The sequence below is a fragment of the uncultured Bradyrhizobium sp. genome (assembly GCF_964252615.1).
GTDB lineage: Bacteria > Pseudomonadota > Alphaproteobacteria > Rhizobiales > Xanthobacteraceae > Bradyrhizobium.
The window spans coordinates 1-112,460 of the sequence record NZ_CAXUNQ010000007.1 but is presented as its reverse complement, the minus strand read 5'-3'; the positions used below and the strand labels follow the sequence as shown (position 1 = coordinate 112,460).

Below are 112,460 nucleotides of genomic sequence, written 5' to 3'. Positions count from 1 at the left end.
CGCGCTAAAGGCTGCGGCGCTTGCGACCGGGACATTGCTGGTGACGCCCTATCTGTTTCTTTACGACCTGATGGTGCTGGCGATTGCGGTGGCGTTCCTGGTGCGGATCGGGCTCGGCGAGGGTTTCCGCCGCACCGAATTGCCGGCGCTTGGCGCGATGGCCTTCCTTCTGATGTTCTATCCGCTGTTCGGGGCACCGACCGGCTTGGGTGCGACGTTGATCATGGCGGGGCTGATCGCCCGACGCTGCCTGGTCGGGCGCACGTAACTCCGGCGTCCAGCCGTCCGGCGATGGCTCTGGATTCCCGGCTCGCCCGAGGCCGCGCGTCCGGCGACGCGGGTCGATTCACGCCGGCGCCATGAATACTTGTAAGGCAGCCTGAATTGGTGTTCAGTTCTTTCGGCGAGCTGCGCAAGTGGTGCTCAAGAACTCGCAAAAACGGCGTTTTCCGGCGGCGGAGCGGCATCCGGGGGCCGCGCCTGGGATGAAACGCGACATGGTCTATCGACGGACTCATCAGGTCGTAAAACGCCTCGCGGCGCGCCGCAGCGCCATTCTGGCGGCGGCTCGGGATGCCGCCGCGGACGGCGGCATGGCGGCGGTGCAAATCGCGCCGGTCGCTATTCGCGCGCATGTCGCCGCCGGCACCGTCTACCGCTATTTTCCCTCCAAGTCGGATTTGATCTCGGAACTCATCGCCGACGTTTCCCGCGACGAACTGGCCGCGATCCGTCAGGCCGCCGACGCCGCGCCCGGACCCTCCTCGGCGCTGGCCGCCGCCGTCACCACCGTCGCGGTGCATGTGCTCTCGCATCGCAAGCTGGCCTGGGGCATCCTGGCCGAGCCGGTCGACGTCGACGTCACCGCGTCGCGCCTTGCCAGCCGCCGCGAGATTGCCGGCGAGATCGAATTGCGGATCCATGCGGCGGTGCGTGCCGGACATCTGCCGGCACAGGACACCGCATTGGCGGCGTCCGCGCTGCTTGGCGCGATTCACGAATCGCTCGTAGGACCATTAGCGCCTGAAAATCTCGACGATCCCGCCAAGCTGCGCGACGCCGTGCAGGCCGTTACGCTGCTGGCGCTGCGCGCGGTCGGCGTGATGGACGCCCGCGCCCGCGGCCTTGTGGTGCAGGCGGTGCTGCCGGCAAAGATGCTGGTCGGGGCGTAGCGCCTGCATGCCCGGTCGCGATGCAGCGTCTTCACGCTGCTTCGCAGAACCGGGATCCCGATCAGGGAGCAAGCTGCGTGCGGGTCCCGGCCAGCCGGCGTTACTTCACCTTGCCGTCCTTGTCATACTGCGCAAGGAACGCCCACAGGTCGTTGACCTCTTTTTCGTTCTTGATTCCGGCGAAGGCCATTTTGGTGCCGGGAATCTTGGCCTTTGGGTCCTTGATGTAGTCCTTGAAGGCGGCTTCATCCCAGGTGATGCCGGAATTCTTGTTGGCCTCCGAATAGGAATAGCCTTCCACGGTACCGGATTTGCGCCCGTTCAATCCGTTGAGCATGGGACCGACCTTGTTCTTGGCGCCCTCGCCAATGGCATGGCAGGCCATGCACTTGTTGAAGGACGTCTTGCCGGCGGCAACGTCCTGCGCCGGTGCGGTGGACGATGCCGCCGCCGATGCCAGGACGATCAGCGTACTCAAGGTCGTTTTTTTCATGGAGATGCTCTTGATGATGGATGTTTGGCGACCTGTTTGTTGCATGCATGAACCGCGATGTACAAGCCGCAAGGCGGCCCCCCGTCATGGATTGACGACCTACCCAAACGCGCCGAGACGTGCTTGTTTCCATGCGATAAAAAGCGGCGCCTGTGCGCCGGGAGAGCCCGATATGACCATCCTGATGCCCGCTTCCGATGCTGCGGTTCTCGGCCGCCGCGACGCGATTGTAGCGGATTTGCGCAAGATCGTGCCGGGCGAGGGTGTCATCGCCACTGCTGCCGAGATGATCCCTTATGAATCCGACGGGCTGATGGCCTATCGCCAGCCGCCGATGGTCGTGGTGCTGCCCGACACCACCGGGCAGGTGTCGCAGGTGCTGAAATATTGCTTCGAACAGGGCATCAAGGTGGTGCCGCGCGGTTCCGGGACTTCGTTGTCGGGGGGCGCGCTGCCGCTTGCCGACGGCGTGCTGCTGGGCCTCGGAAAATTCAAGCGCATCCGTGAAATCGACTTCGACAACCGCGTCGTGGTGACCGAACCCGGCGTGACCAATCTCGCCATCAGTCAGGCCGTCGCCCATGCCGGATTTTATTACGCGCCGGATCCGTCGTCGCAGATCGCCTGTTCGATCGGCGGCAATGTCGCGGAAAATTCCGGCGGCGTGCATTGCCTGAAATACGGCATGACCACCAACAACGTGCTCGGCTGCGAAATCGTGCTGATGTCCGGCGAAATCATCAAGGTCGGCGGCAAATCCGCCGAGCCCGGCGGCTACGACGTGATGGGGATCATCACCGGCTCGGAAGGATTGCTCGGCGTCATCACCGAGATCACGGTGCGGATCCTGCAAAAGCCGGAAACCGCGCGGGCGCTGATGGTCGGCTTCGCGGAAGTCGAGGCGGCCGGCCGATGCGTGGCTGAAATCATCGGCGCCGGCATCATTCCCGGCGGCATGGAGATGATGGACAGGCCGGCGATCCACGCCGCCGAAGCCTTCGTCCATGCCGGCTATCCGCTCGACGTCGAGGCGCTGCTGATCATCGAACTCGATGGTCCCGGCGTCGAGGTCGACGAACTGATCAAGCGGGTCGAGACGATTGCGCGGGGCTGCGGCTCGACGACGCTACAGATTTCAAATTCGGAAACCGAGCGAAACCTGTTTTGGGCCGGCCGCAAGGCGGCGTTTCCGGCCGTCGGGCGGATTTCGCCGGATTATCTCTGCATGGACGGCACCATTCCGCGCGGCGCGCTGCCGCTCGTACTGACGCGGATTCGCGAATTCTCCGAAAAATACGGGCTTGGCGTCGCCAATGTGTTTCACGCCGGCGACGGCAACCTGCATCCGCTGATCCTGTACGATGCCAACAAGCCCGGTGAGATGGACAGGGCCGAGGCCTTCGGCGCCGATATTCTCAAGCTCTGCGTCGAGGTCGGCGGCGTCCTTACAGGGGAACACGGCGTCGGCATCGAGAAGCGCGATCTGATGGGCGAGATGTTCAGCGAGGTCGATCTCAACCAGCAGCAGCGGCTGAAATGCGCCTTCGACGCGCAAGGGCTGCTCAATCCGGGAAAGGTGTTTCCGACCCTGCACCGCTGCGCCGAACTCGGCCGCGTGCATGTCCATGGCGGCAGGCTGGCGTTTCCGGACATTCCAAGGTTTTGAGAATGGCGACGCAATTGAAACACAGCGCCGTCCCCGCGAAGGCGGAAACCCACAACCACCGTGGTTGTGGAAAGAAAAAACCGCAGAGGTATCGATCTTATCGAGAGTATGCGGCGTATGGGCCCCCGCCTTCGCGGGGACGACAGCGGATGGCGTTACCGTGGACACTCTGAAAGTACGCGACGCCAAGGATGTCGAGCAGGTGGTGCGCACGGCATTGGCCAGCGAGCAGCCGCTGGAAATCGTCGGCCACGGCAGCAAGCGCGCCATTGGCCAGCCGATGGCGACCAACGCGCTGCTCGACCTCTCGGCGCTGAACGCGGTGACATCGTATGAACCGAACGAGCTGATCGTCACCGTGCAGGCGGGCGCGCCGCTTAACGACGTCAGGTCGCTGATCGATTCGAAGAACCAGCAGTTCGCATTCGAGCCGATGAACACCTCGGCGCTGCTGGGCACGCCCGATACCGGCACCGTCGGCGGCATGATCGGCGCAGGTCTCGCCGGTCCCCGGCGCATCAAGGCCGGCGGCGCGCGCGACCATCTGCTGGGCGCGCACGCGGTGTCCGGCTTCGGCGACAGCTTCAAGGCCGGTGGGCGGGTGGTGAAAAACGTCACCGGCTATGATCTTTGCAAGCTGTTGGCGGGATCGTGGGGCACGCTTGCGGTCATGACCGAGGTGACGCTGAAGGTGATGCCGCGCGCGGAGAGCGAACGCACCTTGGTGCTGCGTGGGCTCGATGACATCACCGCGAACCGCGCGATGACCGCAGCGCTCGGCTCGCCGTTCGACGTTTCGGCAGCCGCGCATGTACCGAATTCCGCCTTTCGTGCAGAACAGGGTGCGCTGGCCGACCTCGGCTCACCGCAGCAGGCGGTGACCTTGGTGCGGCTGGAGGGCATCACGGCGTCGGCCGCGCACCGCGCAGCGTCGCTCGATAAGGCTCTTTCACCATTTGGGGCGGCCGAGGTCGTCGAGGATGTGACGTCCGCGGCGATCTGGAATTGCGTTCGCGACGTGCTGCCGTTTGCAGCCGGCGGCGCGCTGGGAGCCTGGCCGGTGTGGCGGATCGTATGCCCGCCGGCATCGGGCGGGGCGCTCGGTCAGGCCTTGGCGCGAAATACCGGCGGCGACGTCGTCTACGACTGGGGCGGCGGATTGATCTGGGCGGCATTGCCGCCGTCCGCCGATGCCCAGGCAGGTGTGCTGCGTTCACGCGTCAACGCGGCCGGAGGCCATGCCATGCTGGTTCGGGCGGCCGAATCGGTGCGGCGCAATGTCGACGTATTCCATCCGCAGGAGGATGGACTGGCGGCCTTGAGCGAGCGGGTCCGGCTCGGCTTCGATCCGAAAGGCATTCTCAATCGCGGCCGGCTGATGCGGAGGTTCGCGCCATGAAAACCGAATTCAGCCTCGCCCAGCTTGCCGATCCCGATATCACCGAAGCCGACAAAATCCTGCGCGCCTGCGTGCATTGCGGATTTTGCACGGCGACCTGTCCGACCTACGTGCTGCTCGGCGACGAACTCGATAGCCCGCGCGGCAGGATCTATCTGATCAAGGAGATGCTGGAGAAGGACAAGCCGCCGACCCGGGAGGTGGTGAAGCACATCGACCGCTGCCTTTCCTGTCTTGCCTGCATGACCACCTGTCCCTCCGGTGTGAACTACATGCACCTGGTCGATCAGGCGCGGGTCAGGATCGAGAGCGATTATTTCCGTCCCCTGACCGAGCGCGCGCTGCGGGCGCTGCTGGCCTGGGTGCTGCCGCGGCCAAAACTGTTTCGCACCAGCATGATCCTGGCGCGGCTTGCACGGCCGCTTGCGGCTGCTTTACCGGCGTCGAAATGGCGCACGCCGACACCGACTTTGTTCAGTCACGTCAAGGCGATGCTTGCGCTCGCGCCGCGCGGCCTGCCGGCGCCCGGCCCGGCTGCCGGGAGCGTATTTCCGGCCCAGGGCCCGAAGCGCGGACGGGTCGCGCTGCTGCAGGGCTGCGCCCAGCAGGTGCTGGCGCCGCGGATCAACCAGGCAGCCATCCGCCTGCTGACCCGGCACGGCGTCGAGGTCGTGCTGGTGAGGGATGAGCAGTGCTGCGGCGCGCTGACCCATCACCTCGGCCGCGATGGCGATGCGCTGGACCGCGCGCGCGCCAATATCACGGCGTGGCTCGGCGAGGCCCGCCGGGGCGGCCTCGACGCAATCGTGGTGACGACCTCCGGATGCGGCACCGTGATCAAGGACTACGGATTCATGCTGCGCGGGGACCGCGCTTTCGCGCAATCCGCCGCGACGGTTTCGGCGCTGGCCAAGGACATCAGCGAATACGTCGGCGGCCTGGATCTGGCGGTGCCGCAGCAACCCAGCGATCTCGTCATCGCCTACCACTCGGCGTGTTCGCTGCAGCATGGACAGAAAATCACGCAAGCTCCGAAAGAATTGCTTTCCAAGACTGGATTCGTGGTGAAAGATGTGCCCGAAGGTCATTTGTGTTGCGGCTCGGCGGGCACGTACAACATTCTCCAGCCTGAACTTGCGGGTAAATTGCGCGATCGGAAGATCGCCAATATCGCGATGGTCGAGCCGGACATGATCGCCGCGGGCAATATCGGATGCATGATGCAGATTGCCGGGGGCACCTCGATTCCTGTGGTTCATACGATAGAACTTCTCGACTGGGCGACGGGCGGTCCGAGGCCAGGATTGAACTGATCGTTTGAGGCTCGCGCCCGAAGCGGGCGACCGGGGAACGCTTGATCGATACATTTGGCGGCAACAGGAGGACCAAAATGGCTAAGAAGGCGAAGAAAGCTAAAAGCAAGAAGAGCAAGAAAAAAGCCGTAGCAAAAAAATACGCGAACAAGCCGGGGAAAAAGACAGCCAAAAAAACAGCGAGCAAAACCAAGAAGCCCGCAAAGAAATACGCCAAGAAGCCGGCGAAGAAATCCGCCGCAAAGAAGTCGGCCAAAAAGGCCTCTTCCTCCAGCCGGAAATCCGGAAAGTCTTCGAGGGCTGCAAAGCCCGCCGCTCAGGCGTCGGCGTCCTCCTCCGATTTGAATCCGCAGCCGTTGCCGCCGGTGGCGCCGGAAGAGAGCCATCCGTCTGGCTCCGGCGACGACGCGAATTAAGTAGCGGTTGGTCCGCGCGGGCCGGTCAGACCATCCGGATCGCATTGAGGGCCGCAGCATGCTGCGGCCTTTTGCTTGTGCGTCGATGAGGGGCCGAATCGGCAAGCGGCAACGGGACGCGCTGCGGCCTTGGGCTTTCAGCGCGCGATTTGAGGTTTCTGACGAGCCCAAAACTCCTTGGCGGCTCAGGAATCGTCCCAAAATTGTTGTTGTAATGCAACACACGCCAACAACATTCCGCAGAACGCTCGAAACGCCTAAAAAGTCGGCAGTTGCTCGTCTTTTTCGCTTCCCGCATCGGATGCTGCGCCGCAGATTGTGATCAGGTTAAGGAAATTCGTCGCAGTCGATTGTCGCTGTCCCTGGGGGCTTCCGAAATCGGACTGTTTTTAAGCGATGGGGATCGTCATGAAGAAAATGGTTATGGTCGCAGCGGTGCTCGCGATGACTGCAGGCTCATCTTTCGCCGCCGACATGGCTGTCAAGGCGGTCAAGGCGCCGCCGCCGGCGCCGTTCGATCCCTGGGACGTCGCTTTCGGCAGCGCCATCATGAGCGATTACGTGTTCCGCGGCGTCACCCAGTCCAACCACAAGCCTTCGGTCGCGGCCTACTTCGAGCCTCGCTACAACATCACCAAGGACGTGCAGCTTTACATCGGCACATCGTTCGAGAGCATTTCGTTCCCGAACCGCGCAGCGGCGGAAGTCGACATCTACGGCGGTATCCGCCCGACCATCGGCATGTTCGCATTCGACTTCGGCGTTTTCGGTTATCTTTATCCGGGCGGCAAGTGCTTCAATGCCAACGCTTTTCCGGGTTCAGGCATTCCCGGTTCAGAAGTGGGCTGCCTTCCAAGTCCCTTTGGTAATTCCGATCCCGTTACCGGCGGACTTCCGATCAACGGCAACTTCGCAAAGCGCGATGCAAGCTTTTATGAAGGATATGCCAAGGTCAACGTCACCCTCAATGACATGTTCTCAATCGGCGCCAATGAGTACTACTCGCCGAACTTCCTGAACCTTGGTGCCTGGGGCAACTACGCATCAGTCACCGGCAAGTTCACTGCGCCGTCGGCATGGTTTGGCAGCACCGGCATCGGTATGTATGTGTCGGGCGAATATGGTCGGCAGTGGCTTGGAACGTCCGACGCATTTTATGGAACTGGTCCGGGCACATTTTACGCGGCTGGTATTCCCGAACCAAGCTATAACACCTGGAACATCGGCGTCGGCTTCACTTACAAGGTATTCACGCTGGATCTGCGTTATTCCGACACCGACCTGTCCAGGGGATCATGCAATGCCTTCACCAGCGACTATACCGCTCGGATAGCAAGCCCGTCCGCCGTATCTCTTATCAACCCGGGTGGATTTCAATCCAATTGGTGCAGTGCCACGGGCATTGCCAAGCTCTCTGCCGACCTGACCGCGATTACCAATCTCAAGTAAGTCGTGCTCCTAAGACAGATGAGGGCGGCAGAGCGATCTGCCGCCCTTTTGTTTTGCCTTAAGGCATGATGCGCTATTGTTGAATCGTCATTGCGAGCGAAGCGAAACAATCCACAGACGCACGCGCATTCTTGCTTCGTCGCTTGGCTCCTCCGAAAAGACGCGGTGCGATCCGACGTCGCACATTCTAGGGCGCTTTCAGGCCCTCGACCGCCTCCCGCAGCCCGAATCGGTCACCGTCCCGCACAAGGGCCACGCCGCGCTGATGAAACGCTTCCAGAGTGCTGCGATGTCCGATCGAGACCGTTGTCGTCGCCGGCAGCCGGTCCTTGAGCAACTGGTAGAGTGCCGCTTCCGATGGCTCGTCGAGGGATGCCGTGGCCTCGTCGAGAAACAGAAACTGCGGCGCGTGCAGAACCGCGCGCGCGATGCCGAGACGCTGCTGCTCGCCGAGGGAGAGCGTCCGGTTCCAGTGCGCGTCTTCCTCTAGTCTGGCCGCGAGCTTCGGCAGTCCTACCAGAGCCAGGGTTTCAGCGACTTGTTCCGCGGTGAATGCGCCTGCTTCCGCCGGGTATGTTATTGCGGCCCTCAAGGAGCCGACTGGAAAGTACGGCCGCTGCGGCAACATCATCAGCGTGGCCCCGGCGGGAATCGCAAGCGAACCGGTTCCGAACGGCCAGATCCCCGCGATGGCGCGGAATAGCGTCGACTTGCCCGAACCTGACGGACCCGTCAGCAATGTGCGTTCACCGTTGCGGAGCCTGAAGCCGTCCGCGGTCACCAGAGGGGTGCCGTTGGGCAGGCTGACCCGAAGCCCGTCGAGGTCGATGGTCTCCTTGTCGTCTGCGGCGACATGAATGATGTTCTCTTTTGTGGTCAGCGCGGCGGCATTTTCAATGGATGCTTCGAATCCGCTGAGCCGCGCCACTACGGACTGCCATTCGGCGAGCGTCCGATACGACGTGATGAAGAACGAAAGCGATTCCTGTACGCTTGAGAAGGCGGAAGCGGTCTGCATCATGCCGCCGAGCTGAACCTTTTCGGCGAAATAGGCCGGAGCAACCAGCACGTAGGGGAAAATGACGGAGGCTTGCGAGTAAGTTGCGGTGAAGGCGGTCAGCTTCTTGGTGCGTTGCATGATGGCCAGCCAATTCTCGACCACAAGGCCGAACCGCGACAGCAGCCGGGTACGTTCGACGGGTTCGCCATGCAGCAGCGCGATCTGTTCGGCATTTTCCCGCGCGCGAACCAGATTGAAGCGAAAATCGGCTTCGTAGCGTTGTTGCTGGAAATTGAGCCCGACCAGCGGCCAGCCGATCAGATGGGTCAGCGTGGTCCCGAGCACGGCGTAGATCAGTGCGCCCCACACCAGATAGCCAGGGATCGGGATGTCGTTACCGAACAGATGCAGTGGCGCTTGATTGGATAAGCCCCACAGAATGAAGACGAACGACACAAGCGTGACGACGGCGCTCAACAGGCCGATGCCGAGCGCAAGCGTCTGCTCGACAAAACGTTGGGTGTCTTCTGCGATGCGCTGGTCCGGATTGTCGGCGGCGTCGCCAAGCAATTGCATCCGGTAGTGATTGGCGCCGTGCAACCAGCCGCCGAGATAGCGGTCCGTCATCCAGCGCCGCCAGCGGATCTGCAGCCACTGGTTCAGATACAGCTGATAGACTTTCAGCCCGATCCAGAATGCCGCAAGGACGCAGAAATACGCGATCTGGTAGGTGAATACGGCCTGGTTGCGCTCCTGAAGTGCATTGTAGAATACATTGTTCCAGCGGTTGAACAGAACGGTCAGGAAGACAACCGCGAGTTCGATCGCGATCACCGCGGCCAGAAGGCCGCGCCCGGCCCATTTGTCCTCCGAGTAAAAATACGGGGCTGCGATGCGCCATACGGCCGCGAGTGTCGTGCGGATGTTGTTCACAGAATGGTGTCTCCGGGAGAAGGGCTTCAAAGCCCTGAAAAAGCGAGTGAATCGCGTGGGTATAGACTAAAGTTGTATAATTTGCAGGCCGCGTCCGCTTGTCGCAACCTGCCAGTTAATCCTAGCATGGACAGAGCGGCGAGGGGTGGGGGGCCTTTCCCAATTCGCGAGGTTGTGAGCGAAATTTAGCTACGCTGAATTCCGGTCCACCTCATGTATTGCAGAAATCTCCCGTAATCCGTCAGGTGCGCTTGACCGTCCACGCTGGTCGCGCGCGAAGAAGGGCGTGGGGGGAGACTTTCAATGTGGAATCAAATCTACAATCCGCTCGGCAATGCGACATTGTCGACGATCGCCGCCGCAATTCCGGTGGTCACGCTTCTGGTGCTGATCGCCAGCGGCAAGGTGAAGGCGCACATTGCGGCCGTTATCGCCCTGATCATCGCCAATATCATCACCATTTTCGTCTATACAATGCCTGCCAACATGTCGATCCGCGCGTCCCTGCTCGGTGTCGTGGTGGGTTTCTTCCCGATCGGCTGGATCGTGCTCAACGTCATCTATCTCTACCGGATCACGGTCGAGACCGGACGTTTCGAACTGCTGAAGCGCGCGGTCGGCGGTGTCACCAATGACCGCCGTCTGCAGCTGCTTCTGATCGCGTTCGCCTTCGGCGCGTTCTTCGAGGGCGCTTCAGGATTCGGTACGCCCGTGGCGATCACCGGTGCAGTTCTGATCGGACTGGGTTTCTCACCGCTTGCGGCTTCCGGCCTCTCGCTGATCGCCAACACCGCGCCGGTCGCCTATGGCGCCCTTGGCACGCCGATCCAGGGGCTCGCATCCGTCACGGGCCTCGACCCCTATATTCTCGGCGCGATGGTCGGACGGCAGCTACCGTTCTTCTCGCTGCTGGTGCCGTTCTGGGTGGTGTGGGCCTTCGCGGGCTGGCGCGGCATGATGGCGGTGTGGCCCGCCATTCTTGTGACCGGGGTAACGTTCGCGGTCCCGCAATTCGTGATCTCGAATTACATCAATCCATGGATCGTGGATATCGGCGCGTCGCTGATCTCGATGGGCTGCCTGATCCTGTTCCTGAAAGTCTGGCAACCGAAAGAACTCTGGCTGTCGCCAGCGTTGCGCGGCAATGACGAATCCGCAGCGACAATGAGTCCCGTCAAGACCATGGACCAGACGAAGCTCACCTCAGCCCAGCTCTGGAGCGCGTTGCTGCCGTGGATCATCGTCTGCATCGTGATGCTGATCTGGGGTAATGGCGCATTCAAGACCTGGGCCAATTCCATTTTCACGTGGAATTACCCGGTGCCGGAACTGCACAACATGATCAATTCGGTCCCGCCGGTGGCGGCGAAGCCGACGCCGCAGGGCGCGGTGTTCGGCTTCACCTATCTGTCCTTTACCGGGACGGGTATGCTGATCGCCGCGATCATCTCGGGCCTCTTGATGGGCCTGTCGCCGGCCAGATTGGTCACCGAATATGGCCGCACCATCAAGGTCTGCGCGATCTCGCTGATCACGATTTCAGCGATGCTGGCAATCGGTACGCTGACGCGGCTGTCCGGTGTCGATGCCACGCTGGGCCTGGCGTTCGCTGCGACCGGCGTGCTCTATCCCTTCTTCGGCACGCTGCTCGGCTGGCTGGGTGTCGCGCTGACGGGATCGGATACGGCCTCCAACGTGCTGTTCGGAAACCTGCAGAAGATCACCTCCGAGCAGTTGGGACTGTCGCCGATCCTGATGGGTGCGGCTAACTCCTCCGGCGGCGTCATGGGCAAGATGATCGACGCGCAGTCGATCGTGGTGGCTTCCACCGCCACCAACTGGTACGGCCACGAAGGCACCATTTTGCGCTACGTGTTCATGCACTCCATCGTGCTGGCGTGCCTTGTCGGCGTTCTCGTGATGCTGCAGGCCTACGTCTATCCGTTCACCGCAATGGTCTTGAAGTAAGATAGCGGATGGCGATACGATCGGGATCCCCGCGGCGAATGCCGCGGGGATTTGTTCATGAGGACATATGGCATCCGCGATCACACCGCTCCGGCAAGCAGGCGCTGTTTTGATTCTGATCACGGCGATGCAGGCCGCGCCGGCGCATGCCGACGAGGAGTTTCCTTTTGGACTTGAGATGATGCTGGATGCGGCGCGGCAGCCTGGATCGAAGCGGCTTCCGACGCTGGATATCGGCGACGGCGGCGAGGTCATCCTCGAACTGTGGTGCAAGGGCGGCAAGGGCCAGTTCTCGGTCGCCGGCAACACCGTCATTTTTTCCGCGGGTCCGCTGCAGGATCGCGCCTGCCCACCAGCCCGCGCGCAGGCCGACGACGAGCTCGTTGCGACGCTGAGCGAAGCTGCGACATGGAAGCGGCAGGGCGACGTTGTTTCCTTCATGGGGCCGAAATCGCTGCGATTCCGGATCAATACGAATTAGGAACGGACCGTCATTCCGGGATGCGCTTCCTGACGGAGGAGCCGGAATCCAGACGGTTGGGGATGACCGCTGGATTTCCGGTTCGCCCGCTGTGCGAGCACCCCGGAATGGCGGCCTTCAACTCTCGGCCAAGATCATGTCGGCGCAGGCGCCGGCCGACTGGATTACCCCGGTATATCCGCCGAATCCCGCATAGGCCGATGCGAGATACAATCCCGGCATCGCGGTCCGCGGCGAGCGGCGCGAGCCCGGACCGGGCGCCGGCGCAAATCCGTATACCGCGCCCTCCGGCGCGTTGAGATATTGCCGTACCGACAACGCGGTATTGAATGACGCCGCCGTGACCGCGCCGGCGAGCCCGGGATAATATTGATCGAGATAGCGGGCGATTGCCTGCTGCCAGCGCGCGCGTTTGTCGCGATAGCCGTCGAGATCCGAACTGTCCCAGTTCGACAGCCGGTCAGGTCCGAAGATCGAGAGCACGTAAGGCGGAGCCGGCACGCCGGAATCGATTGCGGCGTAGTCGACGATGGCAAGAGGCGGCATCCGGTCCGCCGGCTCGCCGGCCATCAGCCGCGCCCCTTGTGCATAGTCGTCGAGCCGCGTCATCCATGGCGGCAACAACTGCGTCGAGTAGCTGGCGATGCCGAATTCGCGCGGCGGCTTCGACAGGCCGAGGGTGAGCGCGAACAGCGAAATCGAAGGCCGCAGGCCGGCATAACCGGCGTTCAATTCGCGCGCCGCATCTGCAGGCAACAGCGACGCCAGTATTTCCGGCGCGGCGTTGCCGACGACGACCGGGCATTCGACGGTCTGTACATCGCCGCCGTCTTTTGCGGCATGCGTCACGCCGCCGGGCCGGCCCTGCGCATTCAAGGCGATGGCCGTGACCATGCGGCGAATCATCACGTCCCCGCCGGCCGTGCGGATCGCGCGCGCCAGGGCGCTCGACAGCCGTTGCGAACCGCCTTGAACGTAGCGCCCGCCGCTCAGGAAAAAACCTCCCTGCGACATTGCGAAGAACGGCCATGACAAGGTGGCGGGATCGTCGTGATAATAGGACAGGTTTGCCGCCAGCGCGCATTTGACGGCTTCGTTATGGCCGAAAACGCGTTCGAATTTTTGCCCCAGCGACAGCGATCGGTCCGGCTCCGAAACGCGTTCGAGCAGCGCGCCGAAATTGTCATCGGTGTTTTTATCGGCGGCGGCCGCCGAAGCCAGCCGCTCCATGTCGTCAAGCACGTTGTCGATGCCGTCGCGGGCTTCCGGAAACCGCTCGATCAACGCGCGCCGCGCCGCGTCGAAATTGTCCGGCATCGCAAACGGCTGCTGGAGCGGCCCGCCGCGCGCCTCGTAAAACCCGCGGCCGGGGATCCACTTCACCGCGTCCAGCACGCCGGCGCGGACCAGCGCGCCGTGCTTGGGATCGCGGGGATCATCCGGATCGCCGGTTTCATGCAGCGAACCTTCGACGAACAGGTCGCCGGACTTATAGCTCGACGCAGCGCCCCCGACCGAGTTGCTGCGCTCGAGGACCAGAACCTTGCGTCCGGCGCGTGCGAGGATGGCGGCTGCCGTCAAGCCTCCAAGGCCCGCGCCGATCACCACTACGTCATAGCGCGCCATCAACCGCAAACCCTGCTCGTCTTCGATCAGGGCTGTTCATTGCCGCTATGCGGCGGCATGTCAAATCGACGGTGTCGGCGTCCCGGCTCTGCAGCGAACCGTTTGGCAAGAGGACGCGCGAAAACGCGCCGCTGGCGTTGCGCTGCGTCCGCACGAGCTATTTCCATGCCGATTTGTCGGCGTCCCAGCGCTGGCCCTTGAACTCCTTTGCCAGCGCATCGACGGTTCCGTTGTCGTCTTCCTGCGCGCCTTCCTCGTCGCCGGCGGAAGCGTCGGCCAGATGGAGTTGCGGGCCTGCCGCCTCGTCGGCAGTCGTGACGGAGGGCGCGCCGACCCAGAGCATCAGGCGATCGGATGCGCCGGGTCTGTCAGAAGAGACCAGGGCGTCGACCTCGATCGTGTCGGTGAGTTCGAGTGCGGGATAGACCCGGCTCGGCCGCTTCAGCGTCAGTTTCAGCTTGCCGGTGTTCTCGCTCCATTGCGAGGATGACACCTTCGCCGACATCGCTTTCGCGACCACGGCGGCGATGCTCGACGCGAGCTTGTCCCTGTTCAATCTGTCGCCGTCGCGCCAGTCCGCCGCCGGGAAACGAATCGCGCGTTCCATGTCGACGATGCCGGCGGTCCAGCCCGCCGCGACCACGCCGGGCCACGACTTCGCTCTCGCGATCAATGCCGCGGCGCGGTCCGGATCGACGCTGAGCGTGATGGTCTGCTCGCCCGCGCGCAACGCGTCGCAGGAAACGCTGAGACTGCTCAGCGACACCTCGGCCGGCTGTCCTCTCAGGCTTCTCAGGAAATCCAGCACCGCCTCCAGCTTCACCCGCACCGCGATCGATTCCGGAGAAACCTCGGTAAAAGCCTTTGGCGCGGCATTGATGTTGTCGTCGGTCGCCCGGCCATCGTTGAATTCCTGCTCGCTGAGATCGGAATTGTCGGACGACGAGACCTCGGTCACGGTCTGGCCGACGCCGATCTGCCCCTTGAATTCAAAACCGTCGCCGGTCGGCTTGCGTACCAGTTTCACCGTAACCGGTAGCTTGTCGCCCTGGCTCTGGGTGGTTCCCGTCAGGTTCTGTCCGTTGACCGCAAGATTGGCGACAAAGCGATCCCGGCGTTCGGAACCCTTCTCGGCGGGATAGCAGACGTCGAGCACCGCCGCCGTCACGGTCTTGCCTTGCCGGGTTTCCTTCAGGATGACGTCGGCATTGCCGTCCATCAGCCCGTCGATCGAGGTGAAGTACCGCGTCTCGCTGCTTCCCTGCGCGGCCTTTGGCGAGAGCTTCATTTGAGCCGCAGCCGGACTTGCCGAAGCCGCCGTAAGGCCGATCAGACAGAGCAAAAGGACGCGCATATAAAATTCCTCGAAAGTGAATTTGGGGAAGCTTCTACCAAACCCACCCACAAATCGCCAAAAAGAAGGCCGCCCGGAAAGGCGGCCTTCAACGAGAGGCAATGCCGGCAGGCGCCGGATCAGAACCCCATTCCGCCCATTCCGCCCATGCCGCCCATGCCGCCCATTCCGCCGCCACCGCCGGGCATCGGCGGCGCCGGCTCCTTCGGTAATTCGGCGACCATGGCTTCGGTGGTCACCAACAGGCCCGCGACGGAGGAGGCGTCCTGCAACGCGGTACGCACCACCTTGGCGGGATCGATGATGCCCTTGGCGACCATGTCGACATATTCTTCGGTCTGCGCGTCGAAGCCGAAGGTTTCCGACTTGTTCTCGAGGATCTTGCCGACCACGATCGAGCCTTCCACGCCGGCATTCTCGGCGATCTGCCGGATCGGGGCTTCCAGCGCCTTCAGCACGATATTGATGCCGGCCTGCACATCGGAATTATCGTTGGTGATGCGGCCGACCGCCTTCTTGGCGCGCAGCAGCGCCACGCCGCCGCCGGGCACGACGCCCTCCTGCACCGCGGCGCGCGTCGCGTTGAGCGCGTCCTCGACACGGTCCTTCTTTTCCTTCACCTCGACCTCGGTCGCGCCGCCGACGCGGATGATGGCGACGCCGCCGGCGAGCTTGGCCAGACGCTCCTGCAGCTTTTCGCGGTCGTAGTCCGAGCTGGTTTCCTCGATCTGCGCCTTGATCTGGCCGACGCGGGCGTCGATGTCCTTTTTCTTGCCCGCACCGCTGACGATGGTGGTGTTCTCCTTGTCGAGCACGACCCGCTTGGCGCGGCCAAGCATGTTGACCGTGACGCTTTCCAGCTTCATGCCGAGTTCGTCGGATATCAGCTGACCGCCGGTGAGGATCGCGATGTCTTCCAGCATCGCCTTCCTGCGATCGCCGAAGCCGGGCGCCTTGACTGCGGCGACCTTGAGGCCGCCGCGCAGCCGGTTGACCACCAGCGTGGCCAAGGCTTCGCCTTCGACGTCTTCGGCGATGATCAGCAAGGGCTTGCCGGATTGCACCACGGCTTCCAGCACCGGCAGCATGGCCTGCAGGCCGGTAAGCTTCTTCTCGTGCAGCAGGACGTAGACGTCTTCGAGTTCGGCGGTCATTTTCTCGGCATTGGTGACGAAGTACGGCGACAGGTAGCCGCGGTCGAACTTCATGCCCTCGACGATGTCGACTTGGGTTTCGAGCGACTTGTTTTCCTCGACGGTAATGACGCCTTCGTTGCCGACCTTCTGCATGGCCTGCGCGATCATCTTGCCGATGGCGGTGTCGCCGTTCGACGAGATGGTGCCGATCTGAGCGACTTCGGCGGAGGATGCCACCGGTTTGGCACGCTTCTCGATGTCCTTGACGACGGCCGCAACCGCGATGTCGATGCCGCGCTTCAAATCCATCGGGTTCATGCCGGCGGCGACCGACTTGCCGCCCTCGCGGACGATGGCATGGGCCAGCACGGTCGCGGTGGTCGTGCCGTCGCCGGCGGTGTCGTTGGTCTTGGAGGCGACTTCGCGCAGCATCTGCGCGCCCATGTTCTCGAACTTGTCCTCAAGCTCGACTTCCTTGGCGACGGTCACGCCATCCTTGGTAATGCGAGGCGCGCCGAAGCTTTTCTCGATGACGACGTTGCGGCCTTTCGGGCCGAGCGTCACCTTCACCGCATTGGCGAGGATATCGACGCCGCGCAGCATGCGGTCACGCGCGTCTCCGGAAAATTTAACGTCCTTGGCAGCCATGTTGAATTCACTCCGTGGGATTGTTGTCTCCGCACCACCTTCGTCATGGCCGGCTGGTCCCGGCCATCCACGTCCTGCTTCCTTCAAAGGAGAAAGACGTGGATGCCCGGGTCAAGCCCGGGCATGACGCTTGAGAGAGGTGCGGCTATTCGGCTTATCTTCAGTTCAGCACGCCCATGATGTCGGACTCCTTCATGATCAGGAGTTCCTCGCCGTCGAGCTTGACCTCGGTGCCCGACCATTTGCCGAACAGCACACGGTCGCCGACCTGGATGTCGATCGGGATCAATTTGCCGGCCTCGTCGCGCCCGCCGGGGCCGACCGCGACCACCTCGCCTTCCTGGGGCTTTTCCTTGGCGCTGTCGGGAATGATGATGCCGCCCTTGGTCTTCTGTTCCGCTTCGACGCGCTTGACAACGACACGGTCATGCAGTGGACGAAATTGAGTTTTAGCCATGAGGTTCCTCTGGAAGGTTCGTTTTAGGGTCTGACCCTGCGTGAAAGGCGGATCGGGCTACAAGGGTTAAAGCCGGCCTGGGCAAAACCGCTTGCATCCTTAGCAATCGTGCTCGGGGAGTGCCAATTGTGCGCCCGGAAATATGGCCTGCCGTCGATCCTGTCAAGCAAGGCCTTAAGTCCTTGGTGAGGCAGATATAGGATGCTGGAAGAAACCAAATCGGAGCGCCGGCGTAACTTGCTGGACATCATTGCTCCGACAGGAGTTTTGCGCTTGGCTGCGGACGGGTGCGGTCAACGATTTTGTTCGGGGGATGCCATGAACAGTTCAAGCAGCACGCGCGGGATGGTCAATCTGGGGATGGCATCGGCTTTGGCGATGTTCCTCGGGGCCTGCGGGGGGATGAGCCTGCCGTCCTTGTCAGGATCGCCTTCCCCGCCGCCGGAGCCCGCGGTCGCACCTGACATGCCGGCGACGGTCCGCGCCGACGAGATCGCCGGCCGCTGGGGTCTTGCATCTTACCAGAACCCGAATGATCGGGTGCGCACGGAGGCGGCGGCGCGGGGCCAGTGCAAACAGCCTTATGTCATTACCGCAGGCGCAACCGGCGGCGTGGTGATGCATCTGGCCGACCAGGCGACACCGCAGGAGCTGCGCCTGAAAGGCAGCCCAAGCGGCAAGAACTATATCGGCCCGCCCGGACCGGTTCCCGGCGAACAGGATCGCGAAATCGTCTCCTTCGACGGCCGCGTGCTGGTGACGCGGTTTGTCGACAAGGATGCCGCGACCCGTTACGGCAACATGGTCTATGTCCGCTGCGCGCCCAAGGCCTGAGGCCTGGCCGTTGGCTTTGTCGTAAGAGGTCGAATATTCCCGCGATTTTCGCCCGCATAAGCAGTGCCTGATGCACAGATTGCGCGACCTTGTTCTTGGACCGGGCCGCGCCGTCTCGGTATTGTCGTTCACGGAAATTCTGGCCTGGGGCATCCTGATCTATCCGCCGGTGCTGACCATGCCCGCGCTCACGGCCGATCATGGCTGGTCGCTGGCGTTCGGCATGGCGGGATTTTCGATCGGGCTCGTGGTCTCCGGAATCCTGGCGCCGACCGTCGGCCACCTGATCGATCGTCACGGCGGCAATATCGTGATGTCGGCGGGCGCGCTGGCAGGCGCGCTCGGCCTTGTGCTGCTGACCGTTGCGGAGCAGCGCCCGGCCTATCTGGCGTGCTGGCTGCTGATCGGTGTTGCGATGTCGTCGACGCTGTACGATCCCGCGTTCGCGACGCTGACGCGGATTTTCGGAACTTCCGCGCGACGGCAGATCACCTTCGTGACTTTTGCGGGCGGGTTTGCCTCCACCGTGGGCTGGCCGGCGACGCATGTGTTACTGGAGCATCTGGGCTGGCGCGGCGCCTATCTGGCCTTCGCAGCCGTACTCGCATTCGTCGTCGCTCCGCTGAATGCCTTTGCACTGCCGCGCACGGTCGCCGTGGCACCTTTGCCTGCGGTCGGCTCGGACGCGATCGTGTTGCCCGCGGCGCCGATGCGGGCTGAAGGACGGCCGTTCATCCTGCTGGCCGCGGCATTTGCGCTGCATGCCTTCATACTTTCCGGCGTCACGTCGAACCTGCTGGCGATGCTGGAGCGGAGCGGCATGAGCGCCGCCACGGTGGTGGCCATCGGAACCCTGTTCGGGCCGGCGCAGGTCGCCGCCAGGCTGGCCGATTTCATGCTGGCGGGCCGGACCCATCCGCTCTGGATCGCGCGCGGTGCGGTTGCGTTGATGGCGTTTGCCTTTGCCATGCTGTCGTTTGCGGGCGCGTCGCCGCCGGTGGCGGCGCTGTTCGCAATCGCATTCGGCGCCGCCAACGGGGTGATGACGATTGCCCGCGGCGCGCTGCCGCTATTGATGTTCGGTCCGGTCGGCTATGGCCGCGTCATCGGACGTATCGCGCGGCCCGCCCTGTTCATTCAGGCGCTGGCGCCTTTTGTGGTGGCGTCCGCGGTTGAGCGATTTTCCGACCGTACCGTACTCGAAATAGGCATCCTCGGCGCGCTCATGGCGCTCGGATGCTTTTTGGCGATCAGGCCGCCGCGGCCGGCGCCGGGGTAACTCGTCATTGCCGGGCTTGACCCTGCTGGATGCGCACATCTCGGCCGTCATTGCCAGGCTTGACCCGGCAATCCATCCGCTTCGAACGACTCTTGCGACGATGGATGGATACGCGGGTCAAGCCTGCCTATGACGAGAGGGGTGAATCCAGCAGGGCTGACCCGGCCATCCATACCGCGCCGCGGGCTGCTGCGTCCCGGGCACGGCAAATGTCAGTCTAGGCGGCTGGAGACAAAGCCGCATCGGTTCGAACGCGCGCATCCGCTTTCAGCGGATGCGCCTTCCGGTGCCAGGCCCATGCCGTCCGCACGATCGTTGCGAGATCGGAATGCATGGGTCGAAATCGCAGCGTCGCCCGCGCCGCCGTTACGTCGGCCACGAGATAGGCCGGATCGCCCGGTCGCCGCGGTTTTATCGCATGCGGCACCGCGCGGCCGGTTTCGGCGGCGATTGCGGCCAGAATTTCCCGCACCGAAAAGCCCGCGCCGGTGCCGAGATTGCAGACGCCTCCGACATGCCCCTGCAGCAGGAGCGTGAGCGCTAGGATATGCGCCTGGGCCAGATCGGTGACGTGGATATAGTCGCGGATCGCGGTGCCGTCGGGCGTGTCGTAGTCATCGCCGTACACCGCGAAGTCGGCGACATGGCCCTGCAGCGCCATCATCGCGCGCGGGATCAAATGGGTTTCGGGCTCGCGCTTTTCGCCGATGCCGCCGGACGCGTCGGCGCCGCTGGCGTTGAAATAGCGCAGCGCAAACGATCGCTGCCCATAGGCGCTGCGATAGTCGGCGAGAATCCGTTCGATCATCCATTTCGACGCGCCATAGGGATTGATCGGCGCGCAAGCGTAGCTTTCAGGCAGGGCCTTGCTGTCGGCATTGCCGTAGACCGCGCCGGTGGAGGAAAATACCAGGCGGCTGCAGCCGGATTCGCGCATCGCATCCAGCAGCGACAGCGTGCCGGCGAGGTTGTTCATGTAATATTTCCGCGGATCGCTGATCGACTCGCCGACAAGGCTGGACGCCGCAAAGTGCATCACCGCGACGATATCGTGCTGCGCGAATGCCGCAGCGAGCCCGGCGCGATCCTGCAGATCGCCCGCCACCAGCGAACCGGTGACGAAGCCGCGATGGCCGGTGGAGAAATTGTCGTATACGACCGGATGATAGCCGGCCGCATCGAGGGCGCGGCAGCAATGCGCGCCGATATAGCCCGCGCCGCCCGTCACCAGCACTGCGGGACGACTGCTCATGTCAGCTCCCCGGCGTCCGGTCGGTGGGCCGGCGGTTGTTGAACAGCAGGTAGAGTGCGCGCGGATTGGTCGTCAGATAGCGCCAGAACAGCCGGCGCGGCTCCAGCCAGATTCGCCACGCCCATTCCAGCCCGGCGCCTTGCATCCACCTCGGCGCGCGGGCGCGGCTTCCCGACAGGAAGTTGAACAGTCCGCCTGATGTCTTGATGACGCCGACATTGCCGAGCCGCGGCGTGAATTGCTCGACAAAGGCCTGCTCGTAGGGAATGCCCAGCGCAACCCACAGATAGTCCGGCGCCAGCGCGTTGATCTCGTCGACCTTAGCGCGCAGCGCATCGCCCTTCAGATAGCCGTGGCAATGCCCGACGATCTGCAGATCGGGATACATGGCACGGACGTTGGCGACCGCCAGCGCATTTTCCGCCTCGTCGGCGCCGAACATATAGAATGTCAGGCGCGCCGCCGCCGCCTTGCGCGCCACGACGTGAAACAGATCGGTGGTGGCGACGCGCTCGGGAAGCGGCGTCTTCGATTTCAGCCGCGATACGGTGACCAGCGGCTGCCCGTCGGCATTGATCAGGTCGGCGGCGCGGAACAGACGTTCGGTCATCGGCTCGGTCGAGCAGCGCGCCAGCACTTCGCCGTTGGCGGACGTCAGATACAGCGGGCGGTCGACGCAGCGCTCCGGAAACACCATGCCGATCATGAAATTTGCGGTCTGTTCGAGGTCGAGCACGGCGAGGCGAAGCCCGCCCAGCGAGATGCGCGGCACGGCCGAAGTGGCGGCCCTCCCCAGCGGATTGATGCGGCGTTCAAGCATATCGTTTGCCTCGCTGCTGGCTGCTCCCCGCGGGATTGAGCTCGTTGAGAACGACCCCGATCAGGTTGCGCTCGGCGCCGCCGAGCGCGGCGATCACGGCTTCCATGGCGTCGTTGATATCGAGATCGACCGGCAGGACCGCGATCAGGCCGTCGGCGGTCTCCAGCAGGTTGCGGTTCGACGCCTCCCACGGCATCGGCGGTCCGTCCAGGATCACCAGATCGTAGCCGCCGCTGGCGCGGGCCTGCGCGATGGCCTTGCGGATGGCGTCGCCGGCCCTGGCGCCGGAGCCCCTGACCGCCGGCAAGATGGCAATTCCGTTCGACGTCTTGATCGCGCGGGCGGCCTTGCTGCCGATGCTGAGCCAGCCGCGGCGGCTGGCCTCCGGCTTGCCGAGGCCGTCGGCCTTGTCCGAAAGCGCATGCGTTGCGTGATCGGCATCGATCATCAGCACCTTGACGCCGTCGCGCGCCGCGGCCAGCGCGGCGTTGAGCGCAACCACGGTGCGGTCGGCGCCGTCGCCGGCGCCGATGATGCCGATGACCGGGGTCAGGCCGCCCGGCGCCCGTTTTGCGGCGGTCTCGCATAGCGCGTGGATGGCGGCGACGAAGGCGCCGGCCGGGCCATTGGCGCGCAGCGTCGGCCAGCCCATTCGCGTGACGTCGCCAACGCCGGGTGCCGCCAGGATGCCGGTTAGCGTGCGCAGCACATCGGTTTCCTGCAGCCGCGCGATCAGCGGTTTCTCCAGCGGAGCCGCGGCGGCCTGCTGCGGCGTATTGCCTTGCGGCAGCGGCGGCTCGATCATTATCTTCATGTCGGGCGACAGCGTCGCCCGCGGCTGCTTGCGGGGCGCCTCGGTCGCGGGCGTCGCCGCGCCCGGGATTGACAGCCGATCGGCCGCGACGGTCCAGGCGGCGGCGGCCAGTGCGCCGATCGCAAAGCCGATCATCGCGATCAGGCTCATCGCCGGCGGGAAGGCGCGGCGCTGCGGGGCGGCGGCCTCGCCGATGATGCGTGCCGCCGAGGTGTTGAGGGTTTCCTGCTCCTCGGTTTCACGCGAGCGCTTGAGGAACGACTGATAGACGTTGCGGTTGGCTTCGACATCGCGCTCGAGCTCGCGCAACTGTACCGACGCCTGGCTGAGGTCGACGCTCTGGTGCTTTTGCTGGTCGAGCGCCTTGGTCAGCGACGCTTCATAGTCCCGCGCCCGGGTGAGATCGTTCTTGGCCGATTGCGAGAAGCGGCTGAGTTCCTCGGTGATGTTGCGGCGCAGGTCTTCGACCTGTTTTTCCATGTTCTTCAGCGAAGGGTGCCGCGGGCCGAGTTCGCTGGAGAGTTCGGCATGTTTCCGCCGCGCCTCCGCGTATTGCGCGCGCAAATTGGCGATGGTCGGCGACTGCAGCGCCTCGGGAATCGCGCCGGCATCGGTGGCGCCGCGCCTGGAGGCCTCGATCTGGTCATACTTCGCCTGCGCGTCCAGCGTCAGCGCGTGCGCATTGGCGAGCCGCTGGGTGATCGCGGACAATTGCTGGTCGCTGACCAGGGTGTCCTGGGTGCCGACGAAATTGTTCTGCGCCTTGTAGATCGCGAGCGCGTTCTCGGAGGTGCGGAGCCGGTCCTGCAATTCCTTGAGCCGGCTCGACAGGTCGGTGGTCGCGCGCCGCGCGGCGTCGGCCTGCGACTGCTTGGATTCGGCGAGATAGGCGGCGGAAACCGCATTGGCGAGCATGGCGGCTTTTGCCGGTTCGTGCGACCAGACTTCGATGTCGACCACATAGGTGCGGTCGGTCCGCTTGACGTTGATGTGGCGGTTCAGGGCGTCCAGCGCCGACATTTTCCCGTTGTCGGCGCTGGCGGTCGGCCCGCCGCTGAGGCCGATGAGGCCGGACAGCGAGCGCAGCAGGCCGCTGGCCTCGCCACCGAACTCGGGGTCGCGTTCCAGTTTCCGGTCGTCGATCACGCGCAGCAGCACGTTGTTCGAGGTGATCAGCCGCGCCTGGCTTTCGACCACCATGGACAGGCCGGCGATATCCTGGGAGCGCGGCGTCAGTTCGCGGTCCACCAACTGCAATTCGCGCGGATCGACATAGAGCTGGGCGGTCGCCGCATAGCGCGGCGTCAGGCTCTTGCCGATCATCACCGCGGTGCAGGCGCAAATAATCGCCGCGGCCGCGATCGGGACCTTGCGCCGCCACAGCAGGCGGACCAAGTCGGTCACGCTGAAACGCGCCGGCGGCGGCGCCGCCGCGATATCGGGTTTCGGCTGAATTATCGGCTGGTCATATGCAAGCATGGGCCCCTGCTTTCGGTTCGGCCGACACACGCGCCGGGTGAGGGGTTGTTGTTCGCAACAAGCCGTTTGCGGCGGGTCTTGATGCGGAACGGGCTGGACAGGAAAAATTAACCATACACATTGAGGGAGTATTTACCGCAAATGCAAAAAAAGCGTTTAAGCGCCGGCGCATTGCAATGCCTCCGCCATGTTCAGAATCGGGATTTGCCGGCGCGATGCCGCCTCGATCGCGGTTTGCAGCAGCCAGGGCGAGCAACCATAGGGGCTGGGCTCGTCGGCCACGTCGTGGGTATAGAAGATCAGCCATCCGTTGCCGGCCTGCGCCTCGTCGAGTGCGCGTTCGATCCCGTCGCGATCGATGCGGCGGTCGATCAGGGGCACCGCCCGCAGAAACTGCAGGTCGACGGTGCCGCTGTTGACGCCGGGGACGATGCTGCGGCACGACTTGAACACGGTCTTGAGCTGCCGTTTGCGGACGAACGACCCGTAACCGAACGGATAGGCAAAATTCTCCACCTCAATCGATGAATCCAGCGACCGCAGATAGTGCTGGTTACGCTCGATCTCGGCGTTCAGCGCGCCGGCATCGAGATCGCATGCCCGCTTGTGCGAGAAGGTGTGGCAGGCAATTTCGTGACCGCTGCGGTGGAGCGCGATGACGTCGTCGCCATCGATCATGTCCCATAGAGGCGATGACCTGCCGACCTGGCTGCCGATGACGTAGAACGTCCCGGTGGCGCCGTGTTGCTCCAGAATCGCGGCGCCGACCGTGGCGGCACTTTTCGGAACGTCGTCGAAGGTGAAGCTGACCATCGGCGCGTCATTGCGCATCCGGAACGGTTCGACGCGCAAATGCATCGCCATCCGATGGCTGAACCTCGCTCTGGCTTCCAAAATTGCATTCATGGTTCAGCGCTTTCGCAATATCACGTGATAGTCGCCGCGCCGCGCGTCGGCCTTTCCGGGCAGGAAAAGGTTCACGGCGACGGCGAGGGCATCGAGCAAGGCGGCAAGCACCGGCTTGCGCGCCCGCATTTCGGGGAAGCGCGGGCTCTCATACTCCCGCCGGTAGGTCACCTGCAGTCCGTGCTGCTGTGCAAAGGCTTCCAGCCGCGGCAGCGAAACCAGCGGATGGAAGAAGGTCGGAAACGGCGCCTGGCCGGGCAGGCCGGCTTTCTTGTCGCCGCGCATGGTGCGGTAGAACCAGACGTGGAACCAGTGCGGCGAGTATCTGGTCACCACGCCGGACAGCGATTGGGGATTCGGCGCGCCGATCAGGATCAGGCCGCCTCGCTTCAGCGAGGTGCAGAAGCCCAGCAACGCTGCTTCGACGTCGGGAAGATGCTCGATGACGTTGTAGCAGATCACCAGATCGAAGGTTTCCGGCGCGAAGCGATAGCTCTGGATATCGCCGAGGATGGTCTTGTGCGCGTAGGTGTTGTTGCGAATCTGGTCTTTATCGATATCGACGACGGTGACATGGGCGCGTTCGAGCACGCCGAGCGGCAGGAAACTGGTCGATCCGCCGCCGGCCTCGTAAACCGCGAGTTTTTCGGGCGGCAGCACCGCGCCCAGGATGCCGTGAACGGCCAGCAGGCTCTCGCGCGCCTCGCCGGACGGCAGTTCGAGCAATGATTTCGGGTGCACGGCAGCGGGCGGCAGCGGCGCGCGCGCGTCGGCCCGAGCGGCGGCGACGGGGTTGAAAGCGCTGGCAATGTTCTTGTTCATTTGTTCCTCTACCTTACCCGATGCCCATGCCCGCGAGCTTGGCCCTGAACAGCGTCAAGCCACGCTGCGACCGCGCGCGAACCCGCGAGATGTCGAACGCCCAGCACAGGGCGGCGTAGCCGGCGGCGCCCACCGCAACCAGGATGACGCAGGCGGTCAGGTCCGCCACATGCAACAGCCGGTCGGCGGCGCCGACAATCAGCGCCATGATCAGTCCGGCGATCATCGTCAGTGCCAGACGGCCGAGCGGAATCGGGACCGCAAACGCCCGGCGGCTGAGGATCAAGGCGCAGACAAAGCCGAGCACATCGGCGCCGAGCCGCGCCCACGCCCCGCCTGCGACGCCGTAGCCGCTGACCAGGGCGTAGGACAGGATCACATTGGCCGCGATGATGACAAGCGTATTGATCAGGTAGAATGAATTACGTCCCGACAGCAGAAAGCTGACATGGAGATATTGCTGGGTCAGGATCTGGAACAGCACCGCAACCGCAATGACGGGCATGATCGCCGCGGCGGTTTCGCGAAAATCGGCGCCGAGGACGACATTGGCGATGTGCGGAGCAATGACGGCAAACCCCAGGCAGGCCGGCAGGGTAATGCTCAGCAGCAATTCGGCGCATTCGCCGAGATGCGACCGCACCGCGGCGCGCCCCTGACTGGCGTGGATCAGGACCGCCATCGGGAAAAACGCGGCGGCGGCGCTGATGGCCGGCATCATGAGCGTCTGGCGGACAAGGTCGAGGCCCGCGATATACTTTCCGGCATCCGCCGCGCCGATCAGGTTGGCAATCATGAACCGGTCGGTGACGCTGGAGACCGCAAGCAGGGTCAGCGATATCGTCAGCGGCAAACCGTGTCGTGCCGCGGTCAGCAGCGTCGGGGCGTCGAACCTGACGATGGTCCCCCGCCAGGCGACCCGCGCCTGCACCCATGTCGCAACCAGATAAGCCAGCGCCGTGGAGGCCAGCAGCAGCAATCCGGTGCGATCGATCAGCGCGAAGACCGCGCCGAGGCAGAGCACCGCAATTGCGCGAGCCAGCGTCGCCTTCATGGCGGTCATGGCCAATAGCCGGGCCCGGACCAGATCCTGGGTAAGTTCGAACAGGCCGACCGCGATCGCAAGCCCGACCGCGGCAAGCGATGCCATCGCATCGAGGCCGACGAGCCGGCCGATGCCCCAGGCAAGCGGCGCGGACAGGCAGGCGACAAAATATCCCGACAGCACCAGGCCGCGGACGTCGCTGCCGTCGTTCCTGGCGTGCTCGCTCAGGATCAGGTTACGGAACCAGCCGATGAAGGCCACGCTGATCACGGAGGCGAAACCGACCCCGAGCAGATAGGTGCCGTAATCATGCGTCGAAAACAGCCGGGTGAAGACAAAAACGCTCAGCAGCCCCAGCAGTGCGGAGAGCACGTTGGCCGACAGATTGATGCTGGCCTGGCGCATCAGCATAGCGCGTCGAGCCTCGCGGCCTGTCTTGAAACGGTGCGCGGCGTGCGGACCGCCTGGTTTTCCTCGATCGCAGCGCGAATGGTCTGCACCGGCGTGCCCGAAAACGACGCGATCGAGAACGCGACGTCATGCGTATTGGCGCGGCAAAGCAGTTCGTTCAGTTCACCTTTGCTGAGCTTCGGCCGCTCCCAGTAACTGAGGCATTGCGTGCTCGAGGTAAGCCGGTGCGCGCCGGAAAAGCGCGCATTGTTTTGCACGAAATAGCCGTACAGCATGTATTCCGAGAACTCCCGGGTCCGGCACAGCGCCTCGATCCAGTGCAGATTGGTGACCGCCTCGATTTGCGAGACCATCGCGGCGGTGGTCTGGCGGTCCCAGAAGATGATGTGGCCGATGAAATCGGGCGCCGGCAACGGCGGCACCGGCAGGCCGAGCAGTTCGTGGCTGGTGGTGACCCAGCGTGAATGCCGCGGCTGGGTGGCCACGACTTCGTCGGGCAGGCCGAACAGCGGAATCGGATGTGGAACCTGGAATTGCGACAGGTCGAAATCACGGAAGAAAACGATGTCCGAATCCAGAATGCAGTAGCGCTCGTAAGGCAACGACATGGTCGCGGCGATCTTGAGATATTGCTGGACATGCCATCCGCTGACCGGCTTGGTGCGGAACGACCACCAGAACTGCCGCCGCTTGCGCTGAATGACGCGCGGCAACGGCCGCAGCCAACGGGGAAGAAAGCGGGAGGCGGGAATAACCTCCCGGCGCTCGCTCTCGAAGTGGGCGAACAACGGCAGGTCGGAATCCGGAACCAGCAGATAATGTTTGGAAAACGAACGGACGTGGCGGTCCACGCTCTCGCAAAGCAGCGTGCACAGGTCGAGGTCGCGCCCGTAAGTCGGGGTCAACAACGCTAAGGGATTCATCTCGGCGCTCTCTCCGGCGGGGATGGTCGGAGCAATGGTTGCTGCGGGTTCGTGCGTCATGCGGTCGGAGTGAGCAAGATCGGTGCCGGACACGCCGGCAAGCGCTCGCGGTGCTTCAAAACTGGTTAATTCACGGGCGCGCTAACCATCGCGGAAAGTGCTGCGCCGTGCGCGGCGGCGCTGGACCGGTACTTGCAAAGACGGTCGCGCATCATTGAATTCGTCAACCGAGACCGTGAACCCATGACAAAACCGACGCATTCCCGGCGCGAGTTCGTCGCAGCCACCGCAACGGCCGCGGCGCTCGGTGTTTTCGGCACAGCCGGACTGTCCGCAGTGTCCGCTTTTGCGACACCGCAGCCGCAGCCGTTCGTGCCGGCCGCCGGATTGATTCCTTACGGCTCGGCGGTGCGGGCCGGCGCGCTGGAGTCCGATCCGGCGTATCGCGAGGCGATCGTTGCGAACTGCCAGATGGTCGTTGCCGAAGGCGAGATGAAGTGGGCGGATATCCGGCCCGCCCGCGGCGAATACCGGTTCGAAAAAGCCGATGCGATCATCGACTTCGCGCGCCAGAACAGGCTTGAGGTCCGCGGCCACACGCTGGCCTGGTACGGCGGCCTGCCGGACTGGACCAACGAGATCTCCAGCCGCGCCGAGGCGGAACGGGAACTGGTCGATCATATCAAGACGGTTGTGTCCCGATATCGCGGCGTCATCCCGTCCTGGGACGTGGTGAACGAGCCGCTGGTGGATTTTCCGGAAAGTGCGGCATCGCTGCGCCCCAGCGTCTGGACCAGGCAGTTGGGGCCGGATTACCTGTCGATCGCGCTGCGCACCACCGCCGCGGTGGACCCGGCCGCGCGGCTCGTGCTTAACGAATACGATGTCGAGTTCAAGGGCCCGCGTTTCGCCGCCCGGCGCAAGGCGCTGCTTCAATTGCTGCGCTCGTTGCGCGACAAGGATGTGCCGCTGCACGGTGTCGGGCTGCAGGCCCATCTGTTCGCCGACCGCGATATCGATCGCGACGGGCTGCAGGCATTCCTGAACGAACTTGCGGCACTCAGGCTCGACGTGCTGATCACCGAACTCGACGTCGTCGACTACGAATTGCCGGGCAAGGTGAGCGAGCGCGACGCGCTGGTCGCCCGCAAGGCCGGCGAGTTTCTGCAAGCGGTGTGCGACGTGGTCCGTCCGAAAGCGATCCTGACCTGGGGCCTGAGCGACCGCTATACCTGGGTGCCGATCTATTTCAAGCGGCCGGACGGCATGCCCAACCGTCCGCTGCCGTTCGACGCCGATCTCAAGCGCAAACCGCTGTTCGACGTCATCGAGCAGTTCAGGCGCAGGCCCGCCTGAATCAAGGGCGGCCGGAATCCGGAGCCGTAGGTTTTCGTCAACAGATTGACCCGTAAGATCGAACCCGCATGAACCCGTCCAACATCCGTGAACGCGCGGCGGCGTCCGGTCCGCCCGATCCCTCGATCGGGATCGTGGTCTGCATCCCCAGCTTTCGCCGTCCGCAGCATCTGCGGCTGACCCTGGAATCCCTCGCCCGGCAGCGAACCGATCGCCGCTTCGCCGTGGTGCTGGTCGAAAACGACGCGGTAAAACGCGAAAGCGTGCCGGTCGCCATCGAGTTCTTCTGCGACGGCAGAATTCCAGGCCTTTGCGTGGTCGAGCCGCGGCAAGGCAATTGCGAGGCCATCAACGCCGCATTCGAAACCGCGCTGGCGGCGTTTCCTGCCGCGACCCGGTTGCTGATGATCGACGACGACGAAATCGCGTCGGAGCACTGGCTGGAACGGATGGTCGATGCGGCGGAGGCCACCGGCGCCGACCTGGTCGGCGGCCCGGTGCAGCCGGATTTCGACGACAAGATGGCGCGCGGGCTTCGCCGCCATCCGGCGTTTCGTCCGGCCTATGACGCGAGCGGCCCGGTGCCGGTCATCTACGGCTGCGGCAACTGCCTGATCACGCGCCGGGTATTCGAGACGCTCGCCGATCCCGCTTTCGATCTGAAATTCAATTTCCTCGGCGGCGGCGACACCGATTTCTTCGTGCGTTGCCGTCAGGCCGGCATGAAATTCCATTGGGCCGCCGATGCCCTCATCACCGAAACCGTGCCGCACGTCCGCACCCATCCCGGCTGGCTCGTCGTGCGCGGCCTGCGCATCGGCGCGATCAACTATCACATCGAAGTCAAGGCCGCGCGCAGCTATCCGGCGCGCGCCAGAGTGGTCGCCAAGCTGCTGGCGATGCTGCCGCTGTCGCTGGTCCGCGCCGGCCGTCTCGTGCTCACCGAACCGCGGCCCATCATCGCCCTGCATCCGGTGACGGTCGCGCTCGGCAGCGCGCTGGCGGCGATCGGCGTCGAACCGCAGCCCTATAAAGCATCGAAGATCCTGCCGTGAGCATCGCCGCCGCAAGCGAGATCCGTACCGTCTTCGATCGGCTCCGCCGCCTTGAGGTGATGGACGTGCTGCGCGCCGCCACCTTCATCGCCACCTTGCTGCTGGTCTGGGTTTCACTGCGGCCGTTCGTCGACCTCAGCGGCTCGCAGCTGAAGGATCTCACCACCGGCAATGAAACGCTGACCTACGCCGCGTTCGGATGCCTGGCCGTGCTGACGGTCGCGCTGGCGATGGCCGACAACAGGTCCGGCCTCACGACGCTGCTGTCTCCCGGTTTCATCCTGTTCGGCGCTTGGGTGTTCGTTACCGCGGCGCTGTCGCTCGATCTCAGCACCTCGATCCGCCGTTTCGCGTTGACCGCAAGCGTCACCGCGGTGGCCTCGACTTTGCTGCTGCTGCCGAAGTCGCAGACCGAGCTGATGCGGTGGTTGAGTATTGCGGCGCTGGCGTTGCTGGCGATCTGCTATCTCGGAATACTGCTGGCGCCGAACCTGTCGATCCACCTGGCGACCGACGCGCAGGAGCCGGCGCTGGCCGGCGACTGGCGCGGCTCGTTCGGCCATAAAAACGGCGCCGCGCCGGTCATGGTGTTCCTGCTGTTCATCGGGATCTACGCGGTTCGGCTCGGCGCGCTGCTGTCGGGCACGGCAATCATCGGCTTTGCCGGACTGTTCCTGCTGTTCTCCGGCGGCAAGAGCGCGCTGGCGCTGAGCATCGCGGTGTTCCTGCTGGCGGGCCTGGTCTCGGCGGCGAGGACGCTCTGGCTCCGCGCCGCGATCTGCCTGACGCCGCTGCTCGCGCTGAATTTGCTGAGCGTCGGCACGGTGATGAGCGACGGGCTGGAAAACATCGCCAGGATGCTGCCGTTCGACACCACTTTCACCGGCCGTACCGACATCTGGACCTTTGCCTTCCAGGCGCTGCAGCAGCGGCTTTTGACCGGATACGGTTTTGCGGCGTTCTGGGGCTCCAGCTCGATCAAGGATCTGCCCGAAGGCAAGGAGTGGGCGGAATTCGCCTCGCACAGCCACAACGGCTATCTCGACACCGCGCTGGCGATGGGCCTGCCCGGATTGCTGCTGCTGATCGTGGTGCTGGTGGCCGGCCCGCTGAAGAATTTCCATGCCGCGGACCGCGGCGGCAACAGCGGCCCGCTGGCGACGATGCTGCTGCAAATCTGGCTGTTCGGGCTTTATTTGTCGTCGATGGAAAGCTTCTTCCTCGACCGCGCCGACCCCTTGTGGTTCACGTTCTTGCTCGGGGTGTTCGGATTGCACTATCTGGCGCGGTTTCGGCTTTCGGAATGAACTCCGTGTCCGGACGCGGTGCAGCGCTTCTTTAAGCGAGCATCGCAGAGTGCGGACCCGTACCAAACACGAAACCGTCATGGCCGGGCTTGACCCGGCCCCCCATCCGCTTCGGCGGCGACGGAAAGCTCCGCCTTCACCGCCTCCGCCACGTCGCGCCACCAGCCGTCGAAATCGAACGGCGCGTGCACCGACGGCCAGTTCAGCGCCGCGGCGACCCGGTCGGCATAGGCGTCGGCGCCGGAACCGCGCGGCACCGGCACGATGGCGCCGCGGTCGATCAATTCCTGAAAGCGCGGATGATGATCGAACTCATCCGCCTCCGCCGGACCGGTGACGATCACCGGCCGGCCGGATTGCACGCAGGTCAGCACGCTGGAGCGCCGCGCGGTGAGGCCTTCGTCGAGGCAAAAGCAGAACGCATCGATCTCGCTGAACAGGCCGAACACTTCATGGTCGGATGCGACAAAGCCGCTGACCAGCACGTCGTCGCTCAAGCCGAGTTCGGCGGCGCGGGCACGAAACTGCGCTTCGACCTGGTCGACGCCGCGAATGAACGACCCGACATAGATCAGCAGCGGCTGCAATCCGCGCTGCTTCAGGACCGCGCCGATGTCGAGCAGCGCATTCGGCTGCTTGCCCGGATAGATCGAGCCGAAATGGCCGATCACGAGGCGGCCGCCCCGCCGCGCGGCGGCGAGCCGCTGCCGGAGTCTGGAATCGACGATCCCCGCCGGCGCTTCGATGTTCGGCGGCAGCGGCGCCAGCACGCATTTTGCTGCGGTCCGGCCCATCACGGGATCGTGCGCGAGTTCACGCCGCACCAGCGGCGAGAACATCACGATGGTATCGGCGAGCAGCAGCGCCGGCATATAGGTGATGCGCCGCAGCCGGTGCAGGCCGCCCCATTCATGCTGGATCAGAACGATACGCCTGCCGCGCAGCCGCGCGATCGCCAGCGCCAGCAGCGGCCGGAGCATGACGCGCTTCCACGCCACCAGCGGAAGGTTGCAGACCACGCTCCGCGCCGACCCCACCGCGCGCCAGATGTCGACCAACCTTCCGCCGCTCCGCGTCAGGGTTAACGACGTGCAACTGCCGGGCTCGAGCTTTTCGATGATCTCCTGCAGCAGGCGCGTGAACTGCCCGACGCCGCACTGCATCTGCGGCCCCGCGCCTAAGAACAGCGCCTGATATGCGGGTTCTGACGTCATGGCGTTAGCCATAGCCCGCAGACATTAGTTTCCGGTAAGTGCGCCCGCGGCGGCGCGGCATCGGATTTGCCAGACATGAACCGAAAGCCGCCGGAACGTCTCATATCGGGACATCGGGCGGTCGATGGCTTCACGGCCATTCGAAATTTCGCAAACAGCAGGCGAAGCCAGTCAGGAGCACGGCGATGACAGCGAACAAAATCTTCACCAAATGGGACGAGACGCATTCCGAATTGTGGGCGCAGCAGCCGATCCGGCTCGAGCACGAGATGCACAGGTCGCCGGCGTTCTCGATGGACGACCTTGCGAAGCTGATCGAGGGCTATCCGCGCCAGCATTACAGCCTGGTCCAGACCGGCGCCCGCGGCAGCAAGAAGCTGTGGCGCGAGGGCGATATCGGCAATCTCTCGGGCCGCGAGGTGATCGACGCCATCGCGGGCGGCGGGCTCTGGCTCAACATGCGCGACGTCGGCGCGGTCGACAGCCGCTACCGCAGGCTGGTGGACCAGATGTTCGAGGAAATCGTCGCAAAGGTTCCGGGTTTCGAGATTCCCAAAGGCCATCAGGAAAGCATCCTGATTTCCGCGCCGGATGCCCAGGTCTACTACCACGCCGACATGCCCGGGCAGAGCCTGGTGCAGATCGCCGGCCGCAAGCGCGTCTATGTCTATCCCAACACCGCGCCGTTCATCACCGCCGAGCACCTGGAAGACATCGCGCTGTTCAATGTCGAAGTCGATCTTCCCTACAAGGACTGGTACGACGACCACGCCAAGGTGCTCGACATCGGCCCGGGCCAGATGCTGGGCTGGCAGATGAACGCGCCGCACCGGGTGGAGAATCTCGACACTTTCAGCATCTCGATGACCATCTCCTACACCAACGATGAAATCCGCCGCTCCGAGATCGTCCATCTCGCCAACGGCATGCTGCGGCACCGCTTCGGCTACACGCCGAAGAGCCGCAACCTGCGCGGTCCGTCCTACTTCGCCAAGGCGGTGATGCAGAAGCTGCTGCGCGACGGCAAATGGGTCAGGCGCGAGCGCGATGCGCGCCGTCCGATCGACTTCCGGCTCGACAAGGCCGAGCCCGGCAAGCTCGTCGACCTGCCGAAGGCGGCTTGAAGGACGGCAGACAGACAATGCCTTCCGTCATTGCCAGGCGCGCAGGCGGCGAAGCCATCCGGCCCGCGTTCGGCGGCCCTGGATTGCCTGATGGCGCCTGTCATCGGGCGGCGCCGGGCGCCGACCCGTCGGCTTGCAATGACGGCGGCGCCGGCTTCCGCGTCGAATTCCTCCGCGACTGGAAACAGCCTGCCGCGCGCTGCAACGATCTCGGCAATGCGACGCCGTTCCAGAACTGGCAATGGCTCAAGGCCTGGTACGGCGCCTTCGCCGACGTCGACCATGTCGAGCCGCTGATCGCCGTCGTCTCCAATGCCGCGACCGGCGAGCCGGCCGCGCTGCTGCCGCTGATCCGGCGGACCAAGAACGGCATCCGCGTCATCGAGCCCGCCGATCTCGATCTTACCGATTACAACGCGCCGCTGTTGGGCGCCGCGGCGCCGCGCGATGCAAAAGCGGCGCGCGCGATGTGGAAGGCGTTGCGCCGCGCGCTGCGGCGACTGCCGGGCGGCGCCGACCTGATCCGGCTGCGCAAGATGCCGGCCGAAACGGACGGCCGCCCCAATCCGCTGGCGCTGCTGGACGGCGCCGGGCCGTGTGCCCTCAACGGCAACCTCGTCACCACCGGCGAGGACTTCGACGCCTGGCGCCATACGCTGGAGCGAACCGTGCGCAAGGAGCTGGAGCGAAGCTGGCGCGTCTTTACGCGCGATCCCGCGGCGGAATTCCGCACCATAACCGACAAGGACGAAGCCCTGCGCGTTCTCTCCACCATGGCGGCGCAGCAGGGCTGCCGCATGCAGCAGCTCGGGCTGAATTTCGTGCTCAACGATGCGACCTGTGCGGCGTTCTACCGCAACCTCGTGCGCGACAATATCGAGAACGGCTACGCCGTGCTGTCGGCGCTCACCGCCGGCGGCGAGGTGGTGGCGACCCTGCTCGGCATCCGGCAGGGCGCGCGTTATGTCATGGTGCGGATCAGCAATGCCGGCGAGAAGTGGTCGAACTGTTCGCCGGGCCGGCTGATCATCGAACGCACCATGGCCGCGCTGCATCGGGACGGCGTTCGCCAGTTCGATTTCAGCATCGGCAACTACGCCTATAAGCGCCGTTTTGGGGTGCAGCGGATCGCATTGGTCGATTTCACCGCGGCGCTGAGCTGGCGCGGCGCGCCCTATGCGTTGCGCGATCGCGCAGCGCGCTGGTTGCGCGGGCATCCGCAATCAGTGGAGCGCATCAGGCGCGTACTGGGCAGGCCGCCGTCGCGCGAAGAGCAATGAATTCCGGCGCGTGCTGGTAAGCGTCGCTTTGCGCCGTGCCTCCGAATACCTCGTCGTCATTGCCGGGCTCGACCCCGGGCATGGCGCGAACAGCGCCTTTGCCCACTTCGCGGTTTCCGCTAGGCTGCGATCAACAACGGTAAAAAATCCCGGGAGACAATCACCTCATGAATCGCCGCCAACTTCTCAAGGCCGCCGCGGCTCTGCCCCTGGCGCAGGTCGTCCTCTCCAACACCGCCCGCGCGCAAGGCCCTTATCCCACCCGCACCATCACCATGATCGTGCCGTTCCCGGCCGGCGGCCAGGCCGATCTCGCGGCGCGGCCGGTGGCGCTGGCGCTCGAAAGGATTCTCGGCAAGCCGGTGATCGTCGATAACCGCGCCGGCGGCGGCGGCGGTTCGGTCGGCAACGCCGCGGCGGCGCGCGCGGAAGCCGACGGCTATACGCTGTTGATGACGCTGTCGTCGCTGGCGGTGCTGCCCGAGGCGGACCGGCTGTTCGATCGCCCCGTTGCCTACGAGGTTTCGCAGTTCGCGCCGGTCGCGCGGGTGCTGGCCGATCCGACGCTGCTGGCGGTGCCGGCGGCGGCGCCGTGGAAGACGCTGCAGGATTTTGTCGATGACGCCAAAAAACGCCCCGGCGAAATTCCCTACGGCTCGTCGGGCCCCTATGGCACGCTGCATGTGGCGATGGAGATGTTCGCAGGCTCCGCCGGCATCAAGCTCCTGCACGTGCCGTTTCGCGGCGCAGGTCCGGCGCTGACCGGACTTCTGACCGGCACGGTGCAGGCGCTGGCGTCGGCGCCGGGCACGCTGAAACAGCAGGTCGATGACGGCAGGATGCGCGTGCTGGCCAACTGGGGCGGGGAGCGGATCGCGAGCTTTCCCGACCTGCCGACCTTCAAGGAACTCGGTTACAAGGACGTCGAGTTCTACATCTGGGCCGGGCTGTTCGCGCAGGCCGCGCTGCCGGCGCCGGTCATGACGCGGCTGCGCGACGCGATGGCTTTGGCGGTGAAAGCCCCGGAAGTGACGAAGACGTTCGAGGCCGCCGGCAGTCCGGTCGCCTATATGGATGCGCCCGAATTCGCAAGGTTCGTCGAAGCCGACAGCGCGCGCCTGCTCGCGGCGGTGAAGAAGATCGGCAAGGTGGAGTAACCGCGCGAACTGCGGCACGCATCCCGGACGACGTGATGGCCGGGACGAGCCCGCCATGACGTAGACCGCGCCGTCCTGCCTGGCCTTGTGCCGGGCATCCACATCTTTCTTTCCGATGTGGAGCAAAGACGTGGATGGCCGGGACGAGCCCGGCCATGACGTAGAACGCGCTGCCCGGCCGTGCGCAGCGCATGACATGGACCGCGCCGTCATGCCCGGCCTTGTGCCGGGCATCCACGTCTTTCTTTCTGACGTGGAGCAAAGACGTGGATGGCCGGGACGAGCCCTACTGGATGCACACATCTCGCCGTCATTGCCGGGCTTGACCCGGCAATCCATCCCCTTCGAAACGATCTTCCGAAGATGGATGGATACGCGAGTCAAGCCCGCGTATGACGAGATGTGTGAATCCAGTAGGGACAAGCCCGGCCATGACGTAGACCGCTGCCGGGCCTTGTGCCGCGCATGACGCAGACCGCGCCGTCATGCCCGGCCTTGTGCCGGGCATCCACGTCTTTCTTTCCGATGTGGAGCAAAGACGTGGATGGCCGGGACGAGCCCGGCCATATGCCCGCATCCCGGCCGCGTATGACGGGATGAGGCGATGGGTCAAGCCCGCGAATGGCGCGAGGATGGAGCTTGAGTGGGCGCCGTCTTCCTCAGGCACTCCCGGCACAGGCAATCGCCGCCGTCGACCGGCATCGGCAGCCGTACGGTTTCCTCGGCACACCAGCACGGCCCGGACAGGCTGCAGGTGAATTCCGTTCCGCACCCCGAACAGGCGAGGCGGCGCGAGGCGGAGGGTGAGGCTTCCAGCCGGCTGGTCATGAACGAAATCGCATCCTAACTGGATTTAATTCGGCGTGACGGCAAATGCAGCGCCGGTGGGATAAGGCGTGCTCGGGCCGGAACGCAATGCATGCTTCCGGATTGATTCGACATATCAACCCCTGGAGGAAAACGACATGAAAATTCAAACCATTGCCCTTGCCGCAACGCTTGCGCTTTCGAGCGGTTTCGCATTCGCCCAGGCCGGCACGGGGTCGGGTGCGACGGTTCCCGAGACGTCCGGCACTGCGGTCAACGGCGGCTCCGGCGTTGTCGGCACGACGACGAACGGCACGACCGCCGGGACTGCGGGTACCATGCCGTCCGCGAACGACGCGAGCAATCAGGGTGCCCCCACGGCCGGCTCCACCGGGAAGATGGGCACGGCCGCGTCGCCCGGCGGCACGATGAAGAAATAGCGATACGGAACAAACCGGCGCCACGATTGGGCGTCCTGTCCCTTTTTGAGGGACGGTCCCGCTTTAGACCTGCCCCGGCGTATCCCCCTGCGCCGGGGCGCTGGCATCCCGTTCGCAACGGCGCACGTGACCTACCGCAAAATCTGATCCCCGCGGTGCCCCGCCTTCAGGCTGAAGTCGCGACGCTCTGGTCTCGCAATGCCGCGAGCAGTTCGTCGGGCCGTTCGACCATCAGCATGTGGCCGGCGCCGCGCAGCACCACCGTGCGTGAATTCGGCAGCGCCGCAGCCAGCGCCTTGCCGGCCCTGGCCGGCGTCATCATGTCGCGCTCGCCTAGAATGAGCGTGGCGGGTACGGTGACCTCCGCGGCGGCATGCAGTGCGTTCCGGTAGGCATTGCAGGCGCTGAGATCGCTGAACAGCACGCCCGGCCGGCATTGCTCGAGGACGCGTTGCGCGCCGCTGTGCATCCACAGGCCCGGCGCGAGGCTTCCGCCCAGTTCGGCCTGAAAGCCGAGACCCCAGATCGAGACCATGGCGACCGCCGCCGAATCGTTGGCCTCCGCCGCCTTGAGCAGGTCGGGGCCGACCGTCATGGTCGCCGCGGTGCCGATCAGGCTGAGCGCCGAAACCTTTGCCGGGTGCCGCGCCGCGGTTTCCAGCGCGATCAGCGATCCCATGGAATGGCCGATCAGCCACGCCTTGGCGCAGCCTGCGGCATTGAGCAGCGCCGCGGTCCAGTCGGCCATCTCGGCAATGCTGGCGAGCGCGGCGCCGCAGGAGCGGCCATGGCCGGGCAGGTCCGGCGCCAGCACGCCATGGCCATGATGGGCGAACCAGCGGCTATGCAATGCCCAGGTGGTATGATCGAAGCCGGCGCCGTGCAGCAGCACCACCGCCGGCAGCGATGCGTCGAAGTCGCGGCCGCCGGTGGCGACGAAGGTCTCGATGCCGTTCACGGCCAACTGCATCGCGTCACACCTTCTGCGAAATCCGGAGCGCCTGACCGAGATCATCGATGATGTCGGAGGCGGTTTCGATGCCGACCGAGAGGCGCACCAGCTCTTCGCCGATTCCGGCCGCCTGAAGCTGGGCGGCGTCCATCTGCTGGTGGGTGGTGCTCGCGGGATGAATGATCAGCGTCTTGGCATCGCCGACATTGGCCAGATGGCTGATCATGCGCAGGCTTTCGATGAACTTCCTGCCGGCCTGCCGTCCGCCCTTGATGCCGAAGGAGACGATCGATCCGGCGCCGCGCGGCAGCAATCGTCTGGCCAGCTCATGATCGGGATGATTTTGCAGCGAGGGATGCAGGACCCACGCAACGGCGTTGTTCGCGGTCAGGAATTCGAGCACGGCCTGCGTATTGGCGATGTGGCGCTCGATGCGGATGCCCAGCGTCTCGACGCCCTGCAGCAACTGGAACGCGTTGGTGGGCGACAGACAGGCGCCGAAGTCGCGCAGTCCTTCGGTGCGGGCGCGCATGATGAACGCCGCCTGGCCGAATTGTTCGTCGAACACGATGCCGTGGTATCCGGCATAGGGTTCGGTCAGGACCGGAAACCTGGCCGAGCCGCGCCAGTCGAACCGCCCGCCATCGACCAGCACGCCGCCGATCGCGATGCCGTGGCCGCCGATCCACTTGGTGGCGGAGTGCATCACGATATCGGCGCCGAGCTCGATCGGACGGCTGAGATAGGGCGTCGCAAAGGTGTTGTCGATCAGCAGCGGGATTTTCGCCGCGTGAGCGATCGCCGCGACGCCGGGGATGTCCAGGACTTCAAGGCCGGGATTGCCGATGGTCTCGCCGATCGCAAGCCGCGTGTTCGGCTTGATCGCGGCACGGAATTCGTCGAGCCCGCGGGGTTTGACAAAACTGGTGGTGATGCCGAAGCGGGGAAGGGTATGCGCGAGCAGGTTGATGGTGCCGCCATAGAGCGAGGAGGATGCGACGATATGGTCGCCGGCATTGAGCAGGGTGGCGATCGCCAGATGAAGCGCCGCCATGCCGCTCGCCGTGCAGATCGCGCCGACGCCGCCTTCCAGCGCCGCCAGCCGCTCCTCGAGCACCGCCGTGGTCGGATTCGAAATGCGGGTATAGATGTGGCCGGCGCGTTCGAGGTTGAACAGCGCGGCGGCGTGTTCGGAATCCTGAAATACATAGGACGTGGTCTGATAGATCGGCACGGCCCGCGCGCCGGTGACGGGATCGGGACGCTGGCCGGCATGCAGGCTCAGGGTTTCGAACGCGGGTGGCTTTGGGGCGGGCATTATGAAATCCGGGCTGTCAAAGGCGCGCGGTCTGATGTGGCACACCTTGCCGCAGCGTGGCAAATCTGCGGAATATTTTCCACAAAACCGTGGCGCCGGCGTGTTTTGCCGGGGTGCCGGTCGCCACGGATCAGCCGCAAAAAAACACGCGTTCTGCCGCAAGAAAAATTGCGCGGACCTCGCTGCCTTCAGTTTGCCGCAAGACTCGCAGGCCGAGTTAATGTTTGGCGCGGCGCGCGTTGGCGGAGCCTTAAGCGTCTGTCATGGTTTTTGTTTTCGCCCGTGAGCGGACGCTGGACGGCGCCGCCTGCCTTCGGTTTGCCGCAAGGCGCCTGAAGTTTGCCGCAAGACTCGGCCTCCGCCCGGCCATGAGCTCTAAGTCCTTCAAACGACATCCAATTCGTCGTTCTACAACTCCGATTTAAGACCGTCATTGCGAGCGGTGTGAAGCATGTTCGTTGCGGCGTGCCGCGTTATTCCGCCGCGCGCAGATGCCGGGCAAGGGCGCGATGGCCACCATCGCGCAGGGACAAATAATAATCGGTATTTGCGGGATCGTCGGTATGACGGACCAGATCGGTCACCGGCGTATAGCTCAGCATGCGGCCGCCGTCGGGCAGCGCCGTGCAACTGAAGCGCATCACCTCGCCACCGGCAAGATTGATGTTGATCGGCGTCGAATCGCCGACCCGCATCAGTTCGGTGCGTTGCGCGATGAAGTCGCTCAATTGCTCCGCGGGCAGTTCATAGGCGCCGGTATCGCGGCCGTGATACATCAGCGCGATGAACGGCGGTCTGGCGTCGGCCTTATCGTCAGGTAACGAAAAATACTCGCGGAACGCCCGGTTGATGAATTCGGCGCGCGTATCCGCACCCAGCAGAACCACGCCGATGTCGATCTGGTCCAGCGCCAGGGCCAGCCGCGCGGCCGTGGCGTGGCGGGCGCGCTCGCGTGCCAGCGCGGCCCGCATCTTCTGCCGCAGCAGGCCGGTGCTCACCGCGGTGCCGGCCGCCGTGGCTGCGAGCATCACGAGGTGCACCAGGTCCGACGCATCGTACCCCGGCGTCGCACGGTGAGTGAGGAAAAACAGCGCCGATGAAGTCACTGCGATTACGGCGCTGATCATGCCGGAGGCGAGGCCGCTGAGCGACGCCGCGAACGCGACGATGCAAACGAACAGCGGCGCGGGATTGGGAAGGGCGACCACCGACCGATCGGCCGCGATGGCGACGAGCGCCGTCGCCGTTGTCAGAGCCGGGCCGCAGATGGCGCGCCAATCGAACCGCATGACCTGTTCTCGTGCCTGTCGAATATGAACCGCAAACAGCCGATGAGTTCGGTTTCCCGCCGGCATTTCTGCAATGATCGTTAAGGCGCGATGGATCGCAGGGGCGCGATTTTCCGATCGTTGTGTTCAAATGATATCGATGGCGCGGGGAAACCCCGGTGCGGGACCACGTGTTAGCGCTCGGAATTTTGAAAGGATTGATATGCCGACCATTTCGCCGCAGCTGTTACCGGTCCTGATGCTGTTCGCCTCCAACGTGTTCATGACCTTTGCGTGGTATGGCCATCTGAAATTCAAGGAAAGCCCGCTGCCGCTGGTGATCATGGTGAGCTGGGGCATCGCATTCTTCGAATACTGGCTGGCGGTGCCGGCCAATCGCTGGGGCAGCGCGGTTTATTCGGCCGCTCAGCTCAAGACCATGCAGGAGGTGATCACGCTGGTGGTGTTCGCCGGTTTCTCGGTGCTGTACCTGAAGGAGCCGCTCGGCTGGAATCACGCTTTGGGTTTTGGACTGATCGCGGCGGGCGCGTTTTTCATTTTCCACAAGTGGTCGTGAGAACCAGATGAACGTCGTCATCGTCAGGTGCTCGCCATCGTCGGCGAGCTTGAAGGATGCGGCTGCAAGCGCAAGCGGCCGTCCTTCGAGACGCCGCGCAAGAGCGCGGCTCCTTCAGGATACGGTCAGCTCTACTTGCCCGCCGGCGATACCCTCAGAATCCGTCCCGCCGAACTGTCCGTCAACAGCCACAGCGCGCCGTCCGGTCCCTGCCGCACGTCGCGAATTCGTTCGTTGAGGTTCTGCAGCAGCCGTTCCTCGGCGGTGATCGTGTTGCCGTCGAGCGAGAGCCGGACCAGCATCTTGCCGGCCAGCGCGCCGGTGAACAGGCTGCCGGTCCATTTGGGAAACAGCTTTGCGCTGTAGAAAGCCATGCCCGACGGCGCGATCGACGGTACCCAGGTTTTGAGCGGCTGCTCCATGCCTGGGCTTGCGCTGCGCTCGTGGATCCTCGCGCCGTTATAGTCGATGCCGTAGCCGATCACCGGCCAGCCGTAGTTCTTGCCGCCGCCGATCATGTTGACCTCGTCGCCGCCGCGCGGACCGTGCTCGATCTCCCAGAGACCGCCGGTTGCCGGGTTGATGGCGAGGCCCTGCGGATTGCGGTGCCCGTAACTCCAGATTTCCGGCTTGGCGTCGTCGCGGCCCGCGAACGGGTTGCCTTTCGGCGCCGATCCATCGGGGGCGATGCGGATTATCTTGCCGAGATGGTTACCGAGATTTTGCGCTTCGTTGCGGTGGGAGAAGTGTTCGCCCAGGGTCACGAACAAGTTGCCGTCATTCCCCTGCACAATGCGGCAGCCGTAATGATTGCCCGAGGACAGCGGCCCCTGCTGCCTGAAGATGAGTTGTAGATCATCGAGCCTGGCGGCCTTTTCGCTGACCAGCGTCGCGCTCGCGACCGCGGTCCGGCCGCCGTCGCCGTCGCGTTCGGCGAAGCAGAAATAGATGGTCTTGTTGTTGGCAAACGATCGGTCGAGCACAACGTCGAGCAGTCCGCCCTGACCCGACGCCCACACCTCCGGCACGCCTTTCACCGGCGGCGAGAGCTGGCCCTGCGGGGTCACAAGGCGCATCCGTCCCGGACGTTCGGTCACCAGCATTCGTCCGTCGGGCAGAAACGCCAGCGCCCACGGATTGACGAGGCCAGCAGCCACGGTCCGAACCTCGAGCGGCCCCGCCGTCGAGGCGAACGAGGGGTTGTCGCCGCGCGTGCCGGTAGCGATCAGGAGCGACGCCGTCAGCACGATCGCCGCCGTCAGCGTCGCGGTCACCCATACAACAGGTTTCTTCATCTGCGAGTTTCCCGCTGCTCATGCAATGCCGGGTCATCGCCATGCGTGGTTGCGGGCAGGCCGGAACGCTGGAAAGCTGGAGACTACGCCGGAAACGGCATCGCCATGCTGACCTTGATCGACAGCACGGTGAGCGCGACGATCAGGCATAGCGAGAACGAGCCGATCGCGAGCGAGGCCGCGACGGCGTTGGTCAACCGGGACGAGGCGACAGGCGCGGCATGGCCGTCGAAGCCTGCCGCGCGGGACGACCGTATCATGGCCGGAAATCCTTGCATCCGCGTGCGAATCACCCGCGGATCCCACTTTTTACAGCAATCGCAGGCAACATTTGGGCGGCAAAGACCCAAACATGGCAAAATAACGGCAGCGATAGCGGTTATGCTCGCTATTTCGCTGCGCTTAGGCGTCGGCGGTGACGTTGGCAGGGTGGTTAAACTCGACATCGGGCCGCCAGTCCATGGCGACGAAGCCCGGGGTCTGCTCGACCCGGCGCAGCCATCCACCGATCGCCGGAAATGCCGCGAGGTCGAAATCGCACTGATCGGCGACATGGGTATATCCGTAGAGCGCGATGTCCGCGACGGTGAGCTGGCCCGCGGCAAAGAACTCATGGGTTTTGAGGTGATTTTCCATCACCTGCAACGCGGCGTAGCCGCGTTCCATCCAATCTTCCAAAGCGTGGGTCTGCAGGTCGCGTCCGCCCCTGACCAGCGACAGCCAGAAATAGGCGGCGCCGATGTTCGGCTCCAGCGCGTGCTGTTCGAAGAACATCCACTGCAGCGCCTCGGCGCGATCCATCCGTGATTCCGGCGCAAGCGAGGTGCCGACCGCGAGATACCAGAGGATGGCGTTCGATTCGGCAAGGTAGCGTCCCTCCGCGACCTCCAGCAGGGGTACCTGTCCGCTCGGGTTTTTCGCGAGAAACTCCGGGGTGCGGCTTTCGCCGCGCAGAATATCGACTTCGATGGCGCGATAGGGCGCATCGAGAAAAGCCAGCGCAAGACGGACCTTGTAGCTGTTGCCGGAGCGCTGCATCGAATAGAGCTTGTACATTCGGATGTCGTTCGTTGAATGCTGACGTGCTGCCGCGCGGCTTGTCCACCGGCAACGCGGCGAAACAATGATACCAAGGCAAATGCGTCGCAAGCCCCAAGATGTTGTAAGTTGAAAGCTTAAAAAGGCCGAAATCCGCTGCCGCACTGTATCCGCGCAGCATATCCTGCCAGCGCCTTCATGGATCGCATCACGCTTGCGCGATCCTGCCGGCGCCGACGGTCAATGGGGCGCGATCGCGGATCGCGCGGCACAGCGTAAAACCATATAGTGCCAGCAGCACGGTCAAGCCGAGCGGCAGGCCGGTCAAGCCGGTCAATCCGCGCGCCAGCAGCGGCATGATCCACGCCGTCGCCAGCACGCTGATTTCGTAATCGCGAAATCCTTGGCTCTGTCCGTGACGCGCGAAGAACGCGATCGACACCGCCAGTACCACGAGGTCATAATCGAGCACATAGGGCGTTGCCAGCAGGCTTCCCGTTGCCAGCGCCGACGCCTTGAGTTCAAACGCAGCCTCGCTCTGCCACAGCCACGCCAGGCTGGCGGCGATCATCAGCGCCAGCGCGATCTGTACTGCGTAGGCGGTTTGTACGCCGGCGCCCCACATCCGGAACGCCGAGAAGATCGACTGGATTTTCTCCCATCCGGTGCCGCCCTGCTCGAGCACGACCGTCTGGGTGAACGTGGTGGAGTCCGCAAACGCATGCCAGATGCCGCCGCCGAGCGCGAAAGTGCTGACAACGAGGAGGGCCGCGACGGTGGCCGCGGCGGCGCCGATGGCGCTCCATCGTCCGCCGGCCAGCAGCGCCAGCGGAATTAGGACACCGAATTGCGGCTTGTAGGCCAACAGCCCGATCAGCACGCCCGCAAGCCGCGGCCGGCGATTGAGCAAATGCAGCGCGCCGCCGAGCAGCGCCGCGGTGAGGAATCCATTCTGGCCGTGGCCGATGTTGACGAACACGGCGGGATAGGCGAGCGCGACGAGCATCGTTTCTGCCCGCGGCGCGATGGCGCGGATGACAGCGAGATAGGCGGCGAGACTCGCGGTCAGCCAGATCAAGAGCCCCCACGCATAGGGAACGGCAGCCACGAGCATGGCGACTGCAAAGAAGAACGGTGGATAATGCCAGCCGTAGAATGGCACGTCGCGGCCGCCGAACACAGCCCTCTCGGCGGCGTGCTGAAGTGCGGGGTCGTAAGCGTCGGCCGGCTTGCCGGCGCGAGCCAGGGTGCCGGCGGCGTAGGGATTGGAAAAATCCGTTCCAAGCGGCTTGCCGTTGCGATCGATCATGCCGTCCGAGACCGCGATCCAGCCGATCACGGCAATCGCGCAGACGCCGAGCAGGATCAGGCTGTAGCCGCGCGCACGCGCCGCCGTCAGCCATTCGCCGGATCGGAGTTTTTGAACCGGCAGCCGCCCCGGCGCTCTTTGCCAGAAATGAGCCATTTTACCGCGGATTTTTAGGAATGTTGCGCGAATCTAGCGTGCGGCCTTTAACGCTTCCTAAAGTTTGAGCGCAGCGGCGTAACCTTCTTGCGATGCCGCGCCGCGCGCTTTAGGGTGCGGCGATCCCATCATGAATAATTGTGGCGTCGCAGGATCACGACGCCTGCAAGGAGATGACGATGCCGTTTTTGTCCGCTGCGCTCGACCGTGTGAAGCCGTCCGCGACGATCGCGGTGACGGATAAAGCACGCGCGCTGAAAGCGGCCGGGCGTAACGTCATCGGCCTGGGCGCCGGGGAGCCCGATTTCGACACGCCCGCCAATATCAAGCTGGCGGCGATCCATGCCATCGAGGCGGGCAAGACGAAGTATACCGACGTCGGCGGCATTCCCGAACTGAAGGAGGCGATATCAGCCAAGTTCCAGCGCGAGAACGGCCTTGCCTACAAGCCGAACCAGATCGTCGTCTCGACCGGCGGCAAGCAAGTGCTCTACAACGCACTGATGGCTACCATTAATCCAGGCGATGAAGTCATCATCCCGGCGCCGTATTGGGTGAGCTATCCGGAAATGGTGGCGCTCGCCGGCGGCGAATCCGTACCAATCGTGTGCACGGCGGAGTTCGGCTTCAAGCTGCAACCGGCAGCACTTGAGGCTGCGATCACCCCGAAGACGAAATGGATCATCCTGAACTCGCCGTCGAACCCGACCGGCGCCGCGTATTCGCGTGCCGAATTGAAGGCGCTGACCGACGTGCTGGTGAAGCATCCGCAGGTCTGGATCATGACCGATGATATGTACGAGCATCTGGTCTATGACGATTTCGCTTTCACCACGCCGGCGCAGATCGAGCCGAAACTGTTCGATCGAACGCTGACCGTAAACGGCGTTTCGAAAGCCTATTCGATGACCGGCTGGCGTATCGGCTATGCCGGCGGTCCCGCCGAATTGATCAAGGCGATGACGACGATCCAGTCGCAGTCGACGTCGAATCCGTCGTCGATTTCGCAATGGGCTGCGGTCGAGGCGTTGAACGGCCCGCAGGATTTCATCGCGCCCAACAACGCGGTGTTCAAGGAACGCCGCGATCTGGTGGTGTCGATGCTCAACCAGGCCAGGGGCATCAACTGCCCGCGGCCCGAAGGCGCGTTCTATGTGTATCCGTCCTGCGCCGGCACCATCGGCAAGACCGCGCCGTCGGGCAAGGTCATCGCCAATGACGAAGATTTCGTCACCGAGCTGTTGGTGAACGAAGGCGTCGCGGTGGTGCAGGGCTCAGCGTTCGGACTTGGGCCGGCGTTCCGGATTTCCTATGCGACCAAAACCTCCGATCTCGAAGATGCCTGCAAGCGCATCCAGAAATTTTGCGGCGATTTGAGATAGGGCGATCGCGCCGTCCTTGTCGTGTCCCGGGCGCGGTGCGGCGTTCCTTCCGCCGCTGCGCTCGGGACCGCCCAAGACGCTGTCGCTTGGCGCGATCCCGGCTCGGCGAAACAACTGCGTGTTGCATCGCGTCCGGGACACGATGGCAATGACGCGTTTGTGACAACGTCCATTGGCTGCGCCTTGTTTTGAACACGGCGCTTCCTTCCTGTCCCTCCACACATTCAATTATTCATGCGGAGACCACATTGATGCGACTTTCGATCCTGTCCGGCTTGGCCGGTACAGCACTGATAGCGTCCCTCACAAGCGCCAGCGCATTGCCGGTTCGCGCCGGCGTTCTGCAATGCCAGGGCGGCCAGAATGTCGGCTTTATCGTCGGCTCGGTGGCCAGTCTCGAATGCGTGTTCCGGAGCGAAGGCCGCAGGCCCGAACCTTACCTCGCGACCATTCATCGCTTCGGCGTCGATCTCGGCGTCACCCAGCTGACCCGGCTGTCGTGGGCGGTAAACGCGCCGACCAACAGGCTCGGACGCGGCAATCTGTCCGGCAATTACGGCGGCGTCGGCGCCAACGCGTCGGTAGGCGTCGGCTTCGGCGGCAACTTTCTGGTCGGCGGTCCGCAAAATTCCTACGCCCTGCAGCCGATCAGCGTGCAAGGCCAGACCGGGCTCAACGTCGCAGCCGGGATTGCCGATCTCGAACTGACACCGGTGGCATTCGGGCGTCGGGGCCATCATGTCCGTCATCGGCATCACCGCCGCCATCGCTGATCGATCTGTTGTGTGAATAAAGAGGCCCGCGCATGCGGGCCTCTTTCGTTTTGGGGACGTTGTGGCATAAGAGCGCGTGGCCACTGTGACGCGCTCGATTCCTGGCCCGCATCACATCAGCCGGAGATTTCCTCATGCGCCGTTTTCCAGTTCTAGCCAGCGCGGCCGCTGCCATGCTGCTGGCATCCTTTGTCCCCGCCAGCGCGCAACAGCCGATGCAGCGCGTGCAGGTCGGCGTGCTGGAATGCCGGGGCGGGTCGAGCATTGGCTTTATCGTCGGCTCGGTCACCAATCTCGGCTGCGTGCTGCGGGTCAACGGCCTGCCTGACGACACCTATGTCGCAACCATCCGCAAGGTCGGCCTCGATATCGGCATTACCCAGGAGTCGGCGCTGGCTTGGGCGGTCTATGCGCCGGTGGTAAGGCTCGGACCCGGCGATCTCTCCGGCAATTATGGCGGCGCGCAAGGCAGCGCTTCGATCGGCGTCGGTCTAGGCGGCAACGTCCTGGTCGGCGGGTCGGCGAATTCGATCGCGCTGCAGCCGCTCAGCGTGCAGGGGCAGGTCGGCCTCAATCTTGCGCTGGGCGTGGAAGCGCTGGAATTGCGGCCGGGAAGGTAACCCACCGTCGAAGCACAGCGACGAAGCAATCCAGTTTTTCCGCGCGGTCTTCTGAACGCTTTGCGGAGCCTGTCCTCGGGCGCGTATTCGCGTGACCCGTTGGCTCGCGATGACGCGAAGTAGCCTTTGCACCGCAGCGTCATTTTTCCGGCTTGCCAAATTTCGACGGCGGGAGGAGCATTCCTTCCAGCCGACCCAATCATGGGCCGAGCTCCAGATCAGGAGGCGGCGATGGGACAAGACGCCAGAAGTCCCTGCGGTCCCCGGTGCATCGCACTGGTGGGCCCTTTCCAAAGCGGTAAAACCACACTTCTTGAAGCAATATTGGCGCGCACCGGCGCCATTCCCAAGGCCGGCAGCGTGGAAGCCGGAACTTCCGTCGGCGACGCCAGCGCGGAGGCCCGGCGTCACAAGATGGGCGTCGGCCTGACCGCCGCCACCACGAATTTCATGGGCGACAGCTACACCTTCATCGACTGTCCGGGATCGGTGGAATTCGCGCACGATATGCGCGCCGCGATCCCTGCGGTCGACCTCGCGGTCGTGGTCTGCGAGGCCGACGAGCGCAAATTGCCGCAGCTTCAGATCATCCTGCGTGAGCTGGAAGACTTAGGGATTCCGCGCCTATTGTTCCTCAATAAGATCGACCGGGCCAACAAGCGTATCCGAGAAACGCTGGCCACCTTGCAGCCGGCGTCGCGGATTCCGCTGGTGTTGCGGCAGATTCCGATCTGGAACGGCGATCTGATCGCCGGCTTCGTCGATCTCGCGCTGGAACGCGCCTTTGTCTATCGCGAGCACAAGACTTCCGAGGTCATCGCGCTGGAGGGCGGCGATCTCGACCGCGAGAAGGAGGCGCGGTTCTCGATGCTGGAGAAACTGGCCGATCACGACGACGCGCTGATGGAGCAACTGCTCGAGGATATCCAGCCGCCGCGCGATGCGGTGTTCGACGATCTCGCCCGCGAATTGCGCGAAGGCTTGATCTGTCCGGTGCTGCTCGGCTCCGCGGCGCGCGAGAACGGCGTGCTGCGGCTGATGAAAGCGCTTCGCCATGAAGCGCCGGATGTCACCGAAACCGCGAACCGGCTCGGCGCCCGCGCCGCCGGAAAGGACGCGCTCGCCTACGTATTCAAGACCGTGCATCTGCAGCATGGCGGCAAGCTGTCGCTGGCGCGGGTGCTGAGCGGCCGTCTCGACGACGGCGCGACCGTACAGTCATCCAGCGGCAGCGGCGGACGGATATCGGGCATCCTTGCGGTAAACGGCGCCCATGATACCAAACGAGCGGCTGCGGAGGCCGGCGAGATGGTGGCGCTCGGCAAGCTCGATCTCATCAAGACCGGCGATACGCTGTCTGCGGCCAGGACTGCGCCATCGGCGCTGGTGGAGATCGCGGCGAGCCCGCCGGTATTGGCAATGGCGCTCGCGGCCTTGGATCGCAAGGACGACGTCAAGCTCGGTCAGGCGCTGGCGCGGCTGAACGAGGAGGATCCATCGTTCACTGTCGTCCACAATCCGCAAACCCACGATACCGTGCTGTGGGGACAGGGTGAGATGCATCTGCGCGTTGCGCTGGAGCGGCTGAAAGATCGCTTCGGCGTCAACGTCAAATCACAAGCGCCGGGTATCGGGTACCAGGAGACAATCCGGAAATCGATCACCCAGCGTGGGCGGCACAAGAAGCAATCCGGCGGACACGGCCAGTTCGGTGACGTGGTGCTGGAAATCAGGCCGAACCCGCGCGGCGGCGGTTTCGAGTTTCAGGAAAAGGTGGTCGGCGGCGCGGTACCGCGCAACTACATCGGCGCGGTTGAAGAAGGCGTTGCCGACGGGCTGGTGCGCGGGCCGCTCGGCTTTCCGGTCATCGACGTCCATGTGACGCTGACCGACGGCTCCTATCACAGCGTGGATTCGTCGGATCAAGCGTTCCGTACCGCGGCGCGCATCGGCATGAGCGAAGGACTGCCGCAATGCCAGCCGGTGCTGCTGGAGCCGATCCACGTGGTGGAGATCGTCTGCCCCACCGACGCCACCGCGAAGATCAACGCAATCCTGTCCGGGCGGCGCGGCCAGATTCTCGGCTTCGATACCCGCGAGGGCTGGCAAGGGTGGGATCGCGTGCGCGCGATGATGCCGGAGGCCGAGATCGGCGACTTGATCGTCGAACTGCGCTCGGCCACCGCGGGCGCTGGCAGTTTCACGCGCCAGTTCGACCGCATGGCCGAAGTAACGGGACGGGCCGCCGACCAGATCATCGCCGCGCATAGGGATGCGGCATGATCGACTGCCCTTGCAAGGATCGTCAACAAGGATCGTCAACGATGGCAGTGAGTCTGACTGCGTTCTGGCTTGCTTCGCGTTGCTGGCAATGACGCACCGGCCGGTGCGCTGAGCGCATTGGCAGGCTATGCCGATGGCATCGGCTTCATTTACCTTGGCGGTCTGGTCGTCTCCTTCATGAGTGGCAACTCGACGCAAATGGGCGTCAGCCTTGCCGAAGGGAACTGGCACGATGCAGCACAGGCGCTGGGTCTGACCGCCCTGTTCGTGACGATCTGGCTCGCGGCCGGCGCGGCACCCGTGTCGGGCGCGCTGTTGACATGGTCGGGCAGACCATAAATTGATCGCCGTCATGACAAAGGAAATGCCGACCCCGTCCCCCGCAGCAAGACCCCGGGCCGCATGTCTGATCGGATGGCCGGCGGCGCATTCGCGCTCGCCGCTGATCCATCATAGCTGGCTGCGCACGCTCGGCATCGAGGGCGGCTACACCATTGAATCGGTTCCGCCGGAGGACGTCGCCGAGTTTATCACGCATCTTTCGCATCACGGCTTTGTCGGCGCCAATGTCACCATTCCGCACAAGGAGCGCGCGCTGCTGCTGTCCATGCCGGACGAGCGCGCCAAGGCGGTCGGCGCCGCCAACACCCTGTGGTACCAGGACGACACGCTGTGCTCGACCAACACCGACATCGAAGGTTTTATCAACAACCTCGACGTCTGCGCGCCGGGCTGGGACGCCGCCACCGACGCGCTGGTGCTCGGCGCCGGCGGATCGTCGCGCGCGGTTATCTTCGGGCTGATCGAGCGCGGCATCGCGCGCGTGCATCTTGCCAACCGCACCACGGGGCGCGCGCAGGCGCTGGCAGATCAGTTCGGGCCACAAATCATCCCCGTCCCGCGGGAAGCCATCGGCGATGTGCTGCCGTGCGCAGGACTATTGGTGAACACCACGTCGCTTGGCATGAAGGGGCAGCCGGCACTGGAGATCGAACTCGGGCGGTTGCCCCCGCATGCCGTGGTAGCCGATCTGGTTTACGTGCCGCTGCAGACGCCGCTGCTGGCGGCGGCTCGGGCGCGCGGCCTGAAAACCGCAGATGGGCTCGGCATGCTGCTGCACCAGGCGGTGCGGGGGTTTGAGCTCTGGTTCGGTCAGCGTCCCGGGGTGACGCCGGAATTGCGTGAACTGGTGGAAGCCGACCTCACAAAAGGTTGAGTCGGAAATATCGGCGGTTCTCCGGGGTCTTTCATCAGCAGCCATTCACCGGAGACAGCCCATGCCGCTTCGACCCCACCTAGGTCCATTTATTGCTGCGGCGATGGTCGCGACCTCGTCTATGTCAGCGCTCGCGCAGCAGACTTCGCCGTCGCGGGTTCGCGGCGCCATCGAGAGCGTGGATGCCGAGACGCTGACGGTAAAATCGCGCAGCGGCGAGGACGTCAAGCTGACGATGACCGGCGACATCCGCGTGCTGGGCATCGTCAAGATCGCATTGTCCGACATCAAGGTCGGCTCCTTCATTGGCTCAACCACCGTGCCGGGGCAGGACGGCGGTGACGATGCGGTGGAGGTGCATGTGTTTCCGGAGGACATGCGCGGCACCGGCGAAGGATCGCGGCCCTACGATCTCAAGCCCAACAGCACCATGACCAACGCCACGGTGGCCCAAACGGTGGCCGGCAATGACGGCCATACCCTGACCATCAAATACAAGGACGGCGAGAAGAAAGTCATGGTTGGTCCGGACACGCCCGTCGTGACCTATGTCCCCGCCGGCAAATCCGACCTCAAGCCCGGCGCCAAAGTGATCGCGTTCATGAAAAAGCTGCCCGATGGTTCGTTCGAGACCAACCGCGTCAGCGTCGGCCGCGACGGCCTGACGCCGCCGATGTAGCGTAGAACGTGGAGCAGATTAGCGAAAGCGTAATCCGCCATTTCTGTCCTGTACGGGCCGGCAGGTTACGCTTTCCAATCGCCGTACGAATCTAAAGGAATAGCCGCACGCTTGAGGTGTTCTACATGATTGAGTCCTGAACCGAGCTCGGGAGGAAATCGCCATGCCACACATTGCTTCGCTGATGCCGCGCGTGCTTGCAACGTCGCTGGCGCTGATATGCTTCACGTCTATCGTATCGGCGCAGCCGGCGCCGACGGTCCGCATCCGCGGCACCATTGAAGCCGTCGACGGCCCGGTGCTGACCATCAAGTCGCGCGAAGGCACCGACATGAAGGTACGCATGACCGATAATGTGGCGGTGTTCGGCGTTGCCAAGACCGAACTGTCGGAGATCAAGCCGGGCTCCTATATCGGCGTATCCGCGATGCCGGAGCCGGACGGCACTCAGAAGGCGCTCGCCGTCCACATCTTTCCCGAAACCCAGCGCGGCGCCGCCGAAGGCTTTCGCCCCTGGGACCTCAGGCCCAACAGCACCATGACCAACGCCACCGTCGCCGAGACGGTCAAGGGCACGGACGGCCAGAACATTCTGGTGAAATACAAGGATGGCGAGAAGAAAGTCGTGGTACCGCCGGATACGCCGGTCGTCACCTTTGTTGCCGGCGACAAGTCCGAGCTGAAACCGGGTTCCAAGATCATCATTTTCGGCGCTACCAAAAAAGATGATGGCATGCTGGAGGCCAACCGCGTCAATGTCGGCCGCGACGGGATCATGCCGCCGATGTGAGGAGGGCCACGGCGCGCCTGATTTTATCTTTCAAGATGCCGCAAGCGCGGCTCCTTGGAGTCTGACCGAAAAAGCATCCAATGAAATCAAGCGTCGCCTTTGGTTCGTCGTGCCCGCTTTATGCCGGGCATCCACGTTTTAAAGGCGCTGAAGCAAGAAAGACGTAGATGGCCGGTACAAGCCCGGCCGTAACGAAAGTGAGTCATTTCAATCCGACGGCGAGAGCAGGGAAATATTGGCTGCTTTTGCGGTCAGGCTCTCAGGATGACGTTGCGTGGGAGGCGAGGCCCTAAACGCCAGCACGCGTTCGTCGATCTCGGCGATGGTGTTGACGCCGCAGAGGCCCATGGTGACGCTGAGTTCGTCGCGGATGATGTCGATCGCCTTGCCGACGCCCGCTTCGCCGCCGGCGCCGAGTCCATGGGTGAAGGCGCGGCCAATCATGCAGGATTTGGCACCGAGCGCCAGCGCGCGCATCACATCCTGGCCGGAGCGGATACCGCCGTCGAACATGATCTCCGTTTGCGAACCGACCGCGTCGACGATCTCGGGCAGCATCTCGATCGACGACGGTGCGCCGTCGAGCTGCCGGCCGCCATGGTTGGAGACCACCAGCGCCTGTGCACCGGATTTCGCCGCTTCATTGGCGTCCTCGACGTCGAGAATCCCCTTCAGCACCAGTTTGCCGGGCCAGATGCTGCGGATCCACTCGACATCCTTCCAGTTCAGCGACGTATCGAACTGCGAACTGATCCAGATCGACAGCGCCGTGATGTCGTCGGTGCCCTTCAGATGCCCCATCAGATTGCCGAAGGTGCGGCGCTTGCCGCGCAGTACGCCGGAGATCCAGCCCGGCTTGGTGGCAAAATCAAAGAGTTTTGACGGTGACCATTCCGGCGGCACCGTCATGCCGTTCTTGATGTCCTGATGCCGCTGCCCGATCACCTGCAGATCGACCGTCAGTACCAGCGCGCTGCATTTCGCCGCAATGGCGCGCTCGATCAGCGCCTTGATGAAGCCGCGGTCCTTCATCACGTAGAGCTGAAACCAGAACGGCTTGTCGACGCTGGATGCCACGTCCTCGATGGAACAGATCGACATCGTGCTCAGCGTGAACGGGATGCCGGCCGCCTGCGCCGCGCGGCAGGCGTGAATCTCGCCGTCGCTGTGCTGCATGCCGAGCAGCCCGACCGGCGCCAGGATCAGCGGCAGCGTGGCCGGGTCCCCGAGAATCGTGGTGGAGAGATCGCGTTTCGACACGTCGACCAGGATGCGCTGGCGGAACCTGATCGCTTCGAGATCGGCGCGGTTGGCGCGCAGCGTCTGCTCGGTGTAGGAGCCGCGGTCAGCGTAGTCGAAGAAGGCCTTCGGTACCTTGCGCATGTGGAGCTGGCGCAAATCCTCGATGCAGGTGATGTGCTTCATGAGCGTTTCCGGCCTTCTTGTAATTCCAGCTTTCACTGTCATCTAGCATGGTTGAGCCGTCCGCCAAATCGCTATGCGCTACCTTTGCGGGAGATTACCATGAGCCGCTCATCCGCCGCCTCAAAGGCCGACGGGGATGCCGAAAAGCGCAAGCTGGACCAGGCTCGGAAGAGGGCCATGAAGAAACCTCCCCGGGGGCCTGATCCGGTCAATGTGAGCCAGCCGGCGCCGTCAAAAGAGGACCATCACGTCAAGCGCCGGGGTTAGCTGAACCTTGGAGGGCAAAAACGGCACCGTTGGGAAGCCGAACGGGGTTCCCGAAACGCCGCTTGTCGGCGTGATAATCTGGTTAGTTAATATTTTCAATAGGCTAACGGCCGCACCCAAGCCGGACCACTGGTAATGATTCATCATATTTTTTGAAGCCATTTTAGGGCCAATGGCTTTATAACCGCGTCACATTAGGTTGGGCTGGGCGTTCAGAGCTTCTTGCCGTGACGGTGGAAGAGGCTTGGACGATAATGGGGGATCGATGAGCCGGAAATATTTCGGGACGGACGGGATTCGAGGCCGCGCCAATGGCCTGATCACCCCGGAACTGGCGATGAAAGTGGGGCAGGCGGCTGGCCTCGTATTCCAGCGCGGCGACCATCGCCACCGCGTCGTCATCGGCAAGGATACGCGGCTGTCCGGTTACATGATCGAATACGCCATGGTGGCCGGTTTCACCTCGGTCGGCATGGACGTGCTGTTGCTCGGTCCGATGCCGACACCGGCCGTGGCGATGCTCACGAAATCGATGCGCGCCGATCTCGGCGTCATGATTTCCGCCTCCCATAATCTGTTCGAGGACAACGGTATCAAGCTGTTCGGACCGCTCGGCTTCAAACTGTCCGACGACGTCGAAAAGCAGATCGAGCAGTTGCTGGACGAGAACCTTGACAGGAAACTCGCCCAAAGCGCCAGCCTCGGGCGCGCGCGCCGCATCGACGGCGTGCACGACCGCTACATCGAATTCGCCAAGCGCACGCTGCCGCGCGATCTCAGCCTTGATGGCTTGCGGGTGGTGGTGGATTGCGCCCACGGCGCCGCCTACAAGGTGGTCCCGGAAGCGCTGTGGGAACTCGGCGCCGACGTCATCGCCATCGGCGTTGAGCCCGATGGATTCAACATCAACAAGGACTGCGGCTCCACGGCGCCGGAAGCGCTGAGCCGCAAGGTGCGCGAAATGCGGGCCGACATCGGTATCGCGCTCGACGGCGATGCCGACCGCGTCATCCTTGTCGATGAGCGCGGTCACGTGGTCGACGGCGATCAACTGCTGGCGGTGATCGCGCAAAGCTGGCAGGAAGACAGCCGGCTTTCCAAACCCGGCGTGGTCTCGACCGTGATGTCGAATCTTGGCCTCGAGCGTTTCCTCAATGATCTGGGCCTCGACCTGGTACGTACGCCGGTCGGCGACCGCTATGTGCTCGAGCAGATGCTGAGCCGCGGCTATAACCTCGGCGGCGAACCGTCCGGCCATATCATCCTGTCGGATTACGCGACCACCGGCGACGGCTTTGTTTCGGCGCTGCAGGTGCTGGCCGTGGTGCAAAAACTCCGCCGTCCGGTGTCGGAGGTCTGTCGTCGCTTCGAGCCGTTGCCGCAGATTCTGAAAAACGTGCGCTATCGCAGTGGCAAGCCGCTCGACGACGCCGACGTCAAATCAGCCATCAGCGACGGCGAAAGACGCCTCAACGGCCACGGCCGGCTGCTGGTCCGCTCCTCCGGCACCGAACCCGTGATCCGTGTGATGGGCGAGGGCGACGATCGCATCCTGGTCGAGGAAGTCGTGGATCACATTGTTTCCGCGCTAGGCCACGCTGCGGCGGCGTGAGCACGTCCCGCGTCATTGTCCGGCGTGACCCTGCTGGATCACACATCTCATCATATGCAGGCTTGACCCCCGTATCCATCCATCTTCACAAGAGTCTTTGCGAAGGGGTCGATTCCCGGTCAAGCCGGCAATGACGGCGGAGTTGTGTGCATCCGATAAGACCTGACCGGGTGCCTCGGTGATCTCAGGCGTCGGCGTTGACCGGATCCGCGCCTTTTGCAGAGACGACATCTTGGTGCATCCCTGCCATTATCGAATCGTGCTGGTGGGCGTGGCGCCGACGACATAGAACAGCGCATTACGATCGCAGTCAGCTAGGCCGTCCCTTGAACAAGTCCGTCATCATCGAAGACGAAACGCTGGTCGCGCCGGTCGTCGTTGAAGACGCCGTTCCCGCCGCCGCAACGGTCGCCGGGCCGGCCTATGTCGTGCTGGCGGGAATCAGCTTTTCGCACTTCCTCAACGACACCATGCAGTCACTGATCGCCTCGGTGTATCCGATTCTGAAGGATGCTTATGCGCTCGACTACACCCAGATCGGCCTGATCACGCTGGCGTTCCAGTTCACCGCCTCGCTGCTGCAGCCGGTGATCGGGCACGTCACCGACAAGAAAGCGCAGCCGTTCTCGCTCGCGCTCGGCATGGGCTTTACGTTTTTCGGGCTCCTGCTGCTCAGCGTCGCAACGCGGTACCCGGTCATCCTTGTGGCGGCCGCGCTGGTCGGGCTCGGCTCCGCGGTGTTTCATCCGGAATCGGCGCGGATCGCGCGGCTGGCCTCCGGCGGACGCTACGGCTTTGCGCAGTCCGTATTCCAGCTCGGCGGCAGTTTCGGCACCTCGATGGGCCCGGTGCTGGCGGCCCTGATCGTGGTGCCGTTCGGCCAGCCCAGCATCGCGTGGTTTTCGTCGATCGCCTTCCTCGCCATCGTCGTGCTGTGGCGGATCGGCGTCTGGTACAAGCCCCAGATTGCCTCAAAGAAATTCCCGGCGCCAAAGGCACATCCGGACGCGCCGGGATCGGACCGCGTGAAAATCGCACTTGCCGTGCTGGTCGCGCTGTTGTTCTCCAAGCAGCTCTACACGTCGAGCCTGTCGAGCTATTACATCTTCTATCTGATCGACAAATTCCACGTATCGACCCAGACCGCGCAGTTATATCTGTTCATCTTTCTCGCCGCGAACGCAGTCGGCGCCTTCTTCGGCGGTCCGCTCGGCGACCGCTTCGGCCGTAAATATATTATCTGGCTTTCGATCCTCGGCGCACTGCCGTTCACGCTGGCGCTTCCCTATGCCGGACTTTACGCAAGCGCGGTGTTGACGATTTTCATCGGCCTGATCATTTCGTCAGCAACCACTTCGATCATCGTATTTGCGCAAGAACTGATGCCGCACCGCTTCGGCATGATCTCCGGGGTGTTCTTCGGCGTGGCGTTCGGGATCGGCGGCCTCGGTGCTGCCATGCTCGGCCGCGTCGCCGATCACATGGGCATCGCTTTCGTCTACCAGATTTGCGCGTTCTTGCCGGCCATCGGCCTGCTCGCCGTATTCCTGCCGAAGATGCCGAAGGCCGCGCGCTAGAGATCGCGTGATGTCGTCATGAGGCAACGACCAGGCCGGCCGTGCAGCCCTTATCAATATATTGTTAGCGAGTGTGGCGACGCCGGTTTGGCTTGAAAGCCTGCCTGAAAAAAATCTTCGCAGATTATCAACCTTAAAAATTAGGGTTAAGTGGCGCTTAAGAAATTGATGGCATCGTCCGCTTGTGAGTTTTTGATGTGAGGCCTCGTCTGCCTCACCGGACAAGAGGACGAAGCCAATGCGTAGCGTTAAAATTCTGATCGCCGCCGGTGCGGCATCCCTGCTGTCATCCGGCGCCTTTGCCGCCGATATGGCCATTGCGGCGCCGCCGCCGGCATACTACCCGCCTCCGGTCGAGGATTTCGGCGGCTGGTATTTGCGCGGCGACATCGGCATGACCAATACCCGCGGCAAATTCTTCGCGCCCGCCTATAATGACGCGACGACGCTGTCGGTCAGCCAGCTCGGTCACGAGTTTACCGGCGGCACATCGTACGCGCTCGGTGTCGGCTATCAGTTCAATAGCTGGTTCCGCGCCGACATCACCGGCGAATACCGCTCCAAGGTGCACTTCAGCGGCACCGACTTCGCGAGCATCGCCGGCCTCGGGCCGATCGCCGACACCTACAGCGCCGGCTATACGAGCTGGGTCGGAATGGCCAACGTCTATGTCGATCTCGGCACCTGGTGGTGCATTACCCCGTTTATCGGGGCCGGCGTCGGCGGTGCCTTCAACCAGATCAGCGGGCTAACCGACTTCGGCGCGATCCCGAGTCCCGGCGTAGGCTCCGTCAACGCGGCGGCGTACTTCGCAAATTCCACCGAAACCAAGGCCAATTTCGCCTGGGCGGCCCATGCGGGTCTTGCCTACAAGGTCAGCCCGAACTTCACCATCGAACTGGCCTACCGCTATCTCGACTTGGGTACCGCGATCACCGGCGGTGGATCGACCTTCGACGGCACGCGATCGAGCCGCGCCTTCGAATTCCACGACCTGACCTCGCACGACCTCAAGCTCGGCGTGCGCTGGACCTGCTGCGACGTGCCGACGCCGGCACCGGCTCCGCTGATCCGCAAAGGCTGATCGCACGCGCTTCTCTCAACCGGTCTTGACGGCGCGGGATTTTCCCGCGCCGTTTTGTTTTGTGCGAGCTGTGCGAAGCGAAAAGATCGTTCCGTCATAGCTCCGCGACAACGATTGGTTAAGGTTAACGAGCGATGATCAACCCAAGTCAAAGTGGTATGGAGCGTTGCGATGCGTCGGTTGTTGTTGGCGGCGGTGATCCTCGGAATGGCGGCAACTGCGCAGGCCGCCGACATGCCGGATTTCTTGCGTGGTAGCCTCATTCCTTCCGTCCCGGCCGCACGCACGAACTGGCAGGGCTATTACATCGGCGGTCAGGCCAGCTACGGCGCCGCCGACATGGATTTTACGAATTCAGGTCAGGATCTGCTGAAGCAGCTGCTCAACAACGTCGACGTGGAGCAGCAGTTCAATATCTCGAGCTGGCCGCTGCAACACAAGAACTCGACGCAAAACAGCGGATTTGGCGGCTTCTTCGGCTATAACGGGCAGTGGACCGACGTCGTCGCCGGCGTCGAACTCAACTATGTGCACGGTAAATTCGCCGGCAGTTCCAGCGGCAGGCAGGGGCGAACCTTCTTCTTTCCCAGCGACTATCAGACCCAGGCGACCATATCGTCGAGTTCGGCAATGACGATCACCGATTTCGGCTCGCTGCGTGTACGCGGCGGATACGCGTTCGGTTGCTTCCTGCCCTATTTGTTCGGCGGCGTCGCCCTTGGCCAGGCCAACATCAATCGTAGCGCGAATTATACGTTGTTCTACCGTTATGTCGGCACGCAAATTCCTCCATTGCCTACGCTCGGGCCCTACAGCGACAGCCTGGCCGACACTGCAAATGCGCATTTCATCTACGGCTATTCCGGCGGACTCGGCATCGACATGATGCTGTTTGCCAACCTCTTCGTGCGCGCCGAATGGGAATACATGCGCTTCACCGCCCCGGTTGACACCACCATCAACACCGTACGCGCCGGCATCGGCTACAAGTTCTAAACGCTCCTGTTGACAGACGAAATCCAGGCTGGACGTCGGAACGACCTCTGCCGTCGTCGAGCAACTGCTGAAATGGGCTGTTGCCGAAGCTTGGGGAAAAGGCCGCACGGGGCCTAATTGATCCCGCACAGCACTCGCATCAATGCCCCGGCGCTTCTACGGCGGCTGCGATTTGCGCCAGCCATGTGTCGGGATGACGATAAGGTTTTTACCGCACCTTCTGAACAATTCATTCAGCATGATCGGCGACGTTTTATTGATCTCTGCCAAATATCGTTCGGCGTTGGAGATCTGTCATGAATCCGTTTGACCGCGTGCTGGCTGGAAGCTTCGCAGTGTTCATGGCATGCGGACTGGTCCGCGCCTTTCGCAGCGGAATTATCGGGCACGAAGATGGCCCGCTTGATCTCAACGAGCACCCGTTAGCCTTTTCGATGCTGGTGGCGGTTAACCTCTGCTGCGTGGCCATGCTGGCCTGGCTGGCCGCAGGCCAGGAGGTGACAACGTTGTGGCGGCTGGCCGCGCCGACTGTTGGGCTTAAACCATAGCGGTTTTACCCGAGCGCAGCATTCCCATCTTGACGCTTCGTCACAATTGCCATATCTCCGACGGCGGGACACCTCCCCCCAACGGGAGGCTTGCTATCTGGAAGGATAGATCATGACTGCTGCGAAGCCCGCCTTGCGGCCCAACGTGCCGCATTTTTCCTCCGGCCCCTGTGCCAAGCGCCCCGGCTGGACCCCCGACAATCTCAAGCACGCAGCGCTCGGCCGTTCGCATCGCGCGAAAATCGGCAAGGCGAGGCTCAAGCTCGCGATCGAATTGACGCGCGAAGTGCTCGAAGTGCCCGCCGATTACAAAATCGGCATCGTTCCGGCGTCCGATACCGGCGCGGTCGAGATGGCGCTGTGGTCTCTGCTCGGTGCGCGACCGGTCACGACGATTGCGTGGGAGTCATTCGGCGAAGGCTGGGTCAGCGACATCGTCAAGGAATTGAAGCTCAAGGATGTCACCAAACTGCACGCGCCCTATGGCGAGATTCCCGATCTGGGCGGGGTGGATCCGAAGTCCGACATCGTCTTCACCTGGAACGGCACCACCTCCGGCGTGCGCGTGCCCGATGCGGACTGGATCGCGACCGACCGCGAAGGCCTGGCGATTTGCGATGCGACGTCTGCCGCATTCGCGCAAGAACTCGACTGGGCCAAGCTCGATGCGGTGACGTTCTCCTGGCAGAAGGCGCTGGGTGGCGAGGCCGGCCACGGCATGCTGGTGCTGTCGCCGCGCGCGGTGGCGCGTCTTGAAGGCTATACGCCGCCATGGCCGCTGCCGAAGATCTTTCGCATGACCAAGGGCGGCAAGCTTAACGAAGGCATTTTTGAGGGCGAAACCATCAACACGCCGTCGATGCTGTGCGTCGAGGATTATCTCGATGCGCTGAACTGGGCGAAGTCGGCCGGCGGGTTGAAGGGGCTGATCGCGCGCGCCGACGCCAACACCAAGGTGCTGGCGGACTGGAAGGTGAAGACGCCGTGGATTGATTTTCTGGCGAAGGATCCGGCGATCCGTTCCAACACCTCGGTGTGCATGAAGGTGGTCGATCCCGCCATCACGTCGCTGAGCAATGACGCGCAGTCGGATTTTGCCAAGAAGCTGGTCGCAATGGTGGAGAAGGAAGGCGCAGGTTACGATTTCGCGCACTATCGCGACGCGCCCGCCGGCCTTCGTATCTGGTGCGGCGCCACCGTCGAGGCAAAAGACGTAGCAATGCTGACGCAGTGGATCGACTGGGCGTTCGCCGAAATGAAATCGACGCTGGCAAAGGCCGCGTGAACCCGTCATTCCGGGGACGCACGAAGCGCGGCTCCGGAACCCAATTCAAAGCACTGCAACCTCGTCTGGATTCCCGGTGGCAAGCTCAGCGCAGAATTGATCAATTTTGTCGCAGAGCTCGCGCTGCGGAATGACGAAGATGGAAAGCCCCGATGTCCAAACCCAAAGTTCTCATTTCCGATGCGCTGTCTCCCGCCGCGGTGCAGATCTTCAAGGACCGCGGCATCGAGGTCGATTTCCAGCCCAATCTCGGCAAGGACAAGGACAAACTTGCCGAGATCATCGGCAGTTATGACGGCCTTGCGATCCGCTCGGCGACCAAGGCAACCGCGAAAATCCTGGAGCGGGCGACGCGGCTGAAAGTGATCGGCCGCGCCGGCATCGGTGTCGACAACGTGGAGATTCCGGCGGCGACGGCGAAGGGCATCATCGTGATGAATACGCCGTTCGGCAATTCGATCACCACCGCCGAGCATGCCATCACCCTTATGCTGGCGCTGGCGCGCGAGATCCCGCAAGCCGACGCCTCCACGCAAGCCGGCAAGTGGGAAAAGAACCGCTTCATGGGCGTCGAGATCACCGCCAAGACGCTGGGGGTGATCGGTTGCGGCAACATCGGCGCCATCGTGGCGGATCGCGCGCTCGGACTGCGCATGAAAGTGGTGGCTTACGATCCGTTCCTGTCGCCGGAGCGCGCCAGGGACATCGGCGTCGAGAAGGTCGAGCTCGACGATCTGTTCAAGCGCGCTGATTTTATCACTTTGCATACCCCGCTCACCGAAAAAACCAAGAACATCATCGACGCGGCGGCGCTTTCCAGGATGAAGCAGGGCGTGCGCATCATCAATTGCGCGCGGGGCGGTCTCGTCGACGAGCAGGCGCTGCTCGATGCGCTGAATTCCAAGCAGGTCGCGGGTGCGGCGCTCGACGTGTTCGTGGAGGAGCCCGCGATCACCAACGTGCTGTTCGGTCATCCCAATGTGATCTGCACGCCGCATCTGGGCGCCGCCACCACTGAGGCGCAAGAGAACGTGGCGCTTCAGGTCGCCGAACAAATGTCGGATTATCTGCTGACCGGCGCGATCTCCAACGCGGTGAACTTCCCCTCGATCACCGCCGAGGAGGCGCCGAAGCTGAAACCGTTCATCGATCTTGCCGAAAAGCTCGGCTCGTTTGCGGGTCAGCTTACCGAAACCGGTATCACCAAGGTCACGATCACCTATGAAGGCTACGTCGCGGAAATGAAGATCAAGGCGCTGACTTCGGCGGCGTTGACCGGGTTGCTGCGGCCGATGCTGGGCGACGTCAATGTGGTTTCGGCGCCGGTCGTCGCCAAGGAACGCGGCATGGTGGTCGACGAAGTCGTGCGCGCGGCGCAAAGCGATTACGAGAACCTGATCACGGTCACCGTCGCCGCCGAACGGCAGGAGCGCTCGGTATCCGGCACGGTCTATGCCGACGGCCAGCCGCGTCTCGTTGACATCAAAGGCATCCGTGTCGACGCCGAGTTCGGCAAGTCGATGATCTACATTACCAACGAGGACAAGCCCGGCTTCATCGGAAAGTTTGCGAGTCTGCTCGGGGACGCCAGGATCAACATCGCGACCTTTCATCTCGGCCGCAACGAGCAGGGCGGCGACGCCATCGCGCTGGTCGAAATCGACGGCGAGGTGCCGGCGGACGTGCTGGTCCAGGTGCAGTCGCTGCCGCAGGTACGGCATGCCAAGGCGCTGCGATTCTGAGTTGCTGCGACGCCGAACTGACCATCGCCGTCCGCAGGCGCGCCTGCCATTCCAGGACTGCCGATTAGGCGAACAACCGTTCGCGCGGACGACTCGTGGAAGGGTGATTGCCTCCTGCGACGACTTGCTCTCTGATGCCGGTATGAGCATGCCGAGGCCATACAATCGGCCTGCGACAGGGAGCAACCGTCCATGCCTTATCAGCACATCCTCGTCGATGAACCGAAGCCGCGGGTTCAGCGCATCACACTGAACCGGCCGGACAAGCGCAACGCGCTGAACAACCTGCTGCGCAGGGAAATCTTCGACGCACTGCAGTCAGCCGATCGTGACCCGAACGTTTCGATCTCGATCTTGCGAGGCGCTGGTTCGTGTTTTTCGGCGGGCTACGACCTGGCAACGGACAATTCGGTCGATCAGCCCTATCATTCGTCGGCGGGGCCAGGACAATGGGCGCGGCATGTGATCGAGGGGTGGTTCGGAATCTGGGACCTGGCCAAGCCGGTAATCGCGCAAGTGCACGGCTATTGTCTTGCCGGCGGCACTGAACTGGCTACCGCCTGCGATGTGGTCTACGTCGCCGACGACGCCGAGATCGGGTATCCCCCGGTGCGGCTGATGAGCCCGCCGGACATGCAATACCATCCGTGGCTGGTCGGCATGCGCCGCGCCATGGAATTGATGCTGACCGGCGACGCGATGTCCGGACGGGAAGCGGCGCAGTGGGGGTTTGCGACCAGATCGTTTTCATTGACCGAATTAGACCAACGCACGCTCGATTTCGCCGAACGCGTGGCGAAGGTGCCGGTCGAGCTGCAGCAGCTCAACAAGCGCTCGGTCCATCGCGCGATGGAGATCATGGGCGCGCGCGCCGCGATGCGCGCCGGCACCGAAATCCAGGCGCTGGCCTTCACTACCGAAGCGAGCCGCGCCTACATGTCCACTTTTCGCCGCGACGGCGGCAGCGTTAAAGCGCAGCTTGACCAGCGCGACACGGCATTCGGCGATTACCGGACCAAGAAGGAGTGAGCATATCCTTCCCGGCAACTCCGCCGTCCTCCTGAGAGTCCGACCGAAAAAGCCTCCAATGAAATCGGGCGTCGCCGTTGGTTCGTCATGCCCGGCCTTGTGCCGGGCATCCACGTCTTAAGGGCGCTGAAGCAAGAAAGACGTGGATGGCCGGGACGAAGCCCGGCCATGACGAAAATGACCCATTTTCATTCCGACGGCGAGAGCAGGGAAATATTGACCGCTTTTCGGTCAGCCTCTGAGGCGCCCGGCGATCGCGTCGCTTCGCTCGCTATGACGTAAACATTCACAGCCTCTCAGGAGGACGGCCGTGAGGGCGGACTCACTGCTTCTCGATGCCGGCGTCGGCGATCAGCTTCTCCCAGACCACGAGCTGCTCTTGAAGGAATCGCTCGAATTCCTCCGGAGGACCCGAAAATGCTTCCATGCCGCGCTCGCCAAGCTCTTTCTTGATCTCGGGCCGGTCGATGATCTTGCGGATTTCGGTATTGAGGCGCAGCACGATGTCCTTCGGCAGATTGGCGGGACCGAGATAACCCTGCCACGACGTAATATCGAAGCCTTTGACTCCTGCCTCGTCCATCGAGGGCAACGCGGGCAGCAACGCCGAGCGATTCTTGGTGGTCACCGCAAGCGCCTTCAGCGACTTGCCATTGACATGAGGCAGACCGGTCAGCACGTCCACGAACATCATGCTGACGCGTCCCGCAATGACGTCGGTCAGGGCCGGAGGCGAGCTCTTATAGGGAACATGAAGCAGGTCCAGCCCGGCGAGACGCGCGAAGGTGGCGCCCGACACGATCGCCGACGATGAGCCGCTGGCGTAAGAGTATTTGCCGGGCTCCTTCTTTGCCAGCTCGATCAGGTCCTGCACCGAGTTGGCGGGAATCTCCGGATTGATCACCAGCATGAAGGGTAGGTCGCCAGTACGCGCGATCGGCGTGAAATCCTTCATTGGATCGTAGCTCAGAGTCTTGAGCAGATACGGATTGGCGGAATGCGTGGTGTTGGTAGTGACGAACAGCGTGTACCCGTCGGGCGCGGCACGCGCGACATAGCTCGCCGCGATCGAGCCGTTGGCGCCTGCCTTGTTGTCAATCACCATGCCGATGCCGAGCGCGGTCCCGAGTTCCTTGGAGATGATCCGCGTCGTGGTGTCGGTGCCGCTGCCGGCGGCGAACGGGAGCACCAGCGTGATGGTGCGCGTGGGGTAGGCGGGTGTTTGGGCAAGGGCGCTGGATGTAAGGCTGGCAAATGCGAGCGCGGCGACGCGCGAGAACAGCGAAGTCATTCTGTTTCCTTTTCCCCGTAACATTATTTGATCAGCAGGCTAGCCCGCCAAAGCGCAAAGCGGAAGCCGCCGCCGTGCATTTATGCCGACGACGACTGTCGTGACGCAATCACGACGCCGGCAAGCACCAGCAAATATCCCACGAGATGGAACAGCCGCGGCTGCTCGCCGAGGAACAGAATCGCCATCGCCGAGCCGAACACCGGCACCAGATGGAAAAATGGCGCGGCGCGGTTTGGCCCGATCAGCGCAATACCGCGGTTGAAAAACAGATAGGCCAGCGCGGAAGGGAAGATTACCACATAGATCAGCGTCAGCACGGTGGTAGCGTCCGGCTTTAACGTGTATCCGGTCGACATTTCCCACAGCATGCCCGGCAACATCAGCAGGGCGCCGCATCCCATGGTCACGCCGATGAGCGACAACTGGTGCGTTACCGGCCGGCGGGGCATTAGCGCCGAATATATTCCGAACACGCAGAGCGCGCCTGCAAACATCACGTCACCCATGTTGAAACCGATACCGGCAGCCGCCGCCAAGTCGCCGCCAAGAACGATGGTAAGCACGCCGGACATCGAGATCGTGATGCCGAGGAGCTGCGCCCAGGTCAGCCGCACGCCGAACAGCAATAGCGACCATAGTGCGACGAACAGCGGTCCGGAAGACTGGATCAGGAGCGCGTTCAGCGCCTGCGTATACTGCAGTGCCCAGTAGGACAGCGTGTTGTTGATGGCAAATCCGCTCGCCGACAGCACCACGATGAGCGCAGGCCGCGCGCGCAGCGCCGGCCAGTCGCGCCGCAAATGCGGCCAGGCGAACGGCAGCAGGATCGCGAGCGCGCCGATCCACCGGATACAGGACAGCGTGATCGGCGGCACGTGGCCTGCGACGTAGCGTCCGAGCACGATATTTCCTGCCCAGAACAACGATGTCAGGCTTAGCAGCAGATAGGGCTGGTTGTTGAGCCAGCGGATCGGAGCGGCGGGCGTGGGCGTGCTGGCAGTCATCAGGCGAAGCCAGTGTTGCCCGAACGCTTCCGGCGCCGCAACCGTCAGCGCCGGGACGGTCCCATGCCGGAAACGGTCTTGCTGCCGATATCGGCTGCCCTCGCAAACGCCGGCATCCGTACCGACGGATCCTGGCGGCGGGACGGCATCGACGCTTCCGGCCTTTCACAGCCGGTGCAAGCTGGGACCTGCCGCCTTGGTGTGAGCAGGGCTACCCGGCCTTGCGCGCGCGCGGCTTTGCCTTGATTTCCTTCGGCGCGCTCTTCTCGTCGGCTTTGGCGGCGCGCTTGCCGGAAATCGGGAGCAGCATTTCGCGCTGGCCGACCGCCTTGCGGGGCTTCTTGGCCTTGGCGGTTTTGGTTGCCGCCGCGGGCTTTGCGGCTGCGTCAGGATTGGCGGCGGCGGGTTTGCCGGAAATGCTGCGCTTCAGCGCGTCCATCAGGTTGATGACGTTGTCATTCGATTGCGGCTTCGATGCCGCTGCGATGCGTTCGCCGTTGCGCTTCTTGTTGATCAGTTCGGTCAGCGCCGCCTCGTAATGGTCCTCGAATTTTGCGGGCTCGAAATGGCCCGACTTCTGCTGCACGATGTGCTTGGCGAGGTCGAGCATGTCCTTGGTGATCTTGACGTCCTGGATATCGTCGAAATAGTCGGCCGAATTTCGCACCTCGTATGGATAGCGCAGCAGCATGCCCACCAGGCCGTTGTCGCGCGACTCCAGCGCGATGACATGCTCGCGGTTGGTCAGCACCACCCGGGCCAGCGCGACCTTGTCGAGCGAGCGGATGGTTTCGCGGATCACGGCATAGGCATCATGGCCGACCTTGCCGTCGGGCACGATATAATACGGCCGCACCAGATACAGATCGTCGATTTCCGATCGCGGCACGAACTGGTCGATCTCGATGGTGCGGGTGGATTCCAGCGCGATGTTGTCGAGCTCGTCCTTGGAGATTTCGATATAGGTGTCGGTGTCGACCTTGTAGCCTTTCATGATGTCGTCGGAGGCGACTTCATCGCCGGTGTCGGCATCGACCTTGAGGTATTTGATGCGGTGGCCGGTGTTCCGGTTGATCTGATTGAAACTGATTTTTTCGGAATCGGAGGTCGCCGGAAACAACGCAACCGGGCAGGTGACGAGAGAAAGGCGCAAAAAGCCTTTCCAGTTGGCGCGCGGGGCCATGGCTTACTCCAGACACAACAGAACCGGCGGATACTATCATCGCGGGATCACTGGACAAAGATCGTTACGGTTAATTTGTTCCGGAATGGTGAATGATCCTACTGCGGTTGTGTCGATTGCCGGCGGTCGCGCACAACAGCAGGGCGAACGAAAAGGAAACGAGCGCGGCCGTGAAGCGCTGGACATCGCCGTGACGAATGCGCAGGAGTACGGGCCTGCAAGATAATTGCGTCACGCTTCCTGCACGTCAAAAGCGCTTTCCATGGCCATTGCCATTTTTGCATGCAAAACATCCGGTTCTGATTATACTCCGCGAATTAGTTGACGAATCTCCGGCGGCGCTATCATGACCGGAAGTTTGCACGGCGCGCCCGTCGCGATTTTTCTGCACATTCCTCCAGCAACGAGGTGGTGTCATGGGTTGGCTGAGTGATATCGGAAACGCCGTGTCGTCGGCCGCCGGCGCGGTCGGCGATGCCGTCGAAGGCGTCGTCGATGTCGTGACCAACACGGTCCAGGACGGTGTCGATACCGTCGTCGGCGGTATCCAAGACGGCCTGGGCTGGGCCAACTCGTGGCTGTGCCGCAACGCTGGCGGCGTGGGCTGCCGCATCGGCAACATCGTGCTCGGCGGACTTGCGGGGGTGGTCAAGGGCCTGCAGGACGTCATCGATAAGGTCTTCGACATCGTCCACAATGTCGGCGGCGCGCTCGGTGCGTTGCTGCATGGCGATCTTGCGGGATTTATCGGCAAGCTCGGCGCAATCCTTCTCGATGTGGTCGAACTGGTCCTGAATGTCGTCCGCTTCCTGACGCTCGGCACGCTTATCGGCGGCATCCGCGATGCCTGGCAGGCCGAGGACCTGCGCGAATTCGTTGACAAGCTTATCAATCAGCATTTCGGGTTCAATCCGTCGCAACTGGCACGAATCCGCGACCGTCTCGGGCTCGACCGCACCTCCTGGGGTTACCCGATGAACGCCGAGCATCGGGTGTTTCGCCTCGATTCCGGCAACGCGCCGCTCTGGCAGTGGCACCAGAACGGCATCATCGATCTCTATGCGATGGCCGGCCTTACCAGTTTCGATTCCTTCGACGTCGGCCGCCGGCGTACCCTGGTGCGATCGGCCAACGCCGACGGCACGATCGAGAGCAGTTTTCCGATCAACCGCTGGACGCTGGCGCATTACATCGACAGCGACGGCAAGGACGGACGCATCATCGTCTATGCGCTGACGGCGAACGCGGTAAAGGATTTCGTGCAGGTCTCGATCGACAAGTTCAAAAAGCTCGGGATCAACCTCAAATGGAACACGGGCGGGCGCTTCGAATATTTTCCCTCCATTCCTTTCCATGACATCGAAACCTTGAATGAATTGACCTTCGATCGCTCCAAGCTTGGACCCTATCTCGTCAGCGAAGGATTGCGCGATCCGCAGAGCGACCAGTGCAACCTGCTGGCACTTGCGGCCTTCGATCTCGTTACCGGTCTGGGTCAGACCTCGGGGCGGAACATCAGCGAAGGCAGCGCTGCCACGCCATGCACCAATACGCCGGAGCGCGACGACGGCTGCTGCATGTCAATCAATCGGCGCACCGGAGCCGGTGTCATCTATCACGATCAATGGCCGACCCAGATCTTCCGCTATGTTCTCGCGCATGAAGGCGGTCACTATGCCGGTCTGTGTCACTTCGGTCACGACGGGTTTCAGAACATCATGTTCACGCCGGAGAAAACCGCCAACCTGTCGTACTGGGACTGGGGCATGTTCCGCTACTATCTCGACAACGAGCCTGCTTTTACACTGGCCGACGCCAAGAACGTCTGGCGCTTCCTGGTGGCCGAAATGGCGCCGTGCCTGGACGATCCGGCAGCAAGCGAACCCGTCATCCTGTAGGAAGCAGCACCGGCTTCCGCGAGGCGACGTACACGCCGGTCAGCACCAGCGCGTAACCGAACAGATGAAACCAGTGCGGCTGCTCGCCGAGGAAGAAAATCGCCATCGCCGAACCGAACACGGGCACCATATGAAAAAAGGGTGCGGCACGGTTGGCGCCGATCAACTGCACGCCGCGATTGAAGCACAGATAGGCCAGCGTCGAGGGAAACACCGCGACATAGAACAGCGACAGCAGATTGGCGGCGTCGAGTTGCATTACAGGACGCGACAGCAGCTCCCAAATGAACAGCGGGACCAGGCATGCAGCGCCCACGCCGAACGTAAAGCCGACGAATGACAGGCTATGGATATCGGGACGTTTCGGCGTCAGCACCGAATACAGCCCGAAAATCGCCATCGCCACGGTGAAGATGACGTCGCCTTGGTTGAATTCGATGTTTTTCAGCGTGGTGAGATCGCCGTGCAGCAGGATCACCAGCACGCCGCACAGCGACAGCGCGATGCCGCAGGCCTGTGCCGGCGTCAGCCGGACGCCGAGCAGGGCCAGCGACCAGATCGCGACGAGCAGCGGCGCCGCGGACTGCAGTAACAGGGTGTTGAGCGCCTGGGTGTGTTCGAGCGCCCAATATTGCAACGTATTGAAGGCGGCAATGCCGGTCACCGAGAGCAGCACCATCAGGCCGATCCGTTCCCGGATCGCGTTCCAGTCGCGCGCCAGATGTCGCCACGCAAAAGGAAGGACGATCAGGAACGCGCCGGTCCAGCGCAGGAACGACAGCGTCACCGGCGCAATATGCCCCGCCGCGAAGCGGCCGACGATGGCGTTGCCGGCCCAGAACAGCGCGGTCAGGCTGAGCAGCAGATAGGGCTGGTTGGCGAGCCAGCGGGTGGATGCAGCGCCGGCACGATCGGAAGCACTCATTCTTGGCCCGGGTTAAAATGCCGGCGCGTCCGCCCGATGCGTACCACCGGGCCGGAATGATGCCGCCCGACGCGCTCCACAGACACGGATTTTCACCCGACATCAATGGCGCTGATGCATTGCGACCATGCGCGCGGCCGCACGCGGTTCAGGCCGCGAAGAAGCCGATACGGCGCCGTTCCCGCTGTGGCACTGAGGGCAGTAGTTCTTTCGTGCCCGAACCGATAAAACAGAGCCGATGCATGATTTTGTCCAGGCCGCGCGTATGGCACTTACGCTCATCGCCAGTCTCGATCCGGAGACCGTCGGGATCGTCGCGCTGTCGTTGAGTGTCAGCCTGTCGGCCAGCCTGATCGCCATGATGATCGGCGCGCCGCTGGGCGGCGCGCTCGCGGTCGGACGATTTCGCGGACGGCAAACCCTCATCGTGCTGGCCAATGCGCTGCTCGGGTTGCCGCCGGTGGTGGTCGGGCTGGCGATCTATCTGTTGCTATCACGGTCGGGGCCGCTCGGCTTTGCCGGGATGCTGTTCACGCCGGCTGCGATGGTCATGGCGCAGGTGGTTCTGACCACACCGATCGTGATCGCGCTGGTGCATCGTCCCGCCGCGCTGCTGTGGTCGGAATATGGCGACCTGATGCGCGCCGACGGCCTGTCGAAGGCACGAAGCGTCCAGTTGTTGTTCATGATCGGCAGGGGCTCGCTGCTGACGGCCTTTCTGGCGGCGTTCGGCCGCGCCATCGCCGAGGTCGGCGCCATCATCGTGGTCGGCGGCAATATCCGCGGCTTCACGCGCACCATGACCACGGCCATCGCGCTGGAAACCGGCAAGGGCGAACTTGCGCTGGCGCTCAGTCTCGGGCTGGTACTGGTGTTGATCAGCGTGCTGGTCAGCACCGCGGCGTTCCTGCTCAACGCCTGGGCGGACAATCGATAAGCCTACATCGCCTTCGGGTCGGCGTCCGGGAAGAACAGTTGCTCGCCGCCGACCTTGTAATCGGCGATGGTCTTCTGCCCGCCGGATGAGACGAGCCAGTCGATGAAGGCTTGGCCTTCTCCAGTTTTGACGCTCGGATGTTTGGCGGGGTTGACCAGCATCACGCCGTACTGGTTGAACAATTTCTTGTCGCCTTCCACCAGGATTTTAAGGTCACCGCGGTTCTTGAACGAAAGCCAGGTGCCGCGATCGGCCAGCAGATAAGCATTTTCCGAGGCCGCCATGTTGAGCGCGGCGCCCATGCCCTGGCCAATCTCGCGATACCAGGCGCCCTTGGCTTCCTCGAGGTCGACCCCGGCGTCTTTCCAATAGCGCAGCTCCGCGGCGTGGGTCCCGGAACGGTCGCCGCGCGAGATGAACGCGGTCTTGGCCGTGGCGATAGCGCGGAATGCCGCCATGACATCCTTGTTGCCGGCAATATGCGCTGGATCGGCATTCGGGCCGACGATGATGAAGTCATTGTACATCACGTCATAGCGGCGCACGCCGAAGCCTTCCGCCATGTACTTCTCTTCTGCCGCCCTGTCGTGGACGAACACCACGTCGGCATCGCCGCGCCGGCCCATGTCGAGCGCCTGTCCGGTGCCGACCGCCACCACCTTCACCGCGATGCCGGTTGCCTCGGTAAAGCGCGGCAGCAGGAAGCCGAACAGCCCGGACTGCTCGGTCGAAGTGGTCGAGGCGACAACGATCGAGGGCTGCTGCGCCAGCGCGGGCCCGGCGAGGAGCGACGTGAGGAGCGCAACAAGCGGAAGGAGGCGGTGATGCATGGTGCTTGCGTCTATGAGCAATCGTTAAGAACGAATATCATACAGGTCACCATGCGCAAGGCGGCGCGTTGTCGCTTGCGGTCAGCTTCCGATCTGCCGCGGGCAACCGAAGAGCCCGCGCGGCATTGTCTCGTCGCAGAAGGCACAGGCTGACACGGGGACGGTTGGGCTTCGATACGTCCAGCGACGCCCGGCATCGCGCGGCGATGCGTTCTGGAATAGGCTGCACGCCAACTCTACCCGGGAGGATACCATGTTGAGAGCCATCGCCGCTGCCGCGCTCGCGCTTGCCCTGTCGGCCGGTGCCGCGGCCGCGCAATCCGCGACGAGTCTCACGGACGGAATCGTCGGCACCTGGAATTTCGTGGTCGCCGAGGTCACGGCGCCTGACGGCAAGAAGTCGTTCCCGTTCGGCGAGACCCCCAAGGGCATTTTGATCTTCACAGCCGACGGCCGCTTCGCCCAGATCCATGTCGCCGGCAACCTGCCCAGGATCGCATCCAACAACCGCCTTACCGGCACGCCCGAGGAATACGCCGAAATCATGCGGCGCAGCCTGTCGGTGTTCGGCACTTACACGATTGACGAGGCCAACAGGACGGTGACCTACAACGTCGTCTCGGCGTCATTCCCTAATTGGGAAGGGGAGGTGCAGACCCGCAGCATCGACAAGCTCACAGCCGATGAGTTCGTCAACACCAACGCGGGCCTGGCCGGAGGGCGAGGCAGTGCGAGCAATTTTTACAGGCGGGTGAAATAGGAAAGGGGCGGGCAGGGCTGGCCGAAAGCGTGGCCGGCGCGGCAAAACGCTTGGTGGAACGACGCCGCTCTGTTGTCCTTCACTGAAGCGTCTGGCTTTGGACCAGCGTTTGATGATCCCGAAATTTGACAACGCTGGTTGCGACGGCCGCTAAGGATCGAGGTGACCATCATGCAGAGGACACTTTCTGGCCGAGCATTTTTGATTTACGCGTTGGAACAGTCTCCAGTCCGGCGTTACTGCGTTGATGCCGGACGGGATAACGCCTTAGCTCGCAGGGCGAGATAAGGAAGCGCTTCGATGTGCCAGCGGATTTATGTCCCGGGCTGATCCGTTAGTGGTTTCAACCCCAAATTCCCGTAGATATCAACGACTTGATGAACGTCCGGAAATGCCCCGCACCCCCTTCCTGCTTGCTTCACCCGCCCGCATCCTTTATCCGGTTGAGTTGCTTCGCATCGGAGCGGCCCCCGGCCGTATTTTCGCCGGGCGTCTAGTCACTTGCAGGGATATCTACCGTAATGGCCAATGTTGTCGTCGTCGGCGCCCAGTGGGGCGACGAGGGAAAGGGCAAGATCGTCGACTGGTTGTCGGAGCAGGCCGACATCGTCGTGCGCTTTCAAGGCGGCCACAATGCCGGCCATACGCTGGTGATCAACGGCGAAACCTACAAACTGGCGCTGTTGCCCTCGGGCGTGCTGCGGCCCTCGAAGCTCGCCGTGATCGGCAACGGTGTAGTGTTCGATCCGCAAGCCTTTCTCGACGAAGTGGCGAAACTGCAGAAGCAGGGCGTCACCATCAGCCCGGACAATTTGCGCGTCGCCGAAAACGTCACGCTGATCCTTCCCTTGCATCGCGAACTCGATGCCTTGCGTGAATCCTCCAATGCGGTGAGCGCGATCGGCACCACCCAGCGCGGTATCGGACCGGCCTATGAGGATAAGGTCGGCCGCCGCGCCATCCGGCTGATGGACCTGGCCGATCCGGCAACGCTGCCTTACAAGATCGACCGGTTGCTGGCGCATCACAACGCTCTGCGTCGCGGCCATAATCTGAGCGAGATCGACGGCGCGGAAATCCTGCAAGCGCTCGTGGCGCTGGGGCCGAAGCTTCTGCCTTACGCCGAGACGGTATGGCGCCTGCTCGACCAGAAACGGCGCGAAGGCAAGCGCATCCTGTTCGAGGGCGCGCAAGGCGCGCTGCTCGACGTCGATCACGGCACCTATCCCTACGTCACCTCCTCCAACACCGTGGCGGCGCAGGCCGCGACCGGCACCGGCATGGGCCCGGGCGCGGTTGGCTATGTGCTGGGCATCTGTAAAGCCTACACGACGCGGGTCGGCCAGGGGCCGTTCCCGACCGAACTGCATGACGAGATCGGCGAGGAGATCGGCCGTCGCGGCAAGGAGTTCGGCGTCAACACCGGGCGCAAGCGGCGGTGCGGATGGTTCGATGCGGTGCTGGTACGTCAGACCGTGCGGACCTGCGGCATCAACGGCCTTGCGCTGACAAAACTCGACATTCTCGACGGGTTCGACTCCATCAAGGTCTGCATCGGCTACCGGCTGGACGGCGGCGAGATCGACCATTTGCCAGCCGGCGAGGGCGCTCAGTCCCGGGTCGAGCCGATTTACGAGACCATCGAGGGCTGGCAGGAGCCGACCGCGAATGCCCGTTCCTGGGTAGATTTGCCGGCGCAGGCCATCAAATATGTCCGGCGGGTCGAAGAATTGGTCGGCTGCCCAATTGCATTGCTTTCCACCAGCCCGGAACGCGAGGATACTATTCTGGTTCAAAACCCGTTCGAGGCTTAACGCGATGTTACCGGAAAGCCCGCACTGTTGAGTGATTATGGCTGATTACTATCCGCTGATTGCCCGCGCCATTGCCGGACTGGACCCTAGTGCCCCCGGCGAGGCCCGCCGCGCGCTCTATGAGCGGGCGCGTTCGGCGCTGATCGCGCAATTGCGCAGCGTGCAGCCGCCGCTCAGCGAATCCGAAATTACCCGGGAGCGGCTGTCGCTGGAAGAGGCGGTGCGCAAGGTGGAGTCGGAAGCCGCCCAACGCGCGCGTGAAGCCTCACGCTCCGGCCCCCGCGCCGGCGATGCGTTCCGTGCCGGCACGCCCCGTGCCAAGCCCGGCGAGCCGCCGGCCCGCGCGCGACAGCCGGCCGCGCCACAGCAGCGCAGCCCGCGGCCGGAGCCGCCCGCGCCCAAGTCCGATTTGAATCCGCAGCCGTTGCCGCCGGCCGCGCCGCCCCGGCAGTCGCAGCCCCCGGTTGGCATGCAAGATCCGGCGTTGCCGCCGACCCGCGAACGCTCCGGCGCGCCGCGCCGCCCCGACAATGCGCCGCCGCCGGCTGCGCCGCTGCCGGACCAAGCCCAGTCGCCGGGCGTACGGGGCTTTCGTGATATCGCTGCCGACGCCGACGATCTCGGCCGCGCCGCGGCCCAGGCCAACCGTTCGGCGCGAAAGACCTATGCCAATGTGCCGTCGCCCTCGCCGGAATTCGACCGGCTTGAGCCTAGCATGGAAAACCGCGGCGCTGATCCGGACGTTCCGTACTCCTACGACGAATCCGCCGAGGAAGCCGCGCGCTGGACACCGCCGCCGGATCAGCCTGGCCCGCGCCCGCGCCCGAAGCCGGAGAAGGGCAGAAAGGTCCCGCGTGGCCCCCTCGGCGGCGGCAGCTTTCCGTTCAAGAGCGCGATCGCCATTGGCATCGTGCTGATCCTTGCGGGGGCGGCGATCCTGTGGGGCCCTGCGCTGGTCTCGTTGGTGCGCACCATGCTGAAGCCTTCCGCCGTGGTGGAAGTGCCGAAGGACACCGCGACGCCTGCGCCGCGTCCGAAGATCGCCGACCGCGTCGGCCAGCCGTCGTCGGAGACGGTGGCGCCGGTGGCGCAGCGCGTGGTGCTGTATGACGAGGATCCCGCCGATCCGAAGGGCAAGCAATATGTCGGCACGGTGGTGTGGCGTACCGAGCAGATCAAGGGCACCGGCACTGCCGCCGGCGATCTCGCGGTGCGTGCCGATATCGACATTCCCGAACGCAAATTCAAGATGACCATGTCGTTCCGCCGCAACACCGACAGTTCGCTGCCCGCCAGCCACACCGCGGAACTGACCTTCATCCTGCCGCAGAATTTCGATGGCGGCGGCGTCGGCAACGTCCCCGGCATTTTGATGAAATCCAACGAGCAGGCGCGCGGCACGCCGCTCGCAGGGCTGGCGGTCAAGGTCACGGACGGCTTCTTCCTCGTCGGCCTGTCAAATGTCGAGGCCGACCGCGCCCGCAACCTGCAGCTTTTGAAAGAACGTTCGTGGTTCGACATTCCGCTGGTCTATGCCAACCAGCGCCGTGCCATCATCGCCATCGAAAAGGGCGCCCCCGGCGAACGTGCCTTCCAGGACGCGTTCGCGGCGTGGGGGGAGTAGACTTCGTCGCTTCGGCTGCGACGATGCTGCCGCGCAACCGGCAGGCAAGCCTGGATGCCGAGGCTTGCATGCTCGCGATGTCGGCACCATCTCACTGCGCATGACAATCAAACCACAAACGCGCCGCGCCGCGCCGATCATCGACCAGGAAGGGCGGGAGCTTCCGGAAGCGATCGGACGCCCGCTTGGCCAAGGTTCGTTCGATTTCCGCGCGTTCGACTTCGGAACTTCATCCGCGCCTCTCACGCGCGAGCAGCGGCTGGCGCGGCTTGATGCGCTGGCGAAACTGCTCGACGTCGCCTTCATCATTCCCGGCACCAATGTGCGCTACGGCATCGACGGGCTGATCGGACTGATTCCGGTGGTCGGCGATATCATCACGACGGCGATCTCGCTATGGCTGGTACGCGAGGCGCGCGCGCTCGGCGCACCCTGGCACGTAACCATGCGGATGCTTGGCAATGTAGCGATGGACGGCGTAGTCGGCATTGTGCCGCTGGTGGGGGACGCCTTCGATGTGATGTTCCGCGCCAACGTCCGCAACGTCAAACTGTTGCGGCGCTGGATGGACAAGCAGCCCAGACTGTAAAGGCAATAATCCGGAGCGGGACGCGGTCAGGCGGCAGCATCCGCACTGGCATCGCCGACAACGGCTTCGGCGGACGGCTCAGGAGCCCGGCGCGCCAGCGGAAATTCCGCGCTGTCATACAGGGTGCGAATGCCGTTCTGATCGAAGCGGGCTTCCTCGACCTGCAAATAGGCGCCGTTCAGCGAATCCGCCGGCAGTTCCTCAATCGCGAAACGCACCGCTTCCGCCGCGGTGTCGAAACGGCGATACGCGAAACCCGCACGTTTCTTCTTGCGGATTGCGGCAGGAAACAATTCGGCGCTGGTCTTGTAGCTGAATGCAGCCATGATGGATGACCTTCTTCTTCAAAGGAACGCATGGAAAAGACAGCCTCACCGGAGCCGATCGAGTAGGCCGCCGGCTGCTGGACGTCATTTCAAGGACAGACCCTAATATAGGCTCGTTTGCCGAAAATGCGACTCTTGGCAGCGCAGATGATGAATCCCCGCGCGTAGTCGCGCAGGCTTGAATTAACCCAGCGATTTCAGCGGTATGTATCGGTTCAGAGCTTGCCAAGCAGCAGCAGGACGATCAGAACCAGTAAAATGACGCCGCCGATGCCCATTCCGCCATGGCCCATGCCATAGCCGTAACCGCCGAAACGGCCGCTGAAGCCCCCCAGCAAAAAGATGATCAGGATAATGATGAGGATCAGTCCGAGCGACATGCGAATTTCCTCCAAAGCAGCGGTCGCCGACGACAACCGGAACCAGGAACAAAGCACATCGCGAGATTGAGTTCCATAGGTGGAACCTGCAAAGTAGCCTGTCGGCTACGTCGGTCGGGCATCCCGGAGGACGATGGGCAAAAGTTATTTCGGCTGCAGTTTGATCGCCGCGGAGTTGATGCAGTAACGCAGGCCCGTCGGTCCCGGGCCGTCTTCGAACACATGGCCGAGATGGCCATTGCACCTCGAACACAGCACTTCGGTCCGGATCATGCCGTGGCTGATGTCGCGCTCTTCATCGACATGGCTTTCGGCGGCGGGCGCCGAAAAACTCGGCCAGCCGCATCCGGAATCGAATTTGGCGTCGGATTCGAACAGTGTCTGGCCGCAGCCGGCGCAGGTGTAAGTGCCTTCGCGATGCTCATGCTCGTATTCACCCGAGAATGGCCGCTCGGTCGCCTTCTCCCGCAGCACTGCATACTGCATCGGCGTCAATTCCTTGCGCCACTCGGCTTCGCTCTTTTCGACTTTTGCGGTTTTGGTGTCAGTCATTATCTTTCCCTTCCCGTCATTGCGGGATGCGGCTTTGCGCAGGGCCGCCCCGCTCCGAATGACGGCTAATTTGTCACCCTTGCGCTGCTTACCAGTGTCGGTTTCTCGATATAGTTCTGGGCGAAGATCTTCTTCAGGTTTTCGATCTTCGGAAGGTCATTATAAGCGATATAGGGCTGGTTCGGGTGCAGCGTCAGGTAATCCTGATGATAATCCTCGGCCGTATAAAACGTTTCCAGCGGGCCGATCTTCGTAACGATCGGCTTTCTGTAAACCTTCGCGGCGTTGAGTTGCGCGACGTAGGCGTCAGCTACCTTTTTCTGCTCGTCATTGCTGGTGAAGATCGCCGAGCGATATTGCGTGCCGGAGTCCGGACCCTGACGGTTCAACTGGGTCGGATCGTGCGCCACCGAAAAGAAAATCTGCAGGATTTTGCCATAGCTGATCTTTTTCGGGTCGTACTTGATCTCGACGGCTTCGGCATGGCCGGTGGTGCCGGTGCTCACAACCGTATAGTTCGCGGTCGCCTTGCTGCCGCCGACATAACCGGACACCGCATTGACCACGCCTGCGGTGTGCTGGAATACGCCCTGCACGCCCCAGAAGCAGCCGCCAGCGATAACCGCGGTCTGGATGCCGTCGGACGCCTGAACATCCATCGCAGGAGCGGGAATGATCACGGCGTCTTCGGCAGCGCCGGAAGGGACGGCTGCGAATACGGTGATTGCCAGCGCACCAAGGGCGGCGCAAAGCGAAAGACGGCTGGATGGGTGACGGCGCATGGGAATATCCTCGTAGTGATGGCGGCCGGATCGAAGAGCAGTTTAAGGCGCGGAGCGCGGTCCGCAATCGTCACGGCTCTCTCTGGTGCAAACGAGATACGGGGCAACTTGCTCATTGTTACGGGTCTACGCACACGAGTTCGTGAATAAAACCATTATTTCCATCAAGTTAGGCGCCTGGGAACAGGCGCAACCACGCTGCGTCGAAACCGCGTCCGCGGCGATTGCTCGATTTTTCCAAGGGTTTGACGTGATAGCGCAGGCCGACAGTCGCAAGGCAATGCCTCCCGTCGAATTGTCGCGCCACCGCGCTGGCGGATTTGAGCGTTCCGACGACGAGCTTGACAATCCAAATCCGAAGTAAGCGTCGCCCCTGCTTGCGCGCGGACGAGCTTGGGATTTACACGACGATGCTCAACCGCTTCGCCGCCCGGGTGATGCCGGTATAGAGCCACCTTGCGCGGCTGTCCTGAAATGCAAAGCTTTCGTCGAACAGCACCACATCGTCCCATTGCGAGCCCTGGCTTTTGTGCACGGTGAGCACATAGCCATAGTCGAACTCGTCATAGGGTTTTCGTTGCTCCCAGGCAATTTGTTCAATGCCGCCCTCAAAGCAATCGGTTCGCACCGACACCCGGGTCACCTTGATGCCGAAATCCTCATCCGGTGACAGCCGCATGCTGAGAATCCGCGATTTCGATCTTGAGGCGGTGCGCGATTTCACCCGCCACAGCCCGCCGTTGAACAAGCCCTTTTTGCGGTTGTTGCGCAGGCAGACCAGCTTGTCGCCCGCCACCGGCAGCGGATCCTGGATGTTCTGCTTTTGCCGTACCCGCATGTTGTAGGCGCGGCGGGTGTTATTGCGTCCGACCAGCACCTGATCGGCCGACATCACGCGGTGCGGATCGAGTTCGGCGCGCGCCACCACCTCGCTCTCTCCATAGCGGCCGATGTCGAGCCCACGCCCCTCACGAACGTCCATCGACATCCGCACGATCGGGTCGTCCTGGGCCTGGCGATGCACCTCCGTCAGCATGGCGTCGGGTTCTACATTGGTAAAGAAGCCGCCGCCCTGAATCGGCGGCAATTGCGCGGGGTCCCCGAGCACCAGCAGCGGGCATTCGAACGACATCAAATCGCGGCCCAGTTCCGCGTCCACCATCGAGCATTCGTCGATCACGATGAGTTTTGCTTTCGACGCCGGCGCGTCGTCCCACAACTCGAAACTCGGCTGTTCCACGCCGGATTCGCGGGCGCGATAAATCAGGGAATGAATCGTCGAAGCGTTGTCGCATCCCTTGTTACGCATCACCAAAGCGGCCTTGCCGGTAAAGGCCGCGAATTTCACCTCGCCGCTGACGCCGTCGGCGATGTGCCGCGCCAGCGTGGTCTTGCCGGTACCGGCATAGCCGAACAGCCGGAAAACCGGCGGCGTGCCATTCCTGCCCGGTTTTGCTTTCAGCCAGTCGGCCACGGCTTTCAGCGCGGAATCCTGGTGCGGGGTGAAGCTCGGCATGGGTCTCGATGAAGGAAGGAGGGTCGCGCAGGCGACTCACATCGCAAAACTAACCATTCGCGCTGGGAGCACAAGCCGTCTTCCGCCACGCGGAATTGGGTGATGGTGGACTTGGGCTTTCGGCAGTCTACACTCCGGAAATAATGACAAACCGTCTGCGGGAGGCGCAATATGAAATTCGGCATCTTTTATGAGCTGCAGTTGCCGCGACCATGGCAAGCCGGCGGCGAATTGAAGCTTTATCAGGATGCGCTGACGCAGCTAGAACTCGCGGACCGTTGCGGCTACGACCATGCCTGGGTGGTAGAACATCATTTTCTGGAAGAATATTCGCATTCGCCATCGCCGGAGTCGTTTCTCGCCGCAGCCTCCCAGCGCACCGAAAACATCAGGCTCGGCCACGGCATCTTCCAACTCACCACCAATCATCCCGCGCGCGTCGCCGAGCGCGTCGCCGTGCTCGATCTGTTGAGCAATGGCCGCGTCGAATTCGGCATGGGCGAGAGCGCTTCGATCACCGAACTGACGCCGTTCGGCCGCGACATGGAAACCAAGAAGGAAGTGTTCGAGGAAGCTGTCCGCGCCATCTTCCCGATGTTCCAGGACGGCGGCTGCGAACACCATGGCAAGTATTTCGATATGCCCTTGCGTAATGTGGTGCCGAAGCCGGTGCAGAAGCCGCATCCGCCGCTGTGGATGGCGTGCTCGCAACTGCCGACCATCGAGCGCGCCGGCCGGTGCGGCTTCGGCGCGCTCGGCTTCCAGTTCGTCAGCGCGGACGCGGCGCATGCCTGGGTGCACGCCTATTACAACGCCATCACCAAGCGGCTGAAGAAACTCGCGGACTATGAAACCAATCCGAACATGGCGCTGGTGTCGTTCTTCATGTGCGCCAGGACCGACGAGGAGGCGCGGGCGCGCGCCGACGGAGCCACCTTCTTCCAGTTTGCACTGCGTTATTACGGCCAGGGGCAGAACAGGGCGCGCCCGGCGCCCGGCACCGTCAACATGTGGGACGAATACAACAAATGGAAGCGCGACAATCCGGAGGCGCAGGAGGCCGCCTTGCGCGGCGGCCTGATCGGTTCGCCGGAAACCATCCGCAAAAAGCTGCGGCGCTTTCGAACGTCGCATATCGACCAGGTGATCCTGCTCAACCAGGCCGGCAAGAACAGCCATGAGCACATCTGCGACTCGCTGGAACTATTCGCCAAGGAAGTGATGCCCGAATTCAGGTCCGATCCCGAACACGAACAATGGAAAACCGGGGTGCTAAGCGGTGCGATCCAGCTTGAGGAGATCGATACCGAAGCCTTCACCGACCGCTACGGCAAGCTGGCGGTAAACGTTGCGCAGTCGAAGCCGAGCGTTGCGGCGGGGTAGCTTTATTCCTCATTGCCGGGCTTGACCCTACCGGATTCACACCTCCCGTCATACGCGGGCTTGACCCGCGTATCCATCCATCTTCGGAAGAGTCGTTTCGAAGGGGATGGATTGCCGGGTCAAGCCCGGCAATGACGGCGAGATGTGTGCATCCAGTAGGACTTGACCCGGCAATCCATCTTTCTAAAACGACTCTTGCGAGATGATGGATGCGCGGGTCAGGCCCGCGCATGACGGAGGAGATCCTTGGCGATGGAACGCAAGCTTCTTCAGATCGCCGTCGCCCTCGCGGGTCTGGTCGGCGTCGGCTTCGGGCTCGCGGGCGTGGTGTTCGGCACGGCGTTCACGGACATCTTCGATGACGGCGCTATCGATTCCTCGGTACGTTTTTTCAAGGGCATGCTGCTGGCCATCGGGCTGATCTACTGGTCGTGCATTCCCGGCATCGAGCGCCGTTCCGAGCGGATGACGCTGGTCACCTTCATCCTGGTAGTCGGAGCGGCGTCGCGCCTGATGGCCGTAATCGGCCATGGCGTGGCAAGCCTCGGCATCCTGCTCAGCCTGGCGGCGGGCTTGATCCTGGTGCCGCTATTGTGGCTGTGGCAGCGTCACGTCGCTGAAGCCGCCCAACGCGGCGCGTACACCTGAATGAAACGCGCGGGATTCTGGATTTTCTATTGCGTCGGCGCATTGGCGATCGGCTACCTCGCGCTCTATGCCTATGCGGCCTTCACCGGACGCGATCTGCAGCCCGGCGATCCGATCCACATTTTCCGCAAGCCGGACGCGCCGAGCTATTCGTAAGTCTCGTGTCCCGGTCGCGCTGCAGCGCGTGGCTGTTACTTCGCTGCATCGCGCCCGTGACGCGATTACGCCGTCGCCGCCACCCGATAACAGTCCCCCGCCCCCGCGCCCGCCGGCGTGATCGGCAGGCCGCCATCGGCATATTCGTTGAGCTTGTTGCGCAGGGTGCGGATCGAGATGCCCAGGATATTCGCAGCGTGGGTGCGATTGCCGAGACAATGCTTCAACGTCTCGAGAATGAGGTCGCGCTCTACGTCGGCGACGGTGCGGCCGACCAGCGCGCGCGTGACCTGCTCGGCGGCGAAGGTTGCATGGGCCACCGCCGGCGCGGTTTTGGCGAGGTCGAGGCGGTCGCCGTCCGGCGTCAGGATCGCCTCGGCGCCGATCTCGTCGCCTTGGGCCATCAGCACGGAGCGGTGGATGGTGTTTTCCAGTTCACGGACGTTGCCTTGCCAGCGATTGGTGGTCAGCACGCGCCGCGCATCGGCCGAGATCGGGCGCACCGGCACGCCGTTGGCATCGGCGTATTTGCGCGCGAAATGCTGCGCCAGTTCGAGGATGTCGGCGGGACGCTCGCGCAGCGGCGGAATTTTAAGGTTCACCACATTGAGCCGGAACAGCAAATCTTCGCGGAAACAACCCTCGCGCACGGCATCGGCGAGGTTGCGGTTAGAGGTGGCGACGATGCGGATGTCGATCGGCACGGGTCGGGTGCCGCCGACGCGGTCGATGACCCGTTCCTGGATGGCACGCAGCAGTTTCGATTGCAGCCGCACATCCATTTCGGAAATCTCGTCCAGCAGCAGCGTGCCGCCGGTAGCTTCCTCGAACTTGCCGATCCGCCGGGCGATGGCGCCGGTGAACGCCCCCTTCTCATGGCCGAACAGTTCGGATTCCAGCAGATGTTCGGGAATCGCCGCGCAATTGATGCTGATGAACGGCTTCCTGGCGCGGTTGGAGCGGGTATGGACATAGCGTGCCAGCACCTCCTTGCCGGTGCCGGATTCGCCGGTGATCATCACCGACGCATCGGAGCCGGCAATCTGCTGCGCCAGCCGGATCACTTTCGCCATCGCCTCGTCGCGATAGACGAGGTCGCGCGAATCATTGGCGACGGCGGCGAGAACCGCCGCGATCAATTCCGGGTCGGGCGGCAGGGGGATGTATTCCTTGGCGCCGGCGTGAATCGCGGCAACCGCGGCGCGGGCATCGCTGGCGATGCCGCAGGCGACGATCGGAACGTGGATGTGTTCGGCTTCGAGCCGGATTACCAGATCGCGGATATCCAGGGCCACATCGACCAGCAAAAGGTCGGCGCCCTTGCCGCCGCGCAGCACGCGCATCGCGGTTTCGTTGTCTACCGCGTGGGTCACCGAGGCGCCGTTGTCCATCGCGATCTTGGTGGCGGTTGTAAGCTGGCCCTTCAGGGTGCCAACGATGAGAAGCCGCATGGTGTTCTCCTTGAGTCGATGCGCGCCAGTGCGCGCCGGGTCGTTGCAAAATGTCAGCTGCGTTCCGCCTTGATGATTTCCGTCATGGTCACGCCGAGCTTGTCTTCCACCAGCACGACTTCCCCGCGCGCCACCAGGCGGTTGTTGACATAGATGTCGATGGCTTCGCCAACGCGTCGGTCGAGTTCCAGCACGGTGCCGGGTCCGAGCTTCAGCAGTTCGCCGACATCCATCTTGGAACGGCCGAGAACCGCGGAAATCTGCACCGGGACGTCGAACACGGCTTCGAGATCGGCGGCGACGCGCGATATCTGTTCATCCTCGTGATATCCGATGTCGTCGACGACGGCGGTATTGGCGGCGTTGAGATCGGGAAGCGGGACGTGGGTATCGGTGGCGCTCATGGTTCGGTCCTCATGGCCAGTTCGGCCTGATCGCGGGACGCCATGTAGCGTCCGACAAGTTCGTTGATCTTGGCTTCGATTGCCGCGCGCTCCAGCATCACGCCGCCGTCAGCCCACTCGATTCGACAGTCGCCGGTGTCGATCTCCGGCTCGGCCAGGATCACCAGCCGGCCTTCGAAACCGCTCTGCTTTGCCGTCCGCTCGATCCGCTCGCGCGCCGCCTCATAAAGAGATTCGTTGACGCGGACCACCAGATGCGGCGTCGAAACCAGATGCGAAAAGCAGTCGCGTACCAGCGCCATCACCTCGGTAAGGGGTTCACCGGCCATCAATTCGCTGCACAATTTGCGCGCCACCGCGACGGCGACATCGACCGCCTCGGTTTCCATCCGGGTCTCGATGCCGGAAAACCGGGTGGCGATGGTGCGGATCGCGATGCCGATTTCCTCCAGCGCCAGCGCGGCGCGGCGATCGCTTTCGGCCCTGGCCTCGCGCATTGCGGCATCGAAGCCGTCGCGATACGCGCGCGCTTCGGCCGCCGCGATCTGCTGCGCGATCTCCGACGGCGTCGCCGCGCGCTCGCGCTTGTCGGGCGCTGAGAAGTCGATGTCGAACAGGAATTTTGCCGGAGCGCCCATCAGTACACCAGCTCGTCGTCGGCCCGGTTTTTGCTCAGCATGATCTCGCCCTTGGCCGCGAGATCCTTGGCGAGATTGACCAGGAGCGCCTGCGCCTCGTCGACGTCGCGCAAGCGCACCGGCCCAAGGGCTGCCATGTCGTCGAGCAGCATCTTGCCGGCGCGGGAGGACATGTTGCCGAGGAAGAATCCGCGAACCTCCTCGTTGGCGCTTTTCAGGGCGATGCCGAGCTTGGTCTTGTCGATGTTGCGCATCAGGGTCTGGGCCGAGGCCGAATCCAGTTTGACCAGGTCGTCGAAGGTAAACATCAGCGCCTTGATGCGTTCGGCCGATTCGCGGTTGTCCTCTTCCAGCGAGGTGATGAACCGGGTTTCAGTCTGGCGGTCGAAATTGTTGAAGATTTCGGCCATCACCTCATGGGCGTCGCGGCGGCGGGTCTGCGACAGGTTCGACATGAATTCGGTGCGCAGCGTCTGTTCGACGCGCTCGATCACCTCCTTCTGCACCGCTTCCATCTTGAGCATGCGGCCGACCACGTCGAGCGCCATGTCCTCGGGCAGGATCGCCAGCACCCGCGCGGCATGCTCGGGCTTCAGCTTCGACAGCACCACCGCAATGGTCTGCGGATATTCGTTCTTGAGATAATTGGCGAGCACCTCTTCCTGAACGTTGGAGAGTTTTTCCCACATGTTGCGGCCGGCAGGCCCGCGGATCTCGTCCATGATCCCGGTGACGCGTTCCTTCGGCAGATATTGCTGCAGCAGCCGTTCGGTGGCATCGAAATTGCCCATCAGCGCCCCGGACGCCGACATCCGTGAGACGAATTCGAGCAGCAGGTCCTCGACCACGTCGGCTTCGACGGTGCCGAGCGTCGACATGGCCATCGAAAGCTCGCGCACCTCGTCGTCCTGCAGCAGCGACCACACCTTGCCGCCATATTGTTCCCCGAGCGCCAGCATCAGGATCGCCGCGCGCTTCGGGCCGCTCATCGGCTTGCTCCTGGGGCGAGTGCTCTGACGGCTCGCCAGCGTCGCCATCACGCTGGCGATGTCGTTGCTGGTGCCGGGTGTGGTTTGCGGCACGGCCATGTCAGTTCAACGGCTCCGAAAGCCATTGTCGAACAATGGCAGCGGTTTCAGTGGGGTTTTTCTGCGCCAGTTCGCCGACGCGATGCACCGACTGCGCATGAACCTGGCCCTGCACCTGCGCCACGTCGATCATCTGCGAAGCGACCTGTGCGCCGGAAACCGGATCCTGTCCGCTCGCAGCCTCGGCGCTGGAATCGACCAGCGCGGGCAAGGCGGCGTTGGCGATCGCGACCGGTTCGGAGGCGAGGATGCGCTTTACCAGCGGCCGCACCACCATGAACAGTACCACGAAACCAAGCAGCAGCATCACCGAGAGCTCGATGCCGTACATGATGTCGTCCTTGGTGAATTGCAGCATGTTCAGCCAGCCCGATGGTTCGCTGACCGGCACCACGGCCGGCGCGTCGGCGAAACGGAGGTTGACCACCTCGAGTTGGTCGCCGCGTTTCTGATCGAAGCCGATGGCCGAGCGCACCAGTGCGGCGATGCGGTCGAGCTGCTCCTTGCCGCGGTCGGCATAGACCATCTCGCCCTTGTCGTTCTTGGAATAACTGCCGTCGACCAGCACAGCGACGGAGATGCGGTTGACGCGGCCGACCTCGGTCACCTCGGTTTTGGTGATGCGGGAAATCTCGTAATTGTTGGTTTCCTCGCTTTTCTTGCTCTGGTCGCGCGCCGCCGGCGTATTGTCCTGGCGCTGGCCACCGGGCAGTTCGTTGTTGACCGTCACCTGGCCGTTGTTTTCGGCGGTGGCCGAGGATTCCTCGCGGGTCTGGCTGGAGCGAAGCACCCGGCCTTCAGGGTCGAATTTGTCCGAGGTCTGGGTGATCTTGTTGTAGTCGAAGTCGGCCGAGATCTGCACCCGCGCGCGGCCCGCGCCGACTACCGACGATACGATCGCTTCCACTTGATTGCGCATCCGCTTCTCAAATCCGGCGCGGCGCTCATCGCCGTTGGCGGTCTCGGCATCGCCGCCGGCGCCGTCCGCCAGCAACTGCCCGGCTTCATCGACGATGGACACCCGCTGCGGCTTCAATCCATTGACCGCGGATGCGACCACGTGGCGGATGGCGCGAACCTGCTGCGGCTCGAGCGTGCCGCGCACCCGTACCACGATCGAGGCCGACGGCTCCGGGGTCTCGCGGGAGAACAATGGCCGCTCCGGCAGCACCAGATGCACGCGCGCCGCCTGTACGCGGTCGATGGCGCGGATGGTGCGGGCCAACTCGCCTTCCAGCGCGCGCAGATGATTGATGTTCTGCACGAAGCTGGTGGTGCCGAGTGCGTCGGATTTGTCGAAAATTTCATAGCCGACGCCGCCGCCCTTGGGCAGTCCGCCTTCGGCGAGTTTCATGCGCAGCCGCGTCACCTTATCCTTAGGTACCATGATGACGGCGCCGTCGTTGCGCAGTTCGAAGGCGATGGCCTGGCGTTCCAGATCCTTGACGATCCCGGCGGAGTCCTCCGGCGACAGATCGGTAAAAAGGGTTGTCATCTGCGGCGTGGTGACGCGCATGATGACAAAACCGAAGAATCCGATCAGCGCGGCGGTGACCGCGACCATCGCCAGCACCCGGGCCGCACCTAGACTTCTCAGGAAACTCGCAAGACCCTGCACGAACCAGCCCCAAAAGATTCGGCTCCAAGAGCCGACTGGGCAATTATTGCCTATGGGATGGTTTCGATATGGTTAATGAAGGTAAAGGCCCGGGAGAATTGTCGGGCGCATAAAAAATCGGCCTTCCACGGGAAGGCCGATTTTATGAAAATTGCGAAGTCTCGTGCCCCGGACACAGCGCCGCGCACCGTTCTTACGGCGTGGCGCGCTGCCGCATCGCACCGGGACGCGGAAGGAGAGCGGCTTACTGCCGATACTGCTGGATACGGGTGGTGCGCAGTCCGGCCAAGCCATGCTGATCGATGGAAAACTGCCAGGACAGGAACTCATCGACCGTCAGGGTATAGCGGCTGCAAGCCTCCTCAAGGGAGAGCAGGCCGCCGCGGACCGCGGCTACGACTTCCGCCTTGCGGCGGATCACCCACCGTTTGGTTCCCGGCGCGGGCAAATCCGCAATTGTTAACGGACTACCGTCAGGCCCGATGACGTATTTCACCCTCGGGCGATGGGGTTCTGTCATGGCGTACTCACAAACTCTCAACCACTGAACTCACTGGAACAACGTAACCCGCGCGACTTAAAATTTGCCTAAGCTCAAGGCTGCAATGAGATTCACCTTGAAATCGACGTCAACTCAGGGACGGCGGACCGTTCACGAAAGATTTCCTTAAGGTTTAATCGACGGCGGGCGAAAGTTGTGGCAATATCGGAGCGTTTATTTTCCGGCGAAAATGCCCCAACGTCTTTGCAATAGGAGGATTTCATGGCTGACAAGATCAAATCGATTTCCGCCCGAGAGCTTTCAACCGCCGTTCCTGACGCCGTAAAGAAGGCGCTCGCCAATAACGCCGCCTTCAAGGGAATCAAGGCCGAGCCGAAGTTCGTCATGAGCCCTTGGCTGATCGGCTTCATCCTGCGTGAGCTCGACATGAGCAGGAAGACGGAGGATGTCCAGAAGCTGGCAACCGAGGTTGCAAAGTCGCTGCCGGCATTCCACGGCACGCCGGCCACGCTGATCCGCGACAACCACATCATCATGGGCTACATCATGGATAAAGAGATGGAGTTCGAGTAAGCGCCATGTCCCGTCGGTTGGACGAGGCGCTGCTCTGCCCGAGCGCTCAACCGCAGATGCCCGACGCGCAAATACTCGGCGTCGTTTCCGACAGCGGAAACGGGCCGCGGGTGGCTTATCTGAACGAGCCCGTCGCGGCCACGCCGGAGTTGCTGGCGCAAGCGGCGCCGGCGGCGCCGGGCGAGATATTTCGCCTTGCGGCGCGCTGCGAGACATCGAAGTGCACGCATTTCGATGGTGATCGATGCCAGCTCGCAACCCGCATCGTCGCCATGCTGCCGCACGTCGCCGAAAACCTGCCTCCCTGCATTATACGGCGCGCATGCCGCTGGTATCATCAGGAAGGTCGGGCGGCCTGCGATCGCTGCCCGCAGGTGGTCACGCGCAATGACGACCCGGACGAGCACCTGAAGCAGGTCGCCGGCGCTCCACCGCCGGTTGCCGTGCACGCCACGTAAGATGCTTCCGTCCCGGCGCGGCGCGGCGCGAAGAACGCTGCATCGCGCCGGGGGCGGAAGATGGTGTCAGTTCGTGATGCTCTTGATCTGATTGACGGTGTAGTTCTGGCCGTTGATCGACAGCAGCGGCGGCGATTGCGTGAGATCGACCGAATTGACCATGCCTTGTATCTGCGTTGAAACGCCGACGGCGTTGCCTGCGGAGTCGGCCGCGGTGGCGGTGAGCGTGTATTTGCCGTCCGGCCACTGCGTGCCGTCATTGCCTTTGCCGTCCCAGGTGAAAGCCTGGTTTTGGCCAGCAGTGACCGCATAGGTGCCGCTGAAGACGTTCTGCCCGGTCGAGTTGGCGATGGTGACGGCCACATTGGAATTCGATGCGACGCCGAGGGTCCAGGTCGCGGCACTATTGGTCAGTTTGGTCGTGCTGCCGTCGACGACGGCGGTCTTGCCGACGAATCCCAAGGCCTGCGTCGATTGCGCGGTCTGCTGCAGCGACACCAGCGACGTCAATTGATCGTTGGTCTTGAGCTGCTGCTCGACGCCGGCGAATTGCACGAGCTGCTGGGTGAACTGGTTGGTGTCCAGCGGGTCGAGCGGGTTCTGGTTCTGCAGCTGCGTGGTAAGCAACGTCAGGAAGGTCTGGAAATTCCCGGCGAGTGTCGAGCCCGCAGCCGAGCTCAGGCTCGCCCCCGAATCGGAACTCGTCTTCGGCAGAGGTGTCGTGCCCGATACGACGGAAGGGGCCACGCCTGATGCTGTCGTCATGTCTGTCTCCTAGACCCTGATGTCGACGCCGCTGCCTGATCCGAGCACGCGGCCGTAAGTTCGTCCCGCAACCGCGGCGGGAACGCTGTCGTCTTCGCTGATGATCAGCCGTTGTCCATGGCGGCCGGCCTCGTCGCCGCTGTTCTGGCCGGATGAGGTCTGGTCGCGCAGGCTGAATTGCAGGCCGCCGTCACCGGACTTGAGCCCGGCGTCGTCGAGCGCGCGTTGCAACTGCGGCGCATCCTGGCGCAGCATCGCCAGCGTTTCCGGTTTCTCGACCGTCAGATGCGAGGTGACCTGGCCGTGGCGATCGATATCGATGCGGACATCGATGCGGCCAAGCTCGGCGGGATCGAGCCGGATCTCGAAACGGCTCTTTCCGCTTTGCGCGGTCACCGCGATCTGAAGCGCGAGGCCGTTCAGCGGTACTGCGGCCGACGTCGCTGCGGTTACATTCAGTTGTACGGCAGGCGCGGGCGACGCGGCGGACGGCGCCTGCGGTTGCTGGACGAGGTTTGCCGATTGCCCGGCATCGGAGAGTTCGGTCTGAATCTGAGCCGTTGCTCCTGCAACGCGGTGCTGGTGGGGCGTCGGTGTCGCCGCCGCAGCAGTGCTCATCGGCGCCTCGGCGGTCGCCGGTTCGGCTTTCGCAGCGTCAACGGGTCCATCGCCGTTTTTCTGTTTACGCTCCGCGGCCGGAGCGTGTGACGCCGCGCTGTTGCCGTTGACATCGGTTGATGGCGACGCCGCCGAGGCGTCGGCCGCATTCGATTGAATGCCGGTGGTGACCGGCACGGCGGGGTCGCGCGACCTTACGGGAGCAGCCGGCTTGATCGTTGCGTTTGACGTAACAGCCGCAACGGGCGCCGCCGTAGCGGCAGGCGCCGGTGCGGAATCAGCCTGAATGGCGGTCGCGTCGGCCTTGACCGCCGGCTGATGGACGGGAGCTGCACCGGTGTCGGTTACGGTCGCTTGCGCGGTATTGGCGGCCGCCGCGTCCGGGTTAACGGCTTCGGTCTTTAGCGCCGAAACTGCCGAAACCGCCGTTACAGCCGTTGGAGTCGTTGGAGTCGTTGGAGTCGTTGCACCTGCGGCTGCCGGCGCGGTGGCCACGGTGGTGGGTATGTCCGCCACCGGGGCAGGCTTTTCCGCGATCTGTTCCGGCGCAATTTGGCCCTGTGCCGGCGATGCGGGCGACTTCGGCGCGGCAACGACCGATGCGCCGGCGGCAATTGCCGCCGCGGCAATCGCAAGCGGCTCGGTGGCGGTGCCGCCGAATGCCGGCGCGACGATGATTTCGGCTGCCGCAACGGGCACGGCTATCGCAACGGCAGCCGGAACCGGAGTCGCGATGGCCGCCGCGACCGGCTGCGGCGAAGCAACGGGATCGGAAGGCGCTGCAAGGTCGGGCGTGGCGATGATGTCTGAAGCCGCGGCCTTGATCGTTGTTTTGCCAATGCCGGGTTTCGCAACTCCCGGCGTCTCCTGTTTGATTGCAGCCTCCGCATCGACGCTGCCAGCGGTGGCGGTAGCGGCAGCGGCCGGTCCGGCGCCGGATTGCGCGTTCTGCGAAGGGGTCCTGGTGGTCAGGCGCGAAGCGGATGCCTTGTCGCGCGGCAGGCGGCTGTCGGTTGCCGCGGATGTGTCGTCGTGACGCTGCAGCGGCCGATCGGCTGCGGCCGCTAACGGGCGATCATCGCTCGCTGGTTCAGCCCTATTGCCGTCAATCAGAGCGGTGAAACTGTCTGACGCCGGCGCTGGGTCCGCTCTTGCGGACCTTGACGGCGCTTTCTGGATTGAAAGGTTTGCGGCGTTTTCTGATGTCACGCTGAACACGGGTGGCCTTTCGCGATGATCCTTGTACTCAGGGCAGCAAGGACCGGGCCACGGCGCGGCAGAAATGAATACATGAAAATTCAAACACTTAGCTGGAACGGGCGCTGATCGCGCGGTCGCCTGGGCCGCTTCGTTTCTGCCCGGCGGCAAGAATTGCCGTCGCAGCATGGCCAAAGCCGGGCGCGCTGATTGCCTCTCGGGGACACGGCCTATATGAAGGCTTGGCTTTTTCAGTCGTTCCGGCCAACTCGATCTGCTCTTCCGGAGCCGCTGCAAAGCATCCTGATCAACGGCCGGAACCATGCGCAACAGTCTCGATCTCGAAGGCCGCCCACAGCAAACCCGGGTTGTTGTCGCCATGTCCGGCGGCGTTGATTCATCCGTCACGGCGGCGCTGCTGAAATCGGAAGGCTACGACGTGGTCGGCATCACGCTGCAGCTCTACGATCATGGCGCCGCCACCCATCGCAAGGGTGCCTGCTGCGCCGGACAGGATATCCACGACGCCCGTGACGTCGCGGCGCGCCTGAGCATTCCGCATTACGTGCTGGATTACGAAAGCCGGTTCCGCGAGTCCGTGATTGACAGTTTTGCCGACAGTTACGCCGCGGGGGAAACACCGGTGCCGTGCATCGAGTGCAACAGGTCGGTAAAATTCCGCGATCTGCTGACCACCGCGCGCGAACTCGGCGCTTCGGCGCTTGCCACCGGGCACTACGTTGCGTCACGCCGGATGGCGGACGGATCGCGCGCGCTGGTCTGCGCCGCCGATTCCGACCGCGACCAGAGCTATTTCCTGTTCGCGACCTCCCGCGAGCAGCTCGCCTACCTGCGCTTTCCGCTTGGCGACATGAGCAAGCCGCAGACCCGTGAACTGGCACGGCGTTTTGGATTGTCGGTCGCCGACAAGCAGGACAGCCAGGACATCTGCTTCGTGCCGAGCGGGCGCTACACCGATATCGTCGGTCGCCTGAAGCCGAATGCGATGGAGCCGGGAGACATCGTCGATCTCCAGGGCCGGACCGTCGGCCGACATCACGGCATCGCGCATTTCACCGTCGGCCAGCGGCGCGGATTGGGCATTGCCGCCAGCGCACCACTGTATGTGATCCGGCTCGACGCCGGGAAAAGCCGCGTCGTGGTCGGTCCGCGCGAGGCGCTGCGGATGCATCGCATCATGCTGCGGGACGTGAACTGGATCGGTGACGGCGCGCTCGACTGCACGGTCGGCGCCGGGCTTGAGATTTTCGTGCGGGTGCGCTCGACCCGCGCGCCGCAGCCGGCATGGTTGCGCCCAGTGAATGGCGGCTACGAGGTTGAACTGGGAGGTGGCGAGGAGGGCGTCTCGCCGGGGCAGGCCTGCGTGTTCTACGATGCGCCCTCGGGACAGGCACGCGTGCTCGGCGGCGGTTTCATCAAAAGCGCGGCTGCAAAAACCGCGGCGCGTGAAGCCGTCCAACCGCAGCCGCTGCTTCAGGACTGACGCGATCGAAAGTCAGCAAGAAAATTCAGGCAAGAATTCAGGCAAGAAAATTCGAGGCGGGGGCATGGGCAACGACATCGACCGCGCGGGGGTCGCAAAGGCCTATGGCCGCTGGGCGCCAGTCTACGATCTCGTATTCGGCAAGGTGTTCGATCAAGGCCGCCAATCGACCATTGCGGAAGCCGACAAGATCGGCGGCCGCATTCTCGATGTCGGCGTCGGCACCGGATTATCGCTCTCGGATTATTCGCGAACCACGAAATTGTGCGGCGTCGACATTTCGGAACCGATGCTGCGCAAGGCCCAGCAGCGGGTGCGCGCCATGGGTCTCTCCAACGTCGACCTCTTGGCGGTGATGGACGCCAAGAGCCTGGCATTCGCGGAGGGTTATTTCGACGCGGTGGTAGCACAATATGTCATCACTGCGGTACCCGACCCCGAAGCTACGCTGGATGATTTTATCCGCGTGCTGAAACCGGGCGGTGAGCTCATTCTGGTCAATCACATCGGCGCCGAGAGCGGCCCGCGCCGCATGTTCGAGCTGGCGTTCGCGCCGCTGGCGCGCCGGCTCGGCTGGCGGCCCGAATTTCCGTGGGCACGCCTCGCCGACTGGGCCGCAAAACATGGCGGCGTCAGTCTCGCCGAACGCCGCCCGATGCCGCCGATGGGGCATTTTTCGCTAATTCGTTACCGCAAATCATGATCTGGCGTCGATTTTCGCGTGGAACCTGGGTCCGGCCAGACCGTTTCCTGAGATGACCAAATCACTTCCCTTGTTCTTGTGCGCACTCATGACGGCGTCCGGGGCAGCCTTTGCACAGGCGCCGCCGACCGCAACGACGCCGCCGGCGCAAACTGCGGCGCCCGCCCCCGCGCGCGGCACCAACTGCGCGCCGACGGAATCGACGCCCCAGGGCAGTATCGCGCCGCAAGCAACCACGAGCGAACAGCGCGCCGAGCCGCTGGGCGATAAATTGGCGAGGTCCGACGGCGTGCTGTGTCCCCCCGCCGGCGTGGATCCGGCGATCCGCGCGCCGACGCCCGACACCGGCAACACCCCGGTGATTCCGCCGCCGGGCAGCGCTGGCGGCGACCCCACGATCCGTCCTAAATAGTCCAGATTTGCAGTTACTTACGTGCAGGCAGGTGCTTGCTTGACATGCCCCGGAGCTGCTTCTTATATGCCGCGCGTTCGCGCCCTGTGGCATGGCGCGCGCGATGGACCCGTGGCGGGGTAGCTCAGCTGGTTAGAGCACGGGAATCATAATCCTGGGGTCGGGGGTTCGAGTCCCTCTCCCGCTACCATCTCCCTCAACGTGTCGATTGTTTTCACTTTCACCTCTGGGGAACGTCTGGATCGCACAAACGTTGTCGGTCAGAGGAGAAACCCAATGGCTGAAAAATTCGATCCGGGCGCTTACGACAAGCATGCCGAAGATCCCAAAGCAGCGGCCGCTGCCGACATGGAAACTCACGCACGGCTTGAGGCCGGCCTGATGGACACCTTTCCGGCGTCCGATCCGGTAAGCGCGGCCCAGCCGGCGCCGTCGAAGCCCGACGGCGATCGCAACAACGATACGCTGTGGAATAAGATGCTGGCGGTATTTCGCTAGCCCGAGCGCGTCTCGCCGGTGGCAAGACGGTTTTCGTCGAGACCTTGCCGCGATGGACGACCGATATAATCATGCGCCGAACGACTCGCCGCGCAGCGGCAGTTCGAAGAAAGTCACGCCCGCCGTCTGGGGCGTGATTATCGTTGTGATCATCGTTCTGGCAATCTGGTTTGCGATGAAGACGTAAGGCATCCGGCTTTGAGATAACCGGAACAATTTTTCCTGTCTGGCATTTCCTTTCCGATAGTTCACAATAGAGGAGCATGCGATGATCAAGCGACTTGCAGTGGCTGCTATCGCGGTTGTTGGGATTTACAGCGCTACTCCCGCGAGTGCGGAAGAGATTGGCGTTGGCGTAGGTGTCGGTCCGGTCGGAGCCGGTGTAACGGTTGGATCGGGACGCAGCGATTACGATCGCGATCGGGTCCATGAGCGCACGATCATTCGCGAGCGCGAACCGCGCCGCGACGAAACCGTGATCATCAAAAAGGACCGGGATCGCGATTACGACCGCGGCGACCGCAAGGTCATTATCGACCGCTAAAGCTCGTAAAGCTGCCTGTGAAACGGCCTCCTCGCGGAGGCCGTTTCTTTTTGTTACACCTCTATTCACGGTGCGCGCATGCCGGCGCGAATTCCGAAAAGTGCTGAGAAGCAGCGCGAATGGCGGCGAGGATGAGATATGGATGACAAGCTGCATGATCGCCTTGCGATCCGCGACCTGATCGAGAACTGGGTCATGTGGCGCGACGCCGGCGACTGGGAGCGGTTTCGCTCGGTGTGGTTTGATGACGGCCGCATGATGGCGACCTGGACCCAGGGCACCGCCGACGAATTCATCGCGATGAGCAGGGAAGGCTGGGCCAAGGGCGTCTCGATCCTGCATTTTCTCGGCGCGCAATCGATCGATCTCGACGGACATCGCGCGATCTCGCAAACCAAGATGACCATCTCCCAGCGGGCATCGGTGCATGACGTTGTCGTCGATGTCGTCTGCACCGGGCGGTTCTACGATTTCCTGGAAAAGCGCGGCGAGCGTTGGGGTCTTGTTCTGCGCCAGCCGATCTATGAAAAGGACCGCATGGATCCGGTCGACCCTGCCGCATCGCTGACGCTGGACGCAAAACTGCTGGCGAACTTTCCGGAAGGCTATCGCCATCTGGCTTATCTGCAGAGCGAGATCGGCTACCAGATCAAGCGCGATATGCCCGGCCTCAAAGGCGAGGCGGTCGCGCAACTGTATGCCAGCGGGGCGAAGTGGCTGAGGGGCGAGAAGCTGGACCGGTAAGGACCGTCATTGCGCGGGGCCCGGGGGGACCGGCTTCGCCGCCCGATGATAAACTCCGCGACAAAGCAAATCCTTTCATACAGCATTGAATTGCTTCGTTTGCTTGCGATGAGAAAAAGGGGAGGCAATATCGATGCCGGATTTCATCGCGCTCGACGCGCTGGTCGGACAGACCGCGAAAACCGCGCCGGACCGCATCGCCGTCATCGACGGCGAGCGCAAGCTGAGTTATGCGGGCTTGAACAAAATGATCGACCGCGTTGCGGCTGCGATGCAGAACGACGGACTGCGGCCGCGCGACGCGATTTCGATCTGCGCCTTGAGCTCGATCGAATACGTCGCCACTTTTCTCGGCGCATTGCGCGCCGGCGTTGCGGTGGCGCCGTTGGCGCCGTCCTCGACGCCGCAGGACTTCGCCGCGATGGTAAAGGACTCCGGCGCAAAGATTCTGTTCATGGACGAAACCACCGTGGCGGCAATGGGACCTTCTGCGAACGCGCCGTTATGCGTTTCGCTCGACGGCAGCGGGTGGGGCCGGCCGTTCAGCGCGTGGTGCGGAGCGCCGGGGACAAGACCGGAGCCGGTGACGATCGATCCCGACTGGACCTTCAATATCATCTATTCGTCGGGCACCACGGGCACGCCGAAAGGCATTGTGCATTCGCATTTTCTGCGCTGGCGCCAATACGGCCAGCTCGATCCGCTCGGCTACGGTCCCAATGCGGTCACGCTGCTCTCGACCCCGCTTTATTCCAATACTACGCTGGTCTGCTTCAATCCGACCATGGCCGGCGGCGGCACCGCGGTGCTGATGAAGAAATTTGACGCCCGCGGATTTCTCGACCTCAGCCAGCGCCACCGCGCGACCCACACCATGCTGGTGCCGGTTCAATATCGCCGCATCATGGCGCTGTCCGACTTCGACAGCTTCGATCTGTCGTCGTACCAGATGAAGTTCTGCACCTCGGCGCCGTTCGCAGCGGGCCTGAAGGCGGACATCCTGAATCGCTGGCCTGGCGGGCTTACCGAATATTACGGCATGACCGAGGGCGGCGGCACCTGCGTGCTGCTGGCGCATGAGCATCCGGACAAGCTGCACACCGTAGGCCAGCCGATGCCGGATCATGACGTTCGGCTGATCGACGACAACGGCAAGCCGGTCGCGGCAGGGGAAATCGGAGAAATCGTCGGCCACTCGCCGGTGATGATGCAGGGCTATCTCAATCAGCCGGCCAAGACCGCCGAAACCTTCTGGCACGATGAAACCGGAAAACGTTTCGTGCGCACCGGCGATGTCGGACGCTTCGATGCGGATGGCTTTCTCACCTTGATGGACCGCAAGAAGGACATGATCATTTCCGGCGGGTTCAATATCTATCCGAGCGATCTTGAGGCCATACTGGTCGGCCATGGCGACGTCGCGGAAGCCGCCGTGGTGGGCGTGCCTTCGGAGGAATGGGGCGAGACACCCGTCGCATTCGTCGTGCTGAAGCCGGATGCGGCAAGGGATCACGGTGCGCTAAAAGCCTGGACCAACGGCCGGGTCGGCAAAACCCAGCGTCTGGCTGATGTGGTGATCGTCGACGCGCTGCCGCGCAGCGCCATCGGCAAGGTGCTGAAGCGCGAATTGCGGGATCGGACGCTGGCAGGGCAAACCTTGCTTGCCACAAAGCGACCGTCCTCCTGAGCAGCCGCGCACTGCGCGGCGCCGTTGCGCGAGGATGACGACGGAGTGCGGCCTCTCAATAATGCGGCGGCGGCTCGTTCGCGGATCCCGGCGAACTGGCCTCCGCCTCCTGCAACCGCTCGCTCAAGGCCGCGACCTGGCGCGCCAGCGCGTCTATTTTGAGCCACTGTGCGGTGATCGTTTTGTTCAGCGTCTCGATCGTCTCATCCTGAAACGTCAGCCGGGTTTCCAGCACGTCGATGCGGTCATTCAGTGCCTTGGCGTCACTCATTGCAGGGTCCGCGCTCACGCAAGCCGTGGCTAAGCGCTATGCGCTCGTCGAACACAAAACATTCGCCGCGCCAGCGGCTCTCAGTTTCCGGCACCTGCTCCAGGTATTTCAGGATACCGCCCTTGAGGTGATAGACTTTCTCGAAACCGCGCGCGAGCAGATACGCGCTCGCCTTTTCGCAGCGGATGCCGCCGGTGCAGAACATCGCGATTCTGCGGTGCTTCGACGGATCGAGCGACCGCGCCACGAAACTCCTGAATTGTCCAAAGCTTTTGATATGCGGATCGATCGCGCCTTCGAACGAGCCGATTGCCACCTCGAACGCGTTGCGCGTATCGATCACCAGCGTGTCGGATGCGGCGATCAGTTCGTTCCAGTCGGCGGGCGCGACATAGATGCCGACGGCCCTGGTGGGATCGGCGCCCTGGTCGCCGAACGTGACAATCTCCTTCTTCAGGCGGATTTTCAGCCGCGCGAACGGCATTGCGGAAGCCGAGGAGAATTTCAGTTCCAGATGATCGAGCCGGCCGCCGAACAGCTTGCCGTCGCGCAATTCCGCGACCAGCGCGTCGACGGCGTCACGACTGCCGGCCAGTGTGCCGTTGATGCCTTCATGGGCCAGCAGCACGCTGCCTTTCAATTCGAGGTCGGCGCAGACGGCGCGCAGGGGCTCGCGCAGCTCCCGGAAATCCGGCAACGCGGCAAACTGATAGAAGGCGGCGACGGTGATGGGCATGGCGAAAGGTTTATCCCAAGGGCGGCTGAGGTGAAAGGCCGCGCCTGCAACAAGAACCGGCTCATGCATTGGCGTTATTCCGTTCCCAGCATTGCCCTCAAGCGCATGAAATGCCATGTAGACCCGCCGCCCCGGGCGCGAGCAGAACGACAGCAGTGAGCGATCTTGCATGAGGAATTTTCATCTTGCCGGCCGGTCCACCGTCCATGCCCAGAATGCGATGGTGGCGACGTCGCATCCGCTGGCGGCGCTGACGGCGATCGAGGTTCTTAAATCCGGCGGCACTGCCGCCGACGCCGCGGTGGCGGCCTGCGCGCTGTTAGGGGTGATCGAGCCGCAGTCCACCGGCATCGGGGGTGATTGTTTCGCGCTGATTCAACCGAAGGGCGAGGGCACGATCGTCTCCTATAATGGCTCGGGCCGTGCGCCGAAAGCGGCCACGGCGGAGTGGTATGTCGGGCACAAGATGCACGCGATTCCGACCACCGGCGCGCACTCCGTCACCGTGCCCGGCGCGATCGATGCGTGGGCGACGATCTTGCGCGATCACGGCAAGCTCGGCTTCGACACCCTGCTGCAGCCCGCGATCAAGGCCGCCGAGGACGGCTATATCGTCGCCCCCCGCATCGCGTTCGACTGGAATAACGGACTGGAAAAACTGCGCGCCGGCACCAACACCCCGCGCTATCTGCTGCCCAACGGCAACGCGCCGGTGGCCGGCGACGTGATCAGGCAGCCGGAGCTCGGCCAGACCTTGCGCGTGATCGCGAAGAATGGCCGCGACGGATTCTACACCGGTGCGGTGGCCGAAGACATCGTCGAAACCCTGCGCGGCATCGGCGGCCTGCATACGCTGGAAGATTTCGCCGCGCACCGCACCGAAACCACCGTGCCGATCGGGACCACCTACAAAGGCCTCGACGTGTGGCAATGCCCGCCGAACGGCCCGGGCATTACCATGCTGGTGATGCTGAACATCCTGTCGAATTTCGACCTTGCCAAATTTGCCGCCATGAGCGTCGAGCGGTTTCATCTCGAGGCGGAAGCCGCGCGCATCGCCTATCTCATGCGCGAGCAGGACATCGGCGACCCGGCGTATGTCGATGTCGATATCAAGCGAATTCTTTCAAAAGAATTCGCCGCCGATTATGCCAAAAAAATAAAGATGGACCGGCTGCTCGAGTTGCCGAAGGTTTCGCCGCCGATCAATCCTTCGACGGTATACATCAGCGTGATCGACAAGGACCGCAACGTCTGCTCCTTCATCAATTCGATCGCGCATTCGTTCGGCTCGGCGGTGGTTTCCAACAAGACCGGCGTGCTGTTGCAGAACAGAGGCGCCGGTTTCCGGGTGCAGCCCGGCCATCCCAACTGCATCGCGCCCGGCAGGCGGCCGCTGCACACCATCATTCCGAGCCTGACTACCGAGGGCGGCCGCGCGCATATGTCATTCGGGGTGATGGGCGGGCAGTATCAGCCGGTCGGCCAGACCCGGGTGCTGACCAACATGCTCGATTACGGTTTCGACGTGCAGGAGGCCATCGACCAGCCGCGCGGCTTGCATTACGAAGGCGTCTACCAGCTCGAGGATGGCGTGCCGGCGGACATCGTCGAGGGCCTGAAGAAGATCGGCCATACGACCACCGGCATCGTGAGCCCGCTCGGCGGCGGGCAGGCGATCTGGATCGATTGGGACAGGGGCACGCTTACCGGCGGCTCCGAGCCACGCAAGGATGGCTGCGCGCTGGGCTATTGAGGCAGGACATGTAGCCGGTAATTGAATTCGTCAGGGCCGGGCTTGACCCTACGAGATTCACACATCTCGTCATATGCGGAGTTGACCCCGCGTATCCATCGATCTTCGGACGAATCGTTTCGAAGGGGATGGATTATCGGGTCAAGCCCGGCAATGACGGCCGGGATGCGTGCGTGGGGCAGGGCTTGAGGCCATGACGTCTTGCCGGCGGGCGACGCCTTAAAGACGCGGACGCCCGGCACAATGCCGGCGGCATGGCGTGGAGGGTACAATGAAAATCTCCATCCTCGACGACTATTTCGACACGCTGCGCACGCTCGATTGCTTTGCGAAACTCAACGGCCACGACGTCACGGTGCACAACGACCATGTCCAGGATGTCGACGCGCTCGCGGAGCGGCTCAAGGACGCCGAAGTACTGGTGCTGATCCGTGAGCGCACGCAGATTCGCGCGCCGCTTCTGGAGCGCCTGCCAAAACTCAAACTGATCAGCCAGCGCAGCGTCTATCCGCATATCGATATCGGCGCCTGCACGCGGCTCGGCATCATCGTGTCGTCGAGCCAGCATCCCGGCACGCCGTCCTATGCCGCCGCCGAACTGACATGGGGGCTGGTGCTCGCGGCAATGCGGCAAATTCCGCAGCAGATGGCGGCGCTCAAATCCGGCAATTGGCAAATCGGCGTCGGCCGCACGCTGCGCGACAAGACGCTTGGCGTCTATGGTTACGGCCGCATCGGCAGCGTGGTCGCTGGTTACGGTCAGGCATTCGGCATGAAAGTGCTGGTGTGGGCACGCGAGGCGACGCTGGCCCAGGCGCGCGCCGACGGTTACAGGGTCGCCGGCAGCAAGCAGGAATTCTTCGCACAGAGCGATGTGCTGTCGCTGCATATGCGTCTGGTCGATGCGACGCGCGGGATCGTCACGGCGGAGGATCTGGCGCGAATGAAGCCGACGGCGTTACTGGTCAACACCAGTCGCGCCCCGCTGATTGCGCCGGGCGCGCTGGTCGCGGCGCTACGCGCCGGGCGGCCAGGCATGGCGGCGGTGGACGTCTACGACAAGGAGCCGCTGCGTGACGTCAATGACCCGCTGCTGACCATGGAGAATGTGATCAGCACACCGCATATCGGTTATGTCAGCCGCGACGAATACGAACTGCAATTCAGCGATATTTTTGGCCAGATCGTCGATTACGCCGCCGGCCGACCGAGCAACGTTGTCAATCCCGACGTATTGAAACGTCCCTAGGCAGCCGGCCGCTTCCACCGTGCCGCAGGAACGCAAAAACCGGCGCCGAAGCGCCGGTTCCCGCGGTGATCTCATTCAACCGATCAAAGATTCTTGTTCGCGGCACCTGCGGCCTTGTTCGCCACATCCTTCACGGCGTCCTTGGCATCGCCGAGCGCCTGCTGGCCCTTGCCCTTGACTTCCTGCACCGCGCCTTCGCCCTGCAGGCGGTCGGACCCGGTTGCCTCGCCGATGCCCTGCTTGGCCTTGCCGATGGCTTCGTTGGCCGCGCCTTTAACCTTGTCTGCCGTGCTTCCCATGGAACTCTCCTGTTTGAAAGGGTGAAGGTGGCGAAACAAGTCCGGGAGCGATCAAATGTTCCGCGCGGGCTATCTTGTGATGCAGGTTCTGTTATTTTTACCGCGATGGAACGAACCGAAAGCGATGGCCATGACCTGCCCTCACCACCACCACGATGACGAGCGCTGGAAGCACGACGGCGTCCGCGTGATCCCGGGCGATCAGCTCGATCCCAACGTGCCATCGACGCCGGGGATGGACCGCAAGGCCGCGATCAATTTCGCCCGCGCTGGCGCGCAGAAGTTGTGGGCCGGCACCGTGACCATCAAGCCCGACGCCAAGACTGGCGCGCATCATCACGGCCATCTCGAAAGCATCATCTATGTGGTGAAAGGCAAGGCGCGGATGCGCTGGGGCGAGCAACTGCAGTTCACCGCGGAAGCCAATCCCGGCGATTTCATCTTCGTCCCGCCTTATGTGCCGCACCAGGAGATCAACGCCAGCCCCGACGAGGTACTGGAATGCGTGCTGGTGCGCAGCGACGGCCAGGCGGTCGCGGTCAATCTCGACATCGAGCCGGCGGAAAAGCCGGAGACCGTGCTCTGGGTCGACCCGGTGCATCCCGCGCCGTCCGGCATTTCAGGACGCGAGTGACACGAGCGAGCCGGAATCCATAACCACGAGCGGGCATGGATTCCGGGCCTGCGCCAACAGGGCGCATCCCGGAACGACCATGCTGATGTCTGCGCCATGCGCGGGCTCGACCCGCGCATCCATTATCTCATCGTCATTGCCGGGCTCGACCCGGCAATCCATCCCATTCGAAACGACTCTTTCCGAAGATGGATGGATACGCGGGTCTAGCCCGCGTATGACGAGATGTGAATCCGGCAGGGACAGGCCCGGTAATGACGGTGACGACGCTTGCCTACGCAAACACGCTGTGATCCACCGTGCCATTCGGCACCACATAGCCATAGCGCGTGTTGGACGGTTCCGGTCCGGCCTTTTGATACTCCGCCTTCATGCGCGCGAAGCGGTCGCCCTTCAGCTCCAACATCGCGCGCTTGGGCTGGATGTTGTAGAGCTTGGCGTTGTTGTCGCCGAAGATCGCGGTCTTGACCGGGCCGTCGGCGGCGCCCAGCGGGGCGTAGCCATGTTTCTTCTGCATGCTTTCGGGAATTTCGAGCCGCCGCAGGCCTTCGATCTGCCACTGCGGCGCGCCGGTCCACAGCGCGTCAGTGCCCCAGCACACGTGATCGGCCCCTAATCCCTTGATCAGCGTGCCCATCAGCGCGGCGCAGACATTCGGCTCCGCCACCAGCGTGGTCGCGAACAACTGCCCGACATCGCCATAGACATTGCTGACGCCGTATTGCGCGGGGATGTCGGCAAGATCGCTGGTCCAGGAAATCCGCCCCGTCCGTTCGAATTCGGCGAGCGCCTGTTTCGGATCGCCGCCGACATGGCGGTAGGCGGAGTGATAGATGATGAAATTGAGCTGCGGCCAGTCCTTTGCCGCTTGTCCGACGTCGGCGACGTCTGCAAAACCGCGCAGATTGGGATACTGCCTCTCGATTCCCGGCGCGAACAGGCCCTTGTGAATGCAAACGTTCTTGATGCCGGCCTGCACCATCTTCTCGTAACCCTTGTAAGCCACTTTCTCGTCGTCCATCCGCCAGGGATAGCGGCTGATGTCCTTGTGGGTGTTGTCGCCGACGGTGTAGCCCTTGCAGGATTCGGGCTTGAGCGCGAGGCCGGCGTCGAGCTTGTCCAGCCATCCCGGCTGTCCCGGCGTGAAGATCATGTGCGAAAACACCCGGCGCGAGCCGGCCTCGTCGTTGATCTTCTTGCGCGCGTCGGCCATCTGCTCATTGGTCAGAAACCAGTCCTGCTCGATATCCGAAGGCGCCGAGGAGATCAGCGAGATCTTGGTGTCGCTGTCCAAGAACATTTCTTTTTTGTAGTTGTTGAATTTCAGATCCTCGATGGTCTGCTCGCGGCTGCCGAGTTCCTTGTTCCAGCCGGCCTTGCCCACCGCGGCGCGCATGTCGACGAAGGTCATGATGCGGGTGTCGTCGCGCAGGAAATGCGTGTGCATGTCCATGATGAACTGGTCTTTCAACGCGCTGGCGCGCTCCTGGGCCATGGCGGGAGTAGCCGCCTCGGCCTTGCTCACGTCGAACAGCGGTCCATACACGTCGTTCATCGCCACGAACGACGCCGCCATTCCGGCCGCGGTCTGGAAGAACTTGCGGCGGTCCATGCCCTGCTTGCCGCCGAGTTCGTCGGCCATCGCCAGCAGCCGGCTTTCGACCTCGCGCTGCCGTTCGTTCTGCGGATCGGGATAGAATTCGTCCGATGCCACGATCTGGGTCGGAATCGGGGTCTGGTAAGCGCACAACTCGGACGGCATCAGTGCGGCAAGTTCTTCGTCGGTCAACTGACTGCTCATGACTTTCTCCCTGACTGCGCCGGATTTACCGGTCGGATGGACCGCAAGACTAGACCTCCGGACGGGCAGTGTCAGCCTGCTTTCCGCGCCATCGTCGTCCCTCCGCAACGGTGGTTGTGTTAAACTGTCGACAAAACATGCGCACAGGGAGCGAACCATGACACATCCCGATCAGCCGCTGGCGCGGCGCACCGTGATCAAAGGAGCCGGCCTCGGTCTGGCCATGAGTGCCGTGAGCGGCATGCCGGTGCACGCCGCAAATGCGGCCCGGACCGACGGCAGCGAAATCTGGAGCAGCGAATACTGGGCCAAGAAGAGCGACGTGCCGCTGTGGCTGTTCCGCAAGCGGCTTGGCGCGCCGATGGCCGGCGAGCCGGCGCGGCCGGTGCTGTTCTTCGTGCATGGATCGTCGGTGACCTCGCGGGTGTTCGACCTGAATGTCCCCGGCCATGGCGAATACTCGGCGATGAACGAATTTGCCCGCTACGGCTTCGACTGCTGGACCATGGACCATGAAAATTACGGCAAGTCCGGCCGCACCTCGGGAAATTCCGATATCGCCAGCGGAGTCGAAGACCTGAAGATTGCGGTCGACATCGTGGCGCGCGAGACCGGCCAGCAAAAAACCCATTTCCTCGGCGAGTCCTCCGGCGCACTGCGCGCCGGCGCCTACGCCATGGTGGCGCCGGAACGCGTCGATCGGCTGGTGTTCGCCGCGTTTACCTACAAGGGCGAAGGCTCGCCGACACTGACAAAACGCGCCGAACAGCTCGCGTATTACCGCTCCCACAACATGCGCAAGCGCGACCGTGAGATGATCCGCTCGATCGCCACCCGCGACAAGCCCGGCACCAGCGATCCCGCCGCAGTCGAGGCGTTGGCCGACGCCGAGATGCAGTTCGGCGACCAGATTCCGACCGGGACCTATCTCGACATGACCGCGAACCTGCCGGTGGTGCATCCGGACAAGGTACTTTCGCCGGTGCTGCTGGTGCGCGGTGAATATGACGGCATCGCTACCATCGCCGACCTCGAGGAGTTTTATAACCGGCTGCCGAATGGCGACCGCCAGTTCATCATCCTGCCGGGCACCGCCCATTCCGTCACGCTGGCCACCAACCGGCAATTGTTCTGGCACGTCACCCGCGCGTTCCTCACCATGCCCAGCCCGATCGCGACGTGATTTGGCCCGCGACATTCGCAGCGGCTCTCGGAAACGGAACATTCGAACGGAGGACTCATGACAGCGAATTTCATTTCAGATGCGAAGGACGATCCCGCCGGATCGGCGGAAGTCCCACGGCGCGCATCTCTGCCAGCAGCGGTTCATTCGTAACGGTCCCGGCGCTGCGGAGCGCACAACACTGCCGCACCACGTCCCGGACACGGGTTTGAGGACAAATTGACGTTGATCGGGCCTCCAAAACCCTTTCGCAGTTGCGGAATCTGGTCTAAAGACACGCGCGCGCAAGGTCTTCCGAGCGCCGGCCACAGGGGACGCGCGGACCGCGCGCCCTTTTTTTGTGCCCAATTCCCTGTTCCCGCGAGACTTGATGCCCAAACGAACCGACATCTCGACCATCCTCATCATCGGCGCCGGCCCCATCGTGATCGGCCAGGCCTGCGAATTCGACTATTCCGGGACGCAGGCGGTCAAGACCCTGAAGGAGGAGGGCTACCGCATCGTCCTGGTCAATTCCAATCCGGCCACCATCATGACCGATCCGGAACTGGCGGACGCAACCTATATCGAGCCGATCACGCCGGAGATCGTCGCCAAGATCATCGAAAAGGAACGCCACGTCATTCCAGGCGGATTCGCGCTGTTGCCCACGATGGGCGGGCAGACCGCGCTGAACTGCGCCTTGTCGCTGCGGCGACAGGGTACGCTGGATCAATTCGATGTCGAGATGATCGGCGCGACCGCCGACGCCATCGACAAGGCCGAGGATCGCCAGCTCTTCCGCGAGGCCATGACGAGGATCGGCCTCGAAACTCCGCGATCCCGGCTTGCGAACGCGTCCGCGCTGAAGAAGCAGTATCGCGACAGATATCTGTCGGAGAAGGAGAAGCTGAGCGGCGAGGCGCTCGCCGAGCACGAGCGGCAATGGACGCTGCATGAAGGCGACCGCCGCAAGCGCTATCAGGAGCACGCGCTCGGCGAAGCCTTGATGGCGCTGTCCGAAATCGGACTGCCCGCGATCATCAGGCCATCCTTCACCATGGGCGGTACCGGCGGCGGCATCGCCTATAACCGCGAGGAGTTTCTCGACATCATCGAGCGCGGACTTGACGCTTCGCCGACCAACGAGGTGCTGATCGAGGAATCCGTGCTCGGCTGGAAAGAGTTCGAGATGGAGGTGGTGCGCGATAAAAAAGACAATTGCATCATCATCTGCTCGATCGAAAACCTCGACCCGATGGGCGTGCACACCGGCGATTCCATCACGGTGGCGCCGGCGCTGACCCTGACCGACAAGGAATACCAGATCATGCGCGACGCCTCGCTGGCGGTGCTGCGCGAGATCGGTGTGGAAACCGGCGGCTCCAACGTGCAGTTCGGGGTCAATCCCGCCGACGGCCGCATGGTGGTGATCGAGATGAATCCGCGGGTGTCGCGCTCTTCGGCCCTGGCGTCGAAGGCCACCGGCTTTCCCATCGCCAAGGTCGCCGCCAAGCTGGCGGTCGGCTACACCCTCGACGAGATCGCCAACGATATCACCGGGGGTGCGACGCCGGCGTCGTTCGAGCCGACCATCGACTACGTCGTCGTCAAGATCCCGCGCTTTGCGTTCGAGAAATTCCCGGGCGCCTCGACCACGCTGACCACCTCGATGAAATCGGTCGGCGAAGTGATGGCGATCGGCCGCACCTTTCAGGAAAGCCTGCAGAAGGCGCTGCGCGGGCTGGAGACCGGACTGACCGGCCTTGACGAAATCGAGATCGAGGGGCTTGGCCGCGGCGACGACAAGAACGCGATCCGCGCAGCCCTTGGCACGCCGACGCCGGACCGGCTGCTGCAGGTGGCGCAGGCGATGCGGCTCGGCTGGTCCAATGAGGAGATATTCACCTCGTGCAAGATCGACCCGTGGTTTCTCGCCGAGATGCGCGGCATTGTCGAGATGGAAGCCAAGATCAAGAAAAGCGGATTGCCGCAAAACGCGTTCGGCATGCGATCGCTCAAGGGCATGGGTTTCTCCGACGCCCGGCTCGCCGTGCTGGCGGAGACCACCGAAGCCGAGGTCAAGGCGCAGCGCCACGCGCTGAAGGTGCGCCCGGTATTCAAGCGCATCGACACCTGCGCCGCGGAGTTCACTTCGCCCACGGCCTATATGTATTCGACCTATGAGGCGCCGTTCGCCGGCAGCTTTGCCGATGAAAGCGCGCCATCGGACAAGAACAAGGTCATCATTCTCGGCGGCGGGCCGAACCGGATCGGGCAGGGCATCGAGTTCGACTACTGCTGCTGCCACGCCTGCTTCGCGCTGCATGACGCCGGTTTCGAAACCATCATGATCAACTGCAACCCGGAAACGGTGTCGACCGACTACGACACCGCGGACAGGCTGTATTTCGAGCCGCTCACCGCCGAAGACGTGCTGGAGATCATCGATACCGAGCGCCGCAACGGCACCCTGCACGGCGTGATCGTGCAGTTCGGCGGCCAGACCCCGTTAAAACTCGCGCGCGCGCTGGAAGCGGCGGAAGTGCCGATATTGGGCACCTCGCCGGATGCCATCGACCTTGCCGAGGACCGCGACCGCTTCAAGCGCGTGCTCGACAAGCTGCGCCTGAAGCAGCCGAAAAACGGCATCGCCTATTCGGTCGAGCAGGCGCGGCTGGTCGCCTCCGATCTCGGCCTGCCGCTGGTGGTTCGTCCGTCCTACGTGCTCGGCGGCCGCGCCATGCAGATCATCCGCGAGGACAATCAGCTCGGCGACTATCTGCTCGGCACCCTGCCGGAGCTGGTGCCGGCCGATGTGAAAGCGCGCTATCCCAACGACAAGACCGGGCAGATCAACACCGTGCTCGGCAAGAATCCGCTGCTGTTCGATCGCTATCTGTCCGACGCCACCGAGATCGATGTCGATTGCCTGAGCGACGGCAAGGACACCTTCATCGTCGGCATCATGGAGCATATCGAGGAAGCCGGCATTCACTCCGGCGATTCAGCCTGCTCGCTGCCGCCGCACTCGCTTGACGCCGCCATGATATCCGAGCTGGAACGGCAGACCCGCGAACTGGCGCTGGGTCTGGACGTGGTCGGGCTGATGAACGTGCAATACGCCATCAAGGACGGCGAGGTCTACGTGCTCGAAGTCAATCCGCGGGCGTCGCGCACGGTGCCGTTCGTGGCCAAGGTGATGGGCATGCCGGTGGCAAAGATCGCGGCCCGAATCATGGCCGGCGAAAAACTCGCGAATTTCCATTTGAAGAAGCGCAGCCTTGACCATGTCGGCGTCAAGGAATCGGTCTTTCCGTTCGCGCGCTTCCCCGGGGTCGATACCGTGCTCGGCCCGGAGATGCGCTCGACCGGCGAGGTGATGGGCATCGATCGTTCGTTTGCGGTGGCTTTTGCCAAGAGCCAACTCGGCGGCGGCACGCGGGTGCCGCGCAAGGGTACGGTGTTCGTCTCGGTGCGGGAGGGCGACAAGGCCCGCATCCTCGGCGCGGTTCAACAGTTGTTCTCGCTGGGCTTCAAGGTGATGGCGACGTCCGGTACCGCGCGTTTCCTGACCGACAACGGCGTGCCCACCGAAAAGGTCAACAAGGTGCTGGAAGGCCGGCCGCATATCGTCGACGCCATCACCAATGGCGACATCCATCTGGTCTTCAACACCACCGACGGGGCGGCGGCCCTGGCCGACAGCCGCTCGCTGCGGCGCGCTGCCCTCTTGCATAAAGTGCCATATTACACCACTCTTTCGGGTGCCGTGGCGGCCGCGCAGGGCATCCGGGCCTATCTGGGCGGGGACCTCGAGGTCCGCACGCTGCAGAGTTATTTTTCCGAAACCTGATCTGTCGCCCCGCGCCCGGCAATGGATCGGCAATAAAGCCGGTATCGCTGGAACTCGCCAGCCATGGGGTTGTTCTGTTTCGGCGTTTATGCGTGGCCCCAAGAATTGGTCCGCATGAGAGGATTAGTCAAGATGATGGAAAAAGTTCCGATGACCGCGGGCGGGTATGCCGCCCTCGAGGTCGAGTTGAAGAAGCGCCAGTCGGAAGACCGTCCGCGCATCATCGAGCACATTGCCGAAGCGCGCTCCCATGGCGACCTGTCGGAAAACGCCGAATATCACGCGGCGAAGGAAGAGCAGTCGCACAATGAGGGCCGCATCGCCGAGCTTGAGGACAAGCTGGCGCGCGCCGACATTATCGACATCTCCAAGCTCTCCGGCGACACCATCAAATTCGGCGCCACCGTCACCCTGGTGGATGAGGACACCGACAAGAAGACGGTATGGCAGATCGTCGGCGAGCCGGAAGCCGATGCCAAGAAAGGCCGCATCTCCATTACCTCGCCGCTCGCCCGCGCGCTGATCGGAAAGAAGAAGGGGACGTCGGTCGAGGTGGTGGCGCCGGGCGGGGCCAAGGCGTACGAGATCACCAAGGTGGAATGGCGGTAACGTTTTTCGTCGCCTCGCTTGCGGCGAACTGCCGGCGCCGGTCTTACGTATCGCCTTGCAGGCACCGTTCGCCGACGGAGACGGGGCGCATTCGCATGTTATTTCTCTCGGTCGCGCCGCGCCGCCTCGGCCTCGATCAGCCGCTCGAGCCAATTGGCGAGGGAACGGCCATCCTCCTGCGCAAGGCGCTCCGCCGCCGCTTTGACGGACGGTCGCACGCGCACGTGCATCGCGGCTTCGCGCGTTTCCTGCTGTGGTATCTTCATTCGTCGTTTCTAACCAAACGCTCTGGTTGATGGAATGCTGGCAAACCGCCAGTATTACGGTACAGCGCCAGATTGATTATGATCCATCTCTCAACCGACCAGGGAGATGATGATGGTCAGCAAGCAGGACGAGCCGAACGATGACGTTGAGGCGATCGCGGAGGGGTTTAAGTTGATGCGGGCTTTTCGCAGCATCGCCAGTCCGGAGGCCCGGCGCAAGGTCATTGAACTGGCCATGGCGCTCGCGAAGGAAAGTGACGGCGCGCATTCGTCGTCGAGATGTTGTAATACTACTCCGACGAGATGACGCAGCGCACGGAGACGGTATGCGGCTTTCCGATTTGACTATCGCCATCGCAACGGCGGCGTTCCTTGCCGCCGGCACCTCCTTCGCGGCGGACCTTGAAATCCGGCCACGCGTGGCGCCCGAAGACACATCGGTGCACAAGGGTCCGCCGAACTGCAGCCGATGGACCGACGAATGCGTCAACTGCTCGCGCGGCGCCGAAGGCGAGGCGCCGGTCTGCTCCAATATCGGCTTTGCTTGCCAGCCGAAGCTCGTGCGCTGTCTTGATCGTCGCGCGCCGCAGGATGAATCGCAGGAAAAATAATCCCCGGCGACAGGTCGCATCGCGAGACGATTGCAGTCGGTTACGGCGGCGCTCCGCCGGTGTCGGCAAGCTGTTCGTCATGCCCGGCCTTGAGCCACGGCTGTCCGGTTCATTGAAAGTATAGTCCAAGTTTCAGCTGATTTGGATT

At 63.2% G+C, this 112,460-nt stretch carries 109 protein-coding genes, 1 tRNA gene and 2 pseudogenes (1 of these 112 running past the window's edge); 66 read left to right on the top strand and 46 right to left on the bottom strand.

Features of this window, described 5'->3' with window-relative positions; all coding sequences use genetic code 11:
- Both ACFE72_RS06830 and ACFE72_RS06825 read left to right on the top strand, forming a co-directional pair.
- A protein-coding gene (locus tag ACFE72_RS06830) for a glycosyltransferase family 87 protein (protein WP_375412315.1) crosses the window boundary here: on the top strand, positions 1-268 show its 3' portion. Its footprint begins 914 nt before the window's first position; 268 of the gene's 1,182 nt are visible here — the last part of the coding sequence; its start codon lies beyond the left edge, outside the window; its stop codon occupies positions 266-268.
- A gap of 229 nt (positions 269-497) precedes the next feature.
- Positions 498-1,172, top strand: a complete 675-nt coding sequence (locus ACFE72_RS06825; protein WP_375412314.1) for a TetR family transcriptional regulator — start codon at positions 498-500, stop codon at positions 1,170-1,172.
- Positions 1,173-1,272: 100 nt separating this feature from the next.
- Here ACFE72_RS06825 and cycA read toward each other — a convergent pair whose 3' ends face one another.
- The gene (gene cycA, locus ACFE72_RS06820) at positions 1,273-1,665 is read right to left on the bottom strand and encodes a cytochrome c-550 CycA (protein ID WP_375412313.1); all 393 of its coding nucleotides are present in this window, start codon (positions 1,663-1,665) and stop codon (positions 1,273-1,275) included.
- 172 nt (positions 1,666-1,837) lie between these two features.
- On the opposite strand from cycA, the gene ACFE72_RS06815 reads away from it, so the two are divergent.
- The 5 genes from ACFE72_RS06815 (at position 1,838) to ACFE72_RS06795 (ending at position 7,908) form a co-directional block, all read left to right on the top strand.
- Entirely contained in the window at positions 1,838-3,331 is a 1,494-nt protein-coding gene (locus ACFE72_RS06815; RefSeq protein ID WP_375412312.1) for an FAD-linked oxidase C-terminal domain-containing protein, read from the top strand.
- Positions 3,332-3,491: 160 nt separating this feature from the next.
- Positions 3,492-4,730, top strand: a complete 1,239-nt coding sequence (locus tag ACFE72_RS06810) for an FAD-binding protein (protein ID WP_375412311.1) — start codon at positions 3,492-3,494, stop codon at positions 4,728-4,730.
- The gene (gene glcF / locus ACFE72_RS06805; RefSeq protein WP_375412310.1) at positions 4,727-6,043 is read left to right on the top strand and encodes a glycolate oxidase subunit GlcF; all 1,317 of its coding nucleotides are present in this window, start codon (positions 4,727-4,729) and stop codon (positions 6,041-6,043) included. Before ACFE72_RS06810 ends, glcF begins: the two co-directional genes overlap by 4 nt.
- Positions 6,044-6,120: 77 nt before the next feature.
- A complete protein-coding gene (locus ACFE72_RS06800) occupies positions 6,121-6,459 on the top strand; it encodes a hypothetical protein (protein ID WP_375412309.1) in 339 nt (112 codons plus the stop codon).
- Positions 6,460-6,867: 408 nt separating this feature from the next.
- The gene (locus tag ACFE72_RS06795) at positions 6,868-7,908 is read left to right on the top strand and encodes a TorF family putative porin (protein WP_375412308.1); all 1,041 of its coding nucleotides are present in this window, start codon (positions 6,868-6,870) and stop codon (positions 7,906-7,908) included.
- Between the two features lie 187 nt (positions 7,909-8,095).
- Here the strand turns inward: ACFE72_RS06795 and ACFE72_RS06790 are convergent, their stop codons facing one another.
- The gene (locus ACFE72_RS06790; protein WP_375412307.1) at positions 8,096-9,841 is read right to left on the bottom strand and encodes an ABC transporter ATP-binding protein/permease; all 1,746 of its coding nucleotides are present in this window, start codon (positions 9,839-9,841) and stop codon (positions 8,096-8,098) included.
- Positions 9,842-10,144: 303 nt separating this feature from the next.
- On the opposite strand from ACFE72_RS06790, the gene ACFE72_RS06785 reads away from it, so the two are divergent.
- Both ACFE72_RS06785 and ACFE72_RS06780 read left to right on the top strand, forming a co-directional pair.
- Positions 10,145-11,809, top strand: coding sequence for an L-lactate permease (locus tag ACFE72_RS06785; RefSeq protein ID WP_375412306.1), 1,665 nt, complete (start codon positions 10,145-10,147; stop codon positions 11,807-11,809).
- A 127-nt stretch (positions 11,810-11,936) separates the two neighbouring features.
- Positions 11,937-12,290 carry an META domain-containing protein gene (locus tag ACFE72_RS06780; protein WP_375412338.1) on the top strand — a complete coding sequence of 118 codons (354 nt, stop codon included), beginning with the start codon at positions 11,937-11,939 and terminating at the stop codon, positions 12,288-12,290.
- A gap of 117 nt (positions 12,291-12,407) precedes the next feature.
- Here the strand turns inward: ACFE72_RS06780 and ACFE72_RS06775 are convergent, their stop codons facing one another.
- The 4 genes from ACFE72_RS06775 to groES form a co-directional block, all read right to left on the bottom strand.
- On the bottom strand, positions 12,408-13,916 hold the full coding sequence (locus ACFE72_RS06775; RefSeq protein ID WP_375412305.1) for a phytoene desaturase family protein: 1,509 nt from the start codon (positions 13,914-13,916) through the stop codon (positions 12,408-12,410).
- Positions 13,917-14,073: 157 nt separating this feature from the next.
- Positions 14,074-15,270: a hypothetical protein gene (locus ACFE72_RS06770; RefSeq protein WP_375412304.1), complete on the bottom strand. Its 1,197-nt coding sequence runs from the start codon at positions 15,268-15,270 to the stop codon at positions 14,074-14,076.
- Between the two features lie 119 nt (positions 15,271-15,389).
- A complete protein-coding gene (gene groL, locus ACFE72_RS06765) occupies positions 15,390-17,054 on the bottom strand; it encodes a chaperonin GroEL (protein WP_375412303.1) in 1,665 nt (554 codons plus the stop codon).
- A 160-nt stretch (positions 17,055-17,214) separates the two neighbouring features.
- Entirely contained in the window at positions 17,215-17,511 is a 297-nt protein-coding gene (gene groES / locus ACFE72_RS06760; protein WP_375412302.1) for a co-chaperone GroES, read from the bottom strand.
- Positions 17,512-17,829: 318 nt separating this feature from the next.
- Between groES and ACFE72_RS06755 the strand changes: the two genes are divergently transcribed.
- Positions 17,830-18,345 (top strand): hypothetical protein, encoded by a 516-nt coding sequence (locus tag ACFE72_RS06755; RefSeq protein WP_375412301.1) that lies wholly within the window; start codon positions 17,830-17,832, stop codon positions 18,343-18,345.
- Between the two features lie 70 nt (positions 18,346-18,415).
- Positions 18,416-19,624, top strand: a complete 1,209-nt coding sequence (locus tag ACFE72_RS06750; RefSeq protein WP_375412300.1) for an MFS transporter — start codon at positions 18,416-18,418, stop codon at positions 19,622-19,624.
- 217 nt (positions 19,625-19,841) lie between these two features.
- Here ACFE72_RS06750 and galE read toward each other — a convergent pair whose 3' ends face one another.
- The 7 genes from galE to ACFE72_RS06715 all read right to left on the bottom strand — a co-directional run bounded on the left by galE (position 19,842) and on the right by ACFE72_RS06715 (position 28,096).
- The gene (gene galE, locus ACFE72_RS06745; RefSeq protein ID WP_375412299.1) at positions 19,842-20,876 is read right to left on the bottom strand and encodes a UDP-glucose 4-epimerase GalE; all 1,035 of its coding nucleotides are present in this window, start codon (positions 20,874-20,876) and stop codon (positions 19,842-19,844) included.
- A 1-nt stretch (position 20,877) separates the two neighbouring features.
- Positions 20,878-21,696, bottom strand: a complete 819-nt coding sequence (locus tag ACFE72_RS06740) for a WecB/TagA/CpsF family glycosyltransferase (protein ID WP_375412298.1) — start codon at positions 21,694-21,696, stop codon at positions 20,878-20,880.
- Positions 21,689-23,989, bottom strand: a complete 2,301-nt coding sequence (locus ACFE72_RS06735) for an exopolysaccharide transport family protein (RefSeq protein WP_375412297.1) — start codon at positions 23,987-23,989, stop codon at positions 21,689-21,691. The genes ACFE72_RS06740 and ACFE72_RS06735 overlap by 8 nt, the downstream gene beginning before the upstream one ends.
- A gap of 156 nt (positions 23,990-24,145) precedes the next feature.
- The gene (locus tag ACFE72_RS06730) at positions 24,146-24,895 is read right to left on the bottom strand and encodes a polysaccharide deacetylase family protein (protein ID WP_375412296.1); all 750 of its coding nucleotides are present in this window, start codon (positions 24,893-24,895) and stop codon (positions 24,146-24,148) included.
- A 3-nt stretch (positions 24,896-24,898) separates the two neighbouring features.
- On the bottom strand, positions 24,899-25,717 hold the full coding sequence (locus ACFE72_RS06725; RefSeq protein WP_375412295.1) for a class I SAM-dependent methyltransferase: 819 nt from the start codon (positions 25,715-25,717) through the stop codon (positions 24,899-24,901).
- A gap of 13 nt (positions 25,718-25,730) precedes the next feature.
- Positions 25,731-27,167, bottom strand: a complete 1,437-nt coding sequence (locus ACFE72_RS06720) for a lipopolysaccharide biosynthesis protein (protein WP_375412294.1) — start codon at positions 27,165-27,167, stop codon at positions 25,731-25,733.
- Complete coding sequence (locus ACFE72_RS06715) at positions 27,167-28,096, bottom strand: DUF6492 family protein (protein ID WP_375412293.1); 930 nt, start codon at positions 28,094-28,096, stop codon at positions 27,167-27,169. Before ACFE72_RS06715 ends, ACFE72_RS06720 begins: the two co-directional genes overlap by 1 nt.
- A 243-nt stretch (positions 28,097-28,339) precedes the next feature.
- Here ACFE72_RS06715 and ACFE72_RS06710 point away from each other — a divergent pair, with 243 nt between their 5' ends.
- The 3 genes from ACFE72_RS06710 to ACFE72_RS06700 all read left to right on the top strand — a co-directional run bounded on the left by ACFE72_RS06710 (position 28,340) and on the right by ACFE72_RS06700 (position 31,814).
- Complete coding sequence (locus tag ACFE72_RS06710; RefSeq protein ID WP_375412292.1) at positions 28,340-29,452, top strand: endo-1,4-beta-xylanase; 1,113 nt, start codon at positions 28,340-28,342, stop codon at positions 29,450-29,452.
- Positions 29,453-29,520: 68 nt separating this feature from the next.
- Positions 29,521-30,507: a glycosyltransferase family 2 protein gene (locus ACFE72_RS06705; RefSeq protein ID WP_375412291.1), complete on the top strand. Its 987-nt coding sequence runs from the start codon at positions 29,521-29,523 to the stop codon at positions 30,505-30,507.
- A complete protein-coding gene (locus ACFE72_RS06700; RefSeq protein WP_375412290.1) occupies positions 30,504-31,814 on the top strand; it encodes an O-antigen ligase family protein in 1,311 nt (436 codons plus the stop codon). Before ACFE72_RS06705 ends, ACFE72_RS06700 begins: the two co-directional genes overlap by 4 nt.
- 77 nt (positions 31,815-31,891) lie before the next feature.
- Here the strand turns inward: ACFE72_RS06700 and ACFE72_RS06695 are convergent, their stop codons facing one another.
- A complete protein-coding gene (locus ACFE72_RS06695) occupies positions 31,892-33,028 on the bottom strand; it encodes a hypothetical protein (RefSeq protein ID WP_375412289.1) in 1,137 nt (378 codons plus the stop codon).
- 185 nt (positions 33,029-33,213) lie between these two features.
- Here ACFE72_RS06695 and ACFE72_RS06690 point away from each other — a divergent pair, with 185 nt between their 5' ends.
- The 3 genes from ACFE72_RS06690 to ACFE72_RS06680 all read left to right on the top strand — a co-directional run bounded on the left by ACFE72_RS06690 (position 33,214) and on the right by ACFE72_RS06680 (position 36,589).
- Positions 33,214-34,152 (top strand): hypothetical protein, encoded by a 939-nt coding sequence (locus ACFE72_RS06690; RefSeq protein WP_375412288.1) that lies wholly within the window; start codon positions 33,214-33,216, stop codon positions 34,150-34,152.
- A 17-nt stretch (positions 34,153-34,169) separates the two neighbouring features.
- Positions 34,170-35,432, top strand: coding sequence for a GNAT family N-acetyltransferase (locus ACFE72_RS06685; protein WP_375412287.1), 1,263 nt, complete (start codon positions 34,170-34,172; stop codon positions 35,430-35,432).
- Between the two features lie 167 nt (positions 35,433-35,599).
- The gene (locus ACFE72_RS06680; protein ID WP_375412286.1) at positions 35,600-36,589 is read left to right on the top strand and encodes a tripartite tricarboxylate transporter substrate binding protein; all 990 of its coding nucleotides are present in this window, start codon (positions 35,600-35,602) and stop codon (positions 36,587-36,589) included.
- Between the two features lie 609 nt (positions 36,590-37,198).
- Here the strand turns inward: ACFE72_RS06680 and ACFE72_RS06675 are convergent.
- On the bottom strand, positions 37,199-37,417 hold the full coding sequence (locus ACFE72_RS06675; RefSeq protein WP_375412285.1) for a hypothetical protein: 219 nt from the start codon (positions 37,415-37,417) through the stop codon (positions 37,199-37,201).
- Between the two features lie 137 nt (positions 37,418-37,554).
- On the opposite strand from ACFE72_RS06675, the gene ACFE72_RS06670 reads away from it, so the two are divergent.
- Positions 37,555-37,836, top strand: a complete 282-nt coding sequence (locus tag ACFE72_RS06670; RefSeq protein ID WP_375412284.1) for a hypothetical protein — start codon at positions 37,555-37,557, stop codon at positions 37,834-37,836.
- A 166-nt stretch (positions 37,837-38,002) separates the two neighbouring features.
- On the opposite strand, the gene ACFE72_RS06665 is transcribed toward ACFE72_RS06670, so the two are convergent.
- Together ACFE72_RS06665 and ACFE72_RS06660 are read right to left on the bottom strand one after the other, a co-directional pair.
- Entirely contained in the window at positions 38,003-38,806 is an 804-nt protein-coding gene (locus tag ACFE72_RS06665) for an alpha/beta fold hydrolase (RefSeq protein WP_375412283.1), read from the bottom strand.
- A gap of 4 nt (positions 38,807-38,810) precedes the next feature.
- On the bottom strand, positions 38,811-40,106 hold the full coding sequence (locus tag ACFE72_RS06660) for an O-acetylhomoserine aminocarboxypropyltransferase (protein ID WP_375412282.1): 1,296 nt from the start codon (positions 40,104-40,106) through the stop codon (positions 38,811-38,813).
- 1 nt (position 40,107) lies between these two features.
- Here ACFE72_RS06660 and ACFE72_RS06655 point away from each other — a divergent pair, with 1 nt between their 5' ends.
- Positions 40,108-40,392: a hypothetical protein gene (locus ACFE72_RS06655; RefSeq protein WP_375412281.1), complete on the top strand. Its 285-nt coding sequence runs from the start codon at positions 40,108-40,110 to the stop codon at positions 40,390-40,392.
- Between the two features lie 187 nt (positions 40,393-40,579).
- Here ACFE72_RS06655 and ACFE72_RS06650 read toward each other — a convergent pair whose 3' ends face one another.
- Positions 40,580-41,395, bottom strand: a complete 816-nt coding sequence (locus ACFE72_RS06650) for a PAS-domain containing protein (RefSeq protein WP_375412280.1) — start codon at positions 41,393-41,395, stop codon at positions 40,580-40,582.
- 202 nt (positions 41,396-41,597) lie between these two features.
- On the opposite strand from ACFE72_RS06650, the gene ACFE72_RS06645 reads away from it, so the two are divergent.
- Positions 41,598-41,951: a DMT family protein gene (locus tag ACFE72_RS06645; protein ID WP_375412279.1), complete on the top strand. Its 354-nt coding sequence runs from the start codon at positions 41,598-41,600 to the stop codon at positions 41,949-41,951.
- 131 nt (positions 41,952-42,082) lie between these two features.
- On the opposite strand, the gene ACFE72_RS06640 is transcribed toward ACFE72_RS06645, so the two are convergent.
- The 4 genes from ACFE72_RS06640 to ACFE72_RS06625 form a co-directional block, all read right to left on the bottom strand.
- A complete protein-coding gene (locus ACFE72_RS06640) occupies positions 42,083-43,246 on the bottom strand; it encodes a PQQ-dependent sugar dehydrogenase (protein WP_375412278.1) in 1,164 nt (387 codons plus the stop codon).
- Positions 43,247-43,329: 83 nt separating this feature from the next.
- The gene (locus tag ACFE72_RS06635) at positions 43,330-43,506 is read right to left on the bottom strand and encodes a hypothetical protein (RefSeq protein WP_375412277.1); all 177 of its coding nucleotides are present in this window, start codon (positions 43,504-43,506) and stop codon (positions 43,330-43,332) included.
- Between the two features lie 142 nt (positions 43,507-43,648).
- Positions 43,649-44,302 carry a glutathione S-transferase family protein gene (locus ACFE72_RS06630; RefSeq protein ID WP_375412276.1) on the bottom strand — a complete coding sequence of 218 codons (654 nt, stop codon included), beginning with the start codon at positions 44,300-44,302 and terminating at the stop codon, positions 43,649-43,651.
- A 190-nt stretch (positions 44,303-44,492) separates the two neighbouring features.
- Positions 44,493-45,749, bottom strand: coding sequence for a glycosyltransferase family 87 protein (locus ACFE72_RS06625; RefSeq protein ID WP_375412275.1), 1,257 nt, complete (start codon positions 45,747-45,749; stop codon positions 44,493-44,495).
- 179 nt (positions 45,750-45,928) lie between these two features.
- On the opposite strand from ACFE72_RS06625, the gene ACFE72_RS06620 reads away from it, so the two are divergent.
- The 8 genes and pseudogenes from ACFE72_RS06620 (at position 45,929) to ACFE72_RS06585 (ending at position 53,492) form a co-directional block, all read left to right on the top strand.
- Positions 45,929-47,131, top strand: a complete 1,203-nt coding sequence (locus tag ACFE72_RS06620; RefSeq protein WP_375412274.1) for a pyridoxal phosphate-dependent aminotransferase — start codon at positions 45,929-45,931, stop codon at positions 47,129-47,131.
- 251 nt (positions 47,132-47,382) lie between these two features.
- Positions 47,383-47,904 carry a DUF992 domain-containing protein gene (locus ACFE72_RS06615; protein WP_375412273.1) on the top strand — a complete coding sequence of 174 codons (522 nt, stop codon included), beginning with the start codon at positions 47,383-47,385 and terminating at the stop codon, positions 47,902-47,904.
- Between the two features lie 134 nt (positions 47,905-48,038).
- Positions 48,039-48,524, top strand: coding sequence for a DUF992 domain-containing protein (locus ACFE72_RS06610; protein WP_375412272.1), 486 nt, complete (start codon positions 48,039-48,041; stop codon positions 48,522-48,524).
- A gap of 231 nt (positions 48,525-48,755) precedes the next feature.
- A complete protein-coding gene (locus tag ACFE72_RS06605; protein WP_375412271.1) occupies positions 48,756-50,807 on the top strand; it encodes an elongation factor G in 2,052 nt (683 codons plus the stop codon).
- A 69-nt stretch (positions 50,808-50,876) separates the two neighbouring features.
- Positions 50,877-51,077: pseudogene (locus ACFE72_RS06600) on the top strand (DUF1275 family protein); the annotation flags it as partial.
- A 94-nt stretch (positions 51,078-51,171) separates the two neighbouring features.
- On the top strand, positions 51,172-52,023 hold the full coding sequence (locus tag ACFE72_RS06595) for a shikimate dehydrogenase (protein WP_375412270.1): 852 nt from the start codon (positions 51,172-51,174) through the stop codon (positions 52,021-52,023).
- Positions 52,024-52,144: 121 nt separating this feature from the next.
- Positions 52,145-52,702: a hypothetical protein gene (locus ACFE72_RS06590; protein WP_375412337.1), complete on the top strand. Its 558-nt coding sequence runs from the start codon at positions 52,145-52,147 to the stop codon at positions 52,700-52,702.
- A 184-nt stretch (positions 52,703-52,886) separates the two neighbouring features.
- Positions 52,887-53,492 (top strand): hypothetical protein, encoded by a 606-nt coding sequence (locus tag ACFE72_RS06585; protein ID WP_375412336.1) that lies wholly within the window; start codon positions 52,887-52,889, stop codon positions 53,490-53,492.
- A 294-nt stretch (positions 53,493-53,786) separates the two neighbouring features.
- Here ACFE72_RS06585 and ACFE72_RS06580 read toward each other — a convergent pair.
- Positions 53,787-54,917: pseudogene (locus ACFE72_RS06580) on the bottom strand (L-lactate dehydrogenase); the annotation flags it as partial.
- Positions 54,918-55,449: 532 nt separating this feature from the next.
- Here ACFE72_RS06580 and glmM point away from each other — a divergent pair.
- The 8 genes from glmM to ACFE72_RS06540 all read left to right on the top strand — a co-directional run bounded on the left by glmM (position 55,450) and on the right by ACFE72_RS06540 (position 65,057).
- Positions 55,450-56,796: a phosphoglucosamine mutase gene (gene glmM, locus ACFE72_RS06575; protein ID WP_375412269.1), complete on the top strand. Its 1,347-nt coding sequence runs from the start codon at positions 55,450-55,452 to the stop codon at positions 56,794-56,796.
- Between the two features lie 326 nt (positions 56,797-57,122).
- Positions 57,123-58,373 (top strand): MFS transporter, encoded by a 1,251-nt coding sequence (locus ACFE72_RS06570; RefSeq protein ID WP_375412268.1) that lies wholly within the window; start codon positions 57,123-57,125, stop codon positions 58,371-58,373.
- Between the two features lie 238 nt (positions 58,374-58,611).
- A complete protein-coding gene (locus tag ACFE72_RS06565) occupies positions 58,612-59,457 on the top strand; it encodes an outer membrane protein (protein WP_375412267.1) in 846 nt (281 codons plus the stop codon).
- A 171-nt stretch (positions 59,458-59,628) separates the two neighbouring features.
- Positions 59,629-60,453: an outer membrane protein gene (locus tag ACFE72_RS06560; RefSeq protein ID WP_375412266.1), complete on the top strand. Its 825-nt coding sequence runs from the start codon at positions 59,629-59,631 to the stop codon at positions 60,451-60,453.
- Between the two features lie 296 nt (positions 60,454-60,749).
- Entirely contained in the window at positions 60,750-61,001 is a 252-nt protein-coding gene (locus ACFE72_RS06555) for a hypothetical protein (protein WP_375412265.1), read from the top strand.
- A 112-nt stretch (positions 61,002-61,113) separates the two neighbouring features.
- Positions 61,114-62,286: a phosphoserine transaminase gene (locus ACFE72_RS06550; RefSeq protein WP_375412264.1), complete on the top strand. Its 1,173-nt coding sequence runs from the start codon at positions 61,114-61,116 to the stop codon at positions 62,284-62,286.
- A gap of 152 nt (positions 62,287-62,438) precedes the next feature.
- Positions 62,439-64,028 carry a phosphoglycerate dehydrogenase gene (gene serA, locus ACFE72_RS06545; RefSeq protein WP_375412263.1) on the top strand — a complete coding sequence of 530 codons (1,590 nt, stop codon included), beginning with the start codon at positions 62,439-62,441 and terminating at the stop codon, positions 64,026-64,028.
- A gap of 192 nt (positions 64,029-64,220) precedes the next feature.
- Positions 64,221-65,057, top strand: coding sequence for an enoyl-CoA hydratase-related protein (locus ACFE72_RS06540; RefSeq protein ID WP_375412262.1), 837 nt, complete (start codon positions 64,221-64,223; stop codon positions 65,055-65,057).
- A 322-nt stretch (positions 65,058-65,379) separates the two neighbouring features.
- On the opposite strand, the gene ACFE72_RS06535 is transcribed toward ACFE72_RS06540, so the two are convergent.
- The 3 genes from ACFE72_RS06535 to ACFE72_RS06525 all read right to left on the bottom strand — a co-directional run bounded on the left by ACFE72_RS06535 (position 65,380) and on the right by ACFE72_RS06525 (position 68,538).
- On the bottom strand, positions 65,380-66,348 hold the full coding sequence (locus tag ACFE72_RS06535) for a Bug family tripartite tricarboxylate transporter substrate binding protein (RefSeq protein ID WP_375412261.1): 969 nt from the start codon (positions 66,346-66,348) through the stop codon (positions 65,380-65,382).
- Positions 66,349-66,428: 80 nt separating this feature from the next.
- Positions 66,429-67,355 (bottom strand): DMT family transporter, encoded by a 927-nt coding sequence (locus ACFE72_RS06530; RefSeq protein ID WP_375412260.1) that lies wholly within the window; start codon positions 67,353-67,355, stop codon positions 66,429-66,431.
- 211 nt (positions 67,356-67,566) lie between these two features.
- Positions 67,567-68,538, bottom strand: coding sequence for a Ku protein (locus ACFE72_RS06525; protein WP_375412259.1), 972 nt, complete (start codon positions 68,536-68,538; stop codon positions 67,567-67,569).
- Between the two features lie 416 nt (positions 68,539-68,954).
- On the opposite strand from ACFE72_RS06525, the gene ACFE72_RS06520 reads away from it, so the two are divergent.
- A complete protein-coding gene (locus ACFE72_RS06520) occupies positions 68,955-70,436 on the top strand; it encodes a hypothetical protein (RefSeq protein ID WP_375412258.1) in 1,482 nt (493 codons plus the stop codon).
- Here ACFE72_RS06520 and ACFE72_RS06515 read toward each other — a convergent pair.
- Positions 70,426-71,361, bottom strand: coding sequence for a DMT family transporter (locus tag ACFE72_RS06515; RefSeq protein ID WP_375412257.1), 936 nt, complete (start codon positions 71,359-71,361; stop codon positions 70,426-70,428). The genes ACFE72_RS06520 and ACFE72_RS06515 overlap by 11 nt on opposite strands.
- Before the next feature lie 238 nt (positions 71,362-71,599).
- Here ACFE72_RS06515 and ACFE72_RS06510 point away from each other — a divergent pair, with 238 nt between their 5' ends.
- Positions 71,600-72,298: an ABC transporter permease gene (locus ACFE72_RS06510; protein ID WP_375412256.1), complete on the top strand. Its 699-nt coding sequence runs from the start codon at positions 71,600-71,602 to the stop codon at positions 72,296-72,298.
- Positions 72,299-72,300: 2 nt separating this feature from the next.
- Here the strand turns inward: ACFE72_RS06510 and ACFE72_RS06505 are convergent, their stop codons facing one another.
- Complete coding sequence (locus tag ACFE72_RS06505) at positions 72,301-73,128, bottom strand: substrate-binding domain-containing protein (protein ID WP_375412255.1); 828 nt, start codon at positions 73,126-73,128, stop codon at positions 72,301-72,303.
- A gap of 253 nt (positions 73,129-73,381) precedes the next feature.
- On the opposite strand from ACFE72_RS06505, the gene ACFE72_RS06500 reads away from it, so the two are divergent.
- The 4 genes from ACFE72_RS06500 (at position 73,382) to ACFE72_RS06485 (ending at position 77,915) form a co-directional block, all read left to right on the top strand.
- Positions 73,382-73,888: a lipocalin-like domain-containing protein gene (locus ACFE72_RS06500; protein WP_375412254.1), complete on the top strand. Its 507-nt coding sequence runs from the start codon at positions 73,382-73,384 to the stop codon at positions 73,886-73,888.
- 521 nt (positions 73,889-74,409) lie between these two features.
- Positions 74,410-75,702 (top strand): adenylosuccinate synthase, encoded by a 1,293-nt coding sequence (locus ACFE72_RS06495; RefSeq protein WP_375412253.1) that lies wholly within the window; start codon positions 74,410-74,412, stop codon positions 75,700-75,702.
- A 37-nt stretch (positions 75,703-75,739) separates the two neighbouring features.
- Positions 75,740-77,326 (top strand): hypothetical protein, encoded by a 1,587-nt coding sequence (locus ACFE72_RS06490; RefSeq protein ID WP_375412252.1) that lies wholly within the window; start codon positions 75,740-75,742, stop codon positions 77,324-77,326.
- A 100-nt stretch (positions 77,327-77,426) separates the two neighbouring features.
- On the top strand, positions 77,427-77,915 hold the full coding sequence (locus tag ACFE72_RS06485) for a DUF4112 domain-containing protein (RefSeq protein WP_375412251.1): 489 nt from the start codon (positions 77,427-77,429) through the stop codon (positions 77,913-77,915).
- A 26-nt stretch (positions 77,916-77,941) separates the two neighbouring features.
- Here the strand turns inward: ACFE72_RS06485 and ACFE72_RS06480 are convergent, their stop codons facing one another.
- From ACFE72_RS06480 to msrA, 4 genes are all read right to left on the bottom strand, one after another.
- Entirely contained in the window at positions 77,942-78,241 is a 300-nt protein-coding gene (locus ACFE72_RS06480) for a hypothetical protein (protein WP_375412250.1), read from the bottom strand.
- Between the two features lie 215 nt (positions 78,242-78,456).
- Positions 78,457-78,621, bottom strand: a complete 165-nt coding sequence (locus tag ACFE72_RS06475) for a DUF3309 family protein (protein WP_375412249.1) — start codon at positions 78,619-78,621, stop codon at positions 78,457-78,459.
- 144 nt (positions 78,622-78,765) lie between these two features.
- Entirely contained in the window at positions 78,766-79,173 is a 408-nt protein-coding gene (msrB, locus tag ACFE72_RS06470) for a peptide-methionine (R)-S-oxide reductase MsrB (RefSeq protein ID WP_375412248.1), read from the bottom strand.
- Between the two features lie 65 nt (positions 79,174-79,238).
- On the bottom strand, positions 79,239-79,955 hold the full coding sequence (gene msrA / locus ACFE72_RS06465; RefSeq protein ID WP_375412247.1) for a peptide-methionine (S)-S-oxide reductase MsrA: 717 nt from the start codon (positions 79,953-79,955) through the stop codon (positions 79,239-79,241).
- A 142-nt stretch (positions 79,956-80,097) separates the two neighbouring features.
- Here msrA and ACFE72_RS06460 point away from each other — a divergent pair, with 142 nt between their 5' ends.
- Positions 80,098-80,319, top strand: coding sequence for a hypothetical protein (locus ACFE72_RS06460; RefSeq protein ID WP_375412246.1), 222 nt, complete (start codon positions 80,098-80,100; stop codon positions 80,317-80,319).
- A gap of 36 nt (positions 80,320-80,355) precedes the next feature.
- Here the strand turns inward: ACFE72_RS06460 and ACFE72_RS06455 are convergent, their stop codons facing one another.
- On the bottom strand, positions 80,356-81,471 hold the full coding sequence (locus tag ACFE72_RS06455; protein ID WP_375412245.1) for an ATP-dependent RecD-like DNA helicase: 1,116 nt from the start codon (positions 81,469-81,471) through the stop codon (positions 80,356-80,358).
- A 171-nt stretch (positions 81,472-81,642) separates the two neighbouring features.
- Between ACFE72_RS06455 and ACFE72_RS06450 the strand changes: the two genes are divergently transcribed.
- From ACFE72_RS06450 to ACFE72_RS06440, 3 genes are all read left to right on the top strand, one after another.
- Positions 81,643-82,854 (top strand): LLM class flavin-dependent oxidoreductase, encoded by a 1,212-nt coding sequence (locus ACFE72_RS06450; RefSeq protein ID WP_375412244.1) that lies wholly within the window; start codon positions 81,643-81,645, stop codon positions 82,852-82,854.
- A 252-nt stretch (positions 82,855-83,106) separates the two neighbouring features.
- Complete coding sequence (locus ACFE72_RS06445) at positions 83,107-83,502, top strand: DUF4345 domain-containing protein (RefSeq protein ID WP_375412243.1); 396 nt, start codon at positions 83,107-83,109, stop codon at positions 83,500-83,502.
- Entirely contained in the window at positions 83,503-83,658 is a 156-nt protein-coding gene (locus tag ACFE72_RS06440; RefSeq protein WP_375412242.1) for a hypothetical protein, read from the top strand.
- Positions 83,659-83,723: 65 nt separating this feature from the next.
- On the opposite strand, the gene ACFE72_RS06435 is transcribed toward ACFE72_RS06440, so the two are convergent.
- From ACFE72_RS06435 to ACFE72_RS06410, 6 genes are all read right to left on the bottom strand, one after another.
- Positions 83,724-85,109: a sigma-54 interaction domain-containing protein gene (locus ACFE72_RS06435; RefSeq protein WP_375412241.1), complete on the bottom strand. Its 1,386-nt coding sequence runs from the start codon at positions 85,107-85,109 to the stop codon at positions 83,724-83,726.
- Between the two features lie 53 nt (positions 85,110-85,162).
- Entirely contained in the window at positions 85,163-85,513 is a 351-nt protein-coding gene (gene fliN, locus ACFE72_RS06430; RefSeq protein ID WP_375412240.1) for a flagellar motor switch protein FliN, read from the bottom strand.
- Positions 85,510-86,151, bottom strand: a complete 642-nt coding sequence (locus ACFE72_RS06425; RefSeq protein ID WP_375412239.1) for a FliH/SctL family protein — start codon at positions 86,149-86,151, stop codon at positions 85,510-85,512. Before ACFE72_RS06425 ends, fliN begins: the two co-directional genes overlap by 4 nt.
- Positions 86,151-87,239, bottom strand: coding sequence for a flagellar motor switch protein FliG (gene fliG / locus ACFE72_RS06420; RefSeq protein WP_375412238.1), 1,089 nt, complete (start codon positions 87,237-87,239; stop codon positions 86,151-86,153). The genes ACFE72_RS06425 and fliG overlap by 1 nt, the downstream gene beginning before the upstream one ends.
- 1 nt (position 87,240) lies before the next feature.
- Positions 87,241-88,857 carry a flagellar basal-body MS-ring/collar protein FliF gene (gene fliF / locus ACFE72_RS06415; RefSeq protein WP_375412237.1) on the bottom strand — a complete coding sequence of 539 codons (1,617 nt, stop codon included), beginning with the start codon at positions 88,855-88,857 and terminating at the stop codon, positions 87,241-87,243.
- Between the two features lie 244 nt (positions 88,858-89,101).
- Complete coding sequence (locus tag ACFE72_RS06410) at positions 89,102-89,377, bottom strand: DUF1153 domain-containing protein (protein ID WP_002714638.1); 276 nt, start codon at positions 89,375-89,377, stop codon at positions 89,102-89,104.
- 243 nt (positions 89,378-89,620) lie between these two features.
- Between ACFE72_RS06410 and ACFE72_RS06405 the strand changes: the two genes are divergently transcribed.
- Both ACFE72_RS06405 and ACFE72_RS06400 read left to right on the top strand, forming a co-directional pair.
- Positions 89,621-89,932, top strand: coding sequence for a hypothetical protein (locus ACFE72_RS06405; protein ID WP_375412236.1), 312 nt, complete (start codon positions 89,621-89,623; stop codon positions 89,930-89,932).
- A 17-nt stretch (positions 89,933-89,949) separates the two neighbouring features.
- A complete protein-coding gene (locus tag ACFE72_RS06400; RefSeq protein WP_375412235.1) occupies positions 89,950-90,390 on the top strand; it encodes a hypothetical protein in 441 nt (146 codons plus the stop codon).
- A gap of 66 nt (positions 90,391-90,456) precedes the next feature.
- On the opposite strand, the gene ACFE72_RS06395 is transcribed toward ACFE72_RS06400, so the two are convergent.
- Together ACFE72_RS06395 and ACFE72_RS06390 are read right to left on the bottom strand one after the other, a co-directional pair.
- On the bottom strand, positions 90,457-91,155 hold the full coding sequence (locus ACFE72_RS06395) for a flagellar hook assembly protein FlgD (protein WP_375412234.1): 699 nt from the start codon (positions 91,153-91,155) through the stop codon (positions 90,457-90,459).
- A gap of 9 nt (positions 91,156-91,164) precedes the next feature.
- Positions 91,165-92,472 carry a flagellar hook-length control protein FliK gene (locus ACFE72_RS06390; RefSeq protein WP_375412233.1) on the bottom strand — a complete coding sequence of 436 codons (1,308 nt, stop codon included), beginning with the start codon at positions 92,470-92,472 and terminating at the stop codon, positions 91,165-91,167.
- 34 nt (positions 92,473-92,506) lie between these two features.
- Here ACFE72_RS06390 and ACFE72_RS06385 point away from each other — a divergent pair, with 34 nt between their 5' ends.
- The 10 genes from ACFE72_RS06385 (at position 92,507) to ACFE72_RS06340 (ending at position 99,062) form a co-directional block, all read left to right on the top strand.
- Entirely contained in the window at positions 92,507-92,809 is a 303-nt protein-coding gene (locus tag ACFE72_RS06385) for a hypothetical protein (protein ID WP_375412232.1), read from the top strand.
- 483 nt (positions 92,810-93,292) lie between these two features.
- The gene (mnmA, locus tag ACFE72_RS06380) at positions 93,293-94,474 is read left to right on the top strand and encodes a tRNA 2-thiouridine(34) synthase MnmA (protein ID WP_375412231.1); all 1,182 of its coding nucleotides are present in this window, start codon (positions 93,293-93,295) and stop codon (positions 94,472-94,474) included.
- Positions 94,475-94,538: 64 nt separating this feature from the next.
- Positions 94,539-95,177, top strand: coding sequence for a class I SAM-dependent methyltransferase (locus ACFE72_RS06375; RefSeq protein WP_375412230.1), 639 nt, complete (start codon positions 94,539-94,541; stop codon positions 95,175-95,177).
- Positions 95,178-95,229: 52 nt separating this feature from the next.
- Positions 95,230-95,589, top strand: coding sequence for a hypothetical protein (locus ACFE72_RS06370; RefSeq protein WP_375412229.1), 360 nt, complete (start codon positions 95,230-95,232; stop codon positions 95,587-95,589).
- Between the two features lie 113 nt (positions 95,590-95,702).
- Positions 95,703-95,779: transfer RNA gene (locus tag ACFE72_RS06365), tRNA-Met, on the top strand.
- 86 nt (positions 95,780-95,865) lie between these two features.
- On the top strand, positions 95,866-96,087 hold the full coding sequence (locus tag ACFE72_RS06360) for a hypothetical protein (RefSeq protein WP_375412228.1): 222 nt from the start codon (positions 95,866-95,868) through the stop codon (positions 96,085-96,087).
- Between the two features lie 52 nt (positions 96,088-96,139).
- Positions 96,140-96,274 carry a hypothetical protein gene (locus ACFE72_RS06355; protein ID WP_375412227.1) on the top strand — a complete coding sequence of 45 codons (135 nt, stop codon included), beginning with the start codon at positions 96,140-96,142 and terminating at the stop codon, positions 96,272-96,274.
- An 81-nt stretch (positions 96,275-96,355) separates the two neighbouring features.
- Complete coding sequence (locus ACFE72_RS06350) at positions 96,356-96,631, top strand: hypothetical protein (RefSeq protein ID WP_375412226.1); 276 nt, start codon at positions 96,356-96,358, stop codon at positions 96,629-96,631.
- A 138-nt stretch (positions 96,632-96,769) separates the two neighbouring features.
- Positions 96,770-97,375 (top strand): nuclear transport factor 2 family protein, encoded by a 606-nt coding sequence (locus ACFE72_RS06345; protein ID WP_375412225.1) that lies wholly within the window; start codon positions 96,770-96,772, stop codon positions 97,373-97,375.
- A 133-nt stretch (positions 97,376-97,508) separates the two neighbouring features.
- Entirely contained in the window at positions 97,509-99,062 is a 1,554-nt protein-coding gene (locus ACFE72_RS06340) for a class I adenylate-forming enzyme family protein (protein ID WP_375412224.1), read from the top strand.
- A gap of 55 nt (positions 99,063-99,117) precedes the next feature.
- Here the strand turns inward: ACFE72_RS06340 and ACFE72_RS06335 are convergent, their stop codons facing one another.
- Both ACFE72_RS06335 and ACFE72_RS06330 read right to left on the bottom strand, forming a co-directional pair.
- Positions 99,118-99,333: a SlyX family protein gene (locus ACFE72_RS06335; protein ID WP_375412223.1), complete on the bottom strand. Its 216-nt coding sequence runs from the start codon at positions 99,331-99,333 to the stop codon at positions 99,118-99,120.
- Complete coding sequence (locus tag ACFE72_RS06330; protein WP_375412222.1) at positions 99,326-100,069, bottom strand: rhodanese-related sulfurtransferase; 744 nt, start codon at positions 100,067-100,069, stop codon at positions 99,326-99,328. The genes ACFE72_RS06335 and ACFE72_RS06330 overlap by 8 nt, the downstream gene beginning before the upstream one ends.
- 169 nt (positions 100,070-100,238) lie before the next feature.
- On the opposite strand from ACFE72_RS06330, the gene ggt reads away from it, so the two are divergent.
- On the top strand, positions 100,239-101,825 hold the full coding sequence (gene ggt / locus ACFE72_RS06325) for a gamma-glutamyltransferase (protein WP_375412221.1): 1,587 nt from the start codon (positions 100,239-100,241) through the stop codon (positions 101,823-101,825).
- A gap of 271 nt (positions 101,826-102,096) precedes the next feature.
- Complete coding sequence (locus ACFE72_RS06320; RefSeq protein WP_375412220.1) at positions 102,097-103,074, top strand: D-2-hydroxyacid dehydrogenase family protein; 978 nt, start codon at positions 102,097-102,099, stop codon at positions 103,072-103,074.
- 83 nt (positions 103,075-103,157) lie between these two features.
- Here the strand turns inward: ACFE72_RS06320 and ACFE72_RS06315 are convergent, their stop codons facing one another.
- The gene (locus tag ACFE72_RS06315) at positions 103,158-103,373 is read right to left on the bottom strand and encodes a CsbD family protein (protein ID WP_375412219.1); all 216 of its coding nucleotides are present in this window, start codon (positions 103,371-103,373) and stop codon (positions 103,158-103,160) included.
- A 130-nt stretch (positions 103,374-103,503) separates the two neighbouring features.
- Here ACFE72_RS06315 and ACFE72_RS06310 point away from each other — a divergent pair, with 130 nt between their 5' ends.
- Positions 103,504-104,007, top strand: coding sequence for a cupin domain-containing protein (locus tag ACFE72_RS06310; protein ID WP_375412218.1), 504 nt, complete (start codon positions 103,504-103,506; stop codon positions 104,005-104,007).
- 274 nt (positions 104,008-104,281) lie between these two features.
- Here ACFE72_RS06310 and ACFE72_RS06305 read toward each other — a convergent pair whose 3' ends face one another.
- Positions 104,282-105,808 carry an amidohydrolase family protein gene (locus tag ACFE72_RS06305; protein WP_375412217.1) on the bottom strand — a complete coding sequence of 509 codons (1,527 nt, stop codon included), beginning with the start codon at positions 105,806-105,808 and terminating at the stop codon, positions 104,282-104,284.
- Positions 105,809-105,965: 157 nt separating this feature from the next.
- Here ACFE72_RS06305 and ACFE72_RS06300 point away from each other — a divergent pair, with 157 nt between their 5' ends.
- From ACFE72_RS06300 to greA, 3 genes are all read left to right on the top strand, one after another.
- Entirely contained in the window at positions 105,966-106,991 is a 1,026-nt protein-coding gene (locus ACFE72_RS06300) for an alpha/beta hydrolase (protein WP_375412216.1), read from the top strand.
- Positions 106,992-107,361: 370 nt separating this feature from the next.
- Positions 107,362-110,826 carry a carbamoyl-phosphate synthase large subunit gene (gene carB, locus ACFE72_RS06295; RefSeq protein ID WP_375412215.1) on the top strand — a complete coding sequence of 1,155 codons (3,465 nt, stop codon included), beginning with the start codon at positions 107,362-107,364 and terminating at the stop codon, positions 110,824-110,826.
- A 135-nt stretch (positions 110,827-110,961) separates the two neighbouring features.
- Positions 110,962-111,435 carry a transcription elongation factor GreA gene (gene greA, locus ACFE72_RS06290; RefSeq protein ID WP_375412335.1) on the top strand — a complete coding sequence of 158 codons (474 nt, stop codon included), beginning with the start codon at positions 110,962-110,964 and terminating at the stop codon, positions 111,433-111,435.
- Positions 111,436-111,533: 98 nt separating this feature from the next.
- Here greA and ACFE72_RS06285 read toward each other — a convergent pair whose 3' ends face one another.
- Positions 111,534-111,701: a hypothetical protein gene (locus ACFE72_RS06285; RefSeq protein ID WP_375412214.1), complete on the bottom strand. Its 168-nt coding sequence runs from the start codon at positions 111,699-111,701 to the stop codon at positions 111,534-111,536.
- Positions 111,702-111,813: 112 nt separating this feature from the next.
- Here ACFE72_RS06285 and ACFE72_RS06280 point away from each other — a divergent pair, with 112 nt between their 5' ends.
- Positions 111,814-112,008 (top strand): hypothetical protein, encoded by a 195-nt coding sequence (locus ACFE72_RS06280; protein WP_375412213.1) that lies wholly within the window; start codon positions 111,814-111,816, stop codon positions 112,006-112,008.
- 19 nt (positions 112,009-112,027) lie between these two features.
- Positions 112,028-112,312: a hypothetical protein gene (locus ACFE72_RS06275; protein WP_375412212.1), complete on the top strand. Its 285-nt coding sequence runs from the start codon at positions 112,028-112,030 to the stop codon at positions 112,310-112,312.
- Positions 112,313-112,460 lie beyond the last annotated feature (148 nt).

Bases quoted from the DNA above. Each gene is read 5' to 3' on its own strand.
- ACFE72_RS06825 (WP_375412314.1), top strand. From the start codon at position 498: ATGGTCTATCGACGGACTCATCAGGTCGTAAAACGCCTCGCGGCGCGC.
- cycA (WP_375412313.1), bottom strand. From the start codon at position 1,665: ATGAAAAAAACGACCTTGAGTACGCTGATCGTCCTGGCATCGGCGGCG.
- ACFE72_RS06815 (WP_375412312.1), top strand. From the start codon at position 1,838: ATGACCATCCTGATGCCCGCTTCCGATGCTGCGGTTCTCGGCCGCCGC.
- glcF (WP_375412310.1), top strand. From the start codon at position 4,727: ATGAAAACCGAATTCAGCCTCGCCCAGCTTGCCGATCCCGATATCACC.
- ACFE72_RS06800 (WP_375412309.1), top strand. From the start codon at position 6,121: ATGGCTAAGAAGGCGAAGAAAGCTAAAAGCAAGAAGAGCAAGAAAAAA.
- ACFE72_RS06795 (WP_375412308.1), top strand. From the start codon at position 6,868: ATGAAGAAAATGGTTATGGTCGCAGCGGTGCTCGCGATGACTGCAGGC.
- ACFE72_RS06785 (WP_375412306.1), top strand. From the start codon at position 10,145: ATGTGGAATCAAATCTACAATCCGCTCGGCAATGCGACATTGTCGACG.
- ACFE72_RS06780 (WP_375412338.1), top strand. From the start codon at position 11,937: ATGCAGGCCGCGCCGGCGCATGCCGACGAGGAGTTTCCTTTTGGACTT.
- ACFE72_RS06775 (WP_375412305.1), bottom strand. From the start codon at position 13,916: ATGGCGCGCTATGACGTAGTGGTGATCGGCGCGGGCCTTGGAGGCTTG.
- ACFE72_RS06770 (WP_375412304.1), bottom strand. From the start codon at position 15,270: ATGCGCGTCCTTTTGCTCTGTCTGATCGGCCTTACGGCGGCTTCGGCA.
- groL (WP_375412303.1), bottom strand. From the start codon at position 17,054: ATGGCTGCCAAGGACGTTAAATTTTCCGGAGACGCGCGTGACCGCATG.
- groES (WP_375412302.1), bottom strand. From the start codon at position 17,511: ATGGCTAAAACTCAATTTCGTCCACTGCATGACCGTGTCGTTGTCAAG.
- ACFE72_RS06755 (WP_375412301.1), top strand. From the start codon at position 17,830: ATGAACAGTTCAAGCAGCACGCGCGGGATGGTCAATCTGGGGATGGCA.
- ACFE72_RS06750 (WP_375412300.1), top strand. From the start codon at position 18,416: ATGCACAGATTGCGCGACCTTGTTCTTGGACCGGGCCGCGCCGTCTCG.
- galE (WP_375412299.1), bottom strand. From the start codon at position 20,876: ATGAGCAGTCGTCCCGCAGTGCTGGTGACGGGCGGCGCGGGCTATATC.
- ACFE72_RS06740 (WP_375412298.1), bottom strand. From the start codon at position 21,696: ATGCTTGAACGCCGCATCAATCCGCTGGGGAGGGCCGCCACTTCGGCC.
- ACFE72_RS06735 (WP_375412297.1), bottom strand. From the start codon at position 23,989: ATGCTTGCATATGACCAGCCGATAATTCAGCCGAAACCCGATATCGCG.
- ACFE72_RS06730 (WP_375412296.1), bottom strand. From the start codon at position 24,895: ATGAATGCAATTTTGGAAGCCAGAGCGAGGTTCAGCCATCGGATGGCG.
- ACFE72_RS06725 (WP_375412295.1), bottom strand. From the start codon at position 25,717: ATGAACAAGAACATTGCCAGCGCTTTCAACCCCGTCGCCGCCGCTCGG.
- ACFE72_RS06720 (WP_375412294.1), bottom strand. From the start codon at position 27,167: ATGCGCCAGGCCAGCATCAATCTGTCGGCCAACGTGCTCTCCGCACTG.
- ACFE72_RS06715 (WP_375412293.1), bottom strand. From the start codon at position 28,096: ATGAATCCCTTAGCGTTGTTGACCCCGACTTACGGGCGCGACCTCGAC.
- ACFE72_RS06710 (WP_375412292.1), top strand. From the start codon at position 28,340: ATGACAAAACCGACGCATTCCCGGCGCGAGTTCGTCGCAGCCACCGCA.
- ACFE72_RS06705 (WP_375412291.1), top strand. From the start codon at position 29,521: ATGAACCCGTCCAACATCCGTGAACGCGCGGCGGCGTCCGGTCCGCCC.
- ACFE72_RS06695 (WP_375412289.1), bottom strand. From the start codon at position 33,028: ATGACGTCAGAACCCGCATATCAGGCGCTGTTCTTAGGCGCGGGGCCG.
- ACFE72_RS06690 (WP_375412288.1), top strand. From the start codon at position 33,214: ATGACAGCGAACAAAATCTTCACCAAATGGGACGAGACGCATTCCGAA.
- ACFE72_RS06685 (WP_375412287.1), top strand. From the start codon at position 34,170: ATGCCTTCCGTCATTGCCAGGCGCGCAGGCGGCGAAGCCATCCGGCCC.
- ACFE72_RS06680 (WP_375412286.1), top strand. From the start codon at position 35,600: ATGAATCGCCGCCAACTTCTCAAGGCCGCCGCGGCTCTGCCCCTGGCG.
- ACFE72_RS06675 (WP_375412285.1), bottom strand. From the start codon at position 37,417: ATGACCAGCCGGCTGGAAGCCTCACCCTCCGCCTCGCGCCGCCTCGCC.
- ACFE72_RS06670 (WP_375412284.1), top strand. From the start codon at position 37,555: ATGAAAATTCAAACCATTGCCCTTGCCGCAACGCTTGCGCTTTCGAGC.
- ACFE72_RS06665 (WP_375412283.1), bottom strand. From the start codon at position 38,806: ATGCAGTTGGCCGTGAACGGCATCGAGACCTTCGTCGCCACCGGCGGC.
- ACFE72_RS06660 (WP_375412282.1), bottom strand. From the start codon at position 40,106: ATGCCCGCCCCAAAGCCACCCGCGTTCGAAACCCTGAGCCTGCATGCC.
- ACFE72_RS06655 (WP_375412281.1), top strand. From the start codon at position 40,108: ATGAAATCCGGGCTGTCAAAGGCGCGCGGTCTGATGTGGCACACCTTG.
- ACFE72_RS06650 (WP_375412280.1), bottom strand. From the start codon at position 41,395: ATGCGGTTCGATTGGCGCGCCATCTGCGGCCCGGCTCTGACAACGGCG.
- ACFE72_RS06645 (WP_375412279.1), top strand. From the start codon at position 41,598: ATGCCGACCATTTCGCCGCAGCTGTTACCGGTCCTGATGCTGTTCGCC.
- ACFE72_RS06640 (WP_375412278.1), bottom strand. From the start codon at position 43,246: ATGAAGAAACCTGTTGTATGGGTGACCGCGACGCTGACGGCGGCGATC.
- ACFE72_RS06635 (WP_375412277.1), bottom strand. From the start codon at position 43,506: ATGATACGGTCGTCCCGCGCGGCAGGCTTCGACGGCCATGCCGCGCCT.
- ACFE72_RS06630 (WP_375412276.1), bottom strand. From the start codon at position 44,302: ATGTACAAGCTCTATTCGATGCAGCGCTCCGGCAACAGCTACAAGGTC.
- ACFE72_RS06625 (WP_375412275.1), bottom strand. From the start codon at position 45,749: ATGGCTCATTTCTGGCAAAGAGCGCCGGGGCGGCTGCCGGTTCAAAAA.
- ACFE72_RS06620 (WP_375412274.1), top strand. From the start codon at position 45,929: ATGCCGTTTTTGTCCGCTGCGCTCGACCGTGTGAAGCCGTCCGCGACG.
- ACFE72_RS06615 (WP_375412273.1), top strand. From the start codon at position 47,383: ATGCGACTTTCGATCCTGTCCGGCTTGGCCGGTACAGCACTGATAGCG.
- ACFE72_RS06610 (WP_375412272.1), top strand. From the start codon at position 48,039: ATGCGCCGTTTTCCAGTTCTAGCCAGCGCGGCCGCTGCCATGCTGCTG.
- ACFE72_RS06605 (WP_375412271.1), top strand. From the start codon at position 48,756: ATGGGACAAGACGCCAGAAGTCCCTGCGGTCCCCGGTGCATCGCACTG.
- ACFE72_RS06595 (WP_375412270.1), top strand. From the start codon at position 51,172: ATGCCGACCCCGTCCCCCGCAGCAAGACCCCGGGCCGCATGTCTGATC.
- ACFE72_RS06590 (WP_375412337.1), top strand. From the start codon at position 52,145: ATGTCAGCGCTCGCGCAGCAGACTTCGCCGTCGCGGGTTCGCGGCGCC.
- ACFE72_RS06585 (WP_375412336.1), top strand. From the start codon at position 52,887: ATGCCGCGCGTGCTTGCAACGTCGCTGGCGCTGATATGCTTCACGTCT.
- glmM (WP_375412269.1), top strand. From the start codon at position 55,450: ATGAGCCGGAAATATTTCGGGACGGACGGGATTCGAGGCCGCGCCAAT.
- ACFE72_RS06565 (WP_375412267.1), top strand. From the start codon at position 58,612: ATGCGTAGCGTTAAAATTCTGATCGCCGCCGGTGCGGCATCCCTGCTG.
- ACFE72_RS06560 (WP_375412266.1), top strand. From the start codon at position 59,629: ATGCGTCGGTTGTTGTTGGCGGCGGTGATCCTCGGAATGGCGGCAACT.
- ACFE72_RS06555 (WP_375412265.1), top strand. From the start codon at position 60,750: ATGAATCCGTTTGACCGCGTGCTGGCTGGAAGCTTCGCAGTGTTCATG.
- ACFE72_RS06550 (WP_375412264.1), top strand. From the start codon at position 61,114: ATGACTGCTGCGAAGCCCGCCTTGCGGCCCAACGTGCCGCATTTTTCC.
- serA (WP_375412263.1), top strand. From the start codon at position 62,439: ATGTCCAAACCCAAAGTTCTCATTTCCGATGCGCTGTCTCCCGCCGCG.
- ACFE72_RS06540 (WP_375412262.1), top strand. From the start codon at position 64,221: ATGCCTTATCAGCACATCCTCGTCGATGAACCGAAGCCGCGGGTTCAG.
- ACFE72_RS06535 (WP_375412261.1), bottom strand. From the start codon at position 66,348: ATGACTTCGCTGTTCTCGCGCGTCGCCGCGCTCGCATTTGCCAGCCTT.
- ACFE72_RS06530 (WP_375412260.1), bottom strand. From the start codon at position 67,355: ATGACTGCCAGCACGCCCACGCCCGCCGCTCCGATCCGCTGGCTCAAC.
- ACFE72_RS06525 (WP_375412259.1), bottom strand. From the start codon at position 68,538: ATGGCCCCGCGCGCCAACTGGAAAGGCTTTTTGCGCCTTTCTCTCGTC.
- ACFE72_RS06520 (WP_375412258.1), top strand. From the start codon at position 68,955: ATGGGTTGGCTGAGTGATATCGGAAACGCCGTGTCGTCGGCCGCCGGC.
- ACFE72_RS06515 (WP_375412257.1), bottom strand. From the start codon at position 71,361: ATGAGTGCTTCCGATCGTGCCGGCGCTGCATCCACCCGCTGGCTCGCC.
- ACFE72_RS06510 (WP_375412256.1), top strand. From the start codon at position 71,600: ATGCATGATTTTGTCCAGGCCGCGCGTATGGCACTTACGCTCATCGCC.
- ACFE72_RS06505 (WP_375412255.1), bottom strand. From the start codon at position 73,128: ATGCATCACCGCCTCCTTCCGCTTGTTGCGCTCCTCACGTCGCTCCTC.
- ACFE72_RS06500 (WP_375412254.1), top strand. From the start codon at position 73,382: ATGTTGAGAGCCATCGCCGCTGCCGCGCTCGCGCTTGCCCTGTCGGCC.
- ACFE72_RS06495 (WP_375412253.1), top strand. From the start codon at position 74,410: ATGGCCAATGTTGTCGTCGTCGGCGCCCAGTGGGGCGACGAGGGAAAG.
- ACFE72_RS06490 (WP_375412252.1), top strand. From the start codon at position 75,740: ATGGCTGATTACTATCCGCTGATTGCCCGCGCCATTGCCGGACTGGAC.
- ACFE72_RS06485 (WP_375412251.1), top strand. From the start codon at position 77,427: ATGACAATCAAACCACAAACGCGCCGCGCCGCGCCGATCATCGACCAG.
- ACFE72_RS06480 (WP_375412250.1), bottom strand. From the start codon at position 78,241: ATGGCTGCATTCAGCTACAAGACCAGCGCCGAATTGTTTCCTGCCGCA.
- ACFE72_RS06475 (WP_375412249.1), bottom strand. From the start codon at position 78,621: ATGTCGCTCGGACTGATCCTCATCATTATCCTGATCATCTTTTTGCTG.
- msrB (WP_375412248.1), bottom strand. From the start codon at position 79,173: ATGACTGACACCAAAACCGCAAAAGTCGAAAAGAGCGAAGCCGAGTGG.
- msrA (WP_375412247.1), bottom strand. From the start codon at position 79,955: ATGCGCCGTCACCCATCCAGCCGTCTTTCGCTTTGCGCCGCCCTTGGT.
- ACFE72_RS06455 (WP_375412245.1), bottom strand. From the start codon at position 81,471: ATGCCGAGCTTCACCCCGCACCAGGATTCCGCGCTGAAAGCCGTGGCC.
- ACFE72_RS06450 (WP_375412244.1), top strand. From the start codon at position 81,643: ATGAAATTCGGCATCTTTTATGAGCTGCAGTTGCCGCGACCATGGCAA.
- ACFE72_RS06445 (WP_375412243.1), top strand. From the start codon at position 83,107: ATGGAACGCAAGCTTCTTCAGATCGCCGTCGCCCTCGCGGGTCTGGTC.
- ACFE72_RS06440 (WP_375412242.1), top strand. From the start codon at position 83,503: ATGAAACGCGCGGGATTCTGGATTTTCTATTGCGTCGGCGCATTGGCG.
- ACFE72_RS06435 (WP_375412241.1), bottom strand. From the start codon at position 85,109: ATGCGGCTTCTCATCGTTGGCACCCTGAAGGGCCAGCTTACAACCGCC.
- fliN (WP_375412240.1), bottom strand. From the start codon at position 85,513: ATGAGCGCCACCGATACCCACGTCCCGCTTCCCGATCTCAACGCCGCC.
- ACFE72_RS06425 (WP_375412239.1), bottom strand. From the start codon at position 86,151: ATGGGCGCTCCGGCAAAATTCCTGTTCGACATCGACTTCTCAGCGCCC.
- fliG (WP_375412238.1), bottom strand. From the start codon at position 87,239: ATGGCCGTGCCGCAAACCACACCCGGCACCAGCAACGACATCGCCAGC.
- ACFE72_RS06410 (WP_002714638.1), bottom strand. From the start codon at position 89,377: ATGACAGAACCCCATCGCCCGAGGGTGAAATACGTCATCGGGCCTGAC.
- ACFE72_RS06405 (WP_375412236.1), top strand. From the start codon at position 89,621: ATGGCTGACAAGATCAAATCGATTTCCGCCCGAGAGCTTTCAACCGCC.
- ACFE72_RS06395 (WP_375412234.1), bottom strand. From the start codon at position 91,155: ATGACGACAGCATCAGGCGTGGCCCCTTCCGTCGTATCGGGCACGACA.
- ACFE72_RS06385 (WP_375412232.1), top strand. From the start codon at position 92,507: ATGGCCGCCGCGACCGGCTGCGGCGAAGCAACGGGATCGGAAGGCGCT.
- mnmA (WP_375412231.1), top strand. From the start codon at position 93,293: ATGCGCAACAGTCTCGATCTCGAAGGCCGCCCACAGCAAACCCGGGTT.
- ACFE72_RS06375 (WP_375412230.1), top strand. From the start codon at position 94,539: ATGGGCAACGACATCGACCGCGCGGGGGTCGCAAAGGCCTATGGCCGC.
- ACFE72_RS06370 (WP_375412229.1), top strand. From the start codon at position 95,230: ATGACCAAATCACTTCCCTTGTTCTTGTGCGCACTCATGACGGCGTCC.
- ACFE72_RS06360 (WP_375412228.1), top strand. From the start codon at position 95,866: ATGGCTGAAAAATTCGATCCGGGCGCTTACGACAAGCATGCCGAAGAT.
- ACFE72_RS06355 (WP_375412227.1), top strand. From the start codon at position 96,140: ATGGACGACCGATATAATCATGCGCCGAACGACTCGCCGCGCAGCGGC.
- ACFE72_RS06350 (WP_375412226.1), top strand. From the start codon at position 96,356: ATGATCAAGCGACTTGCAGTGGCTGCTATCGCGGTTGTTGGGATTTAC.
- ACFE72_RS06345 (WP_375412225.1), top strand. From the start codon at position 96,770: ATGGATGACAAGCTGCATGATCGCCTTGCGATCCGCGACCTGATCGAG.
- ACFE72_RS06340 (WP_375412224.1), top strand. From the start codon at position 97,509: ATGCCGGATTTCATCGCGCTCGACGCGCTGGTCGGACAGACCGCGAAA.
- ACFE72_RS06335 (WP_375412223.1), bottom strand. From the start codon at position 99,333: ATGAGTGACGCCAAGGCACTGAATGACCGCATCGACGTGCTGGAAACC.
- ACFE72_RS06330 (WP_375412222.1), bottom strand. From the start codon at position 100,069: ATGCCCATCACCGTCGCCGCCTTCTATCAGTTTGCCGCGTTGCCGGAT.
- ggt (WP_375412221.1), top strand. From the start codon at position 100,239: ATGAGGAATTTTCATCTTGCCGGCCGGTCCACCGTCCATGCCCAGAAT.
- ACFE72_RS06320 (WP_375412220.1), top strand. From the start codon at position 102,097: ATGAAAATCTCCATCCTCGACGACTATTTCGACACGCTGCGCACGCTC.
- ACFE72_RS06315 (WP_375412219.1), bottom strand. From the start codon at position 103,373: ATGGGAAGCACGGCAGACAAGGTTAAAGGCGCGGCCAACGAAGCCATC.
- ACFE72_RS06310 (WP_375412218.1), top strand. From the start codon at position 103,504: ATGACCTGCCCTCACCACCACCACGATGACGAGCGCTGGAAGCACGAC.
- ACFE72_RS06305 (WP_375412217.1), bottom strand. From the start codon at position 105,808: ATGAGCAGTCAGTTGACCGACGAAGAACTTGCCGCACTGATGCCGTCC.
- ACFE72_RS06300 (WP_375412216.1), top strand. From the start codon at position 105,966: ATGACACATCCCGATCAGCCGCTGGCGCGGCGCACCGTGATCAAAGGA.
- carB (WP_375412215.1), top strand. From the start codon at position 107,362: ATGCCCAAACGAACCGACATCTCGACCATCCTCATCATCGGCGCCGGC.
- greA (WP_375412335.1), top strand. From the start codon at position 110,962: ATGGAAAAAGTTCCGATGACCGCGGGCGGGTATGCCGCCCTCGAGGTC.
- ACFE72_RS06285 (WP_375412214.1), bottom strand. From the start codon at position 111,701: ATGAAGATACCACAGCAGGAAACGCGCGAAGCCGCGATGCACGTGCGC.
- ACFE72_RS06280 (WP_375412213.1), top strand. From the start codon at position 111,814: ATGGTCAGCAAGCAGGACGAGCCGAACGATGACGTTGAGGCGATCGCG.
- ACFE72_RS06275 (WP_375412212.1), top strand. From the start codon at position 112,028: ATGCGGCTTTCCGATTTGACTATCGCCATCGCAACGGCGGCGTTCCTT.